113 protein-coding genes and 3 tRNA genes (1 of these 116 only partly in view) are annotated in these 115343 nt (G+C 39.7%); 36 read left to right on the top strand and 80 right to left on the bottom strand.

Annotation, left to right across the window (positions count from 1 at the left end; genetic code table 11):
- The first annotated feature begins 57 nt into the window (after positions 1 to 57).
- Together ACT6XC_RS01090 and ACT6XC_RS01085 are read left to right on the top strand one after the other, a co-directional pair.
- Positions 58 to 1458 (top strand): MATE family efflux transporter, encoded by a 1401-nt coding sequence (locus tag ACT6XC_RS01090; RefSeq protein WP_443740511.1) that lies wholly within the window; start codon positions 58 to 60, stop codon positions 1456 to 1458.
- Positions 1459 to 1472: 14 nt separating this feature from the next.
- Positions 1473 to 2723 (top strand): deoxyguanosinetriphosphate triphosphohydrolase family protein, encoded by a 1251-nt coding sequence (locus ACT6XC_RS01085; protein WP_443740510.1) that lies wholly within the window; start codon positions 1473 to 1475, stop codon positions 2721 to 2723.
- Positions 2724 to 2768: 45 nt separating this feature from the next.
- Here ACT6XC_RS01085 and ACT6XC_RS01080 read toward each other — a convergent pair whose 3' ends face one another.
- The 3 genes from ACT6XC_RS01080 to ACT6XC_RS01070 all read right to left on the bottom strand — a co-directional run bounded on the left by ACT6XC_RS01080 (position 2769) and on the right by ACT6XC_RS01070 (position 7191).
- The gene (locus tag ACT6XC_RS01080) at positions 2769 to 3611 is read right to left on the bottom strand and encodes a M15 family metallopeptidase (protein WP_443740509.1); all 843 of its coding nucleotides are present in this window, start codon (positions 3609 to 3611) and stop codon (positions 2769 to 2771) included.
- A gap of 248 nt (positions 3612 to 3859) precedes the next feature.
- Positions 3860 to 5491 (bottom strand): chaperonin GroEL, encoded by a 1632-nt coding sequence (gene groL, locus ACT6XC_RS01075; RefSeq protein WP_443737622.1) that lies wholly within the window; start codon positions 5489 to 5491, stop codon positions 3860 to 3862.
- Positions 5492 to 5751: 260 nt separating this feature from the next.
- Positions 5752 to 7191 carry an anthranilate synthase component I family protein gene (locus tag ACT6XC_RS01070; protein WP_443737623.1) on the bottom strand — a complete coding sequence of 480 codons (1440 nt, stop codon included), beginning with the start codon at positions 7189 to 7191 and terminating at the stop codon, positions 5752 to 5754.
- 138 nt (positions 7192 to 7329) lie between these two features.
- Between ACT6XC_RS01070 and pepT the strand changes: the two genes are divergently transcribed.
- Complete coding sequence (gene pepT, locus ACT6XC_RS01065; protein ID WP_443740508.1) at positions 7330 to 8496, top strand: peptidase T; 1167 nt, start codon at positions 7330 to 7332, stop codon at positions 8494 to 8496.
- A gap of 41 nt (positions 8497 to 8537) precedes the next feature.
- Positions 8538 to 9821 (top strand): UDP-N-acetylglucosamine 1-carboxyvinyltransferase, encoded by a 1284-nt coding sequence (gene murA / locus ACT6XC_RS01060; RefSeq protein WP_443740507.1) that lies wholly within the window; start codon positions 8538 to 8540, stop codon positions 9819 to 9821.
- A gap of 132 nt (positions 9822 to 9953) precedes the next feature.
- Here murA and ACT6XC_RS01055 read toward each other — a convergent pair whose 3' ends face one another.
- From ACT6XC_RS01055 to ACT6XC_RS01040, 4 genes are all read right to left on the bottom strand, one after another.
- The gene (locus ACT6XC_RS01055) at positions 9954 to 11777 is read right to left on the bottom strand and encodes a hypothetical protein (RefSeq protein WP_443740506.1); all 1824 of its coding nucleotides are present in this window, start codon (positions 11775 to 11777) and stop codon (positions 9954 to 9956) included.
- Positions 11774 to 12775 (bottom strand): hypothetical protein, encoded by a 1002-nt coding sequence (locus ACT6XC_RS01050; protein WP_443740505.1) that lies wholly within the window; start codon positions 12773 to 12775, stop codon positions 11774 to 11776. The genes ACT6XC_RS01055 and ACT6XC_RS01050 overlap by 4 nt, the downstream gene beginning before the upstream one ends.
- Before the next feature lie 570 nt (positions 12776 to 13345).
- Complete coding sequence (locus ACT6XC_RS01045; protein WP_443737627.1) at positions 13346 to 13894, bottom strand: STAS domain-containing protein; 549 nt, start codon at positions 13892 to 13894, stop codon at positions 13346 to 13348.
- Positions 13895 to 14113: 219 nt separating this feature from the next.
- Positions 14114 to 14872 carry an SDR family NAD(P)-dependent oxidoreductase gene (locus ACT6XC_RS01040; RefSeq protein ID WP_443737628.1) on the bottom strand — a complete coding sequence of 253 codons (759 nt, stop codon included), beginning with the start codon at positions 14870 to 14872 and terminating at the stop codon, positions 14114 to 14116.
- A gap of 113 nt (positions 14873 to 14985) precedes the next feature.
- Here ACT6XC_RS01040 and ACT6XC_RS01035 point away from each other — a divergent pair, with 113 nt between their 5' ends.
- Positions 14986 to 15735 (top strand): RNA methyltransferase, encoded by a 750-nt coding sequence (locus ACT6XC_RS01035; RefSeq protein WP_443737629.1) that lies wholly within the window; start codon positions 14986 to 14988, stop codon positions 15733 to 15735.
- On the opposite strand, the gene ACT6XC_RS01030 is transcribed toward ACT6XC_RS01035, so the two are convergent.
- The 4 genes from ACT6XC_RS01030 to ACT6XC_RS01015 form a co-directional block, all read right to left on the bottom strand.
- Entirely contained in the window at positions 15683 to 16654 is a 972-nt protein-coding gene (locus ACT6XC_RS01030; protein ID WP_443740504.1) for a sigma 54-interacting transcriptional regulator, read from the bottom strand. The two genes, ACT6XC_RS01035 and ACT6XC_RS01030, sit on opposite strands and share 53 nt — an antisense overlap.
- A 156-nt stretch (positions 16655 to 16810) precedes the next feature.
- Positions 16811 to 17584 carry a WecB/TagA/CpsF family glycosyltransferase gene (locus ACT6XC_RS01025; RefSeq protein ID WP_443740503.1) on the bottom strand — a complete coding sequence of 258 codons (774 nt, stop codon included), beginning with the start codon at positions 17582 to 17584 and terminating at the stop codon, positions 16811 to 16813.
- Entirely contained in the window at positions 17569 to 18378 is an 810-nt protein-coding gene (locus ACT6XC_RS01020) for an RsmE family RNA methyltransferase (RefSeq protein WP_443740502.1), read from the bottom strand. The genes ACT6XC_RS01025 and ACT6XC_RS01020 overlap by 16 nt, the downstream gene beginning before the upstream one ends.
- A complete protein-coding gene (locus ACT6XC_RS01015; RefSeq protein WP_443740501.1) occupies positions 18375 to 19883 on the bottom strand; it encodes a S41 family peptidase in 1509 nt (502 codons plus the stop codon). Before ACT6XC_RS01015 ends, ACT6XC_RS01020 begins: the two co-directional genes overlap by 4 nt.
- Positions 19884 to 20013: 130 nt before the next feature.
- Between ACT6XC_RS01015 and ACT6XC_RS01010 the strand changes: the two genes are divergently transcribed.
- Entirely contained in the window at positions 20014 to 21153 is a 1140-nt protein-coding gene (locus ACT6XC_RS01010) for a P-loop NTPase (RefSeq protein WP_443737634.1), read from the top strand.
- A 41-nt stretch (positions 21154 to 21194) separates the two neighbouring features.
- Complete coding sequence (gene lgt / locus ACT6XC_RS01005; protein WP_443740500.1) at positions 21195 to 22199, top strand: prolipoprotein diacylglyceryl transferase; 1005 nt, start codon at positions 21195 to 21197, stop codon at positions 22197 to 22199.
- 182 nt (positions 22200 to 22381) lie between these two features.
- On the opposite strand, the gene tkt is transcribed toward lgt, so the two are convergent.
- From tkt to ACT6XC_RS00960, 9 genes are all read right to left on the bottom strand, one after another.
- Positions 22382 to 24349: a transketolase gene (tkt, locus tag ACT6XC_RS01000; protein ID WP_443740499.1), complete on the bottom strand. Its 1968-nt coding sequence runs from the start codon at positions 24347 to 24349 to the stop codon at positions 22382 to 22384.
- Positions 24350 to 24383: 34 nt separating this feature from the next.
- Positions 24384 to 24845 (bottom strand): PTS sugar transporter subunit IIA, encoded by a 462-nt coding sequence (locus ACT6XC_RS00995; RefSeq protein WP_443737637.1) that lies wholly within the window; start codon positions 24843 to 24845, stop codon positions 24384 to 24386.
- 18 nt (positions 24846 to 24863) lie between these two features.
- The gene (locus ACT6XC_RS00990; RefSeq protein ID WP_443740498.1) at positions 24864 to 26318 is read right to left on the bottom strand and encodes a hypothetical protein; all 1455 of its coding nucleotides are present in this window, start codon (positions 26316 to 26318) and stop codon (positions 24864 to 24866) included.
- A gap of 301 nt (positions 26319 to 26619) precedes the next feature.
- Positions 26620 to 27267 (bottom strand): CBS and ACT domain-containing protein, encoded by a 648-nt coding sequence (locus ACT6XC_RS00985; RefSeq protein ID WP_443737639.1) that lies wholly within the window; start codon positions 27265 to 27267, stop codon positions 26620 to 26622.
- A 78-nt stretch (positions 27268 to 27345) separates the two neighbouring features.
- Positions 27346 to 28050 (bottom strand): ABC transporter ATP-binding protein, encoded by a 705-nt coding sequence (locus tag ACT6XC_RS00980; RefSeq protein WP_443737670.1) that lies wholly within the window; start codon positions 28048 to 28050, stop codon positions 27346 to 27348.
- A gap of 38 nt (positions 28051 to 28088) precedes the next feature.
- The gene (locus tag ACT6XC_RS00975; RefSeq protein WP_443740497.1) at positions 28089 to 28892 is read right to left on the bottom strand and encodes an ABC transporter ATP-binding protein; all 804 of its coding nucleotides are present in this window, start codon (positions 28890 to 28892) and stop codon (positions 28089 to 28091) included.
- A complete protein-coding gene (locus ACT6XC_RS00970; RefSeq protein WP_443737642.1) occupies positions 28892 to 29926 on the bottom strand; it encodes a branched-chain amino acid ABC transporter permease in 1035 nt (344 codons plus the stop codon). The genes ACT6XC_RS00975 and ACT6XC_RS00970 overlap by 1 nt, the downstream gene beginning before the upstream one ends.
- 10 nt (positions 29927 to 29936) lie before the next feature.
- Positions 29937 to 30836, bottom strand: coding sequence for a branched-chain amino acid ABC transporter permease (locus ACT6XC_RS00965; RefSeq protein WP_443737643.1), 900 nt, complete (start codon positions 30834 to 30836; stop codon positions 29937 to 29939).
- Between the two features lie 266 nt (positions 30837 to 31102).
- The gene (locus tag ACT6XC_RS00960; protein ID WP_443740496.1) at positions 31103 to 32239 is read right to left on the bottom strand and encodes an ABC transporter substrate-binding protein; all 1137 of its coding nucleotides are present in this window, start codon (positions 32237 to 32239) and stop codon (positions 31103 to 31105) included.
- A gap of 240 nt (positions 32240 to 32479) precedes the next feature.
- Between ACT6XC_RS00960 and ACT6XC_RS00955 the strand changes: the two genes are divergently transcribed.
- Positions 32480 to 34933, top strand: coding sequence for a methyl-accepting chemotaxis protein (locus ACT6XC_RS00955; RefSeq protein WP_443740495.1), 2454 nt, complete (start codon positions 32480 to 32482; stop codon positions 34931 to 34933).
- A gap of 246 nt (positions 34934 to 35179) precedes the next feature.
- Here ACT6XC_RS00955 and ACT6XC_RS00950 read toward each other — a convergent pair whose 3' ends face one another.
- The 42 genes from ACT6XC_RS00950 to ACT6XC_RS00745 form a co-directional block, all read right to left on the bottom strand.
- Positions 35180 to 35416: a hypothetical protein gene (locus tag ACT6XC_RS00950; protein WP_443737646.1), complete on the bottom strand. Its 237-nt coding sequence runs from the start codon at positions 35414 to 35416 to the stop codon at positions 35180 to 35182.
- Between the two features lie 11 nt (positions 35417 to 35427).
- The gene (gene rplQ, locus ACT6XC_RS00945; RefSeq protein WP_443737647.1) at positions 35428 to 35925 is read right to left on the bottom strand and encodes a 50S ribosomal protein L17; all 498 of its coding nucleotides are present in this window, start codon (positions 35923 to 35925) and stop codon (positions 35428 to 35430) included.
- Complete coding sequence (locus ACT6XC_RS00940; protein WP_273065906.1) at positions 35915 to 36973, bottom strand: DNA-directed RNA polymerase subunit alpha; 1059 nt, start codon at positions 36971 to 36973, stop codon at positions 35915 to 35917. The genes rplQ and ACT6XC_RS00940 overlap by 11 nt, the downstream gene beginning before the upstream one ends.
- A gap of 175 nt (positions 36974 to 37148) precedes the next feature.
- Positions 37149 to 37529, bottom strand: coding sequence for a 30S ribosomal protein S11 (rpsK, locus tag ACT6XC_RS00935; protein ID WP_078931326.1), 381 nt, complete (start codon positions 37527 to 37529; stop codon positions 37149 to 37151).
- 20 nt (positions 37530 to 37549) lie between these two features.
- Positions 37550 to 37921 (bottom strand): 30S ribosomal protein S13, encoded by a 372-nt coding sequence (gene rpsM / locus ACT6XC_RS00930; RefSeq protein WP_288516164.1) that lies wholly within the window; start codon positions 37919 to 37921, stop codon positions 37550 to 37552.
- A gap of 10 nt (positions 37922 to 37931) precedes the next feature.
- Positions 37932 to 38045, bottom strand: coding sequence for a 50S ribosomal protein L36 (gene rpmJ, locus ACT6XC_RS00925; RefSeq protein ID WP_074641226.1), 114 nt, complete (start codon positions 38043 to 38045; stop codon positions 37932 to 37934).
- Between the two features lie 132 nt (positions 38046 to 38177).
- Positions 38178 to 39512 carry a preprotein translocase subunit SecY gene (secY, locus tag ACT6XC_RS00920; RefSeq protein ID WP_443737648.1) on the bottom strand — a complete coding sequence of 445 codons (1335 nt, stop codon included), beginning with the start codon at positions 39510 to 39512 and terminating at the stop codon, positions 38178 to 38180.
- A gap of 20 nt (positions 39513 to 39532) precedes the next feature.
- Entirely contained in the window at positions 39533 to 39997 is a 465-nt protein-coding gene (rplO, locus tag ACT6XC_RS00915; RefSeq protein ID WP_443740494.1) for a 50S ribosomal protein L15, read from the bottom strand.
- A complete protein-coding gene (gene rpmD, locus ACT6XC_RS00910) occupies positions 39997 to 40182 on the bottom strand; it encodes a 50S ribosomal protein L30 (RefSeq protein WP_078931322.1) in 186 nt (61 codons plus the stop codon). Before rpmD ends, rplO begins: the two co-directional genes overlap by 1 nt.
- Positions 40183 to 40184: 2 nt before the next feature.
- On the bottom strand, positions 40185 to 40700 hold the full coding sequence (gene rpsE / locus ACT6XC_RS00905; protein WP_296017998.1) for a 30S ribosomal protein S5: 516 nt from the start codon (positions 40698 to 40700) through the stop codon (positions 40185 to 40187).
- Positions 40701 to 40709: 9 nt separating this feature from the next.
- Positions 40710 to 41072 (bottom strand): 50S ribosomal protein L18, encoded by a 363-nt coding sequence (gene rplR / locus ACT6XC_RS00900; protein WP_273065900.1) that lies wholly within the window; start codon positions 41070 to 41072, stop codon positions 40710 to 40712.
- 10 nt (positions 41073 to 41082) lie between these two features.
- Positions 41083 to 41622 carry a 50S ribosomal protein L6 gene (rplF, locus tag ACT6XC_RS00895; protein ID WP_443740493.1) on the bottom strand — a complete coding sequence of 180 codons (540 nt, stop codon included), beginning with the start codon at positions 41620 to 41622 and terminating at the stop codon, positions 41083 to 41085.
- A 12-nt stretch (positions 41623 to 41634) separates the two neighbouring features.
- Positions 41635 to 42033, bottom strand: a complete 399-nt coding sequence (gene rpsH, locus ACT6XC_RS00890; protein ID WP_078931318.1) for a 30S ribosomal protein S8 — start codon at positions 42031 to 42033, stop codon at positions 41635 to 41637.
- A 15-nt stretch (positions 42034 to 42048) separates the two neighbouring features.
- Positions 42049 to 42234: a type Z 30S ribosomal protein S14 gene (locus ACT6XC_RS00885; RefSeq protein WP_296017969.1), complete on the bottom strand. Its 186-nt coding sequence runs from the start codon at positions 42232 to 42234 to the stop codon at positions 42049 to 42051.
- 10 nt (positions 42235 to 42244) lie between these two features.
- Positions 42245 to 42796 carry a 50S ribosomal protein L5 gene (gene rplE / locus ACT6XC_RS00880; protein WP_078931316.1) on the bottom strand — a complete coding sequence of 184 codons (552 nt, stop codon included), beginning with the start codon at positions 42794 to 42796 and terminating at the stop codon, positions 42245 to 42247.
- On the bottom strand, positions 42796 to 43110 hold the full coding sequence (rplX, locus tag ACT6XC_RS00875; RefSeq protein ID WP_078931315.1) for a 50S ribosomal protein L24: 315 nt from the start codon (positions 43108 to 43110) through the stop codon (positions 42796 to 42798). The genes rplE and rplX overlap by 1 nt, the downstream gene beginning before the upstream one ends.
- Before the next feature lie 11 nt (positions 43111 to 43121).
- Entirely contained in the window at positions 43122 to 43490 is a 369-nt protein-coding gene (gene rplN / locus ACT6XC_RS00870; protein WP_443737652.1) for a 50S ribosomal protein L14, read from the bottom strand.
- Positions 43491 to 43507: 17 nt separating this feature from the next.
- Positions 43508 to 43783: a 30S ribosomal protein S17 gene (rpsQ, locus tag ACT6XC_RS00865; RefSeq protein WP_078931313.1), complete on the bottom strand. Its 276-nt coding sequence runs from the start codon at positions 43781 to 43783 to the stop codon at positions 43508 to 43510.
- 10 nt (positions 43784 to 43793) lie between these two features.
- On the bottom strand, positions 43794 to 44006 hold the full coding sequence (rpmC, locus tag ACT6XC_RS00860; RefSeq protein WP_078931312.1) for a 50S ribosomal protein L29: 213 nt from the start codon (positions 44004 to 44006) through the stop codon (positions 43794 to 43796).
- A gap of 10 nt (positions 44007 to 44016) precedes the next feature.
- On the bottom strand, positions 44017 to 44433 hold the full coding sequence (gene rplP, locus ACT6XC_RS00855; RefSeq protein ID WP_443740492.1) for a 50S ribosomal protein L16: 417 nt from the start codon (positions 44431 to 44433) through the stop codon (positions 44017 to 44019).
- A 6-nt stretch (positions 44434 to 44439) separates the two neighbouring features.
- Entirely contained in the window at positions 44440 to 45192 is a 753-nt protein-coding gene (gene rpsC, locus ACT6XC_RS00850; protein ID WP_078931310.1) for a 30S ribosomal protein S3, read from the bottom strand.
- Between the two features lies 1 nt (position 45193).
- Entirely contained in the window at positions 45194 to 45550 is a 357-nt protein-coding gene (rplV, locus tag ACT6XC_RS00845) for a 50S ribosomal protein L22 (protein ID WP_078931309.1), read from the bottom strand.
- Between the two features lie 11 nt (positions 45551 to 45561).
- Complete coding sequence (rpsS, locus tag ACT6XC_RS00840) at positions 45562 to 45837, bottom strand: 30S ribosomal protein S19 (protein WP_288516169.1); 276 nt, start codon at positions 45835 to 45837, stop codon at positions 45562 to 45564.
- A gap of 15 nt (positions 45838 to 45852) precedes the next feature.
- The gene (gene rplB / locus ACT6XC_RS00835) at positions 45853 to 46677 is read right to left on the bottom strand and encodes a 50S ribosomal protein L2 (protein WP_443740491.1); all 825 of its coding nucleotides are present in this window, start codon (positions 46675 to 46677) and stop codon (positions 45853 to 45855) included.
- Positions 46678 to 46703: 26 nt separating this feature from the next.
- Positions 46704 to 46982, bottom strand: coding sequence for a 50S ribosomal protein L23 (locus ACT6XC_RS00830; protein ID WP_078931306.1), 279 nt, complete (start codon positions 46980 to 46982; stop codon positions 46704 to 46706).
- Positions 46982 to 47617, bottom strand: a complete 636-nt coding sequence (gene rplD, locus ACT6XC_RS00825; protein ID WP_288516173.1) for a 50S ribosomal protein L4 — start codon at positions 47615 to 47617, stop codon at positions 46982 to 46984. Before rplD ends, ACT6XC_RS00830 begins: the two co-directional genes overlap by 1 nt.
- 17 nt (positions 47618 to 47634) lie before the next feature.
- The gene (gene rplC / locus ACT6XC_RS00820) at positions 47635 to 48255 is read right to left on the bottom strand and encodes a 50S ribosomal protein L3 (RefSeq protein ID WP_443737654.1); all 621 of its coding nucleotides are present in this window, start codon (positions 48253 to 48255) and stop codon (positions 47635 to 47637) included.
- Between the two features lie 88 nt (positions 48256 to 48343).
- Positions 48344 to 48652 (bottom strand): 30S ribosomal protein S10, encoded by a 309-nt coding sequence (gene rpsJ / locus ACT6XC_RS00815; protein ID WP_178749382.1) that lies wholly within the window; start codon positions 48650 to 48652, stop codon positions 48344 to 48346.
- Between the two features lie 69 nt (positions 48653 to 48721).
- Complete coding sequence (gene tuf / locus ACT6XC_RS00810; RefSeq protein WP_443740490.1) at positions 48722 to 49912, bottom strand: elongation factor Tu; 1191 nt, start codon at positions 49910 to 49912, stop codon at positions 48722 to 48724.
- Positions 49913 to 50618: 706 nt separating this feature from the next.
- On the bottom strand, positions 50619 to 51089 hold the full coding sequence (rpsG, locus tag ACT6XC_RS00805) for a 30S ribosomal protein S7 (protein ID WP_443737656.1): 471 nt from the start codon (positions 51087 to 51089) through the stop codon (positions 50619 to 50621).
- 19 nt (positions 51090 to 51108) lie between these two features.
- Positions 51109 to 51483: a 30S ribosomal protein S12 gene (rpsL, locus tag ACT6XC_RS00800; RefSeq protein WP_078931299.1), complete on the bottom strand. Its 375-nt coding sequence runs from the start codon at positions 51481 to 51483 to the stop codon at positions 51109 to 51111.
- Between the two features lie 171 nt (positions 51484 to 51654).
- Positions 51655 to 55920: a DNA-directed RNA polymerase subunit beta' gene (gene rpoC / locus ACT6XC_RS00795; protein WP_443737657.1), complete on the bottom strand. Its 4266-nt coding sequence runs from the start codon at positions 55918 to 55920 to the stop codon at positions 51655 to 51657.
- Complete coding sequence (gene rpoB / locus ACT6XC_RS00790) at positions 55913 to 59455, bottom strand: DNA-directed RNA polymerase subunit beta (protein ID WP_443737658.1); 3543 nt, start codon at positions 59453 to 59455, stop codon at positions 55913 to 55915. Before rpoB ends, rpoC begins: the two co-directional genes overlap by 8 nt.
- 294 nt (positions 59456 to 59749) lie before the next feature.
- Positions 59750 to 60127 carry a 50S ribosomal protein L7/L12 gene (gene rplL / locus ACT6XC_RS00785; RefSeq protein ID WP_078931296.1) on the bottom strand — a complete coding sequence of 126 codons (378 nt, stop codon included), beginning with the start codon at positions 60125 to 60127 and terminating at the stop codon, positions 59750 to 59752.
- Positions 60128 to 60285: 158 nt separating this feature from the next.
- A complete protein-coding gene (gene rplJ / locus ACT6XC_RS00780) occupies positions 60286 to 60831 on the bottom strand; it encodes a 50S ribosomal protein L10 (RefSeq protein ID WP_288516176.1) in 546 nt (181 codons plus the stop codon).
- A 3-nt stretch (positions 60832 to 60834) separates the two neighbouring features.
- Positions 60835 to 61515 (bottom strand): 50S ribosomal protein L1, encoded by a 681-nt coding sequence (rplA, locus tag ACT6XC_RS00775; protein WP_443737659.1) that lies wholly within the window; start codon positions 61513 to 61515, stop codon positions 60835 to 60837.
- Positions 61515 to 61949, bottom strand: coding sequence for a 50S ribosomal protein L11 (rplK, locus tag ACT6XC_RS00770; RefSeq protein ID WP_178844148.1), 435 nt, complete (start codon positions 61947 to 61949; stop codon positions 61515 to 61517). The genes rplA and rplK overlap by 1 nt, the downstream gene beginning before the upstream one ends.
- A 139-nt stretch (positions 61950 to 62088) precedes the next feature.
- The gene (gene nusG, locus ACT6XC_RS00765; RefSeq protein ID WP_443737660.1) at positions 62089 to 62649 is read right to left on the bottom strand and encodes a transcription termination/antitermination protein NusG; all 561 of its coding nucleotides are present in this window, start codon (positions 62647 to 62649) and stop codon (positions 62089 to 62091) included.
- A 16-nt stretch (positions 62650 to 62665) separates the two neighbouring features.
- Positions 62666 to 62854, bottom strand: a complete 189-nt coding sequence (gene secE, locus ACT6XC_RS00760; RefSeq protein ID WP_288516178.1) for a preprotein translocase subunit SecE — start codon at positions 62852 to 62854, stop codon at positions 62666 to 62668.
- 32 nt (positions 62855 to 62886) lie between these two features.
- A tRNA-Trp gene (locus ACT6XC_RS00755) sits at positions 62887 to 62959 on the bottom strand.
- Between the two features lie 53 nt (positions 62960 to 63012).
- The gene (rpmG, locus tag ACT6XC_RS00750; protein ID WP_078931290.1) at positions 63013 to 63189 is read right to left on the bottom strand and encodes a 50S ribosomal protein L33; all 177 of its coding nucleotides are present in this window, start codon (positions 63187 to 63189) and stop codon (positions 63013 to 63015) included.
- Positions 63190 to 63242: 53 nt separating this feature from the next.
- A tRNA-Thr gene (locus ACT6XC_RS00745) sits at positions 63243 to 63315 on the bottom strand.
- Between the two features lie 145 nt (positions 63316 to 63460).
- Here ACT6XC_RS00745 and epsC point away from each other — a divergent pair.
- Positions 63461 to 64327 carry a serine O-acetyltransferase EpsC gene (gene epsC, locus ACT6XC_RS00740; protein WP_443737661.1) on the top strand — a complete coding sequence of 289 codons (867 nt, stop codon included), beginning with the start codon at positions 63461 to 63463 and terminating at the stop codon, positions 64325 to 64327.
- Between the two features lie 256 nt (positions 64328 to 64583).
- The gene (radA, locus tag ACT6XC_RS00735; RefSeq protein WP_443740489.1) at positions 64584 to 65933 is read left to right on the top strand and encodes a DNA repair protein RadA; all 1350 of its coding nucleotides are present in this window, start codon (positions 64584 to 64586) and stop codon (positions 65931 to 65933) included.
- A 148-nt stretch (positions 65934 to 66081) separates the two neighbouring features.
- Here radA and ACT6XC_RS00730 read toward each other — a convergent pair whose 3' ends face one another.
- Both ACT6XC_RS00730 and ACT6XC_RS00725 read right to left on the bottom strand, forming a co-directional pair.
- On the bottom strand, positions 66082 to 67281 hold the full coding sequence (locus ACT6XC_RS00730) for a TraB/GumN family protein (protein WP_443740488.1): 1200 nt from the start codon (positions 67279 to 67281) through the stop codon (positions 66082 to 66084).
- A 35-nt stretch (positions 67282 to 67316) separates the two neighbouring features.
- Complete coding sequence (locus ACT6XC_RS00725; protein WP_443740487.1) at positions 67317 to 68699, bottom strand: tetratricopeptide repeat protein; 1383 nt, start codon at positions 68697 to 68699, stop codon at positions 67317 to 67319.
- 49 nt (positions 68700 to 68748) lie between these two features.
- Here ACT6XC_RS00725 and ACT6XC_RS00720 point away from each other — a divergent pair, with 49 nt between their 5' ends.
- Positions 68749 to 70503 carry a hypothetical protein gene (locus ACT6XC_RS00720; RefSeq protein WP_443740486.1) on the top strand — a complete coding sequence of 585 codons (1755 nt, stop codon included), beginning with the start codon at positions 68749 to 68751 and terminating at the stop codon, positions 70501 to 70503.
- Between the two features lie 243 nt (positions 70504 to 70746).
- Complete coding sequence (locus ACT6XC_RS00715) at positions 70747 to 72231, top strand: MGH1-like glycoside hydrolase domain-containing protein (protein ID WP_443740485.1); 1485 nt, start codon at positions 70747 to 70749, stop codon at positions 72229 to 72231.
- Positions 72232 to 72356: 125 nt separating this feature from the next.
- Here the strand turns inward: ACT6XC_RS00715 and ACT6XC_RS00710 are convergent, their stop codons facing one another.
- Entirely contained in the window at positions 72357 to 73733 is a 1377-nt protein-coding gene (locus tag ACT6XC_RS00710; protein WP_443737667.1) for an ATP-dependent 6-phosphofructokinase, read from the bottom strand.
- 494 nt (positions 73734 to 74227) lie between these two features.
- On the opposite strand from ACT6XC_RS00710, the gene ACT6XC_RS00705 reads away from it, so the two are divergent.
- The 3 genes from ACT6XC_RS00705 to ACT6XC_RS00695 all read left to right on the top strand — a co-directional run bounded on the left by ACT6XC_RS00705 (position 74228) and on the right by ACT6XC_RS00695 (position 79086).
- Positions 74228 to 74737 carry a PPC domain-containing protein gene (locus tag ACT6XC_RS00705; protein WP_443740484.1) on the top strand — a complete coding sequence of 170 codons (510 nt, stop codon included), beginning with the start codon at positions 74228 to 74230 and terminating at the stop codon, positions 74735 to 74737.
- Between the two features lie 232 nt (positions 74738 to 74969).
- A complete protein-coding gene (locus tag ACT6XC_RS00700) occupies positions 74970 to 78005 on the top strand; it encodes a pectate lyase (RefSeq protein ID WP_443740483.1) in 3036 nt (1011 codons plus the stop codon).
- Between the two features lie 397 nt (positions 78006 to 78402).
- Positions 78403 to 79086: a tRNA-uridine aminocarboxypropyltransferase gene (locus ACT6XC_RS00695; RefSeq protein ID WP_443740482.1), complete on the top strand. Its 684-nt coding sequence runs from the start codon at positions 78403 to 78405 to the stop codon at positions 79084 to 79086.
- Here the strand turns inward: ACT6XC_RS00695 and ACT6XC_RS00690 are convergent.
- From ACT6XC_RS00690 to ACT6XC_RS00680, 3 genes are all read right to left on the bottom strand, one after another.
- Complete coding sequence (locus tag ACT6XC_RS00690; protein WP_443738273.1) at positions 79079 to 80767, bottom strand: glycoside hydrolase family 3 protein; 1689 nt, start codon at positions 80765 to 80767, stop codon at positions 79079 to 79081. The two genes, ACT6XC_RS00695 and ACT6XC_RS00690, sit on opposite strands and share 8 nt — an antisense overlap.
- Positions 80768 to 80774: 7 nt before the next feature.
- Complete coding sequence (gene trxB / locus ACT6XC_RS00685) at positions 80775 to 81728, bottom strand: thioredoxin-disulfide reductase (RefSeq protein ID WP_443740481.1); 954 nt, start codon at positions 81726 to 81728, stop codon at positions 80775 to 80777.
- 130 nt (positions 81729 to 81858) lie between these two features.
- Positions 81859 to 81931, bottom strand: a tRNA-Cys gene (locus ACT6XC_RS00680).
- A gap of 75 nt (positions 81932 to 82006) precedes the next feature.
- Between ACT6XC_RS00680 and ACT6XC_RS00675 the strand changes: the two genes are divergently transcribed.
- The 4 genes from ACT6XC_RS00675 to ACT6XC_RS00660 are packed head-to-tail and all read left to right on the top strand — an operon-like array spanning position 82007 to position 85079.
- Positions 82007 to 82858 (top strand): GNAT family N-acetyltransferase, encoded by an 852-nt coding sequence (locus ACT6XC_RS00675; protein WP_443740480.1) that lies wholly within the window; start codon positions 82007 to 82009, stop codon positions 82856 to 82858.
- 38 nt (positions 82859 to 82896) lie between these two features.
- Positions 82897 to 83430, top strand: coding sequence for an NUDIX domain-containing protein (locus ACT6XC_RS00670; RefSeq protein WP_443738244.1), 534 nt, complete (start codon positions 82897 to 82899; stop codon positions 83428 to 83430).
- Positions 83431 to 83457: 27 nt separating this feature from the next.
- Positions 83458 to 83994 (top strand): hypothetical protein, encoded by a 537-nt coding sequence (locus ACT6XC_RS00665; RefSeq protein WP_443740479.1) that lies wholly within the window; start codon positions 83458 to 83460, stop codon positions 83992 to 83994.
- A gap of 14 nt (positions 83995 to 84008) precedes the next feature.
- The gene (locus ACT6XC_RS00660; protein WP_443740478.1) at positions 84009 to 85079 is read left to right on the top strand and encodes a threonine aldolase family protein; all 1071 of its coding nucleotides are present in this window, start codon (positions 84009 to 84011) and stop codon (positions 85077 to 85079) included.
- A 165-nt stretch (positions 85080 to 85244) separates the two neighbouring features.
- On the opposite strand, the gene ACT6XC_RS00655 is transcribed toward ACT6XC_RS00660, so the two are convergent.
- Genes ACT6XC_RS00655 through ACT6XC_RS00645 form a run of 3 tightly spaced genes read right to left on the bottom strand, consistent with a single transcriptional unit; the run spans position 85245 to position 87633 of the window.
- Positions 85245 to 85601 carry a hypothetical protein gene (locus ACT6XC_RS00655; protein WP_443738247.1) on the bottom strand — a complete coding sequence of 119 codons (357 nt, stop codon included), beginning with the start codon at positions 85599 to 85601 and terminating at the stop codon, positions 85245 to 85247.
- Between the two features lie 28 nt (positions 85602 to 85629).
- Complete coding sequence (locus tag ACT6XC_RS00650; protein ID WP_443738248.1) at positions 85630 to 85956, bottom strand: hypothetical protein; 327 nt, start codon at positions 85954 to 85956, stop codon at positions 85630 to 85632.
- Positions 85957 to 85974: 18 nt separating this feature from the next.
- Positions 85975 to 87633 (bottom strand): M30 family zinc metallopeptidase, encoded by a 1659-nt coding sequence (locus tag ACT6XC_RS00645; protein ID WP_443740477.1) that lies wholly within the window; start codon positions 87631 to 87633, stop codon positions 85975 to 85977.
- 142 nt (positions 87634 to 87775) lie between these two features.
- On the opposite strand from ACT6XC_RS00645, the gene ACT6XC_RS00640 reads away from it, so the two are divergent.
- From ACT6XC_RS00640 to rsmG, 4 genes are all read left to right on the top strand, one after another.
- On the top strand, positions 87776 to 88516 hold the full coding sequence (locus ACT6XC_RS00640; RefSeq protein WP_443740476.1) for an RsmE family RNA methyltransferase: 741 nt from the start codon (positions 87776 to 87778) through the stop codon (positions 88514 to 88516).
- 208 nt (positions 88517 to 88724) lie between these two features.
- Positions 88725 to 89525, top strand: a complete 801-nt coding sequence (locus tag ACT6XC_RS00635; RefSeq protein ID WP_078931034.1) for a hypothetical protein — start codon at positions 88725 to 88727, stop codon at positions 89523 to 89525.
- On the top strand, positions 89512 to 90510 hold the full coding sequence (locus ACT6XC_RS00630) for a hypothetical protein (protein WP_443740475.1): 999 nt from the start codon (positions 89512 to 89514) through the stop codon (positions 90508 to 90510). Before ACT6XC_RS00635 ends, ACT6XC_RS00630 begins: the two co-directional genes overlap by 14 nt.
- 75 nt (positions 90511 to 90585) lie before the next feature.
- Positions 90586 to 91314, top strand: a complete 729-nt coding sequence (gene rsmG / locus ACT6XC_RS00625) for a 16S rRNA (guanine(527)-N(7))-methyltransferase RsmG (protein ID WP_443740474.1) — start codon at positions 90586 to 90588, stop codon at positions 91312 to 91314.
- Positions 91315 to 91425: 111 nt separating this feature from the next.
- Here the strand turns inward: rsmG and ACT6XC_RS00620 are convergent, their stop codons facing one another.
- Positions 91426 to 91596 (bottom strand): hypothetical protein, encoded by a 171-nt coding sequence (locus tag ACT6XC_RS00620; RefSeq protein WP_443738254.1) that lies wholly within the window; start codon positions 91594 to 91596, stop codon positions 91426 to 91428.
- 258 nt (positions 91597 to 91854) lie between these two features.
- Between ACT6XC_RS00620 and ACT6XC_RS00615 the strand changes: the two genes are divergently transcribed.
- On the top strand, positions 91855 to 93216 hold the full coding sequence (locus ACT6XC_RS00615) for a PFL family protein (protein ID WP_443738255.1): 1362 nt from the start codon (positions 91855 to 91857) through the stop codon (positions 93214 to 93216).
- Positions 93217 to 93278: 62 nt separating this feature from the next.
- Here ACT6XC_RS00615 and rbr read toward each other — a convergent pair whose 3' ends face one another.
- Both rbr and ACT6XC_RS00605 read right to left on the bottom strand, forming a co-directional pair.
- Positions 93279 to 93821, bottom strand: coding sequence for a rubrerythrin (gene rbr, locus ACT6XC_RS00610; protein ID WP_443740473.1), 543 nt, complete (start codon positions 93819 to 93821; stop codon positions 93279 to 93281).
- Between the two features lie 64 nt (positions 93822 to 93885).
- The gene (locus ACT6XC_RS00605) at positions 93886 to 94284 is read right to left on the bottom strand and encodes a Fur family transcriptional regulator (RefSeq protein WP_443738257.1); all 399 of its coding nucleotides are present in this window, start codon (positions 94282 to 94284) and stop codon (positions 93886 to 93888) included.
- A gap of 322 nt (positions 94285 to 94606) precedes the next feature.
- Between ACT6XC_RS00605 and ACT6XC_RS00600 the strand changes: the two genes are divergently transcribed.
- From ACT6XC_RS00600 to ACT6XC_RS00580, 5 genes are all read left to right on the top strand, one after another.
- Entirely contained in the window at positions 94607 to 96280 is a 1674-nt protein-coding gene (locus ACT6XC_RS00600; RefSeq protein ID WP_443740472.1) for a LysM peptidoglycan-binding domain-containing protein, read from the top strand.
- A gap of 46 nt (positions 96281 to 96326) precedes the next feature.
- On the top strand, positions 96327 to 98471 hold the full coding sequence (locus ACT6XC_RS00595) for a flagellar assembly lytic transglycosylase (RefSeq protein ID WP_443740524.1): 2145 nt from the start codon (positions 96327 to 96329) through the stop codon (positions 98469 to 98471).
- Between the two features lie 165 nt (positions 98472 to 98636).
- The gene (locus tag ACT6XC_RS00590; RefSeq protein WP_443740471.1) at positions 98637 to 100391 is read left to right on the top strand and encodes a cation:proton antiporter domain-containing protein; all 1755 of its coding nucleotides are present in this window, start codon (positions 98637 to 98639) and stop codon (positions 100389 to 100391) included.
- A gap of 52 nt (positions 100392 to 100443) precedes the next feature.
- Positions 100444 to 102228 carry a GGDEF domain-containing protein gene (locus ACT6XC_RS00585; protein ID WP_443740470.1) on the top strand — a complete coding sequence of 595 codons (1785 nt, stop codon included), beginning with the start codon at positions 100444 to 100446 and terminating at the stop codon, positions 102226 to 102228.
- 9 nt (positions 102229 to 102237) lie between these two features.
- Positions 102238 to 102786, top strand: a complete 549-nt coding sequence (locus ACT6XC_RS00580; protein WP_443740469.1) for an FKBP-type peptidyl-prolyl cis-trans isomerase — start codon at positions 102238 to 102240, stop codon at positions 102784 to 102786.
- An 11-nt stretch (positions 102787 to 102797) separates the two neighbouring features.
- On the opposite strand, the gene ACT6XC_RS00575 is transcribed toward ACT6XC_RS00580, so the two are convergent.
- A complete protein-coding gene (locus ACT6XC_RS00575) occupies positions 102798 to 103397 on the bottom strand; it encodes a shikimate kinase (protein WP_443740468.1) in 600 nt (199 codons plus the stop codon).
- A gap of 207 nt (positions 103398 to 103604) precedes the next feature.
- Here ACT6XC_RS00575 and ACT6XC_RS00570 point away from each other — a divergent pair, with 207 nt between their 5' ends.
- The 6 genes from ACT6XC_RS00570 (at position 103605) to ACT6XC_RS00545 (ending at position 108992) form a co-directional block, all read left to right on the top strand.
- Positions 103605 to 104225 (top strand): LemA family protein, encoded by a 621-nt coding sequence (locus tag ACT6XC_RS00570; protein ID WP_443738263.1) that lies wholly within the window; start codon positions 103605 to 103607, stop codon positions 104223 to 104225.
- A gap of 23 nt (positions 104226 to 104248) precedes the next feature.
- Entirely contained in the window at positions 104249 to 105025 is a 777-nt protein-coding gene (locus tag ACT6XC_RS00565) for a TPM domain-containing protein (RefSeq protein WP_443740467.1), read from the top strand.
- Positions 105026 to 105103: 78 nt separating this feature from the next.
- Positions 105104 to 107014 (top strand): DNA polymerase III subunit gamma/tau, encoded by a 1911-nt coding sequence (gene dnaX, locus ACT6XC_RS00560; protein WP_443740466.1) that lies wholly within the window; start codon positions 105104 to 105106, stop codon positions 107012 to 107014.
- Positions 107001 to 107297, top strand: a complete 297-nt coding sequence (locus ACT6XC_RS00555) for a YbaB/EbfC family nucleoid-associated protein (protein WP_078931019.1) — start codon at positions 107001 to 107003, stop codon at positions 107295 to 107297. The genes dnaX and ACT6XC_RS00555 overlap by 14 nt, the downstream gene beginning before the upstream one ends.
- 2 nt (positions 107298 to 107299) lie before the next feature.
- Positions 107300 to 107887: a recombination mediator RecR gene (gene recR, locus ACT6XC_RS00550; RefSeq protein WP_443740465.1), complete on the top strand. Its 588-nt coding sequence runs from the start codon at positions 107300 to 107302 to the stop codon at positions 107885 to 107887.
- A gap of 244 nt (positions 107888 to 108131) precedes the next feature.
- Positions 108132 to 108992, top strand: a complete 861-nt coding sequence (locus ACT6XC_RS00545) for a flagellin N-terminal helical domain-containing protein (protein ID WP_287395886.1) — start codon at positions 108132 to 108134, stop codon at positions 108990 to 108992.
- 124 nt (positions 108993 to 109116) lie between these two features.
- Here the strand turns inward: ACT6XC_RS00545 and ACT6XC_RS00540 are convergent, their stop codons facing one another.
- Positions 109117 to 109575, bottom strand: a complete 459-nt coding sequence (locus ACT6XC_RS00540) for a hypothetical protein (RefSeq protein WP_443740464.1) — start codon at positions 109573 to 109575, stop codon at positions 109117 to 109119.
- A 248-nt stretch (positions 109576 to 109823) separates the two neighbouring features.
- On the opposite strand from ACT6XC_RS00540, the gene purD reads away from it, so the two are divergent.
- The gene (gene purD, locus ACT6XC_RS00535) at positions 109824 to 111116 is read left to right on the top strand and encodes a phosphoribosylamine--glycine ligase (protein WP_443740463.1); all 1293 of its coding nucleotides are present in this window, start codon (positions 109824 to 109826) and stop codon (positions 111114 to 111116) included.
- A 200-nt stretch (positions 111117 to 111316) separates the two neighbouring features.
- Here the strand turns inward: purD and ACT6XC_RS00530 are convergent, their stop codons facing one another.
- The 4 genes from ACT6XC_RS00530 to ACT6XC_RS00515 all read right to left on the bottom strand — a co-directional run.
- Positions 111317 to 113398: a glutamine synthetase III family protein gene (locus tag ACT6XC_RS00530; RefSeq protein WP_443740462.1), complete on the bottom strand. Its 2082-nt coding sequence runs from the start codon at positions 113396 to 113398 to the stop codon at positions 111317 to 111319.
- A gap of 171 nt (positions 113399 to 113569) precedes the next feature.
- Positions 113570 to 114412, bottom strand: a complete 843-nt coding sequence (kduI, locus tag ACT6XC_RS00525; RefSeq protein WP_288516413.1) for a 5-dehydro-4-deoxy-D-glucuronate isomerase — start codon at positions 114410 to 114412, stop codon at positions 113570 to 113572.
- Between the two features lie 83 nt (positions 114413 to 114495).
- Positions 114496 to 115098, bottom strand: a complete 603-nt coding sequence (locus tag ACT6XC_RS00520; protein WP_443738270.1) for a hypothetical protein — start codon at positions 115096 to 115098, stop codon at positions 114496 to 114498.
- A protein-coding gene (locus ACT6XC_RS00515) for a metal ABC transporter permease (RefSeq protein ID WP_443738271.1) crosses the window boundary here: on the bottom strand, positions 115095 to 115343 show its 3' end. It continues 582 nt past the right edge of the window; the window shows 249 of its 831 coding nt (coding positions 583-831); its start codon lies off the right edge, out of view; it ends in the stop codon at positions 115095 to 115097. The genes ACT6XC_RS00520 and ACT6XC_RS00515 overlap by 4 nt, the downstream gene beginning before the upstream one ends.

The following is a 115343-nucleotide window of genomic DNA, read 5'->3' as shown; positions in this document are numbered from 1 at the left end:
ATTAGCACTAATTGTTTTTGCTTGATTTTATTTTTTGATTTTGGGAAAATCTTTTTTATGAATTCCCGCACATTTAACACGGTTGAACTTATGCTTTCCCAGCCAGTTGGGTCGCTCATTATAAAAAACGCAATTCCAACCATTATTACGATGATGGTAAGCGCCATCTACAATACGGCGGACACTTTTTTTGTAAGTCAACTCGGTACTAGCGCTTCTGGTGCTGTCGGTGTAATTTTTTCGCTTATGACGATGATTCAAGCCGGTGGCTTTATGATTGGAATGGGGGCAGGTTCTATTACAAGCCGTGCTCTCGGCTCTGGAAACCGCCAAAAAGCTCAAACTTTTGTTTCGACGGCAATTGTCTGCGTTTTTACCCTCGGACTCATTTTTTCGATTTTAGGAACAATTTTTAACAAACCTCTGGTTAGACTTCTTGGCGCAACTGACACTATTTTTCCTTTTGCGCTTGATTACGCGCGTTTTATAATTTTGGGTTGTCCTTTTATGATGAGCGCTTTTGCAATGAATAATCTTTTGCGTTTTCAGGGCAAGGCCGCTTTTTCGATGATAGGAATGGTTACTGGCGGAATTTTGAATATGCTTTTAGATCCAATTTTTATTTTTGTCCTTAAAATGGGAATTTCTGGAGCAGCAATTGCAACTTTAATAAGCCAGATTACGAGTTTTTTCCTCTTACTTTCAATGTTTTTCTTTAATCCGCAAGTTGTAAAATTCAATATAAAATCAGTTGCTAAAAAATTTTCTGTTTATTTTGACATTGTTACGACTGGACTTCCAAGCCTTTTTCGGCAGGGCACAACTTCTGTTTCTACTATCTTTATGAATATCGGTGCAGCAAAATATGGTGCCATCATGTCTGGTTTTGCACTGACCGCAGCTCAAACAGCAGATGCCGCGGTTGCAGGAATGTCTATCAGCAACAGGATTTGCCAGCTTTTAATGGCGGTTGCAATCGGACTTGGACAAGGTTTTCAGCCTGTATGCGGAATAAATCTCGGCGCAAAAAAATATGACCGCGTTAAACAGGCTGTTGCTTTTTTAATAAAAGGAACTTCTCTCGCAATGGCAGTTCTTGGAACTGTCGTTTTTATATTTGCCCCGCAAGTTGCCCATTCGTTTCGTGACGATGTGGCCGTTATAAAAGTCGCTTCAATTGCTCTCAGAATGAGTTGTTGCATTCTTGCCTTTCATTCAATTATTTTTGGTTCAACAATGCTTTTACAAACTGCTGGCGAAAAACTTTCTGCAACAGTGCTTTCGTCACTCAGACAGGGAATTGTTTTTGTTCCGATGATTTTATGCCTGCCCTATGCCGTTCAGTTTTTTGGATTTGAACCAATTGTTGGAATTATGCTCACTCCAGCTTTGAGCGATTTGCTTTCTGCATTCATCACTTTGCCGTTTTTAATAAAATATCTTAAAAAATTAAAATGAGTTATAATCGGATTATGAAAAATTCATTTGAAAAAGTTGCGGCAACTTCTCTAAATCATAAATGGAAGGATGCTGTAAAGCGGGAAATTCCAATTTACGCCCGAGGAAATTCAATTCGCTCTGATTTTGACAGAGATTACACAAGACTTTTGCACTGTCAGGCTTTTAGCCGGTTAAAACACAAAACTCAGGTCTTTTATTCTCCGCACAACGACCACGTATGCACACGAATGGAACACGTTCTTCACGTAGCCTCTGTTTCTGACACAATCGCAAAATATCTTGGACTCAACACCGAATTAACCCAAGCGATTGCAACAGGGCACGATCTGGGGCACGCGCCTTTTGGTCATACTGGCGAAGAAATTTTAAACAGTCTTATGGAACAGAGACCAGGCGCAAACGCTCCTAAAAAATTCTGGCACGAAAGAAATTCACTTTTTTTTGCAGATTATATCGAAACTCTTCCAGACCCAGACGGTTTTGAGCGTACCTTGAATTTAACTTATGCTGTCCGCGACGGAATTGTCTGCCACTGTGGCGAAATTGACCAGCAGGGATTAAAGCCTCGCGAAGAAAAACTTCCTCTTTACGACATAAAAGTTCCAGGTTTTGTACAACCATTCACTTGGGAAGGCTGCATTGTAAAACTCAGCGACAAGATTGCATTTTTGGGAAGAGATTTGCAGGATGCTCGGCGCTACCATATTCTCGACATGGGCTGTTACCGGCAATTGCGTGAAATTGTAGGCAGTACTCTCGGTTTTTCAAGTTCTGGAAAAGCAATAAACACAACCGTCTTAATCAACGATATGATCGTCGACCTCTGCAAAAATTCAAGCCCAGAACAAGGTCTTTGCTTTAGCGAACCATATTTTAAATTTATAAGCGAATTAAAAAAATTCAGTTTTCAAAAAATTTACAGCCATTGGCGACTGCTTGAATTTAAAAATTATGCGCAAAATGTTTTGGGAACAATTTACAGAACTTTGATGGGCACCCAAAGTTTTGCAAAAAATGGCAGGATTCCATCTTCCATGCGCTATTTTAAGAATCTGAGCTCAACTTTCGAAGACTGGCTAATTCGGTATTCAAATTACATTCCTCAAGACGCTCCTGACAGAAAAAAAACACTCCGCTACGAAACGCCAACTGTTTTTGATGTAAACGAATACGAAAATTACCAAAAATGCGTAATCGAATATATTTCTGGAATGACGGACAATTTTGCAATCGCCTGCTACGATGAAATCATCAATTTTTAGAAACATCTGTCAAAACTCGAACGATGCGAACAAAAAAACGAAATTTTACCTTCCTTTTAAAATTTCTGGATGATATTCAAAGTGCATATTGTCAAAGATTATCCAGTTTCCACCCCAAATAAATCCTTCGTCTTCAAAAATATCGATTACTTTTTGAGGTGGCATCCATCGCTTTTCGAGAGGGGTGAGCATCCAGTTTTTCGGGTTTTTGTCACGCGTCCAACTCCAAAAAATTGCCTTTCCGTAGAGCCTTTTCGGAATCAAATCGACGGCAATTCCATACGAATGAAAAGATTTTCTTCCGCCTGTACCTTCAATTACGCGCCAGTTATAGGCATCTGCCGATTTTAAATTTTTTATAAATTCGTCAATTTCTAAGTCGTCGTTTGCAAGTTTTAAAATCCGTTTTTCAACATTTAAAAGAGGAGTTTTTATCCGTTCATGAATTTTTGTCGGTTTTCCTAAAAAAGTTGAATAAGCTATGTGATCTTCAATTATTACCTTGGATTTTGCAGCATACAAAAAATCAAAAAAGAACATCGGAGTGCCCTGAGAAGTTTGTCTGCTTTTACTTGAAGAAAAATTTCTCACTTCTTCGATTTCTTCCGCATTCATTTCTTGCGGATCTTTTAATTTTGAATACTGATAAATAAGTTTCCAATATTCATTTTTGTTTTCGAGTTCATCTTCTGGCAAAAGCCTGCCGTCCGCCCACCACAACTCTGTCTGTTTTTTTTCTTCTTTATCTGGAAAAATCGGAGCAGAAATTTTTACAAGCCAGTCATTTTTTTCTTCGTTGTAAAAACTTTCAAAAGAAACGTCAGGATAAGATTTTCTAAAAATTTCAAGTTGAACAGGTTCATCCGGAAGTTTTTTTTCTTCTGCCAAAGCGCTTATTTTTTCGGAAAAAATCGAATCTGATTCATTCAGTTTTTTTACATTCCTTTTTTTAATTGCAAAAAAAGTTCCTGTCAAAAAAAATAAAAATGCTAAAAAAATAAAAAACTTTGCTGTAAACCTTGTATGTCTGAAATTCATCTGCCTAAAAATATTTTATACCAAAATTTCTCAGTTTTAAACAAAAAAAAGACCTTGCTAATGATTTTTCTCAAAAGCAAGGTCTTGACTACTTTTTTCTAGTAATCCATTCCCATTCCAGGATTTGGAGCGGCAACTGGAGCCGGTGGTTCTGGAATATCAGTGATTGCACATTCTGTTGTCAGGAGCATGCCTGCAACCGAAGCGGCATTCTGCAATGCTGAACGAGTAACTTTTGCAGGGTCAATGATTCCGTCTTCCATAAGGTCAACCCATTTTCCTGTACGAGCGTTATAACCAACACCTTTTTTCTCATTCTTTGCTTTTTCTGCAACAACTGCACCGTCAACACCTGCATTTTCTGCAATCTGGCGGATTGGTTCTTCGAGAGCACGGCGTACAATCTTAAATCCAACTTTTTCGTCATCAGAAAGACCAGCAGAAGCCTCTTCTGTAAGAGCAGCGGCCGCTTCAAGCAAGGCAACTCCACCACCAGGAACAATTCCTTCTTCCAAAGCAGCGCGTGTAGCGGCCAATGTGTCTTCTACGCGGAATTTCTTCTCTTTCATTTCTGTTTCTGTGATTGCGCCAATATTAATTACAGCAACACCGCCAGAAAGTTTTGCAAGACGTTCCTTGAGCTTTTCTTTGTCGTAGTCAGAAGTAGATTTTTCAATCTGAGCCTTGATTTCTGCAATGCGGTCAGAAATTGCCTTTTTGTCACCTGCACCGTCAACCAAAGTTGTATTGTCTTTGTCGATTTTTACAGATTTTACCTGACCAAGCTGACTAATATCTGCCTGTTCAAGTTTAAGTCCGAGCTCTTCAGAAATTACAGTACCGCCAGTCAAAATAGCAATATCCTGAAGCATTTCCTTTCTTCTGTCGCCAAATCCAGGAGCCTTAACAGCAACACATTTGAGAGTTCCGCGGATTGAATTCAAAACCAAAGTTGCAAGAGCTTCGCCATCCATGTCTTCGCAGATAATTACGAGAGGTTTTCCAGTCTGAGCAACTTTTTCGAGCAATGGAAGAAGATCTTTCATTGTAGAAATTTTCTTGTCGTGAATCAAAACGTAAGCATCGCTATAGTTGATTTCCATTCTTTCGCGATCTGTTACAAAGTAAGAAGAAATATAACCGCGGTCAAACTGCATTCCTTCAACAGTCTTAACAGTTGTGTCCATGTTTTTAGATTCTTCAACTGTGATTACGCCGTCTTTTCCAACCTTTTCGATTGCATCGGCAAGAATTTTACCGATTTCAGGGTCGTTGTTTGCAGAAACTGTAGCAACGTGAGTAATATCTTCAGAACCTTTAACTGCGCGACTGTTCTTTTTTATTTCTTCAACAGCAACAGCAACAGCCTTGTCAATTCCGCGTTTTACTTCAATTGGAGTAATTCCAGCAGCAACAGATTTCAAGCCTTCTTTAACGATTGCATAAGCCAAAACCGTAGCAGTGGTTGTTCCGTCGCCAGCAACATCGTTTGTCTTAGAAGCAACTTCTTTAACGAGCTGAGCGCCCATGTTTTCAAAAGGATCTTTTAATTCAACTTCTTTAGCAACACTTACACCGTCTTTTGTAATAGTTGGTGCGCCAAATTTCTTGTCCAACATAACAAGACGTCCACAAGGACCAAGTGTAACTTTTACAGCACTTGCAATCTGTTCAACGCCAGAAAGCATCTTTTTGCGTGCATCTTCATTGAAAATCAACTGTTTTGCCATTTTCTATTTATCTCCTATAATTTTATTCATTAAAAACAAATTTTTGTATCTTTATAAATAAAAATACAAAAAGAAGAGCAAATCGGCAAGAAAAATCGTAAACGAATTCATAAATAAATTTTTAAAATAATCGGGCGTTTCCCGCTTACGCGGGCCGGTTGTTCCGCACTTCCGCAATTCGCTCCATTCCAAAAGACAAAACGGTTCCCCTTTAGTCTTTTGGAACGCCTTCGGCGGTGCTCCATAACCTAACGCATTTTTTATTTTGTCAAAGTATCGATCAAAGCGCCGAGTTTTTCCTGAGTTTCTGTAAATTCCCGTTCTGGAGTCGAATCGTAGACAATTCCACCACCGGCCTGCAAACTAAAAATTCCGTCTTTGCACAGACAAGAGCGGATTGTAATGCAAAAATCCAAATCTCCGTTATTCTGAATATATCCGACCGCTCCAGCATAAAACCGTCTTTTTATTTTTTCCAAACGGCTCAAAATCTGCATTGCGCTTATTTTTGGCGCTCCGCTCACAGTTCCAGCTGGAAAAGACGCCCTCAAAACCTGAATCGGCTTTACGCCTTCGCGAACAAAACCTTCCGTATTTGAAACAAGATGAATTACGTGACTGTAACGTTCACATTCCATATACTGAGGAACTGTCACGCTTCCACTTTTGCAGACCCGTCCCAAATCATTTCTTGCAAGGTCAACAAGCATAAGATGCTCGGCACGTTCTTTTGGGTTTTCGCGCAGGGTTTTGCTCAATTCTTCGTCTTCGGCTTCGTTTTTTCCGCGATGAATCGTTCCCGCAATCGGATGAATTGACGCTTTTCCTTCCCGCACGCGCACTAAACTTTCTGGAGAAGCTCCTGTCAACTGAAAATTTCCAAAATCAAGATAAAACATATAAGGCGAAGGATTTACTTTTCTGAGTTTTCCATAAACCTGCAAAGCCGTTGCCTTGCATTCAATCTGAACACGGCGACTCGGAACCGCCTGAATTATGTCTCCGTCAACAATGTGCTTTTTAAGTTCTTCAACTTTTTGAATATATTCGCGTTTAGACTGCTCAATATCTGTCAGAATTTTGTATTCAAATTTTCCAATTTCGTTTTCAACATAAGAAAAATCCATGTCGTTTATTCTTTTGACCATTTTTTCAACAGCCGTTTCTATATCGATTTTGTGCTCTTTGTAGTTAAAACCGAAAATGTGCATTGTTTCGGTAAAATGATCAAAAACAATGTAAATATGTCCGGCAATAAAAAGGCTTTCAGGAACTCCAAGCTCATCTTCCTGCTCAAAAAAACGAATATTGTCGCATCTTCTTGCAAATTCATAACTCAAATATCCCATTCCAGAAGCTGGAACCGGAATATCAGAAGAATTTTCAAAATTTTTGTGCTGCTGAGCAACATACAAAAGAGCGTCCAAAATATCAGCTGGCTTTTTACGACCAAGAGCATCAAGAGAATCTTCCATAGGAACAAAAGGCACTCGAGAGCCGTCAATTAAAAAAGCAACTCCGTCATCGTCCTGAACAATTTTAAAGGCTTCTTCAGCCATCAAAATCGAGTAACGTTCACGTCCTTTTGCAAAACTTGCTGATTCCAAAATGCCAACCGCCCCGATTTTGCGGGCCAACGAATAAGGCGTATAGCGTTCACTAGAAATACATTTATAAACCGAATCAAAAATATCTGTCATAAAAAAAACTCCAAATATTGTTTCTTTATATAGAAACAATATACCAGCGCTTCGTTTCTGTCAATAGAAACAGATAAAAAACAGCACTGCTTAAATGTTCCTCTGTTTTATTTTTCGTTTTTTACTTATAATGCTTTTATGGCTTTTATTTCTGACGAGCAAAAAAATGCTCTTCTTGAACGGTTTTTAAGATATGTTCAGATTTGGACAACCAGCGACAGTTCCCGTGCCGATTCGGGTTTTCAGCCTTCGACCGACAGACAGTTTGACTTAGCTAGACTTCTAAAAGAAGAACTTGAACAACTCGGTCTTTCCGACGTTCAAATTACAGAAAAATGCTACGTTTACGGTCGGTTGCAGGCTTCGGACAGAACAAATGTTTCAGATTCATTTTGTCTTCTTGCGCACATGGACACTGTAGAAGAATGTTCAGGTCAAAATATAAAACCTGTTCTTACACAAAAAGACGGCGACACGATAATTTCGACAGACGGCTCAACGCTTTTGGGTGCTGACGACAAAGCAGGAATTGCCGAAATTATGCAGACACTTGCTTTTTTTAAGGAAAATCCGCAAATAAAACACGGCGAAATAGAAATTTGCTTTAGCCCAGACGAAGAAACTGGACATGGAATGGACAACGTTCCTCTCAACCTAATAAAATCAAAACAAGCTTACACTGTAGACGGCGGAAATTTGGGCGAACTCGAAACTGAATGTTTTAACGCCTGCAAAAGCGAAATTGAATTTATAGGAATTTCAACTCATACAGGAAGCGCGCGTGGCAAAATGGTAAATGCGGCAGTAATGGCGGCAAATTTTATTGCTTCACTTCCACGACACGAAGCTCCAGAAACAACCTGTGGTTTTGAAGGATTTTTTGCGCCAATGGAAATCTCTGGCACAATCGAAAAAGCGGAAGTTACTGTTTTTTTGAGAGATTTTTCCACAGAAGGAATGGAAAACCGAAAAGCTTTAATCGAAAAACTTGCACAGACAACGGCTCTGATTTTTGGTGGCAAAACAGAAGTAAAACACACTTTTCAGTATGCAAACATGAAAAACGGACTTGAAAATTCTCCTCAAACCGTGCAAAAACTTGTAAACGCATACAAATCTGCCGGAATTGAGCCGATTTTTCCGCCAATCCGCGGAGGAACAGACGGTTCACGGCTTACAGAAATGGGAATTCCAACGCCAAATATTTTTACTGGCGGCCACGATTTTCATTCCCGCTCAGAATGGGCAAGTTTGAACGAAATGAGCAAGGCTTTGGAAGTCCTTATAAATTTGTGCTCAATTTAAGCCGAAACTAAATATGAAACAATAACACTTTGGAGAACAAAATGTTTGAATACAAAATCGAAGGCGGAATTCCAATCCGCGGAACAGTAAAAGCAAGCGGAAACAAAAATTCTGCATTGCCGTGCATTGCGTCTTCTCTTTTGACAGACGAAACTGTAATTTTGCGAAATATTCCCGACATTGAAGATACTTCGGTAATGATTTCAATCTTGCAATCGCTCGGAGCAAGTGTCGAAAAAATTGAACATCACACCTGGAAAATCGAAGCAAAAAAAATCGAAAAAACTGATATTCCAAGTGAATTGAGCAAAAAAATCCGCGCTTCAATCCTTTTTGCAGGTCCGCTCGTTGCAAGAGCTGGAAAGGCTGTAATGCCGCCTCCAGGAGGCGATGTAATCGGACGCAGGCGTTTGGACACTCACTTTCTCGCTCTTCAGGAACTTGGCGCACGAATAACAGTTGACGGACCTTTTACTTTTACAGCAAACAAACTCGTTGGAGCAGATTTATTTCTTGACGAAACTTCCGTTACGGCAACAGAAAACGCAGTTATGGCGGCTGTTCTTGCAGAAGGAAGGACAAAAATCACGAATGCGGCCTCAGAACCGCACGTGCAGGATTTATGCAACATGCTCGTTGCAATGGGAGCAAAAATCTCAGGAATCGGCTCGAATATTCTTGTAATCGACGGCGTAAAAAAACTCCACGGAGTTGATTTTTCAATCGGACCGGATTTTATGGAAATCGGTTCGTATATCGGACTTGCGGCAGCAACAAAAGGCTCAATTACAATTACTGGAGTCCGCGCAGAAGACCTGAGACCATTGCGCGTTGCATTTGGAAAGCTTGGAATAACCTGGACAATCGAAGGCGATACTTTGAAAGTCGCAGTCGGTCAGGAAATGAAAGTAAACACTGACTTAGGAGGAATGATTCCAAAAATTGATGATTCTCCTTGGCCAGGATTTCCGCCTGATTTAACTTCGATTATGACAGTCGTTGCAACCCAGGTTGAAGGAACTGTTTTGATTTTTGAAAAAATGTTTGAAAGCAGAATGTTCTTTGTTGATAAACTTATAAGCATGGGAGCCAGAATTACTCTCTGCGATCCACACCGCGCAGTTGTTTCCGGTCCAAGCACCTTGCACGGAGATAACCTTGTTTCGCCGGATGTGCGGGCGGGCATGGCAATGGTAATTGCAGCAATGGCCGCTCATGGCGAATCGACAATTTCAAATATTTATCAGATTGAACGAGGATATGAACACCTTGTAGAAAAATTGCAGAGTCTTGGAGCACACATAAAACGTGTGGAAATCAGCTAAAACTGCAAAAATTAAAACTAAAAAAAACAACTTACGCCAGATGCGCAGGGCGTAAGTTGCAAATTTATTTGCAATGGAGCGGACAGCGGAACCCGAAGCAGCTGGTTAGAGCGCAAATTGCCGTCCAAAATTTTAATTCGTTTTTCTAGTCACAAAATAAAATACTGCAAAAAAGAAAACCACAATCCAAAATCCGAGAGCCACTAAAAGAGAGGCCGTTCCGGCAACACTCACGAGCATAAAATTAAAAAGCTCGGCAATTGACAAAATAATTTGAATAAATGCGTCGCAGGCCAGGGCGCAAAAAGGAATTATAAAAACCCAGACAAATTTAAAAACCTGCTCTTTGTGAATCCTAAAATTCCAGGCCAATCCTGCAAAGAAAATTAAAATTGTCATCATTATGAGCGGATAAGTGATTCGTTTTATTAAAAATGCGCCGGAAATTTCGTTGGAAAAACCAAAATTCTGCGCTTTTCCGGCAGTTTTTAAAAGCGTATCCAACGGCATTGTCCTTAATCCGGCGCTCTGCTCGCAAGCCGTAAAAAAATCTTCCAGCGACATGGCAAGAACTGTCGAAATCGGCTGCGTTTTTTGGTCGGGATGCAGAGAATCTGAAAATTCGTATTTTGGAAGAATTATTTTTTCGCGTCCGTTTCTGTCCAGACTTTTTAACAAAATATACGGAACTCGTTTTACTTTTTGAGGCAGGTCAAGTTGAGCGCGCAAATTTTCGTCAAAAGAGCTGACTGCAACCGAAAGCATTTTTGCATAAGGAACGCTGAATGACTTTATAAAACTTCCATTTTTGGCAAAGGTTGTCACCGTCAGACCACGCAAATACTGCACCATTCCGCCGTTGTCATAAACCGGTGTAATTCCCTGAATGTAAACAACATCTGTCCGTCCGTCCGAATGTTTTACCGTAAAATAAACATTCAGAAAATTTTCAAAAGTTCTAAGGCTGTCGGTTTCGTCGATAAAAAAGCACTGTTTTTCCATACGGTTGCGCGCAATCGTCAAAAATTCCGTCACATCAGGATCAGAAGCCCATTCAACATCCTGCTTTGAAATTTCCACAAACTGGTAATAAGCTTCAATATTGTTGCCTTCAGAAAGCGCCTTATACGCAGAACGCTTTTTTGCAAACAGAATTTGGTCCCGCGTCTTTTCTGAAGGAGAAACAGACTGCAAAACGTTCCAGGCCTGACTTGCAAGCCTACGCGCTTCTTTTATATTTATGTCTTTTTCTGAACCGGTGATTGTAGCAAGTTGGGCAAAATAATGAGATTCAAACCATTTGCCTTTTTCTGCCGCCATTTTTGATTTATTGATGAGGGAAGTTACCGTTTCGCCAGAAATTTCATCAAAAATATGGAGTTCTCCACCTGTTTTTACTTTTTCTGTTTCTGGAGAAATTTTCTTTATCGCTTTTAATACCGCTTCCGACTTGTCGATTAAATTTTTTCCTTCCGAACTTGCCGGTCGAATTTTTAGAATCTGACTTCCGTAACGGTGAGCCAAAACGTAATTTTCGGCAGCAAGAGATTCGTTTCCAAGCTGAACATATTCTGTTAAAAGACGTTCAGAATTTTCAGCATAGTCTTTTTTTCGCTGAACAATCGGAGAGGCAATTTCTGAAACTCCGCTCATAACGGCAACGAGAATCAACGACAAAACCATAGTTCTTTTTAAATCTTTTACAATAACCGGACTAAAACGCATCTGTGCTTTTTCGGAATCAATTCCGAAATAGATCGAAAGCGCAACCAAAAATCCGGAACTTAAAACCGCAGGCAAAAGTCTAAAAAAACACAAAAATCCACGACAAAAAATGTAAGTCCGCCTGTATTCTTCGAGAACTGCTGGTACTCTTCCAATAAAAGAAGAAATTCCAAGGCAAAGTGCAAAAACTAAAAAAGCATAAGAAAAAATTATTGCAGCGGACTTTTTCATTGTTTGGCCTCTTTTTTGTTTTTATATTTGAATATGAATAAAAGAATTCCAGAAACCAAAATGAAGGCAAATAAAAAAAGATTTATCGCAACAAGAAGAGGTTCTGAATTTTCAAAAATTTTTTGAATAAAATTCATTTTTTCGCCAGGTTCGACTGCAAGCAAATGTTCATTCCACGAAATCCGCAAATTTTTAAAAATAAATCCTTTATAAAAAGAATAATTCACAAGACAGATAACTCCAGAGACAAACATTACGCTGAGCGCATTTATAAGTCGCCAGCCACTCGTATATTGAAACGAAATTACAGAACAAAGTGCAAGAACAAAACTTAAAAACGAAATCCAGCTCAACCAGCCACAATTCCAGGCAGAACGTGCATTTTCTATCAAAGTTGAATAAACGCGCAAAGGAACGAGCAAAACCAGAGGAAGTTTTACGACATCGCGAATCAAAGTGTCTGAATATTTTCCGTCATAAAGTTCTTCCACAGAAGAATCAAAAAACTTAACGATAGAGCCAGCCTCTCCAGTAATTCCGCTCAAATCGATAAAAAGACCGTTTGATTTTCCATTTTCGTCAACCCTGGACAAATAAAAAACGCCTCCTGCCTCCGGCCTGAAAAAACCAGACGACAAAAGTTTTTTTTGATTATTTTCTATTTTTTTGTTTTCGTAAGATTTTTGAAGGTTAAAGCAAACAGGCACCAGGCAAAACCAGGTAAGCGCGCACAAAAAAATATAGGCGCCAAGACGAAAAAAATGATTTTCCCGATGGCGGATTCCATAAAAAATTGAAAACCCGAGAACAACACTTACAGTAAGCGGAAAAGCAACAAAAAGACCGCAGACAAAAAAGTCCCAGTTAAAAAAATTCAATTTTTCGCCTGCAACCAAAAGTGTCAAATCGCAGCAAAGCATATAAATTCCTGCGGCAACAATCAATCCCAAAAATGTTGCAATAAGATAATAAATAATCATATTAAAGGCGGTCTTCATCAGCTTTTATAAACCTCATACTCACAAGTTATCCACAAGTTGTGCACACAAACTTTCGTTAGTTATTAAATTTTCGGCAAAACGAACAAACGTTATTAAAAAAAAATAACCGGTTTTAAGATTTTATCTATTTTGTTAATTCCTTACAATACAAATAATTAACAAAATAGACATCCAATTTGGCAAAAAACCGTTTATAAGTCCTGTCATTTTTCATTCTAAATTTTTAACTATACGCACGTTTCTAAACACTTTATCCACAAGTTATGCACAAGTATCCACAGCTTATGCACAATCTTCCGCACAAAACCACAGTTTATCCACAAGTATTTCAAAAACGTGTTTATTTACAAAACTCCTCTAAAAATTTCTGTCAATAATTTCCACAAGCAGGTTCTGCCAAGTTTTATTTTGCCCGTTTTTTATTCTAGGCATAAAAAAAATCCGCCTGCACTTTTTATGCCAGCGGATTTAATTTTCAAACAAAGTTTTATGCGCCACTTCTTTTGCTCACCGTCAAAAAGCACAAGATTTGGCAAAAAATTCTATGCAATTTTTTTATAAAAATTTTTATCCCAAAAAAACTGCGCCCTGCTGGTCAATTGCAAGAATCGACTTACATTCAGAACAACGGAACCGTCCACTTCTTGTCGCCTTAAGGCGTTTTGAACAAACAGGACAACTAAAAATCTTCGGAAAAACGCTTTCTTCAACCTGAGTTCCATTTTTAAAAAAGTTGATAGCATCTCCCATCGAATCTTTAATATTAAAAAACTGGCTAAATCCCAAAAGCTGGAAAACTTCGTAAACCTTCGGTTGAATTTCGAGAAGAACAACATCTCCTCCCTTTGGTTTTACCATTTTTAAAAACGCAGTAAAAGAACCAATTCCTGTCGAAGAAACATAATTAAGAGAAGCGCAGTTAAAAATAAGATTTACATAACCTGCTTCTACAACCCTTGCAATTCTTTTTTGAAAAAAACTCGAATTGTAAGTGTCAATGTATCCAATCAAATATATTGTCAGGCAGTTTTCAACCTCTGGTACTTTTTCAAGATTTATTTTGAGACTGTCATCTTTTTCGTCATTAAATCCAGGAACAATATTGTTGTTACTCATAAAACCCCTGCTAACATTCGATATTCAGTAAATTATAAGACAAAAATCGCTATTATGTCAAATTTATCAAATTCCAGAGAATCCAAAAAACACAGCTCATACACCGCCCGCAACCTGCTTTTCGCAGTTTTATCCGGCAATGCCGGACGCTTCGCGCTGCTACAATCAGGGCTATATTTTCGGTTCACATACATTTTTGTTTTGCGCGTAAAAGTCAATTCATTTTCTGGCGTTCAAAGGACTCCATCCCCGGTCAACTTTCAGCAAAACTCCGTTCAGATCGTCATTTTTTAGCAAAAATTCCGCCTTACTGGCAATCGATTCCTTTTCAATCAATTTTTTTCCGGGCATTTTGTCTTTGCCTTCCTCAAGAATTTTTTCGCTTTGATATTCAGTTTCGGTAAAGCCCGGCAAAATCGCATTACAGGTAATTCCATCGTCCGAAAATCCGCAGGCAACAGACTGCACAAGAACACCAAGTCCCGTTTTTGCACCAGCATAAGCGGCATTTGTCAAAAATTCCGAACGAAAATTTGTTCCTGTTCCACCAAAAAGCAAAATTCTTCCAAAGTGATTCTTTTTCATTCCAGAAAGAGCCGCACTCACGCAAATTCCAGGAAGGGCATAATCTAAAAGCGAAATTTTCTGCCACTCCGAAAAGTTCATTTTGTCTAAACTTTTTTGCAAAAAAGGTCCGTAGCAGATGCATAAAATGTCTGTTTTTTGTATTTCCTTTATCAGTCTAGAATTTTGCAGATTTTCAAAAGGTTCATAATCAAAATCAAACGGCAAAATTTTTATTTCCGGCTTATTTTCAAATTCACTTTTTAAATTTTGTCTTGCTTTTTCAAGTTTTTGCAAATTTCGTCCATGAATTATTAAATTCGCTCCGTTTTTAAAAAGCATTCTGGAAATTTCAAAACCAATTCCACCACTTCCGCCAACAACAAGAGCGTTTTTTCCTTCAAAATTTTTCATGCAAAAAATTATACAGCAAATTTTTTAACTAATCAAAAATCAAAATTAAATGACAGCCTTTTACAAAAACGCTAAAATATCTTTACAAGTTTTTCATCTGGAGCAAACCGTAAATGAACCTTAACAAAATTGCAATCGTCCTTGTAAATCCCGAAGAAAGTCGCAACGTTGGAGCAGTTTGTCGCGCAATGGCAAACAATGCGCTTTCTGACCTGCGAATTGTCGGATTAAGAGAAAATTTTGACGATGAGCATGTAAGACGGCTTGCAATTCATGCAGCAGACATTTGGGAAAACGCAAAATTTTTTAATTCGATTACAGAAGCCACAAAAGACTGCGCACTTTCCGCAGGAACAACACGCCGGCGAGGTAAAAAACGCAAAGACAAACTTTTGCTCCCAGAAGAATTTGCAAAACTCGCTTCGGACGTTTCTGGAACAGAAAAAAACGAAGGTCAGACTGTCGCAGCAGTTTTTGGAAATGAGCGCACAGGTCTTTCCGACGAAGAACTTTCAGAATGTACAATCGGAGTTACGATTCCTTCGTCGCCAGTTTTTGCTTCTCTCAACCTTTCGCATGCAGTTCAAATTATTGCATATCACTTTTTTAGGACGCAAACAAAAATAAGCCCAGGTTATGTTCCTGTAAACCTCGAACGTTTGGACAAAACTATAAACACGATTTCAGAAAGCCTCAAAAAAACAGGTTTTTTCAAGGTTGCTGGAAGAGAAGACATGGAAAATTTTTGGCGGGGAATTCTTTCAAGAGCGTCTCTGAGCGAAGGCGAAACTTCTTATATTGAAAAAACATTCACCAAAATTGCAGGTCTTGCTCAAAAAAATGAATCAGTTCAGGACCAATAACATTTTTATTGCAGTTTCTGACCGCTTTTGCCAAACAATTTTCAAGTTCGCGAATATTTCCAGGCCAGTCGTAATCTTGAAGTTTTAAAAGTGCGGTTTTGGAAATCGAAAAATCCAGTCCGCGCTTTTTAAAATATTCAACCGAAAGCTCAGGAATGTCTTCTTTTCTTTTTCTTAACGGCGGAATTTCAATTTCGACTGCGCTTATCCTAAAAAACAAGTCTTTTCTAAAACCGCCATTTTTTATTTTGTTCCGCAAGTCTTGATTCGTTGCAAAAATAAATCTGACATCAACTTTCCGGCTTTCATCACTTCCGATTTTTCGGATTAAACCGTCCTGAACGGCAAGCAAAAGTTTTGACTGAAGATGCAGTGGAAAATCGCCAATTTCGTCAAAAAAAATCGAACTTCCGTCCGCCTTGCCTATCAAACCTTCTCGATCACAGTTTGCACCAGTAAAAGCTCCAGTTTTTACGCCAAAAAGTTCACTTTCGACAAGATTTTCGGAAATCGCAGAAATATTTTCGATTACGAGTTTTTTGCCTTTTTTTCCAGCAGAGCTCATTCCATGCAGGATTTTTGCAGCAAGCGACTTTCCAGTTCCACTTTCACCAGTAAAAAGAACGCAGTCCTTATGCTTTGCCGCTTGCGCGATCTGAATACGCAATTTTTTTACACATAGCGAAGAACCTGCCAAATTAAAAGAAACCTTTTTTTTGCAAAGAGAATTTGCTTCATCATCAGTTTCAAAATCAATCATTTTTAAAAGTTGCGGAAACCCAAACGGAAGATGAATTACATATTTTGGAATATCAGAACTGTAATAAACCTTTGTCGTCAAAAAGAAAATTTTGTGCCCGTTGTATTTTGTTATTTCGTCAAAAAGCACATCGCCCTTAAAAAACTCATAATCGCACAAAAAAATACAGTTCGCAAAATGTAAAAGGCAATTTTTAAAAGATTTTTCTGAATTTAAAACTTCAAAACAACAGAAGCCAGAAAACACATTTGCGCACATCGAAACAAATGCCGGATTTTGTGAGAAAAAAAAGATTTTGCCTTCCAAAAAAAACTCTCAGGAATTCTTTTTAAAAAGTCTGTACCAGAATATTAAAATTATATAACGCAAATACGGAAAAATGAGAAAAATTTTCAAAGGATTTTTAAAAATTTCTGGCCAAATTTCAAGTCCACGGTCAAAAGTATTCTCGCTTACTCTTTTTACACGGTCAGAAAAAATTCCAATGCAATCTTTATAATACAAAAAAATGCTCGAAGCAAAATTGTTCCGCCGATTATAAGCCCACAATTTTTTTTCTTTTATTCCATCGCTCACAATTACAAGAGAAGGCGACGCTTTGAAGATTGCTTGAACCACATCTTTTTCAATATCTTTTGAATAATAACCAACGTAACGACCGACAATCTGAAGGTTCGGCAATGTTGAACGCAAATTTGATTCTGCCTTTTGAAGAGCCTTTTTTCGTCCTCCAAGCAAAAACAGCGATTTGTAGTGATATTCCATAACCGACAAAATCGCAATTACTGCGGAAAAAGGATTGTATCTTACGGGAACTGTTTTTTTTAAGAATTTTGCACCCCAGATAATACTTTTAGAAACCGGCAAAATTAAATCGGCAGAATGTAAATATTTGCTAAAATTCTTTTTCTTTTTTCTGCCCTTTAACAAATCCCAGACAGAAAGAAAGACAATCTGTTTCGAGCCAGGTTTTGCGAGAATTTCAAGAATAACTTCGTCCATGTCGCCAGGATTGCAGACATCGACTGGAACGCCAAGCAAATTTATTCTTTTAAGTTTTGAATTTTCGTTTCTTAATTCTTCTGCCATATTTTTCTTCCCGTTATTGCATTCTGCACGCAAGCAATGCCATAAAGTGCTGCAGTCTCGCATCTTAAAATATTTGTTTCAAGGTGAACTGGAACAATTCCATTTTTAGAAAGAATTTCTATTTCTTCGGGACTTATTCCGCCTTCCGCCCCGCAAAAAATCGCGCAATTTTTTATTTTTTCCGAATCCGAGATAGCTTCGTAAAGATTTTTTGTTTTTTCGCTTCGTTCGTACAAAACGCAGGCAAAACCGTCTTTTGAATTTTCTTCGGCAATTTTTTTCCAGAAAGCGCAGGCTTCATCCAACGTCAAAGTTTCTGCAATTTCGGTCGAAACTGGACTTCCGCTCTGCTGACGAGCTTCTTTTACAATCCGTTCATACCGTGAATTTCGGAAATTCTTTTCTGCTCCGCCATTTTGCGTAAATTTCCCAGTCACAGGAATTATTTTAAAAACTCCACATTCTGTCGCCTGTCTCACAATCAAATCCATTTTTGAACTTTTTGCAACAAACTGAAAAAGATATAAATTTGTTTCCGGGCAATATTCGCTCTGATTTTCGCCTTCTTCTTTTAAAACTTCCAAAACAGAATCGCACACTTGCAAAGTTACGGTGCGCCTGTTTTCATCAATTTTTGCAACCGTCGTGCCAGAAAGTTTTCCGTTTGACAAACGAACATAAAGCATATCGCCGACAGAAAGCCTAAGAACTTGTTTTAAATAACGAAAATCTTTTCCGTTAATTTCGATGAGTCCTTTTTTGTCTGGATTTACAGTCGAAACAAACTGCCTCATTTTTTCTCGGCAGACAGCGATTCGTCTTTCAAAGCCGCCTCTTCCTGTAATTCTTTAAGAGTCTTTGTATTTTTTACAAGTTCATCAAATTCAGCCTTAGTTCCGCTCAAAATATCGAGGGCCGCAACAAGCTGAACATCCCAGTCCAAATCGTAAAGCATGGTGCCTTTTGTGCGGGTTACTTCGTTTCTTACGAGTTTTCTGAGAGTCGGCAAATCGATTGCGGTGTATTTTTCGTGCAATTTTTCTGCAAAATCTGCAATCTGCTTTTCCGTCATATTTTTATTCTGTTCAACGACTTTTTCAATTTCGTCGCTTTTCATCAATTCGGTATACTGTTTTTCGCCATCTTCTGCAAAATCCGGGAACAAAACCTCTCTGTCTGGCGGGATTCCGATTTTGTCGATATTCGTATCGCTTGGAGTGTAATAACGCGCCATTGTAATTTTTATGCCGTCTGTAGAAGAAAGCGGAAGCACCTGCTGAACAGAACCTTTCCCGTAAGTTCGCTGGCCAACAAGGTAAGCCAAATGGTTGTCTTTTAACGCGCCAGAAAGAATTTCAGAAGCCGAGGCCGAACCTTTGTTGATTAAAACTACAATAGGAATATCTTTTTTAAAAGTCGTTTTTCGTGGACTTGCCGTAAAAACAGAATTTTCAAAGTCAAGACGGCTTTTTGTCGAAACAATCGGCCCTTTATCAATAAATTTATCTGCAACATCAACAACAGACGTTATAAGTCCGCCAGGATTGTTGCGCAAATCAATTATCAAAGCAGAAATCTTTTCTTTTTTAAATGAATCTAAAGCTTGCTGAACGCGCTCGGCTGTCTGAGGTGTAAATTCAATAATTCTTACATAACCTACAGTTCCGGCTTTTTCAACTTCCTTTATTGTTCCAAATTTTACCGTCGGAACTTCAATCATCTCTCTTTTTAATGTCACCGGAAATTCAATATTCTGTCCACGCCGAATCACAAGGTCGACTTTTTCTCCAACAGGACCGCGCAAAATATCCAAAACTTCGTCCATAGTTATTTTTGAAGTGTCAGTTCCGTTTGCAGAAATAATCAAATCTCCAGCCTGAATTCCAGCCTTAAATCCAGGTGTGTCTTCTACAGGCGAAGCAACTTCTACATAAGCCGGTTTTTCCGGAGTAGAAACAAATGCCTTGGAAATAGAAAGACCGACTCCTCCAAATTTTCCTTTTGTAGTGTCATTTAAACTTCTAAAAGTCGAATTATCCAGATAGACGGTGTACGGATCATTCAAGGCAGAAAGCATTCCTTTTAGAGCGCCCGTGTAGAGCGTTTCAGGGTCAACCTCATCAACATAATTTCTCTGAACAAAGTCAAAAACTCCGTTCATCATTTCCATATATTGCTGTGTACGTTTATTTATTTTCGATGTCGAATTTGTCGAAGACTCGGCAAAACATTGAGAAGCAAAGATTATTGCATAAAAATACAAAAAAACAACTTTTATGCCATGTTTAATTTTTTTCATAGCCTGTATTTTAGACTTCAATCTATTTTAAGGCAAGAGAAAGAATTATGTTCCTTTTTTCGGAAAATTCATATTTTTTCTATAGAAAGAACCTCTGTATTTTCTGTTTTTACTATGCTAGAATAAAGCCATGCAAATCATTCCAATCGCAAGCGGAAAAGGAGGCGTAGGAAAAAGTCTTCTTTCTGCAAATCTCGCAATCGCACTCGGACAGGCTGGCAAAAAAGTAATTCTGGCAGATCTCGACTTAGGCGCGTCGAACCTTCATCTTGTAATCGGCCAGTTTTCTGCAAAAAAAGGAATCGGCACCTTCATTACAGGCGAAAATAAATTTGAAGACATAATCCAGCCGACAGAATACGAAAATGTTTCTTTTATCGCAGGAGATTCTGAAATTCCAGGTCTGAGCACCTTAAAAAGTGCCCAGAAAAATTCAATTATTCGGAATTTCCGCAATTTAAACTGCGACTACCTTATAATCGACCTTGGAGCTGGAACCCACCTTACAATTCTAGATTTATTTCTTCTTTCTCCACAGGGAATTGTAGTTACTGCGCCAACAGTCACGGCAACCCTCAACGGCTATCTTTTTTTAAAAAACGCAGTTTTCCGGCTCATGGCAAGCTCATTCAAAAAAAACAGCCCGGCCGCAAAATATCTTGAAAAACTCAAAAACGACTCATCTTCCCTCCAGAGGCTTTACATTCCAAAAATGATTGAAGCGTTGCGCGAAGTTGATCCGGAAAATGCAACAATTTTTGAAAATCGCATGAGACAATTCCATCCGCGCCTTGTCATGAATATGATTGACGAACCAAAAGATGCCGACAAAGCCCTAAAAATTCGCCGTTCATGCCAGCAATATCTCGGAATCGACGTTGAATCTCTTGGAGTAATGTACCGTGACACCTTGCAGGACAAAGCGCTTTCATCAAGATTGCCAGTCATAAACTACAAACCAAATGCAGTAATCAGTCAGGCAATTTATAGAATTGCAGAAAAAATTCTTCAGAGCGAAACATTTCAATTTGATGATTTTTCAACAGACGTTCTCGACTCAACATACGAACTTGCAAACGAAGAAGCAAATGACGACTATTCTCAAAAAATGTCCTATGTCGAAGACTTGGTTGGCACAGGAGCGCTGAGCATGGGAGAACTTGCAGAAACTATAAAAACCCAGCAGTATGAATTAAATCAACTCAGAAACGAAAATCTGCTTTTAAAATCAAAACTTGTAAAGGCGGCTTCTCAGGGATTTAAGATTTAAAATAAAAATACGCCTGTTTAAAAAAATACTTGGAGAATAAAATGAATTTTCTACCTCTTTATATCAACTATCCGTCGTGGATTCATCCGGAAATCTTTCCTGGAGTTCCTGTTTTGGGACTTATCCGCTGGTACGGTCTTATGTACATTCTTGCGTTCGGAACAGCCTTCTTGGTTCTAAAAAAACTTCTAAAAGAAGGCGCCCTCGACGAAATTTCTTCCGACGGAACGCTAAGAAAAGCCACAGAAGACGACATTTTTAGTTTTATTGCCACAGGAATCATCTTCCTTCTAATCGGCGCGCGTATTTTTTCAACCTTAGTCTACGATACTTCCGGAATTTACTGGAAAAAGCCATGGCTAATTTTTTGGCCGTTCAACTCTTCAGGACAGTTTACCGGACTTGCAGGAATGAGTTATCACGGAGGCTTTATCGGCGGCTTAATCGGAATGATTTTCTGGTGCAAAAAAAACAAACGCCAGACGCTAAAATGGATTGACGCAATGGTTACGGCAATTCCTCTCGGCTACACATTTGGCCGTCTTGGAAATTTCTTAAACGGCGAACTTTACGGCCGCATTACAAGCGCCCCTTGGGGAATTATTTTTCCGCAGGCAGAACGTTTTTCGGCTTCATTCCAATGGGTAAAAGATTTTGCATCTCAGTGCGGACTCCAAATTTCCGGTTTGCTCGTAAATCTTCCGCGCCATCCGAGCCAGCTTTACGAAGCGTTTTTCGAAGGTCTTATACTTTTCTCAATTCTCTGGTTTTTGCGTAAAAAAAAGCCGTTTGACGGATTTTCTGGAGCAATTTACACGATTGGATACGGAATCTTCCGCTTTTTTATCGAATATTTCCGCGAACCAGACTCAGATATTGGTTACAGAATCGCCGCCGACACAAACGCGCCTATTTACCTCAACACTTCGCTTTTTAACATTTCGACCGGTCAAATTTTATGTCTTTTAATGGTGCTCGGCGGAATTTCGCTGGCAATTTTTTCATATTTTCTTGCAAAAAAGAAAAATCAACAAAAATCTGCCTGACAAAACTTCTCTCAAATCGTTTGAACTCGTTTAAAATAAAAAAACTGACCTAAAATTCATACATCCGAATTAAAAGTCAGTTTTTATTTTTGGGGGCTTCCCCGCTTGCGCGGGTCGGGTCTTGCAGGGTTTCATTCGCAAGCGAACGGCTTACGCCGCCCTTCCAGCCCCTAAGCCATTTTTTAAGATTCAATCAATTCAGCAAGTTTATCTGCGGTAAAACCGAGAGCCTGTGCTACATTTCTTCCTGGACCTGATTCACCAAAGCGGTCAATCGTAAACAAATCTTTGCGACCAGTTGCAATTCCCTCCCAACCGCATCTGCAGCCAGCTTCTGCAACAATCACGCGTTTTGCACCACCAAGGATTTCGTTCATAAATTTTTCATCGCTTTCAAACAAATTCTTGTCCAAAATCGAAACAACACGGACAATTTTTCCGCTTACTTTTTTAGCAGCGTCAAGAGCCATATTCACTTCGGAACCAGTCGCAACGACAGTAACATCCGGATTCTCGCCGCCCGTTTTTACAACATAAGCGCCTTTTTTGATTGTCTCTTTCCAATTTTTATCTTCTTTTTCATAAACAGGAACATTCTGTCTTGTAAGAGCCAAAACAACCGGATGGTCTTTGCTTTCCATTGCAATATGCCAGGCAGCAACGGTTTCTTCCGCATCGCCAGGACGCAAAACCTGTACACCAGGAATTGCACGCAAAGAAGAAAGTTGTTCAATCGGCTGGTGTGTCGGACCATCTTCGCCTACGTAAATCGAGTCATGAGTCAAATCATAGATTACAGGCTGTTTCATAATCGAAGCCAAACGGATTGAAGGACGCATGTAGTCGCTAAATACAAGATAAGTTGCTACAAACGGACGAATTCCGCCATGAGCACACATTCCAAGAGCTTCGCTTGCCATTCCAAACTCGCGGATTCCATATTCAATAGAGCGACCTGCGCGGTTAGACGGAGTATAAGTTCCGCCATCGCACTTCATTCCAGATTTATTAGAACCTTTAAGGTCGGCACTTCCGCCAACAAGACAAGAATATCTAATTCCCATTGCGTTTATCATATCGCCACTTGCCGAACGGGTTGCAACATTTGCACCGATTTCATAAACAGGATCTTCTGCAGTTCCGTCAGCCTCCCCTTCAAACGAAGCCTTCCACTGTTTTGCAAGTTCAGGATTTTCCTTTGCCCAAGCTTCAAACTCTTTGTTCCAGTCAGCTTCTTTTTTAGCAAAACCAGCTTTTTTGTCTTCAAAATAACGAAGAGCCTGTGGATCAACATAGAAAAATTCATCTGGATTTATACCGAGCGCTTTTTTTGTTTCGGCAACATCAGCATCTCCAAGAGGTTCTCCGTGAACAACAGGAGTTCCCTGCTTTGGAGCAAATTTTCCAATTACAGACTTGAGCATAATCAAAGAAGGCTTGTCCGAACATTTTTTTGCTTCTTCAATAAGTTTTAAAAGACCTTCAACATCATACATGTCGCCTTTTAAAACCTGCCAGCCATAAGCCTCGTAACGTTTTCCAATATCTTCTGTAAAAGTAATATCTGTCGAACCATCAATAGAAATTTTATTCTGATCATAAAAAACAATCAGTTTTCCAAGTTTATTATGTCCTGCAAAAGAAGAAGCTTCAGAAGAAACACCTTCTTCAAGACAACCTTCGCCACAAAGAGCATAAGTATAATGGTCAACAATTTTGTGTTCTGCCGTATTGAATTTTGCAGCCTCGATTGATTCTGCAAGCGCCATTCCAACGGCAATGGCAATTCCCTGACCAAGCGGACCAGATGTGTTTTCTACGCCGTCAGTCCAGCCAAATTCTGGATGTCCAGGACAAACAGAACCTACTTGACGGAAATTTTTAATGTCGTCAAGCGAAACTTTATAACCGCTCAAGTGCAAGATTGAATAAAGCAACATAGAACCGTGTCCAGCTGAAAGCACAAAGCGATCACGATCTGCCCATTTTGAATCAGCAGGATTGTGCTTTAGAACTTCTCCGTACAAAATTGCAGCGAGTTCAGCACATCCAAGCGGGAGTCCAGGATGACCTGATTTTGCTTTTTGGATAGCATCGATTGACAGACTGCGTATTGATTTTGCAACGGCAGCAATTCCTTTTGTGTCCATAATAAAACTCCTAAAATTTTTATATCAACTCAAATTAAATTCTTCGGATTAACGGATAAATTTCGTTTAATCCAAGTTTCAATTCAAGTGCTTTTTTTAAATCACTTTTTGTTAAAAGTTGCGCAAGAAGCGAAATAATCTGCAAATGCGATTGAACAGAACTGCTCAATGGAATAATCAAAGTCTGAACTTTTTTATTGTCCATTGCATGCATATCAATCGGATTTTTTAAATAACAGATAAAAATTCTCTGATCTTTTGGATTTTTTAAGAGCGGCTGCTGAGAATGAGGAATTGCAATTCCGTTGCCAACAGCAGTGCTCAAAACAGATTCGCGGGCGCAAAGACCTTCATAAAGATTTACAGGAAGGATTTCTGAAGGAAGATTTACTTTTTCTGACAGCGATTTAAAAACTTCAAACGGCGAATCTCCCTCAATATCTCTATAAACACCGCCAGCACGCAAATATTCACCGATGTTTGCATCAGGAACCATTCAATCCTCCGCAGAAAATCAGACAACTTTAAACTGTTCGGCATAACATCTGTCCAAAGCATTTCGCAGTTCAGGACAAATGTCTTCAAAATTCATTTCCATGCCTTCAAGCGACAGTTTTAACGCATCTCTGTCATCATCTTTACATTCGTTTTCATTGGAAAGCATATCCAAAATTCTGGCAGCATGTGCAAACAATTGAGAGAGAATAACAAGTTCTTGCTGCGGAAAGCGTTCGATTTTTTCACCAGCTCCATCAATATCAAAAACCAAATTCTGAACTTTTGCGAACAAGCCTAAAGCCTTATGCCGCAACGACGCAACTGGAAAATCTGCCAACCAATTATAATGCTCACGTAATATATCACTTCTTTTTAAAATTTGCAATGTAATGAATTCTTCTTCTTCCTTAGAAATTTCCATTTCTTCTGGTAGAAAATCTTTTAAAATTTCTTCCGGCTCAATTTCTTTTTTGTTAAAAAGTCTGTCCTTTATAATGCAGTCGAGCAAACAAACTGGAGGTTGCAAGGTTGGCAAACATGCCTCAAGCCCAGAACTGAGCATTTCTCGATTCCATTTTCCAACAGCAGGAACATCTTCGCCCTTTTTCCAAAGCCTTGTTTCTACACCAAAAAGCTCCATGTTGATTTTTTTTGTCGAAGTTAAAAACTCGTGGATTGAACCGCAAGCCGGCGTACAAAGCTCCTTTCTGTGCTCTAAAAACGCAAAGGAAAGTTGCTGTTCCATGCTTGAGCAAGGTCCCATTTTGTCAAAACTTCCAAGCAGCGCATTTTCAAGATTTTCGTTCCAAAGTTTTATTTTTCCGATTTCTTCATTCAATTCCAAAATCGTCTTTCTATGATTCAAAATCGGAAAAACTTCAATAATTCCCTGATCCCAATCAACCATTCTGCACAAAATGCGATCGCCCTTATGAAAATTAAAATCCGAAATAACTTTTTCAAGCGAAATTCCTGTCAAATTGATTTTCGATGGCAGTTCAAAATTATTATTTGCAATTTCGGCTTTATTATTTATCGGGTCAGCGGCAATATATTGACTTGCATATTCATCACCAAAAAAAGTAAAAAACTCTCTTGCCGTATTGCAATCAGTCGTCATTATTTTTTTTGGCAAAATTCTATCGTTATAAATAAATTTCAACTGCGACGAAAGCATTTCGCAATCCGCAAAAGGAATACAACGGTCACCAGGAATAAACAGTTTCTGCTCAAGTTCTTTAGCGGTCGGAACAAAACTAAAAAACATTCCGTTAAAAACTCCAGCGTGTGTCATATAATAATGCCCTTCAAGAGCGAACACTCTGTCATCTGTCCGCAAAAATTCGTCGATTTCTTCTATTGTCGCTTTTTCGCCGTAAGGTTTGAGTAATAAATTTATTTCTGTTGTCGTAAAAGGTCTGTCAAAAGTTCTCAAAAACTGCGACAAAACTTTTTCAATTTTTCCATACATACTTATAATTTACAAAATTTAAGCACCTTCCGTCTATCAAAAACTTTTCTTTAACAGTCCTTTATAAAACAAAAAAACGCAGAATAATTTTTGACAGCAGGGCGACTTTTTGCGTTGCAAAAACCAGGCTTTCCGGGGTTCCGCGACAAAGCGCTCCATTGCTCAAGCGCAACGGCTTCGCCGCCCCTACAATCCTTGCCGCAAACATCTGCGTGCCGTTACATAAAATACACGGTTAAAAAAATGCCGGTATTTCTACCGGCATTCCATTATTTTTTATTTAGCAATCTAAAAAGTGCAATTACTTTTTTTCACGAATGTCAAGAATTTTTACATTTTCCTGTCTGATAATTTCTTCAACAGTCTCTTTGCTCAAATTGCCGATTTTTACCGTAATAATCCGCTTAGAAACATCGCTTCCGTCAGTCGTTACTACAGAAACAATATTTCCGTTTTTTGCAGCCACGGCAGTTGCAATTCTTGCAAGCTCGCCAGGTTTTTCTGCAACTTCAATCACTGCCCGAACTCCAGGTAAGGTTGCTCCAAACATCGAAATAAATGCGTTAAAAAGGTCAGTTTCGGTAATAATTCCAGAAAGAATTCCATCTTTCATTACAGGCAGACATCCGATTTTTTCGGTCGCCATCGTTCTTGCCGCTTCTTCAATTACTTCATCAAAATCAACTGTTTTCACGTTTTTTACCATTATCTTTTCAACTTTTAATTTTGAAAGAAGATATCCCAATTCATACATATCAAGAGTCGAAGCACTGGAAGGAGCTGCTTTCTGCAAGTCATTCTTCGTTATAATTCCAACCAGTTTTTTTGATTTATCAACAACCGGAAGCTTATTGATTTTTTCTTTTATCATCAAAGCCTTTGCATCCGTCAAAGATGTATCTGGCGAAACATAAATTACATTTTTGCTCATAAAGTCACATACTTTCATAATTTCCTCCAAAAAGTTTACAGAATGCCAACCTTAAATAATTCTAAGTCGCGTTTTATAAAAAAGCAAACAAAACAATTAACCGCCAAGATATGCAGCCTTTACAGCTGGATCTTTTATCATGTCGCTTGAATTTCCCGACGAAGAAATGCTTCCAGTTTCCAAAATATAAACTCGGTTTGCAATGCTCATTGCCTTAAACGCATTCTGTTCAACAAGTAGAATTGTCGTTCCGTCCTCGTTAATTTTTTTGATAATTTCAAAAATTTCATCAACCAGAATCGGCGCAAGTCCCATGCTCGGTTCATCAAGCAAAAGAAGTTTTGGATTCGCCATAAGTCCGCGGCCCATTGCGAGCATCTGTTGTTCTCCGCCAGAAAGAGTTCCTGCAATCTGCTTTAAGCGCTCTTTCATTCTCGGAAAAAGTTCAAACACGTGTTCCATATCCTGCTTGATTTTTTCCTTGTCATTTCGGGTATAAGCTCCCATTTCAAGATTGTCTTTTACAGACAAATTTGCAAAAATTCGTCTGCCTTCAGGAACGTGAATCAACCCTCTGTGAACAATCTGAGCCGCCTGAAGATTTGTAATGTCTTCTCCGTCAAAAACAACAGAACCGCTCTGTTTTTTAATTAAATTAGAAATTGAATGTAAAGTTGTTGTTTTTCCAGCGCCATTCGAGCCGATAAGGGAAATTATTTCGCCTTCATTTACATCAAACGAAATGCCTTTTAGAGCGCGGATTGCACCGTAATTTACAACAAGATTTTTTACTTCAAGAATTGCCATAGTTTCTCCAAAAATTTCCGATTCAAAAACTCTTAAGCAAGATTTTCCGCTTCAGAACCCAAATAAGCTTTAATTACATCGGGATTTGATTTAATTTCCTCCGGCACTCCGCTCGCAAGAACCCGGCCGTAATTCAAAACATAAAGACGCTCGCAAATTCCCATTACAAGTTTCATATCGTGTTCAATAAGAAGAATCGTCAGGTTAAATTCTTTGCGAATAAATGCAATAAGTTCCATAAGTTCTTTTGTTTCCTGCGGATTCATACCAGCAGCAGGTTCGTCCAGCAAAAGCAAGGTCGGATTTGCAGCAAGGGCACGGCAAATTTCAAGTTTTCGCTGTTCACCGTAAGGCAAATTTGAAGAAAGTTCATTTTCTTTTTTTTCAAGACCGAAAAGTTTTAGCAGATTTTGAACCTTTAAATTCATAACCTCTTCATCTTCAAAAAACTTTTTAGTACGCAAAACCGCATCCCAAGGCTTAACATTTCTCTGACTGTGCATTGCAATTCGAATATTGTCGCTTACAGTCAAATTTCCAAAAAGCCTGATATTCTGAAAAGTTCTCGCAATTCCAATTAAATTGAGCTGGGCTGGTGTTTTTTTATTTACAACCTGAACTTTTCCATTTTTATCCCAAAAAGTAATCTGTCCGCCAGTCGGGGTGTAAACGCCGGAAAGCATGTTAAAAACAGTTGTTTTTCCAGCGCCGTTCGGTCCGATCAAACCGACAAGTTCGCCTTTTCGAAGTTCCATATTGAATTCGCTGACAGCTTTAAGTCCACCAAAAACGATAGAAAGGTCATTTACCTGAAGAATCAATTTTTCATCACTCATTATTCTGCCTCCCCTTCATTCTTTTTTGCGTCCGAAACCTCATTTTTTGCCTTTTTAGAAATTTTGCTTTTAAGGTTAAAAAATCCGTTCACAAAACTCAATTCCTTCATTCCCATAAGTCCCTGAGGTCTAAAGAGCATTACAATGATTAAAACAACCGGATAGAACAAAAGACGGTAATTTCCAAGGAACCTCAAGGCTTCTTGAATTGCAGTCAAAACAAAGGCTGCAATAACTGTTCCACTAATACTTCCCATTCCTCCAAGAACAACATAAATCAGCATATTTACAGAATTGTTGAACGAAGCAATATCCGGCTTAATAAAACCAACAATCGGAGCATAAAGCGCGCCACCAAGACCGCCAATAAACGAAGCAATCACAAAACCAATCATTTTGTATTTAAAAACGCTGATTCCATTAGAATTTGCGGCAATTTCATCTTCTCGAATAGCCTTGATTGCCCGGCCGTAAGTTGAATGTAAAAAATTCTGCAACAGAACAATCAGAACAACAAGCATTCCAATGCTTACCAGATAACTCATCGCAGGTCCCCAAAAAAGATCGTCGCGCATAAAACTGTATTTAAAACTTTTGCCGTTCGGACCACCAGTAACGGCTTTGAGGTTTACAAGAATTACACGCACAATTTCGCCAAAAGCAAGAGTTACAATCGCAAGATAGTCGCCTTCAAGTTTTAAAGTCGGAAATCCAATAACAAATCCAAAAATCGCCGCCAAAAAAGGAGCAACAAGCATGGCAACAGGCAACGGCAAACCAACATCCTGAGTAAAAATAATTACCGAATAAGCGCCAATCGCTTCAAAAGCACACTGTCCCAAAGTAAGCTGACCGACAATTCCCGTAACCATATTTACAGAAATCGCAATTACAGCATTGATTCCGCCCATCGTCAAAATCTGCGAAGTATAAGCGTCAATCAAGCCAACGCGGATTAAAACAAAAGGAATTACAATCGCCGCCAGAGCCACAACTCCAGGAATTAAAAAATTGCTTTTTTTCATATTCATCATAAACCAGCCCCTAAACCTTAACCCTTACTTTTTTACCAAGAAGACCGGCAGGTTTAACCAAAAGAATTACAATCAAAATACAATAGGCAATTGCATCCGCATATTGAGAAGACAGATAAGCCTTTACCATAGTTTCCGCAACGCCAAGAATAATTCCGCCGACCATAGCACCAGGAATAGAACCAATTCCACCCAAAACAGCTGCAACAAACGCCTTTAAACCAGGAATATACCCCATTAGAGGATCAACCTGCGGATAAGCAATAGCATAGAGAACGCCACCTGCTCCAGCAAGAACAGAACCGATTACAAAAGTAACGGCAATAATTCTATTCGAATTAATTCCCATCAAGCTTGCAGCACCAAGGTCGTAACTAACAGCCTGCATTGCTTTTCCGGTTTTTGTATAATTTACGACATAGTTCAAAACAACCATAAGAACAGCCGAAAGCAAGATTACAATAATCTGAACATTGCTTATTGAACCGATTCCAAAACTAAAGTTTTTAATCGCCATTGTCGGAAAAGAACGTGGTTCCGGGCCAACAAAAGGCAAAACGCGCATAACATTCTGCAAAATCAATTCCACAGCAATCGCCGTAATCAACGAATTCAACCTCGGCGCATTTCTCAAAGGTCTGTACGCAAGCCTTTCAATCGCAAGACTCAAAAGTCCGCAAAAAACCATTGCAGCCAAAAAAGCACAGACCATTCCAGCTGGAGTTGTGCCCATCGCACACAAAACAAAATATCCTGCATAAGCGCCAATCATCATAACGTCGCCATGCGCAAAGTTAATCAACTTAACAATGCCATAAACCATCGTGTACCCAAGGGCAATTAAAGCATAAATACTTCCCAGCGAAAGTCCATTGATAAGCTGCTGAACAAAAATTGTTACGTTGTTCAAACTTATCCTCCAAATATATTAGTTCTGTTATATTGTAAAAAATTTTTTGTTTTTAGTAAATCAAGGCATCGTGCATTATTTATAGGAGCACAAATATTTTTCAAACCGGCTCTTCACGGTTACGCTATCCGCTCCATCCGCCAAGGCGGACGCTACGCGCCGTTACGATCCGGGCTAAGTCTTCTGCAAAAAAAAAAAAGCGTCATTCCTTCGAGAAAAAAATTCCCAAATTCATGACGCCTTTGTCAAATTACGAAAACTAAATTTTACGGCTGTACTGTAGCTTTGTAAACTGTAGAAAGTTTTCCATCAGCACCTTTTACCAGTTCAAGCATTACAGCAGATTTTACAGGGTTGCGTTTTTCGTCAAAAGTAATGTGGCCTGTAACATAGTCGCCTTCAGAAGCAGCAAGCGCATCTCTTACAGCAACGCTGTCAGTTGAGCCAGCAGCCAAAATCGCATCTTTAATCATATAAACTGCATCATAACCGAGGGCTGCAAAAGCAGTCGGAGTGTGATTGTATTTTGCCTTGTAGTTTTCAACAAAAGTTTTAACTGCGCCAGTAGTTGCATCAGCAGCATAGTGGTTAGAATAAAAACCATTCAAAACTTCATCGCCAGCATTGTCAATAAGACCATCCCAGCCGTCAGCACCAACGATCGGAGTGTTAATTCCCTGAGCGCGCAACTGTTTAGCAATAAGAGCTACAGTTCCGTAGTAATCCGGAAGATAAACAACATCTGGTTTAGAATTCTTAATTTTTGTAAGCTGAGCGTTAAAGTCTTTGTCGCCAGTGCTGTAAGATTCTTTAGCTACAACAGTTCCAGAAGCAGAGAACGTTTTTACAAAGTTTTCTGTAAGACCTACAGAGTAGTCGTTTCCAACATCATAAAGAACAGCAGCTTTTTTAGCTCCGAGCGTTTCAAGAGCAAATTTAGCACCAACAGTTCCCTGGAACGGGTCAATAAAACAAGCACGGAAAACAAAATCACCGGCTTCAGTAATTGCAGGAGCTGTAGCGGCAGGAGCGATCATCAAAACTTTCTGAGCCTGAGCCAAAGAAGTAATTGCCATTGCACACCCAGAAGTTAAAGAACCAACAATGAGCTTTGTTTTTTTCTGTGTAACGATTTTTTTGTAAGCATTTACAGATTTTTCAGGATTTCCTTCATCATCTTCACTTACAATTTCAATTTTTTTACCGTTAATGCCACCAGCAGCGTTAATTTCTTCAGCTGCCAAATTGATTCCATTCAAACAGTCAACACCATAAACAGCTACAGCACCAGAAAGAGGTCCAATAGCACCAATTTTTACCGTTTCTCCAGATTTTTCACCACAACCAGTAAAAGCGAAAAGTCCTGCAACTGCAAGAGCAACAGCACCCAAAACTTTTTTCATTTGCGTCCTCCAAAAATTCAACTTGCATAAACTTTAATTATTTTCTTAGTTTTAGTAAATAAAAACAAATAAGAATTTTTTAACTTTTTAAGGTTTCAAAGCACAAAATTTCAAAAACAGTCAGTTAATATTCAAAAACTCTATTTTATAATTATCAATTAAATCAGAATTTTAAGGTTTCTTTTTTCACTTTTCATATTATAATTAGTGTCAGTCGATTTTACTTTTCGAGGTTTAGTCATGAATAAAAAATCAATTGCTTTTTTAACCCGCTCATTAATTGATGCAACTGGTCGCAATATGCACAAAGGCATCATAACAGGCTGCAAAAAAGATAAAATCCCTTTATTCACTTTTCGCGGACCAATATTAAACAAAGGTGAAGGTTCTATTATCTATCACCTGCTGACTGATGATTCAGTATCAGGCATCATTTCCTGGGCTTCGTCCGATGTAGACAAGAAAACCACCGATTTTTATAAAAGATTTCAAAAAACACCACTTGTCTGCATGACCTTTCAGGTCGAAGGCAAGCCTAGCATCGTCACAGACTGCAAAACAGGTCTTATTGAACTTATGGATCACCTTGTCGATGTACATCACTTTACAAAAATCGCATTTATACGAGGTCCAGAAACCCATATCTACGCAAAAGAACGTTACGAAGGTTATCTCGAAGGATTAAAAAAACACGGAATTCAGGCAAATCCCACATTGATTTCCGAATGTGGTGGCTGGGCAATTGCTGACGGCGAAAAAGCGCTCAGCAACTGGCTCAACAAAGGCCTAAAACCAGGAAAAGACTTTGATGCGATTATTGCTGTCGGAGATAACGTTGCAATCGGAGCCCAGGAAGAACTCATCCGTCAAGGCTATTCCGTTCCTCACGACGTTGCAGTCTGCGGTTTTAATGGAACAGACGACGCTGCTTGGTCAAATCCACCAATCACTTCTGTCGAAATGCCATTCTACAAACAGGGACTTCAGGGCTACAAAACACTCTCCGCCATATTGCAAAATAAAGAATACTCCAACCTCTTCAGATACAAAACTCGTCTTATTTTAGGCGAATCTTGCGGTTGTACTTCAACTTCCGTAAATCAGGCCGCCTTCGAAACTTCAATTGATTTGTCGGCTTCACAGGAGAAAAAACTTTTAAAAAAGGCTCAAAAAGAAAGTTTCCTTTTTGGCGAAAGTTTAATCTCAGAAAACTTCTCCAGTTCAGAATGGAAAAATGAACTTTCACAAAAAATTTTGCAGACAGTTCAAAACGATTTCTACACAAAAGAAGAAATAACCATTTTCTTTACAAATTTTGTGCCAAAACTTGTAGAATCCTTTTCAAACGATATTCTCAGCAAAGAACCTGGCGCATTATTAAAAACCGTCACAATCGGCTTGAATAATTTTGAAAAAATCTCTAAAAATTTCAACGTCTGGCAGGACATAATCTCGACAATACGAAGCTCCGCACTTTTAACAATGAATTGCCAATGCAAAATTTACAAAAAGTGCGAAAATCTTTTCCAGCAAGTACGCGTACTCATAAGCGAATTTGACTGCCGCACTCAAAAGCAGGAAAATCTTCTTGCAAGCCGAAAAGAATCAGTTCTCCGCCAAATCAGCACAGACATTCTTTCATGCTCGAATTTGGATAAACTGTTCGAAATCATTACAAAGGCTCTTCCAAAAATTGACATTTCAAGTTGTTACCTTGCGCTTTATAACGACTGTCATTACACCGAAGAAAATCAGGAAATTCCACAGACAAGCCAATTAGTGCTTGCAATAAAAAAAGGCGAACGAATTTCTCTTCCAGAAGGAGGACTTACGTTCAAAACAACAGAAATCATTCCAAATTCAATCAACAATTCCGACGAATATGCAATCTACGAAGTAGAATCTCTTAACATCCAGAATACATATTTTGGTTATATTGTTTTTGAATCAGAAACTGCAAGCGGAATCACATACGCAACTCTCCGGGAACAAATTTCCTGCGCAATTTCAAGTTCTAACTTGCTCGAAGAACGCACAAAAAGTCAGAATCTGCTCCAAACAACAATGCAGGTTATGTCAGACAAAGCCGATGTTGTTTCAAACCAATCAGAATCCATCACTTCAAACATAACAAATATTTCAACCTCAATGGATTCAGTCGTTGGCAACATTAAAGACATTTCTGGAAATATTACAAACGTTGCCGACACTGTAACTTCTGCCAACCAAATGATAACAGATGCCGACAAATCAATAAAAACGCTCGTTCACATTACCGAAGAAATTACGCACGCAATCGACCTTATCAACGACATTGCAGAAAAAACAAACGTCCTAGCCCTCAATGCAGCAATCGAAGCAGCCCACGCTGGAGACGCAGGACGAGGTTTCAGCGTAGTAGCAAAAGAAGTAAAGGCACTTGCAGCACAGACAGTTTCTTCAACTTCAAAAATTCAGGAACTCGTAAAAAAGAACAATCTGAGCACAAAACAGGCAGAAGAAGTCATCAATTCAACCAACAAAGCAATCAAAACAATTGCCAGCCTTTCAGAAAACATAAAAGACTCAATAAACGAGCAGGTTCAGTCGTCTACAGAAATATCAAATCGCCTGCAAGACGCTTCAACTGGAGTTGAACAGATTTCAAGCGCAATTGCAGAAATTGCAAAACTCGGTTTAAAATTAAAAAAATAATTTTTTTTAGTGGACGCCACAACTTCTTTTCTTATCGGCTCTCCGTGGTTCGGTAACCCTCAGTCCTTCGGACTGGCTTTGCCACCACTATGAGCCGGGCTCATTTGCTTTCTAACCATACATCCTAGCATCATTTTAAATTTCAATTTTATTCAACAAAAAAAATTGAAAATGTCTTTAAAAAAATAAAGCCGCCCTTACAAAAAACGAAGGACGGCGTAGACAGGAACAAACTTATAAAATAAATTATGCCTGTGCTTCTGCAGGAGCATCAGATGAAGCATCAGCAGGTTTTGCTTTTCTTGCTTCTACTCTTGCAATGTTTTTTAACGCAGCGTTACAGTATTTGCATACTTTAACTGTTGCACCATCAATTTCCTTTTCATAAAGGATTTTGATATTTTCTTTTCCACAGCGTGCACATTTGCCACGTCCGTGGTTTACTTCGTTACGGATACCAGTTCCGCGATGTGCTTTAGACATAAGTTAACTCCTTATTTTGCTTCTTCAGCAGCAGGAGCTGCTTTTGCAGTCTTAGCTTTAGCTGGTGCTTTTTTTGCAGCTGGCTTTTTAGCAGGTTTTTCAGAAGCATCTGCTTTTTTTGCAGACTTTTCTTTAGATTCTTCAGTTGGAAGTTTATAATCAACCAATTCAAGAATTACCATGTCTGCAGCGTCGCCCTGACGGAAACCAATCTTAAGGATACGAGTGTAACCACCCTTGCGATCCTTCATTCTTGGACCAAGTTCAGTGAAGAGTTTGTTCAAGATTTTTTCATCCTGAATAAACTTTGCGGCAATACGACGGTTGTGAACTGTATCAACCTTGCTGCGTGTAATCAATTTTTCAGCAGCCTTACGAACTTCTTTAGCTTTTGCACTAGTAGTTGTAATGCGTTCAAATCTGAAAAGTGAAGTTACCATGTTGCGCGACATAGCACGACGATGTGCAGTTGTGCGCGAAAGCGGATTAAAACCATTCTTATGATTCATTGGATTCTTCCTTTTGCTTTGGATTTGCCAAATTTACATTCTTAAGATGACTGTAATCTGTCATTCCAAGTGTAAGTCCCCATTCAAGGAGTTTTTCTTTAATTTCAGTAAGAGATTTCTTACCAAAGTTTCTTGTCTTGGCGATGTCATCTTCTGTCTTTCTTGTCAATTCTCCGATTGTGCGGATATTGGCATTTTTAAGACAGTTTGAAGAACGAACAGAAAGTTCAAGTTCTTCAACTGGAGTATTAAGCAATGAACGAATTCTTTCATCACCTTCATCCATATCATCTGAGCCAGAAACATCACTGTCATTAAAATTTACAAAAATTGAGAAATGATCTTTAGCAATCTTTGCAGCTTCAGCAAGTGCATCTTCTGGAGAAATTGTTCCATCAGACCAAATTTCAAGAACCAGTTTATCGTAGTCGTTTCTTTCACCAACACGGCAAGGTTCAATTGCATATTTTACCTTGCGAACTGGAGAGAAAATTGCATCCATTGGAATGGTGCCAACTACTTCAACATAGTTGCTGTTTACTTCAGCAGGAATATAACCTCTGCCCAAGTCAACCTGAATTTCAATGCTAAGGTTTGCACCTTCCATCATTGTGAATACAGGAACATCTTTAGAAAGCACTTCAAGCTGACCTTCTTTTTCAAAGTCATTGCTTGTTACTTTTCCAGGTCCTTTGAACTCAAAAAGGAGAGTATCCTGTTCTGCATCGTTTGGAAGCTTAAAACGAATCATTTTCAAGCTGTTCAAAATCTCAAGAGTATCTTCCGAAACGTTTGCAATTGAGTCAAATTCACTCTGAATTACACGAGGAACGCCCTCAGCATCAAATGAAGTAATCCGTACAGATGTTACTGCATATCCCTGAATAGAAGAAAGAAGTACACGTCTAAGAGTATTTCCAATCGTTGTACCAAAACCTGGTTCAAATGGATAAGCAATAAATTTTCCGTAATTTGGATTTGTTTCGAGATGTTCAAATGTAATACCTTTTGGTTTTTTGAAACCTTTCAAGAGGTTTTTACGTGCCATCTGAACTCCTTTTATTTACGCTCAACAATGAGCCTGCAATAATGACAAATCAAAAGACTGTCATTTTTCATACTTTTTTACCGGAAATCCGGTCAAAACCTAACTATTACTGACCTTAAACATAAAAAAACAATAAAAATGGACATTACTAGAACATCCATTCTCATCATTTATTTTACATACGGCGAGTTTTGCGTGGACGACATCCATTATGTGGGATTGGAGTAACATCAGAAATTGATTTTACTTTAAGTCCCAAAGCACCAAGAGCACGAACTGCATTTTCGCGACCCATTCCTGGTCCTTTTACAAATACGTGAACTTCACGCAATCCGTAACTTACTGCTTTCTGAACAGCTGTTTCTGTAACTGTCTGTGCAGCAAATGGAGTAGATTTTTTTGCTCCACGGAATCCAAGTCCGCCTGAAGATGCCCATGAAAGAGCATTTCCATTCAAATCTGTAATTGTTACGATAGTATTGTTGAACGTAGCCTGGATATATACGTTTCCTTCGTATACGCTCTTCTTTTCCTTTCGTTTTTTTACGGTAGCCATTAGTTAAATCCTCCGTCCTATCAGACAGCCTTTTTCTTGTTAGCAACTGTCTTCTTCTTACCTTTGCGAGTACGTGAATTAGTACGTGTGCGCTGACCACGAACTGGCAAACCTTTGCGATGACGAAGACCACGATAGCAACCAATGTCCATAAGACGTTTAATGTTAAGACCGATTTCTGAGCGAAGATGTCCTTCAACCTTGTATTCTTCATCGATTACAGTGCGAAGTCTAGCCTGCTCATCCTGATCAAGATCATTCATCATCTTGGTAGGATCAATCTTTGTTTTTTCGCAAATCGCTTTTGCAGATGAACGACCGATACCGTAAATATAAGTCAATGCAACAACGACGTGTTTATTTGGGAGGTCAACTCCCGCAATTCGAGCCATCTGTTACTCCTCAACCCTGTCTCTGCTTATGTTTTGGGTTAGAACAAATAATGCGGATAATTCCGTTTCTTTTAATAACCTTGCACTTATCGCAGATGGGCTTTACGCTGGTTCGTACTTTCATAAAAGTCCCCCTAGGGAAAGCATGATATTAACCCGAATCATGGCAATTCGCAATGAATTACAATTCGGGTTATCTAATATACCACAAATTCCCTTTGTTGTTCTATAGAAATTCTATAATTTTTTTTAAATTTTACAAATTTCTTGAACGTAATTTACCCTTCTTAACAAGCCCCTCTGAGTGGTGCATTTTAAGAAGCGCTTCAACCTGACTCATTGTATCAAGGTCAACGCCTACCAAGATTAACAAAGAAGTGCCACCCATCAACATAGCAATTGACTGTGGGAACTTAAATGCAATCTGAATAATTGTCGGCAATACTGCGATTGCAGCAAGATAAATTGAACCAGGCAACACGAGACGGTTTAAAACCTTCTGCATGTATTCTTCTGTTTTGTCAGTACGGATTCCTGGAATAGAACCACCGTTTTCTCTGATATTTTTTGCGATTTCTGTGGGGTTCAGGGTTACCTGTGTGTAGAAGTATGCAAAGAAAATAATCAAAAGTACCAACAATACATTATATGTAATTCCAGTTGGCTGCAGTATATAAGAGAGTTTTGAAACCCAAGTTGCTGAAGCCTTGCTGGCACCAATACTTGAAACAATCTGAAGCGGGAAAGTTAAGAACGATGATGCAAAAATTACAGGAATAACTCCCGACGGATTGATCTTGAATGGAATATAAGTACTCTGTCCACCGTACATTTTCCGTCCAACTACGCGTTTAGCATAGTGTACAGGGATTTTACGTTCGCCGGACTGTTCATAAACTACAAGTGCAATAATTCCGAAGAACATCAAAATTACTACGATAACTGCAACAGCATTGATTTCATTGCCGCGAACTTTCTGTATAAGTTCCATTACAGCATGTGGAAGACGAGCTACGATACCTGCGAAAATGAGAATCGAAATTCCATTTCCGATACCATGAGCCGTAATCTGATCACCAAGCCAAACAGTAATCATAGCACCTGTAGTAACAGTGAGCATTGCAAGCAGTCTGAATGCAACATTACTTTCAAGAACAATAGCTCCTGGAATACTGTTTGCATAAACCGTTACAGCAGCAGACTGAATCAAACATACAAAAATTGTGCCGATTCTTGTCCACGCTGCAAATTTGCGCTGACCACCATCTTCCTGAACAATACGTTTAAGAGATGGAAAAATAATCAGCGCCAACTGCAAAATAATCTGTGTTGAAATGTAAGGCATAACACCAAGCATGAACACAGAGAAATTAGAGAATGCACCACCGGCAAAAAAGTCCATGTAACTTGCAAATGCGTTTTCACCACTCTTTGCAAGATTGTTGAAGTATTCAACGAGTACTCCAGCATTAATTCCAGGAATTGTCAGCACGCATCCAAGACGGAATATTGCAAGAATAGCTAATGTAAAGAGCAGACGATTTCTCAACTCTTTAATTCTAAACATATTTACAATTGGATTGTTTGCCATGTGTGTCTCCGGTACTTATTTTAATTAGCTTTTGTTTCAGAAGCTTCTTTAACAGAACCACCAGCTTTTTCGATTTTAGCTTTTGCCGAAGCAGAAACCTTATCTACATCTACTGTAAGTTTTTTTGTTAAATCACCAGTACCAAGAATCTTTACCAAAGAATCTACTTTAGAAACAAGACCTTTAGCAACAAGAGTTTCCTTGTTTACTGATTCGCCATCTGAATATTTTTCTTCAAGAAGAGAAATATTTACAACTGAATATTCTTTCTTGAATGGGTAGTTAGAGAAACCACGGTGTGCAATGCGACGGTAAAGAGGCATCTGTCCGCCTTCAAAACCTACGTATGTTTTTCCACCAGAGCGAGACTGCTGTCCCTTGTTTCCCTTTCCTGCAGTTGTTCCACGACCTGAAGAAGAACCGCGGCCAACAATGCGCTTTTTCTTATTAGCACCCTGTGGTGCACTCAATACGAAATCAGACATTATTTTACTTCCTCGACTGTAATCAGGTGTGATACAGCTTCAGCCATTCCAAGAACAGCTGGAGTTGCTTCCAATGTGTTTGAAGAGTTAATCTTTTTAAGACCAAGACTGCGAACTGTTGCAACCTTAGCTGGTTTCTGTCCAATTGTACTTTTTACAAGTGTTACCTTGATTTTCTTAGCCATGATTAACCCCACATTTCCTGCAGAGATTTACCTCTGTTTGATGCAACAACTTTTGCGTCCATAAGACTTTCAAGAGCTTCAAATGTTGCACGAACTACATTGATTGGACTTGAAGAGCCCAATGACTTAGAAATTACGTCTGTTGCACCAATTGAATCCATGATTGCACGAACTGGACCACCTGCGATGATTCCAGTACCGGCACAAGCTGGCTTCAAAAGAATTGATGAACTCTTGTATTTTCCAAGAACATCGTGTGGAAGAGTACCATTTTTTACTGGAACAGTAATAAGATTTCTCTTTGCACGATCAATACTCTTTCTAATAGCTTCAGATACATCATTAGCTTTGCCAAATCCATATCCTACGCGACCTTTTCCATCGCCTACAACTGTGAGAGCTGAGAATGACATACGGCGTCCACCTTTTACGGTTTTAGCAGTACGATTCAGTCTAACAAGTTTTTCAACGAATTCTTTCTGTTCTCTTTCTTTTTCGAACTTGTTCTGGCGTTCCATTAGACTCTCCTAGAAAATGATACCTGCTTTGCGGGTTCCATCTGCGAGTGCCTTTACAACACCATGATACAGATATCCGTTGCGGTCAAAAACTACAGTTGTAATTTTTTTGTCCTGAAGACGTTTTCCAAATGCTTCACCAAGTTTTGCTGCACCTTCAACAGTTGCTTTCAAGTCAGCAAATTCTTTTTCCAAAGTAGAAATAGAAGCAAGTGTTACACCTTCGTCATCATCAATTACCTGAGCGTAAAGGTTACAGTTGCTACGTGTTACTGTTAAGCGTGGGCGAGCAGCTGTTCCGTAAACTGACTTACGGATATGAACCTTACGATGAAGGCGCTTTCTTGCTTTATCATTAAGTTTCTTAAACATACGCTACACCTTATTTTACGCCAGTCTTTCCGACTTTGCGTCTGATAACTTCGTCACTGTAACGAATTCCCTTTCCCTTGTAAGGTTCTGGGAGACGAAGTTTGCGGATCTGTGAAGCAAATTCACCAACCAGCTGCTTGTCAATACCAGCAATAGTAACTTTACCATTAGCATCTGCTGTAACAGTAAGACCATCTGGGATTATTGCGATAAAGTCAGAAGAAAAACCAAGGTTCATTACAAGATTTTTTCCCTGAACTTCAGCACGATAACCAACACCAGTGATAATCAAAGATTTTGAGAATCCCTGAGTAACACCAGTAACCATATTATGAACCAATGCACGGTAAAGACCGTGTGCTGCGCCAGCAGCTTTTGATTCATCAACTGGCGAAACAGTAAGTTCTCCGTCTTTAACTTCGAACTTTACTTTATCATTTACATGCTGTTTAAGTTCACCTTTTGGTCCCTTTACAACAATTTCTCCAGCATTAACTGTAACTGTAACTCCTGCAGGAATAGCAACAGGAAGTTTACCGATTTTTGACATCTCTTCCTCCTATTACCAAACTTTGCAAACGAGTTCGCCACCAACCATTTTTTCACTTGCTTTCTTTCCAGTTGTTACACCAGAAGAAGTTGAAACGATCAGTGTACCGTATCCATTAAGAACACGTGGCAACTCTTTATAGCCAGAATAAATACGACGTCCTGGAGTTGAAATCTTTTCAATTCCGTGAATAACCGGCGCATTTGCTTCATCATACTTCAAGAAAATACGGATGATAGAATGACCTTCTTCCTGAACTTTCTTAAAATTCTTAATATAACCTTCTGTTTTAAGGATCTTAACAATTTCAAGCTTAAGTTTAGATGTAGAAACATCTACTTTTTCGTGGCGAGCCTGAACAGCATTACGAACCTTAGTGAGCATGTCTGCTATTGGGTCTGATGTACTCATTTTCTTTCTCCTCCACTACCAACTTGATTTTGTTACGCCTGGCAAAAGGCCTTCACTTGCTAACTTGCGGAAACAAATACGGCAAACTTTGAATTTGCGCAAATAACCGCGTGGACGACCACAAATCTGACATCTGTTATAGCGACGAGTGCTATATTTAGGTGTGCGATCTGCTTTGATAACCATTGATTTCTTAGCCATTGTTCCTCACCTACTTTCTGAAAGGCATATTGAACTTGGTAAGCAATGCACGAGCTTCAGCATCTGTGCGAGCGCTTGTTACAATCGAGATGTTCATACCAGCAATCTTTACGATTTTGTCGAAGTCGATTTCTGGGAAGATAATCTGTTCTGTAATACCAAGAGAGAAGTTTCCGTGTCCATCAAAACCTGTTGCTTTGATTCCGCGGAAATCCTTTACACGAGGTAATGCAACATTGATAAGGCGGTCCAAAAATTCATACATAATGTTACCGCGCAATGTTACCATTACACCAACTTCATTGCCCTCACGAAGTTTAAAGTTAGCAATACTCTTTCTAGCCTTCGTCTTAACAGCATGCTGTCCAGTAATCTGAGTTAAATCAGCTACTGCGGCATCAAGGAGTTTCTTGTTAGTGAGAGCTTCGCCAACACCCATGCTTACTACTACTTTTTTAATAGCAGGAATCTGCATTACGGATGTATAACCGAGTTCTTTGAAGAGCTCAGGAGCGATAGTGTCCTTATAGACTTTCTTAAGCCGTGGTACGTACTTATCCATTACAGTGCTTCTCCACACTTACGGCAAACACGAGTTTTCTTGTCGCCGTCAATTTTGAATCCAATTTTAGTTGGACCGCATTTTTTACATACGATCGCAACGTTTGAAATGTTAAGTGGAGCTTCGATTTCTGCGATTCCACCCTGATCCTGCTGACTACGTTTTCTCATTGCTTTTTTAACCATGTTAATTCCAGATACAATTACTGCATCTTTTTTAGCAATTACGCGAACAACAGCACCACGTTTGCCTTTGTCTTTTCCAGCGATTACCTGTACGGTATCGTCTTTACGGATCTTAAGTTTCTTTTCCATATTGATTCTCCTTACAGTACTTCTGGAGCGAGTGATACGATCTTCATGAAGTCCATATCACGGAGCTCACGTGCAACAGGTCCAAAAATACGTTTTCCTTTTGGATTTCCATCAGCATCAACGATAACGCAAGCATTGTCATCAAAGCGAATGTAAGTTCCATCTGGACGACGGTATTCTTTTGAAACACGAACGATTACAGCTTTTTCAACTGTACCTTCTTTAATAGTAGAAGTAGGAATTGCTTCCTTGATTGCTACTACTACAATATCACCGATACTGGCATAACGGCGGTGTGTACCACCGAGAACCTTGATAACCTGAGCAACTTTTGCTCCGGAGTTATCGGCAACAGTCAATTTTGATTGCATCTGTAGCATTTTATAACTCCTTTAGCTTATTTTGCTCTTTCGATGATTTCTGCAAGTCTCCAGCACTTATCTTTGCTGATTGGACTGCATTCAATGATGCGAACTGTGTCACCAATGTGAGCTTCGTTCTTTTCATCATGTGCCTTACACTTTTTTGTCTGTGTAACGTATTTCTTATAGAGAGGGTTCATTCTCTTCGTATCGATTGAAACAACAATGGTTTTTTCCATTTTGTCGCTTGTTACGATACCTACGAACGAACGTTTTGCTCCCTTTTTAGTCTGAACTTCCTGTTCTGCCACGGGTTAGCTCCTACTTAGTCTGTCCGGCAAGTTCTTTTGCACGGATGAGCGTATTAAGAGTCGCAATCTGGCGACGCATAGTACGCTTCTGCATTGGGTTATCAACATGGCCGATTACCATTTGGAAACGGAGATCCATGTATTTCTGTTTCATGTCGTTACGTTCAGCTACCAATTCAGCGTAAGACATTTCTTTTACATTCTTTTTCTTTGAATTAGCCATATCTTACTCCTTAGTCGATAGTTGGTTTGTATGCAATTTTTGTTCTGATTGGAAGTTTGTCTGCAGCAAGCTTAAGAGCCTGTTCTGCAAGTTTAATATCAATTCCACCAACTTCAAACAAAATTACACCAGGTTTAATGTTTGCAGCCCAAAATTCTGGAGAACCTTTTCCCTTACCCATGCGGACTTCCGATGGTTTTTTGGTAATTGGTTTATCCGGGAATATACGAAGCCAAACATTTCCTTTACGTTCAAGCTTACGGTTAATAGCAACACGAGCAGCTTCAATATGACGAGCCTGAAGCCAAACTGGTTCGAGAGCTACAAGAGCAATCTGGCCAAAGTCAATATTGTTAGCACGTGTGGCATTTCCTTTTACTTTACCGCGCTGTACTTTACGGTGAATAACTCTTTTAGGACTAAGCATTTTATGTTACTCCTTTGAAGAATCTGCTGCGCGAGCAGGGCGTTTTGCTCTTGAGTCATTAGACTGAGAGCGATCACGATGAGGCTTGCGAACAATCTGTCCAGCATCTTCATTCTTTTCAATACCGTAGTTCATGCCGTTATAAACCCATACCTTTACGCCTATTTTTCCATAAGTTGTATGAGCTTCGTATGTAGCGTAATCAATGTCTGCACGGAGAGTGTGAAGAGGAACACGTCCTTCTTTATGTTCTTCCGAGCGTTTCATTTCTGCGCCACCAAGACGACCTGACAAACGGATCTTAATTCCCTGTGCTCCACCTTTCATTGCGTTAGAAGAAGCCTGCTTAAGAGCCTTGCGGAATGAACCACGTCCTGCAAGCTGGCGTCCAACGTTCTGTGCAATAAGAGAAGCGTTGATGTCAGCACGTTTTACTTCTTTGATCTTAATCTGAACTTTTTTAGAAGCAAACTGTGCCTGAATTTCAGCACTGATCTTTTCGATGTTAGCACCTTTTACACCAATAATTACACCTGGGCGTGCTGTGTGAATTACAATTGTAACACGCTGCGGGTGACGTACGATTTCGATTTCTGCAATATCTGCGTTCTGGCATTCAGGTAATTCTCTTACCAACTTGCGGATTTTAATATCCTCAAGAACCAAGTCTGCATAGTCGCGAGGACCAGCATACCAGCGAGACTGCCATGTCTTGTTAATTCCAAGACGCAAACCGATAGGATTTACTTTCTGACCCACTTTATTCCCCCGCCTTCTCGTCAACAATGACGGTGATATGGCACATACGTTTTAAGAGCTGATCAGCACGGCCGCGAGCACGGAACCAAACTCTCTTAAGTCTCGGACCTTCATCAATACGAATTTCCTTGATGTAGAGCATATCTTCATCGAGATTCTTGTTTGCATACAGAGCGTTAGCAACAGCTGATTTAAGTGTACCTTTAATCAACTCTGCACCTTTCTGTGGCATATTTTCAAGAACTGCCAAAGCTTCTGAGCATTTCTTCTGCTTAATTACATTAGCAACTGGACGAACCTTAGTTGGTGATGCAATCAGGAATTTTGTAGTGGCTACATAACCTTTTTTCTCTGCCATAGTATCCACCTTTATTTAGCACTCTTATCAGTGCCGCCATGTCCTTTAAATGTACGAGTTGGAGCAAATTCGCCGAGCTTATGGCCAACGAGATTTTCAGTAACATATACAGGAATCCATGACTTACCGTTGTAAACACTGATTGTGTTTCCAACCATTTCTGGAATGATTGTAGAGCAACGAGAATATGTTTTAATCATTTTCTTGTCTGACTCTTTATTCATTTCAATAACTTTCTTGTAAAGGCTCTTTTCAATAAAAGGTCCTTTCTTAACTGATCTTGACATTGTTAACTACTCCTACTACTTCTTACGGCGTGAAACAATGAAACGGTTAGAAGGCTTTCTCTTGTTGCGAGTCTTATAACCTCTACATGGCTGTCCCCAAGGTGTAACAGGCTGATGTCCTTTACCAGCACCTTCACCACCACCAAGCGGATGATCAACTGGGTTCATAGCCATACCGCGAACTGTTGGACGGATACCGAGCCAACGTCTGCGGCCAGCTTTACCAAGCTGAGTGTTCATACGTTCTTCATTACCAACAACGCCAATTGTTGCATAGCATTTTCCAAAAACACGGCGTGTTTCACCTGAAGGAAGGCGAATTACAACATATTCACCGTCTTTAGCAGCAACAAGAGCAGAAGCACCTGCTGAGCGGGCAAGCTGTCCACCACGACCAAGTGTCAATTCAATGTTGTGAACTGTAAAACCAACAGGAATTACTTCAAGTGGAAGTGCGTTTCCAACAGTTGGAACTGCGTTTTCACCAGACATAATTTTCTGTCCTACAGTAAGTCCTTTTGGAGCAATAATATAGCGTTTTTCGCCATCTGCATAATAAACCAAAGCAATGTTTGCGCTGCGGTTTGGATCGTATTCAATTGTTTTTACGGTTCCAGGAATTCCGTGCTTATTGCGTTTAAAATCAATTACGCGATACTTTCTTTTGTGTCCACCACCCTGATGACGTACAGAAATACGACCACCCTGACCGCGTCCACCATTTGACTTAAGACCTGATACCAGACTTTTTTCGGGTTTATCGGTTGTCAGTTCTTCTCTTACCAAATCGATGCGGGTACGAGTACCAGCAGTGTATGGTTTAAAAACTTTAAGAGCCATCTGGTTCCCCTTAATTTAGCGAAGGCTTAAACGCCCTCGAATACCTTAATTGTTTCTCCTGGAGCAAGACGAACAATTGCCTTTTTCCAGTCGGCAGTTTTTCCAGGTTTTCCACGAACCCTTTTAACTTTACCGAGAACATTTACAGTAGTAATTTTTACAACTGTAACATTGAAGAGTTTTGATACTGCTTCTTTAATCTGTGTTTTGTTAGCGTCTGGGGCTACTTTGAAAGTATACTTACCCTGTTCGCGCAAAGCTGTTGCTTTTTCAGACAGTACTGGCTCAATAAGAATATCAGTCATTATTTAGCCTCCCCTTCTTTATAGAATTCTGAAAGATTCTTAGCTGCCGATTCGAGCAAAATAACTTTTCTTCCGTAGAAGAGGTCATGTGCACGAAGACGGTTGAAAGACAAGAAGTAAACATTGTGGAGATTACGTCCAGCCTGTTTAATTTTTGCATCATCATCTTTAAGAATAACGACTGTGCGTTCATCCTTAGCAAAATTGTTAAGAACTTTCAACAAGTCTTTTGTTTTTCCGCTTTCAACAGTGAAATCTTCTACAACAGTAAGTCTGTCGCTCTGAGCCTGTAAGCTCAAGATTGATTTCATAGCAAGGCGCTTAACCTTTTTAGGGAGTTCAAAACCGAAATCACGTGGTTTTGGTCCAAAGATTGTACCACCGCCAACATTGATTGGAGATTTTTTATCACCACGACGAGCGTGACCTGTTCCCTTCTGTTTGTATGGTTTAGCATTTGATCCGTGTACTTCAGAACGAGTTTTTGTACAAGCTGTTCCAACACGTTTGTTTGCTAATTCGTTATTGATGGCATAGTAAATAACATCTTCATTAACTGGAAGTCCGAAAATGCTATCATCAAGCGTAATTGTGCGCAGTTCTTTACCATCGGTTGAAAAAACTTTCTTATCCATTTCTCATTTCCTCCGGATTACTTCTTTACTGCAGACTTGATGATAAGAGTGCAATCCTTAACTCCAGGAACAGCACCACGTACCATAATAACTTTAAGCTCAGGATCGATTTTTACAATCTTAAGATTCTGAACTGTTACACGCTCAAAACCCATGCGTCCTGGCATTTTTACATTTTTAAGGCTGTGTCCAGGTGTTGTACAATTTCCTGTACCACCTGCTTCGCGATGGAATTTAGAGCCGTGAGTTGCACGTCCACCATGGAAGCCCCAGCGTTTCATAACGCCCTGGAATCCCTTACCTTTTGAAGTTGCTGTAACATCGAGATAAGATGTTGATTCAAACAACTCAAGACCAATCTGATCGCCTACTTTAACTTCCTGTTCGAATTCTCTGAATTCTTTCAAATGACGTTTTGGCGATACATTTTCTGGAAACTGACCTTTATATGCTTTGTTGATTTTAGAGTCTTTTATATCTTCAAGACCAAGAACAACAGCATCGTAGCCATTTGCTTCCTTTGTTTTTGTAGCAACAACTGTATTCGGTTCTACATGGATCACGGTTACTGGTGTCAGTTCGCCGTTGCTGTCGAATACCTGTGTCATTCCTACTTTTTTTGCAATCAGACCTTTCATTCTGATAACTCCTAATAGGACTTTCGTCCATTGTTTTATTGGCCGCCAACCCAGATCCGGAGGGTCCGTACCTTAATCAACAGTAAAATTACTGTTTAATTTCTACAGCAACGCCTGCAGGAAGCTCAAGCTTCATCAATGATTCCATTACATCAGTTGATGGATTCAATATGTCAATAAGACGCTTGTGAGTTCTCATTTCGAACTGTTCACGTGACTTTTTATTTACGTGTGGTGAACGAAGAACTGTTACCTTACTGATTCTTGTCGGAAGCGGAATCGGGCCTGAAACCTTTGCGCCCGCTTTCTGAACAGCCTGCACGATAGCCTTAGCACTCTGATCGATCAGTTCAACATCAAATGCGCGAAGTCGAACACGAATCTTTCCATTAGCCATGAATTTAATCCTCCAAGATTTCAACTGGCCAGAACTGATTTCTCATCTGACCAGCCGACCATCTTAATACTACTCGATAATCTTTGTAACCTGTCCAGAAGCGATTGTATGACCGCCTTCACGGATAGCAAGCTTAAGACCTTCGTCCATAGCAACTGGGTGGATAAGTTCACCGATAACCTTAACGTTATCGCCTGGGTTTACCATTTCTACACCATCACCAAGAGTTACAGTACCTGTAATATCTGTTGTACGGAAGTAGAACTGTGGGCGGTAACCATTGCGGAATGAAGAGTGACGTCCACCTTCTTCTTTTGTCAAAACGTAAAGCTGAGCTTCGAATTTTGTGTGCGGGTGGATTGAACCCGGCTTTGCAAGAACCTGACCACGAACAACATCTTTCTTTTCGATACCGCGGAGAAGAACACCAACGTTATCACCAGGGATAGCCTGATCAAGAGTTTTCTGGAACATTTCGATACCAGTAATAGTTGTTGTAGCTGTCGGGTGAATACCTACAATTTCAGCAGGATCGTTCATGTTGATAACACCGCGCTCTACACGACCTGTTACTACTGTACCACGTCCAGAAATTGTGAATATGTCTTCAATAGGCATAAGGAACGGCTTATCTTCATCGCGAACAGGATCATCGAACCATGTATCCATAGCTGTAAGCAACTCTTCAATACATTTTGTGTTCTCAGGATTTTCCGGTTCATTCAAAGCCTTGAATGCAGAACCCTTGATGATTGGTGTATCTGCAGAGAAACCGTACTGCTGAATTGTATCTTTTACTTCTTCTTCAACAAGCATCAACATTTCTTCATCACCGTCGAGCTGGTCAACTTTGTTCAAGAATACGATAATCTTTGGTACACCTACCTGACGAGCAAGCAAAAGGTGTTCACGAGTCTGAGCCATAACACCATCAGAAGCAGCGATTACAAGAATAGCACCGTCCATCTGAGCAGCACCAGTAATCATGTTCTTAATGTAGTCGGCATGTCCAGGACAGTCGATGTGAGCATAGTGACGTTTGTCTGACTGATACTCAAGGTGACGTGTGTTGATTGTAATACCACGTTCTTTTTCCTCTGGAGCATTGTCGATTTCATCGTATCTCAAAAGCTTATCACCGTATTTTTTTGCACAATAAGTAGTGATAGCTGCAGAAAGTGTTGTCTTACCATGGTCTACGTGACCAATAGTACCAACGTTCATGTGAGGTTTAGTTCTAATGAACTTCTCCTTTGCCATGTTTTTTCTCCTTTGCCGAATTATTTTTCTTTTATCCGGCTTAAAAAAGATGATTTATGTGATGCACTTTAAGCCAGAATGGAACTATTTTCGTACAGAAAACAGCACATTCGCATACACACTATTTTATTTTTATCTGATTTATGAAAAGTTGTTACAAAAACCAATTCTCCATAATTTCGAAGAATCTTTCCGACACCACCTGTCATCATCAGATTAAAATCTAAATAATTAAGTCTGGCGTTCAGAATTACCGACAAACAAAGGATTGCCTGTCTCAGAAACCGCTAGACTTTGTTTCTAGGGCTACCCAGTCTGAAAATTGCAGAGCAATTAACTTTACGACTTAAGTCAGACTTAATAAAAAAAAAATTGAAGTCTGTCTGAAAAAATTCAAAGAACCCTTAATCTGAATACAGTCATTCAGATTGTTTTATATTTATATATTTTTTTGTAAATAATTTCAATACTTAAAAGCAAAATAATTTGATATTTTACATAAAATTAAGTAAAAAACAGAGTTTTATTTTAGATAATTTTAGACTAATAAAACAAATTGTCATTTTTCGTGGCAGAGATTGCAGGGGCGGCAAAGCCGTTCCGAAGGAATGACAACCCCGAAAAGCTCGGTTTTTGCGCAGCAAAAAGCCACCTAAATAAAAAAACCTGCCAGATTTAACCGACAGGTTTTTAATAAAAGAAAAAACTACCAGCGATAGTGAGCAAACGCTTTATTTGCTTCTGCCATCTTGTGTACGTCTTCCTTCTTTTTATATGCAGAACCAGTATTATTGAATGCATCAAAAAGTTCTGAAGCTAAAGTTTCTGCCATTCCGTGACCGCTTCTGCTGCGAGCTGCACCAATAATCCAGCGCATAGCCAAAGCTTCACGACGAGAATCTCTGATTTCCATCGGAACCTGATAAGTTGCACCACCAACACGGCGAGACTTTACTTCTACCAATGGCTTAACATTTTCAAGAGCCTTTGTGAATACCTCGAGAGGATCCTGATTTGTTTTTGCCTTAAGTTTGTCCATTGCTTCATAGACAATTTTTGTACAAGTCTGTTTTTTTCCGTCCAGCATCATGCGTGAAACAAATTTTGTTACAACAGGGCTGTTGTATTTTGAATCTGGCATAATAGGACGATTTACTGATTTCTTATGTCTTCCCATAGTAATTCTCCTTTAAATATTATGCCTTAGGTCTCTTAGCACCGTACTTAGAACGACCGCGTTTGCGTCCTTCTACGCCAAGAGTATCTTTTGTACCACGAATAATGTGATAGCGTACACCTGGAAGGTCCTTTACACGACCACCACGGATAAGAACAACTGAGTGTTCCTGCAAGTTATGTCCAATACCTGGAATATATGCAGTAACTTCAATTCCATTTGACAAACGAACACGAGCTACCTTGCGGAGAGCTGAGTTTGGTTTTTTCGGTGTAACAGTCATTACACGAGTGCAAACGCCACGTTTCTGCGGACAAGACTCAAGTGCGGGAGCTTTAGTCTGGTTTGCAAGTGTCTGTCTACCTTTACGAATCAACTGATTAATTGTAGGCATCGCCTAATCTCCTATTTGTATGCCGGTCAGCACCCCGGTCAAAATAAACAAACAAAACTACACTTTAAAAGTATAGGTATTCAATCTTACCGAATTTTTTAATTGTCGGTCAACTGAATTTTATCAAAAACCAGCAAATTTATTAAAAAATTCACTGGTTTTTGATTATGATTAGTCTTCTTCAGAAGCACTGTCGTTAATTGGAGGATATGCTACTTCTTTTTCGCGTTCCTGCTCAAGACGACGGCGTTCCAAAACCTCTTCCATCTGAACATCAAGGTCGTTGTCAGAACCGTCAAACAATTTTACGTTTCTGTAATCTTTAATACCGGTTCCAGCAGGAATTCTGTGACCGATGATTACATTTTCCTTCAAGCCGCGGAGGTGATCTTCTTCACCCTTGATTGCAGCGTTTGTAAGAACACGTGTTGTTTCCTGGAACGAACATGCAGATACAAAGGAATCTGTTGCAAGAGCAGCTTTTGTAATACCCTGGAACATTGGACGTGCAACTGCCGGCTGACCGCCTTCTGCAATGATACGTCTATTTTCTTCACGGAAGTGATATTTATCAACCTGCTGTCCGTAAATGAATTTTGTATCTCCAACAGACACGATTTCTACCTTGCGGAGCATCTGGCGAACAATTACACCGATATGCTTGTCGGCAATTGTTACACCCTGTGCAGAGTATACGCCCTGAATTTCATTCATAAGGTAATCCATCAGCGCATTTTCACCGAGGATTGCAAGAATATCATGGGCACTTGCTGCACCGTCACAAAGCTGTTCACCTGCAACTACCTGGTCACCATCACGAACAAACAGACGGCGTGTCATCGGAACAACATGTTCAAACTGTTTTCCGTATTCATCTTCTACGACGATAACACGTTTACCTTTTGTAATCCCCTTGAACTTAACAGTTCCGGAAATCTGTGCGAGAACACAAGGAATTTTTGGCTTTCTTGCTTCGAACAATTCTGATACACGTGGAAGACCACCAGTAATATCGTTTGTTTTTGCAGCCGCAACTGGCATACTTGCAAGAGTTTTTCCTGCTTCAACCTGCTGTTTGTCTTCTACACGGAGAACAGCACCTGCTGGCAAGTAATATGAACCAAGTTCGTTTCCAACTTCATCTGTAATAAGAATACGAGGCTGTTTTACGTCCAAGTGCAAATCACTGATACGGCGTTCTGTTTTTCCGGAATTTACATCAACGATTTCCTCGAGCGTCTGACCAAGAATTACATCGTCAAAATGAACATATCCGCTTACTTCAGCAATAATTGGCTCAGAGAATGGGTCGAATATACCAATAACATCGCCACTCTTAACGATGTCACCGTCTTTTACCATAATTGTTGAACCGTTGCTGATTTCTATCTTCTGTTCGTTACTTGCAAGATAAACTACACCGTCTTTAATGATGATGTGACCGTTTTCTTTTGCAGCAATATTTCCAGATTTCTTTTCGACAAGAACAGTTCCCTTAAGAACGCGTGCTCCATCTTCAACAACAACCTTATCTCCTGATTCAACATTGAGTGTGTCGATAAGGCGAGTTGCCATCACGCTTCCTTTACGAGTAAACAGCCAGTGTCCGTCGTCTGTAACAACGTGAGTTCCAGCAACTGTTCCAATAAGAACGTCGTAAGGAAGAACGATTTTGTTATCTTCTGTTTCCTTAGATGCTGTACCACCGACGTGGAATGTACGCATTGTAAGCTGAGTACCTGGCTGACCGATTGACTGGGCAGCGATAACACCAACAGCTTCACCTATTTCAACAAGCTTGTTACGAGCAAGGTTTTTGCCATAACATTTTACACATACACCATGTTCAGCTTCGCAAGTAAGAACGGTTCTGAGTTTTACTTTTTCGACACCAGCATCTTCGATTTTCTTTGCAAGTTCATCTGTAATATATTCATTTGATTCGCAAAGAACTTCTCCAGTTACAGGGTGAATTACGCGTTCAATAGAGAAATGTCCTGCAATTCTCTTTGAAAGCGGAGTAAGAATTTCGTCCCCATTTTTGATTGCAGAATATTCAATACCGTTGATTGTTCCACAGTCTTCGAGATTAACAACAACATCCTGAGCAACATCAACAAGACGACGAGTCATGTAACCGGCATCGGCTGTCTTCAAAGCAGTATCTGTAAGACCTTTGCGGGCACCGTTTGAAGAAATAAAGTACTCAATAACCGAAAGACCTTCGCGGAAGTTTGATTTTACAGGCAATTCGATAATGTCACCGTTAGGTTTAGCCATCAAACCACGCATTGCAGCCAACTGAGAAATCTGTTTTTTAGAACCACGGGCACCAGAATCAGCCATCATATAGATTGTGTTGAATCCGTTTTTGTCTTTCTGAAGCTTGTCGTACATGATTTCTGTCAATTTTTCGTTTGTACGAGCCCAAATATCAGTTACTTTGTTGTAGCGTTCATCTGCTGTAATTACACCGCGAGAATACTGACCAACAATTTCTTCAACCTGTTTGTTTGCTTCGTCAACCATCGGTTTCTTTTCTTCTGGAATAAGAATATCTTCCATAGAAAGAGTTGCACCGAAGAATGTTGCGTTATGATAACCACAAGCCTTTACAGCATCGAGCATCTGAATTGTAAGCCATGCGCCCTTTGTGTGATAAACTTTTTCAATCATCTTGCGAAGATCTTTGTCGCCCATACGCTGGTTTACAAATCCTACACCGTCAGGCATTTCTGCGTTAAAGCGAATGCGTCCTGCTGTAGTTGTGATTAAATCACCCTGTTTAAAGTCGCCGTTAAATGAATCTATCGGTGCTGGAACCTTAATTTCAGCATTCCATTCGATATATCCGTCTTCAGCAGCCATTATAACTTCATCATCATTTGAGAAGCGTTTTCCTGTTCCTTTTGCATTTGGTTTTACCGAAGTCATATAGTAAATACCAAGAACCATGTCCTGCGATGGGTAAACAATTGTGTTTCCGTTTGCAGGGTCAAGAAGGTTGCGTGCAGAAAGCATCAAAGTCCAACATTCCATCTGTGCAGCCTGTGTAAGAGGAACGTGAATAGCCATCTGGTCACCATCGAAGTCGGCGTTGAAAGCCTTACATGCGAGAGGATGAAGTTTGAGAGCTTTTCCTTCAACAAGAACAGGTTCAAATGCCTGAATACCAAGACGGTGCAAGGTAGGAGCACGGTTAAGCATTACAGGATGTTCGCGTACTACTTCATCAAGAATTGCATATACTTCAGGAGCTTCCTGCTCAACAAGAGTTTTTGCTTTTTTGATGTTGAGAACAATGTCTTTATCAACAAGTTTCTTCATTATAAATGGCTTGAATAATTCAAGAGCCATTTTTGTAGGAAGACCGCACTGCCAGAGTTTAAGTTCTGGACCAACAACGATTACCGAACGACCAGAGTAGTCAACACGCTTACCAAGAAGATTCTGGCGGAAACGTCCCTGCTTACCTTTAAGCATATCGCTGATTGATTTGAGAGGTCTGTTTGAAGCGCCTTTTACAACGCGCTTGCGTTTTGAATTGTCAAACAATGCATCAACTGCTTCCTGAAGCATGCGTTTTTCGTTACGGATAATAATATCCGGAGCCGAAAGCTGCATAAGTCTTTTTAGACGGTTATTGCGGTTAATTACACGGCGATAAAGGTCATTCAAGTCTGATGTCGCAAAACGTCCACCATCGAGCTGAACCATAGGACGAAGATCAGGCGGAATTACAGGAATAACGTCCAAAATCATCCATGAAGCTTTGTTGCCTGAAGAGCGGAAATCTTCAACAATTTGAATGCGTTTGAGAAGACGTTTGTCTGTTTTTGTTCCCTTTTCGCGCATTTTTTCGCGGAGCTCAGCAGCAAGTTCATCAAGGTTAAGGTTTTCGAGCATTGTTTTAATTGCTTCTGCACCCATACCTGCTGTGAATTCCTGTCCATAGCGTTCAACATCTTCATTGTATTCGTCTTCCGAAAGAAGTTGACCTTTTTTGAGTTCTGTGTCGCCTGGATCAATTACGATATATTTTTCGTAATAAAGAACCGAACGAAGCTGAGCAACCTGCATATTGAGCAAAAGCCCCATGCGGCTTGGAACAGAGCGGTAATACCAAATGTGGCTTACCGGCGCAGCAAGTTCAATATGACCAGTACGTTCACGACGAACCTTAAAGTGAGTAACTTCAACTCCACAACGGTCGCAGATTACGCCCTTATAGCGAATTGACTTGAATTTTCCACAGTAACATTCCCACTCTTTTGTAGTTCCGAAAATGCGTTCACAGAAAAGACCGTCTTTCTCTGGTCTGAGAGTACGATAATTGATTGTTTCCGGCTTTTTTACTTCACCGTAAGACCAACTGCGGATGTCGTCCGGGCTGGCGAGTTTTATTTTAATTGAATCAAAATCCTGAATATCACGCATCTTCATTCTCCTTTTCGAAACCAGAACTTGCTTTGTCAATCAGCTCCTGGTCGCGTTCGGTAAGGGCAATTCTCTTTCCCTTTGCGTCATAAATTTTAAAGTCCAAAGCAAGACCACGAAGTTCCTGTACCATTACGTTAAATGATTCTGGAACACCAGCTGCTGCCGTCGGGTCACCTTTTACGATTGATTCGTAAACTTTTGAACGTCCATTCATATCGTCAGACTTAATCGTCATCATTTCCTGCAATGTGTTTGCAGCACCATAAGCTTCGAGTGCCCAAACTTCCATTTCTCCAAGACGCTGACCACCAAACTGAGCTTTACCACCAAGTGGCTGCTGAGTAACAAGAGAATAAGGTCCTGTTGAACGAGCGTGCATTTTGTCATCAACAAGGTGATGCAATTTAAGGAAGTAGATTACACCAACGAAAATCGGATTTACAAATGGTTCACCTGTGCGTCCATCGCGAACAATCTGTTTACAATCCGGACTAAGTCCTGCTTCGATAAGTTTTTCAGCAATCTGTTCCTGAGAAGGAGTCTGAAAAGCTGGAGATTCAAAATACTGATTGAGGTAACGACCTACAATTCCGAGTTCAGATTCCATAATCTGACCAATGTTCATGCGGGAAGGTACACCAAGCGGGTTAAGACAAACATCGAGCGGAGTTCCGTCTGCCAGGTACGGCATGTCTTCTTCTGGAAGAATACGTGCAACGACACCTTTGTTTCCGTGACGTCCGGCCATTTTGTCGCCTTCGCGAAGTTTACGTTTATTTGCAATAAGAACTTTTACAACTTCATCAACGCCAGGGTTCAAATCATCGCCTTCAGTTCTCTTCATACGCTGAACATCGATAATTACGCCTTCAATTCCATGTGGAACGCGCAATGAAGAATCACGAACTTCTTTTGCCTTTTCACCGAAGATTGAGTTCAAAAGCTTGAATTCTGGAGTTGTTTCTGTTTCTGATTTTGGAGTAACTTTTCCAACAAGAATATCGCCAGAACGAACTTTTGCACCAATACGAATAATACCTTCTGCATCCAAATTGTTAAGCATTTTTTCAGATGTATTTGGAACATCGCGGGTAATTTTTTCCGGACCAAGTTTAGTTTCGCGGATTTCTGTCTGGAATTCCTTGATATGAATAGAAGTATACATATCTTCTTTTACTACGCGGCGACTGATAAGTACGGCGTCTTCATAGTTGTAACCATTCCAAGGAACGAATCCAACAAGGAGGTTGCGGCCGAGAGAAAGTTCTCCGTTGAAAGTTGCCGGACCGTCAGCAAGAACATCGCCTTTCTTAACTTTTTCGCCAACTTCAACAGTAGGACGCTGATGGTTACAAGTATCGTTGTTAGTTCTCTGATATTTGAGAAGAGGATATTCATCAATTTTATCAGAACCGTCAACTTTAACTTTAATAAGGTCGCTTTCTACCCAAACAACTTCGCCATCGTGTTTTGCCTTAATAAGAACACCAGAATCGTAAGCTGCTTTTGCTTCCATACCAGTTCCAACAAATGGTGGTTCCGGGAATAAAAGTGGAACGCCCTGACGCTGCATGTTACAACCCATCAAAGCACGGTTAGCGTCATCGTGTTCAAGGAATGGAACGAGAGATGCAGATACCGAAATAACCTGACGTGGAGAAACGTCCATATACTGAATGTCTTTTACGTTGCGTGTTGTATAATCGCCAACGTGACGACAAGAAACCATTTCTGTCGGGAAAGAACCGTCAGCTTTCATGCCTTCAGCAACCTGACCGATGTAGTATCTGTCTTCGTCCATTGCAGAAAGATATTCAACTGTGTCAGTTGCTTTTCCGTCAACAACTTTGCGGTATGGGGTCTCAAGGAATCCGTATTCGTTTACACGAGTAAAGATAGCAAGGGAAACAATCAAACCGATGTTTGGACCTTCAGGAGTTTCAATCGGGCACATGCGTCCGTAGTGAGTATAATGTACATCGCGAACTTCGAATCCAGCACGGTCACGAGAAAGACCGCCAGGACCAAGAGCGTTAAGACGACGTTTGTGTGTAAGTTCAGAAAGAGGGTTAATCTGATCCATGAACTGAGACAACTGAGAAGAACCGAAGAATTCTTTTATTGCAGCCACAATCGGTTTAATCGAAATCAAATCCTGAGGCTTCATTGTTTCAGTTTCTTTTAGGCTCATACGTTCTTTTGCAATTCTCTCCATGCGGGCAAATGCGGTTTTGAGAGAATTTGTCATAAGTTCACCTACAGAACGAATACGACGGTTGCCAAGATGGTCAATATCATCGAGAACTTCGTTTCCTATGTAAACTTTTACAAGATGCTTCATCGTATTGATGATATCACTCTTTACAAGAGTATGAGTTTCAACAGGTTCTGAATAAATGTCGAATTTTTTATTCAATTTATAACGACCAACACGTCCAAGGTCATAATGACGAATATTGAAGAACATTCCTTCAAGTTCGTTTTTTGCAGCCTCGGCAGCCATTGGTTCGCCTGGTTTTAAAATAGAGAACACAGCGGTAAGAGCATCTTCAAGAGTTGGCTCTTCGTCAGAAGCGCCCTCTTTTGTATACTTCATATCTTCACGTTCAAAACAGTTGATAATCATTCTGCTGTCAAGAGAAGGATTGTGTTCGTCTTTGTTGCCTTTCTTTTTGCGTGCATCAAAAAGGATGATTGTGATTTCTTTTACATCCTGAGAAATGAGGTCGTCAACTTCATGCATGTGGAGAGTTGAACCTGCGCGAAGAAGAATTTTTTCTTCGCCATCTTCATTTTTAATTTTTACGGCACGTGCAAGAACTTTGTCTACGAGTTTTTCTTTTTTTGCAACATCAACAGCTACAGTTTCTGTTTCGTAGAACTGGTCAATGATTTCTTCGCGAGTTGAAAAACCAAGCGCGCGGAGGAAAATTGTTCCCAAGATTTTCTTTTTGCGATCAATTTTTGCATAAATCAAATCTTTTTTCTGGTCAATTTCAAATTCAAGCCAAGAACCACGGTACGGAATAATGCGAGATGAATAAACACCTTTTTCGTGATTAAAAATTACACCTGGCGAACGATGGATCTGAGAAACAACAACGCGTTCAGCACCGTTTACAATAAAAGTACCACGGTCTGTCATGAGCGGAATATCGCCCATATATATATCTTTCTGAAGAATTGCGCCTGTATCCTTAAAATTAAGGTTGATTCTTGCTTTTAAAGGAACAGAATAAGTCAATCCTTTCTGCTTACACTGAAGTTCGGTAAACTTAATATTTTCTTCTTCGAGTTTGTAAAATTCATATTCCAGCGACATATTGCCGTCTGGACTTTCGATTGGGAAAGTTGAATCAAATACTTCCTGAAGACCTTTGTTTTCAAGAGGTTCATTGTTATCCAGCTTTTCTTTCTGCAGGAAACTTTCGTAAGATGAAAGCTGAATGTCGATGAGGTTCGGAATTTCCATAAAATTCTGGATATCTTTTCCGAAGTACTGACGATTGATGGTTCTGCTTTTGGCGAACATCTAGTTCTCCTATGAGGGACTTTACTTATTAAAATTGCTACATATCAAAAAATCCGTATGACATACAGAAATTAAAGATACAGCACAAAATTAAAAAGCTATATGCCGAGGTTACGGCAAAAACATCATCTAGTGACGATGCTAATATCATTTTTTGGGACTTTCTAAAATCCACTTTAGACACTAAAAGCCTACATTTAGAAGTCAATATTTTATTAACCCTAAACGTAAGCATTTAATGTGAATGTCGTTTATGCGACTTTTTTTAAGTAATCTGGTTTAACCGAAATTAACTTATTTTTTAGAAGCTTTACCACCAGCTTCTTCCATTTTCTTGATGAGTTCATCAGCTTCAGCCTTAGAAACACCTTCTTTAAGTGTTTTTGGTGCGCCTTCAACCAAAGTTTTAGCTTCACCAAGACCGAGTCCGAGAGCTTCTTTAACTGCTTTGATAACTGCAATCTTTTTAGCTGCATCGAAGCCTTCGAGAGTTACAGTGAATTCTGTCTGTTCTTCTTCTGCTGCTGCTCCACCAGCTGCTGGACCTGCTGCTACTGCAACTGCTGCTGTAACACCAAATTTTTCTTCCATTGCTTTAACGAGTTCTGAAGCTTCGAGAACTGTCATGTTTGCGATTGCGTCGAGGATCTGATCCTGTGTAATTGCTGCCATATTATCTTCTCCTAAATAGGCATGTTAAATCATTTTGATTTAACTCAAGTTTAATTGCGGGCGGAACAAACTGAACCGTTATTCCGCAATTTTATATTTTTGCAGGGACAGTCGACAGCTATGAAGCCTGACCCTGCTTCACAAGAATTGCAAAGTGATTACTCAGCTTTTGCTTCTTCTGCTGGAGCTGCTGCTCCACCTTCCTGTGATTTTTTATCAACATAAGCCTGCAAAGTAGCAGCGAGCTTCTGAACTGGCCCATTGATTGCAGACATGAGCATTGCGATAAGCTGTTTCTTTCCAGGAACCTTAGAATAAGCTTCCATTTTAGCCTGATCGTAAATTTCATTGCCGATATATCCACCCTTGATTACAAGAGCAGGAGCGTCTTTTGCAAAGTCATAAAGAACTTTTGCAGCTTCGTTGCTGTCTTCTTTTGCCATTACAACGGCTGTTGGACCTGTAAGGTAGTCAGAAACGTTGTCGATTTTCATTTCTTCAAAAGCAACGCGAGCGAAGTTATTCTTTACAACTTTCATTGGAGCTTCGTGTTCACGAAGTTTGTCACGAAGTGCCGAAATCTGTTCTACTGTAAGACCACGATATTCTGTAAAGATGAAGTCATTGTAATCAGCAAAAACTTTTTTTGTTTCTTCGATAGCTGCTGTTTTAGCAGGCTGGAGTTTTTTAGCAAGAATAGCCATAGATTATGCCTCCTCCTTAACATCTACCCAAACACCAGGACCCATTGAAGAGCTTACTGATACTGAGCGTACAAAGTCAGCCTTTGCATCAGCCGGCTTTTTGCGATCAAGTTCTGAAAGAAGAGTTGTTACGTTTTCTGCAACTTTATCTGCATCCATAGAAACTTTACCTACAGCGATGTGGATTACGCCTTCTTTGTCTGCGCGGAATTCTGTACGACCTTTTTTAAGTTCGTTGATTGCATGAACGAGGTCATTTGTAACAGTTCCTGTTTTTGGGTTAGGCATAAGACCTTTGCGTCCAAGAACCATACCAAGACGACCAACATCTTTCATCATATCTGGTGTAGCAACTGCAACATCAAAATCAAGCCAGCCACCCTTTACTTTGTCGATGTATTCAGCAGCACCTGCGTAAGTTGCACCTGCATCAAGCGCTTCTTTTGCACGTTCTTCTGGACAGAATACAAGAACTTTCTTTTCTGCGGTGAACTGGTTTGGGAAAACCAATGTATCACGTACAGTCTGGCTTTTTCCAAGACGAAGAGCCACATGAAGTTCAACAGTTTCGTCGAATTTTACAAAGTGAATGTCTTTTACAACTTTGCAAGCTTCAGCAACTGCGTAGTGTTTCTGTGGATCATACTTTTTAAGAGCTTCAGAATATTTCTTTCCGTGTTTCATTATTCAGCCTCCACTTCAACACCCATACTGCGTGCAGTACCGGCAATAATTTTTTTTGCAGCTTCAATGTCGTTTGCATTGATGTCTGGCATTTTCTGTGTTGCAATTTCAGTAAGCTGAGCCTGTGTAAGTTTGCCTACTTTATCGCGAAGCGGGTTTCCTGAACCTTTTGAAAGACCAAGCGCTTTCTTGATAAGAACAGCAGCTGGTGGAGTTTTCAAGATAAATGTGAATGATCTATCCTGATAAACTGTAATGATTACAGGGATGATAAGTCCCTTTTCCATTGACTTTGTTCTGTCATTGAACTGCTGAACGAATACAGGTGCAGAAACACCGTGAGGTCCGAGTGCAGGTCCAATTGGTGGGGCCGGAGTAGCCGATCCTGCTGGACACTGTAATTTAATGACAGCTGTAACCTTTTTTGTAGCCATTTTATAGCTCCCTTAATTGGTGTCGGACTTGGACTCAAAAAAGCCCAGTCACTAGCGAAATACCTCTGTCCAACGGACTTGTATTTCTTCCAAATATAGGAAAAGCCCTATTAAAAAACAGGGCTGATTCTATGCGATTTTAGATAAGTTTTTCAACTTGAAGAAGGTCAACTTCAACTGGTGTTGCACGTCCGAAAATCTGAACCATAACACGAAGTTTACCTTTTGTAGGGTCGATTTCTTCAACCGAACCGCTAAATGTTGCAAACGGACCTTCAGTAATTTTTACCTGATCACCGATTGCATAATTCTGCTTAATCTTAACGTTTTTCTCGCCTTTAATTTCGCCAGCTTTAAGAAGAAGAGCTTTTGCTTCTTCGGCAGAAATAGGACGTGGTCTTTCAGAAGGATTAGTTCCTACAAAACCTGTAACTCCCTGGATATGACGAATTTTTCCACAAAGATCTTTCCAGCCAAACTCCGGCAAATCCATCTCCAGCATAATATATCCTGGAAGAATCATATTTTTTCTGCTGCGTCTTTTTCCGTCTTTAATTTCTACAACTTCTTCTTCTGGAACTTTTACATCTGTAATAATATTTGAATCAAGTTCTTTAGCTTCGAGCATCTGATTAACAGTGCGAAGAATTTTCTTTTCGTAACCAGTATAAGTATGAACTATGTACCAATTTTTAGACATAAATCAAAATCCTCTTTTATGCAGCAGGAAAAAGGAGACCCATTCCAGCAGAGAACAGAAGATCAAATGCGCCAAGGATTACGGCAATGATGATCGAAGAAATAACAACAACTTTTACAGATGAAATTACATCATCTTTTGTTGGCCAAACAACCTTTTTAAGTTCAGCACCACATTCTTTGATAAAATCAACTGCTTTTGCCATAATTTTCCTCTATAAAAAACTAATTTTAATAGCAGGCCGGGCAAGACTCGAACTCGCGACACTCGGTTTTGGAGACCGATGCTCTACCAACTGAACTACCGACCTAAATATATCAAGCCGTCTTAAAGAAAAGACAGCCTTATATAAAATTTAAAAGCTTATTTTGCTTTTGTTTCTTTGTGCAATACTTCTTTGCGACAGAAAGGACAATACTTATTTTTTTCAAGTTTGCCAGTAATATTTTTGCGATTCTTAGTTGTTGTGTAGTTCTTGCGTTTGCAGTCTGTACACTGAAGGGCAATAATATCAATTGATGTCTTTTTCTTGCTACCCATTTTTATATTCTCCTAAAAAGATTTTCAAAAATGCTTATTAAGCGTTAGCTTTTAGCTCTCGAGCGGAATCGGACCGCTGACCTCATCGTTACCAACGATGTGCTCTGCCTACTGAGCTACAAGAGCAGGTCAACAATGACGTGTTATAGAAGTGTATAGAACATACAATTTTTCGTCAAGAGCAAAATAATTCATTTCTAAAAAATATAGTATTTTCTTGAATTTTATGCTAGTTTTCTAACGTAATATTTTTCTTTTTAGAGGAAGCCAAATGGACATGCACAAACTGGTTGACAAAATTCTCGAATCGTATGAAGAAGTCGGCGGAATAAATGGCGAAGGAATAAACAGTTTTCCAAACAGAGAAAATGTTGTTTCTGTAATAAACGAGTTGCAATGTCTCGTCTTTCCGGGATACAGGACAGCAGAAGACATTGACCGGCACAATTTGCGCTACGTAACCGGTGAACGCGTCAATAAAATCGTAAACATGCTTACAAAAGAAATCCAAAAAGCACTGGTTTACGAAAGAACAGTCCGCAACGAAAGCATCTCCGAAGAAGATCTCGAAAAATCCGGATATTACGAAAAAGCAGAAAAAACCGCACTTGGCTTAATCGAAGCTCTGCCAGAAATTCGCCGCCTTATCCATCTCGATGTAATTGCACTTTTTGAAGGCGATCCAGCGGCAAAAAGTGATGAAGAGGTAATAGTTTCGTATCCAGGATTAGAAGCAATTGTTGTCTACAGACTCGCCCACTACATTCACAAATGTGGAGTTCCTGTAATTCCAAGAATTATGAGCGAATACATCCACGGAAAAACAGGAATTGACATTCACCCAGGAGCAGAAATCGGTGAAAGTTTTTTTATTGACCATGGAACAGGAATTGTAATCGGCGAAACAACCGTCATTGGAAAAAATGTAAAAATCTACCAAGGCGTAACACTCGGAGCCCTCAGCGTAAAGAAAAATTATCAAGACAAAAAACGACACCCAACAATCGAAGACAATGTAACAATTTACGCAAATGCAACAATTCTCGGCGGAGAAACAGTAATCGGAAAAGACGCCGTAATAGGCGGAAACACCTGGATTATAAAATCAGTGCCGGCTGGAACCATAGTAAATCAGTAAAATTTATTTGTTGCGGTAATTCTAAAAGAAATTCTAATTACCGTAGCAATAAAAAAAACAGGGTTCGCTAAAGACAACGTTTTTAGCGAACCCTGCCGTCCAGCAAGCTGGACATCGGAGAGAGTTTATCAGCTTTTTTACAAGCTGACATAAATATAATCCGTAATAAAAAATATGTCTAGTACTTTTACAAAAAAAAATGCCGATTTTTATAAATCTTTGATATTTTTAAGCAAAAATTCGGTAGAATAAAAACATGGCAAAGAAAAAATCAATCACAGTCTATAAATGCTCGGAATGTGGCTACACACAGCCGACCTGGCTTGGTCGCTGCCCTGAATGCGGTTCATGGAATACTCTAGAAGAATGTTTTTCCGACCCAAACTCAACAGCAGCCGCTTTTGGGCAGAACGCAACAGAAAAAATTAAGCCAATTCCTCTGGCAAAGGTAACGGCCCAAGAAAACGCACGTGTTTTGACAGAAATTAAAGAATTTGACCGCGTCTTAGGCGACGGAGCAATGAAACGCAGTGCAATTTTAATTGGTGGAGAACCAGGAATTGGAAAATCTACGCTGATGCTTCAAACAGCGGCAGCAATTGCAAAAAAATATGGCAAAGTTCTTTATGTTTCTGGAGAAGAAAGCGCGGGCCAACTAAAAGGTCGTGCAGACAGATTAAACCTGGATACAAAAGGAATTGAAATTTTATGCACAATGAGGCTTGAAGACATAAAAGATGCTCTTTCTGCCCTGAATCCGCTTTTTGTGGTAATAGATTCGATTCAGACGGTTTATTCGGTTGAAGCAGGAATTGTTCCAGGAACAATAAATCAACTTAAATTCTGCGCGAATGAGCTTACAGGCTGGGTAAAAAGCCGCGATAGCGTTTTGATAATGTCGGCCCATGTTACAAAAGAAGGAAATATCGCCGGTCCAAAAAGTCTTGAGCACATGGTCGATACAGTGATTTCGTTTGAAAGGAATGACGACGAAGTAAGGTTTTTGAGAGCGCAAAAAAACCGCTTTGGCTCTGTCGATGAACTTGGAATTTTTGCAATGACAGACAAAGGACTTGAAGGCGTTGGAGATCCAAGCACAATGTTCATTACAAAGCGCTCTGGAAAAATGCCGGCAGGAATTGCAAATACTGCGGTTTTTGAAGGAAGCAGGGCTTTTATCGTAGAAATTCAGGCATTGACAGTCCCAGCGAAATCTTCGATAAGCAGGGTTTATTCTGACAAGATTGATTCTGCACGAGTGGCACGGGTTGCGGCAGTATTGGAAAAACGCACAGGAATACGATTCAGCGACCAGGATTTATATATAAATGTTGCAGGCGGAGTGCGCCTCACAGAAAGTTCTATTGATGCGGCTTTGGCAGCAAGCCTTTATTCTGCAAGAACAGACCTTTCAATTCCAGAAAACACAGTGATTACCGGAGAACTCTCACTTGCGGGAGAAATAAGACCTGTTGCAAGGCTGAAGCAACGGATTAAAACAGCTGGAGATCTGGGCTTTACGAGCGTACTTGCCCCGGAAAAAGACAACGGAAGCACAAAAATAGAAAGCATTAAAGAAATGATAAAGCTTTTGTTTGCAAAGTAAGGCGAAAAACTAAAACTTAGCCCGGGGTGGAGTGGCGCGCAAAGCGCGTTGCGAAGCAAAGCGGCGCAATGCAACCACGCAACACCGGTTTTGTTAAAAAAAGGAACGCTGACGAAAAATATTTTTACGTCGGAAAATGCGCTCCTTTTTATTTTTTGAAAATACCTTTTACAAATTCTGCAATTACAACGGCAAAATTTGCTCCTGCGGCAAAAGTTCCGATTGAAGAACCGAGAGACGACAAAAAGAAAACGAGGAGGACACGGAGAATTCGGTTTTTGTAAAAGCCTTTTAAGGTCAAATCGTCCTGAAGAGTTTCCATGTCGCTTACTTTTGGCTTGCAAAATGTTGCCTGAACCAGCCCAGTAAAAAGGCCGACGCCAACGAGAGGACAAAGACTTGTAAACGGCGCTCCGATAATGGCCGTCAAAACAGCAAGCGGATGTCCAAATGCAAGAATTGTTCCAAGTCCAGCAAGTGCTGAATTCCATACAACCCACGCTCCAAGAAGCTGCGCACCTTTCGTAATTCCGCCGTAAACAAAACCTGCTGCAATCAGAGCAACGATGAGTGCGGCAATTGTCCAGCCTGCAATTTTTGAACCAACTTTTTTTGAAGGAACTTCTGATATATCAGAAACGTCGGAGGAGGTTTTTCCAGCGGCAAGTTCTTTTAGATAAGCTTCAACACCCAAAAGATGTCCTGCGCCCAAAACAGCAAGCGTTTTATGGCCCTTGCAATCCCAAATTTTGCTTGCAAGATAGCGATCGCGTTCGTCGATTAAAACTTTTTTTACAACTGGCATATAATCTGCCAACTCTTTCATCATGCTGTCCATTTCGGAAGAGTTTTTTAAGTTTTCAATCTGTTCTCCGCTTACTTCCTCTTTGTCGAAGGCGCTTGCAAGAAGGGCGGAAATCAATTTGCATTTTCCCCAGAATGAGTTTACAGCCCAGGCGCGACGCAAGGTTACTTGAATCGGGCGGTCTACCATTGCGACAGGAATGTTGCGTTCTTTTGCACAATTGTCCGCCGCACGCATCTCGTCTCCAGGTTTTACACCGACATTGCTCCCCATCCTTCTTTGAAAACCGGAAAGGACAAGGTTTGCAAGCAGCAAAAATCCTTGATTCGCTTTCAAGACCTTTACAATGTCAAGATTTTTCCAGTCTTCCGGGTTGTTTAGAGATTTGTAGCGACCTTCGTCAAGTTCGATTGCAACACAGTCTGGCGATTTTTCTTCGACCGCTTTTTTTACTTCATTGCAACTTTCCTGACTGATATGCGCTGTTCCTATAAGAATGATTTCTCTATCGTCAAATTTCAAAACTTTTTCTGTCTGACTCATTTTTAAATTCTCCACTCGGGGATTTTTAGGATTTTTTATTTTATTCCGCTCGCCCACTGAGCCAGTCTGTATTCAAAAAACATCGGGCTCTGCATGGCAGTAACTTCATTATAATATTTTTGGGCCAGGCTGTCTTTGCCCATAAGTTCATAATAAAGCGCAAGATAGAATAAATATCTGCCTTTTTTTGTGCGGTTTGTTTCTTTAGAGATATTAAGAGCAACGTCTGAGTCTCCGCCACGGTCGTGATACATTCGCACGATTTTGTAATCAAGGCTCTGTCTGTTCGTGAGTTTTTTCATCAGCGCTTCGGTAAAAGTTCGAAGTTCTAGATTTTTCTTTTGCTTAAAAAGACAGGCTGTTATCATCAATTTGTAAGAAATACTGTCTGGATTTTTTTTAAGGGCCTGTTCAAATGCTTTTTGAGCTTCCTCCCAACTTCCAGCTCCCCATGCAAGAATTCCAAGACTTTCGTAAGCGTAATAGTACTGCGGATTTTTTTCGACAGTCAAACGATAGTAAGAAAGAGCATCTTCGTTGCGCCCCTGCTCATCGTAAAGACCAGCAAGGTACGCATAACCAAGAAAATATTCCGGTTCGAGCGTGATTGCCTGCTTCCAGGCAGACTCTGCGCCAGAATAATCTCCTGTCATGCGGCTCCATGTTCCTAAATCAAACCAGTAATCAGTGTTTGAAGGGTCAATTTTTATTGCGGTTTTTATGTATTCAATCGCTTTTTTATACTGAGTATTTTCCGCTTCGTATTTTCCGAGATATGAATTTACCTGCGGATTATTAGGATTTAGTTTATAAAGTCTGTTAAAAGCGTCTTTTGCGTCATCGTCTTTTTCCATATAGTAACACATTTTTCCGTAACCAAGCAGCGCTTCTTCGTTGGTTCTGTCGCCAAAAAGCGCTTTTTTATAATAATCCCGGGCGTTGCGCCAATTTTTTTTGAGCGACTGTTCGTCTGCAAGCTCAATATTTGCCTCGGCATTGTACGGTTCGATTGCGAGAATCTGCTTTATGAACTTTGCCTTATTCACCTTGTCGCCTTTTTGCTTTGCTACCATAAAATTCAAATTCAGAACTTCGATATTTTTTTGTTCTTTTTCAAAAAGCGATGAAGCAATTTTTTCCGCCTGCTCCGTTTTTCCAGAAGAAAGCAAAAGACTGCCTTTCAAGCACAAAAGTTCAGTGTCGTTCTTTAAATTTTCAGGAATCGACTCAAAAAGACTCAAAGCCTGCTCAATTGTTCCATTCTGCAAGACTGAACTCAAATTTTGCACAAATTGAATTTCCTGCGACGAATTTGCCAGTTGCGAATCCTGGGCAAAGGCTACAGGAATACTCACCACTGCCAGAAAAAACGCCACGCTAAAAATAATTACCGTTCTTTTTTGAAATAGTTTTTTCATTTTTCCTCTCATTGAAAATTTTGCTCTCATCAGATAGACTAAAAAGCAAATGTTTAGACATCCATTTAGAAAAGCTTTCGGTTTAACCTTCCTTTACGGTTTTATTATTATCGGAATTTTTATTCTCCAATTTAGAAGCGAATCAGTTATTTTAAAAAATGCAGGCCTTTTAAGAATATCGGTTTCTCAAACGCAGGATGCCGACGGCAACATGTCGCTCAAAAACACAGTCGGCATTTCTTTTAAGGGAATTTCGTTTACGGCGGACGACGTTCATCCAGCTGTTCTCCTCAATTCAAAAACTCAAAATCAAACTCCGCTCACCTTGCTTTCCTGGGAACAGCCTTCTCCGCAAAGTTTTAAATTCAACTTTACAGAAAACACAGCTCTCACTTTTACGGTAAGCGACATAACTCCACGCGCAAGCCTTTCAATCGCCGCCCAATTACCAGACAACGACTCTTCGCTTTCTCTCTATTATAGTCCGGTTTCGGGCTATTCAGTTACAGAACAGAGCCGCTCAAAACAACTTTTTAGTTCAAAAAACATTTCTTACACAATGTCTGCAAATCAGATAAAAGACACTCAAATTATCCTTACAAAAAACGCAAATCTTGCAATGTACACCCGTCTTGACCCGACAAAGGCATTCAGTTTTGCTTCTATTCCTACGGATTCTCAGACAGCAACAGCCGCAGCCTACGAAACAACAGTCAGCGATTTTAGAAACGCGCTTGTTTCTCAGGCAAATTCGTTATTTTCAGATTCTTCTACGATTTCGGAAACTGTAGTTGCCGCTTTTGTAGCAGAAATGGCTTCTCAATCGCGCTATCAGGAAGCAATCAAAGCGGTTCCAGATTCGTTCAAAAACGGAGCAAGAAGAACATATTTTACTTCGCCATACTTTAATACTCTCGTAGCAATGAATCCGAGCCTTGTAATGGCAAATGAAAATTTTGCGTCAATGATTCAAAATGCCATCGAACACAATTCCATCGACGTTTTCTCTGCTGACAACATTGCAGACTACCTGCTCAGAAACGAAAAGCTCGAAAATGTAAAGCTCCTTGCCGCCCTTCCAGCAACGATTCAGGATTTTCAGCCAACCCTCCTTCAGGCAACCTCTATTCTTCAAGTTTATCTCTCGCTCAAAAAAGCAGACAGTCCGCTTGCAGAAGCATTCCAGCCAGTTACAGAACAGTGCTTAAATTCAATCACACAGGCATGCAATCTTTCAGTTTCTGACGACACTCTCACCCTGCACGACAGGGATTTTGCAGCAGGATTTGTCCAGACAGTCGAAACCGGAACCGTCCTGATTGACTACGGAAAACTCTTTGCAGTTCCAGAATATTGCGCAGGCGGCTACATGCTCATAAACACGGCTTTTGCCCAGAACAAAGCAACAGACCTCCGCACCCTTGCAGAACTTTACCCGGTTCTGATAAAAAACAACGCAAATTATCCGCATTCGCTTGTAATGGACAAAACTTCAAACGAAACAGTCTGGGCCTGGACTTGCGCCTCAAACATAACTTACGAAGAAAACGAAAATTCTTCCGAAGCGTTAATCACAGTTTCGTTCAAGCAAGGCGATTCTCATTACATAATCATAAATGGAATAAAACCTTTTGTCGGAATCGAAATTTACGGACTTTCATTTCACACAGACCCTCGATTCGAAACTTACAATTCGTCGGGTTACATTTACAACGAAAAAACGCATACTCTGTTCTTAAAGTCGCGGCACAAAGTTTCAAACGAAAAAATCCGCCTGTACTTTAACACAGTCCGTAACGAATAATAAAAATTTGGAGCACATTTGGTCTTAAAACCAAAATTTTCCGGTTAAAAATGCACATTTTTCGGAATTTCCGGCTCTTACTTCAAGTCCTCGCTTCGCTGCGGTCTTTCCGTGGCGATCCGGGCTACGTTTTGCTGTAAAAAAATTGTTTTTTTTACGTAAAATTCTGTTTTTTATGATATAATCACAGAATAATCACTCATTTGTAGTTTATTTTTTACGCATTATATTTAAGGGGCAATTGTGAACAAACGCGACTTTCCTAAAATTCACTTCTACGATCAGGATTTTGTAGATATCTACGACAAAACATGGACTTGGCTTTCGGGGTTCTGGTTAAATTCAAAACTCACAGAAGATCCAACCGACGGTTATTTTGTCTATCCTCAGGACAACGATGGAAATCCTGTTTTAACTTCAACAACAGAACCAAAAACCCCAAACACAATAGCTTCTGCCACGATTGACCAGTTTGAATCTATTTTTTCTTCATTCTTTCTCGTTTATTCAAACCGCAATTATCCGGCAAACCAAAACCTTGATTATTTTTACTCAAAACAGGAACCAAACGGCGCAATCCGCTGGAAATACGATTTAAAAACAGGTAGCCCGATTTTTACAGAAGACAACCCTGAAGGAATCGGTCTTCCGCTCTTTGCCTGGGCAGAATTCAATCTTTACCACAAATCTGCAAACAAACGTCGCGTAAAAGAGATTATGCCTGTTCTTCAAAAATACATGGAATGGGTGGACCAAACTTACAAACAGCCAAACGGTCTTTACAGCGCGCCATTCTCTGCAAGCACAATGTTCAATTCGCCTCGACAAAACACTTATTATGCAGTCGATTTTAACTCTGCAATGGCAATCAACTGTGCGCATATGAGCGCTTTGGGCGACATTCTCAACGACAAGGAAATAAGTTTCCAGTACAAACGCGCATACTTTTCCCTCAAAACGAGAATCAACTCAATGATGTGGGACAACGATTCAGGTTTTTACTACGATTTGGACAAAAACGAGGAAAAGCTTTCTCAAAAAACCATCGCCGGTTTCTGGCCACTTTTGGCAGAAATTCCAAATGCTGACCGCGCAGACGCTTTAATCGACCATCTTTCAAACCCTTGCACTTTTGGAACAGACCATCCGTTCCCAACATTGAGCGCAGACAGTCCAAACTTCAACGAAAACGGGGAAGGTTTCTGTGGCGCAGTTTATCCAGCATTCAACTTTATGGTTATAAAAGGTCTGGAAAAATACCAGCACTATGCTCTTGCCCGCGAATGTGCAATCAGACACCTTTATTTTGTTCTCGAAGGGTTACAGCCTGCAAACGGAAAAAAAGGCGATATGTACGAAGCATACAAACCTTGCAAAGAGGGTCATGCCGTTATGGAATCAGATCCAAAATATCCAAAACAGCGCTATCTTCAGTCTGTCGGACTTTCAACAATCGCACTTATGATAGAAAACGTAATCGGTCTTTCAATCAGCTTACCACGAAAAACAGTAGACTGGATTATTCCAAACCTCGAAATTATGGGAATCGAAAAACTTTCCCTCAAACGCAACTTAATCACAATTTTGAGCAACAAATCTGTCCGCGGTTGGGAAATCCAAATGGAAAGCGAAAAGCTCTATTACTTTACAATCAATATTCTCGATCAAAAGAAAAAAACTCTGCCAATTCCAAGCGGAAAATGTTCAATGCTTATTGATAAACTTTAACAACTTAAGAAAATTCGTTTTTTCAAAATTTGGTTATAAAAAAGCCTGCTGTTTTTTTGAAGATAAACTTCAACTTTTACAGCAGGCTTTTTTATTCATTTAATCTTTTAATTTTGCTCAAAAACTTAATCGTGAGTTTCGCGCATTTTCATATATTTTTCTGGAAGAGTATTAAGGTTATTTACCATAAGAATCGGCTGTCTTGTCGCATCCAAAGCATCGCGCCACAAAGCGCCTTCTGGATCAACAAAATTGCGTCTTCTAGTTACCATCTGAATCGGCAAATGAACATATTTGTTATTTACAAGCCCTACGACCATCTTTGTTTTTCCTGCCATAGCCGCATGCGCCGCATAACTTCCAAGACGTTCACAATAAATCGAGTCGTTTGCAGTGGTTACAGAAGAACGGATCTGGTAACTTGGATCAACATATTTTAAGTTGATGTGAATATCCTTCGACTTAAAATATTCATTTATCTTGTCGCGCAGAAAAAGGCCGATATCTGCAAGTTTTTTGTTGCCACTAGCATCGGTTTCGTCAGTAGTAGCAAGCAAATCCTGTCCCGCGCCTTCAGCAACGACAATTACCGCATGATGGCGTTCCATAATTCTTTTTTCCAAATGTTCCAAAAATCCGTTCGGACCGTTCAATTCAAAAGGAACTTCAGGAATAAGACAGAAATTTGTTTCGTGACTCGCAATCGCCGTTTCAGTTGCAATAAAACCAGATTCTCGTCCCATAAGTTTTACAAGACCAATTCCGTTAATCTGGCTAAAAGCTTCCATATGAATTGAAGAAACCGCTTCCGTCGCACGCTGAACCGCAGTTTCAAAACCAAAAGAACGGTCAATAAACAAAAGGTCATTGTCAACAGTTTTAGGAATTCCAACAACTGAAACTTTTAAACCGCGTCTTTCAATTTCATTTGCAATATCAAGCGAACCGCGCTGAGTTCCATCGCCACCAATAATAAAAAGCATATTTATATTCAACGATTCAATGGCATCAACAATTTCGGCCGTACGGTTTCCGCCACCACGACTAGTTCCTAAAAAAGAACCTCCGATTTTGTGAATGTCATCAACCGAATCAGGATTCAAATCAATCGTATCAAAGCCGCTTTCTGGAAAAAAACCTTTAAAACCAAATCGAAAACCGCGGATTTTTTTTACACCATACCGATAATAAAGACAGCGGACAACGGCACGAATTACATCGTTCAAACCAGGACACAAACCGCCACAAGTACAAATACCTGCATTTACATGAGCCGGATTAAAATAAATGTATTCACGAGGACCAGCTTTTTGCATAAGATTGGAAACATCAAGGTTGTCTTCTTTTGGTGAATCTTCAAAAACATTTACCGCATATCTTACAAACGAAGAATCTTTTACATAGTTTGCACGAAAATCACCATGCTTTGTAGAAAGTTCAATCGGTGAATGAACTTTGCAAGGCCCGAGCTGTTCAATACTAAAATCATATTTCTCTGCCATAAAAACCTCTTTTTGTGAGCAATAAATATCCAGAAAACCTCTAAAAAACGAAATTTCCAAAGACAGTCAAATTTTACAACGTATAAAATCTTTTTTCAAATAAATCTATGGTTATTCTTCGTTATTTTTATTTTTTGTGAGCGCAATTTACTCACAAACCGGCTCTGCACGGTTCCGCTTTCGCTCCATTCAAAAGGCGAAAACTTCTTTTCACCTTTTGAACGCTGTGCGCCGTTCCGATCCGGGCTAAGTTTTCGGTTAAACGCATATTTTTGCAAAATACTTATAAAATATTGCTTTTTTTATTATTTTTTTTGCAAAAAAATCATTTAAATATCGTCATTCTGCAAATAATGCCCTTATTTTTTCCCGATTTTATTGTATACTAGAACATAGCAGTTTTTATTCGCTGTTTATTCAACATAAAAACTGCGTATCCAAAAAATAATTTATTTGTTCTATGATTTAGGAACGCCAAAACGAGGAGGCTTTTAATGAAAAAGTTAGTTGGTATTATTTCTGCATGTCTTATGCTTTGTACAGCAGCATTCGCAGAAGGTTATTTTAGCGCTGAAGACCAGGAAAAAGGAACTATTACAGAAGACAAAGCTGTAGAAGATGGTTTCGTTCTTCATGCAACAACCGAAAAATACATGAACATTGCTAAAAAACCATTGCACAAAGCAGCAAACGGCGAAGAATTCAACATGGCTCTTCAGCTTCAGGGCAGTGGAAACGCTTCTGCACGTTCAGTTTCTTTCCCTGTAAAAGCAGGTGAAACAATCACTGTTTGGGGAAACTCTACTTCAAAAACAGATATGCGCTCTATCGTTGTAATTGGACCAGACGGAAAAACTGTAGCAGAACTTTCAATGGACAAAGATGTTAACGGTGAAGGCGGACTTGCTTCTGAAGGTTCTGTAAAAGTTTCTGTTGACGGAACTTACACAGTTTTCTCTAAAAAATCAGGTATCAACATCTACAAAATCAACGTTGGAAAGTAACTAAATTCTAACTAAATTAAGCGCGCAGACTTTTCCTAAAACGAGAGTCTGCGTTTTTTGTTAATACAGAAGATAGAATAAAAACAGCCGAAAATGGTGTCTGTTTTTATCTCTACAAGTTTGCGTTGCAAACTTACTAATCAATTGCAATTTCTCAGTTTGCTACGAAATTGCAATAAAAAGTCAATTCTAAAACTTAAGTTTTAAGCTTGACTTTTTATGGGAGAACAAGATGAAAAAAATTGTTTCTTTGGGAATTTTTGCAGCCCTTGCTTTTTTTGGATTTGCTCAGTCAGCGCGTCCAGACTGGTCAAGCGTTGCAGCCCCAAAAATCACATCTGTAGGTCTTAGCGAAGGAAATCCAAACGAAATTACCGTAAATTTTAACGCTCCTACAGACGCCAAAACAGCCGACAAAGGCTATGTAGAAATGAAAGGTCCATTTGGAAGCCCTGTAAAAAACACATTCGGAAAAGCGCGCAGAGCCGCAAAACATTCTGAATTCACACCTGAATTTTCTGGAAAATACACATTCACTGTTTATACACAGCGCAATAACGAATCAACAGCAAAGGCTTCAGATCCTGTTGTATTCGACTTTAGCCTTCCACTCACAAAACCTGTTTTAAACGTTTTGAATATCGGCAAAAGCACACTTTTAGTAGAATGGAATCCTGTAGTAGAAGCCGAAAATTATATTGTTTCTTACACAGAAAAAGGCAAAACAAAAGAACTTCCTTCAACAAAAGGTCTTTCTGCAGAAATCAAAGGTCTTAAAGACGGAGATTTCAGCGACATTATAGTTTATGCTGTTCGTGGCAAAGAAAGAGTCGCTTCTTTAGCAATGCACAAACTCGTGCGTGAAGAAAAAGAGCGCGTATGGACATTCACAGAATTTGGAACTTCCACGAATCCTGCTCGCAACCGTTTTGAACTTCTCGATCCAAACAACCTTAAAGTTAAACTTTATTCATGTACTTACGACGAAAATACTGGCAATATCCTTGAAAAAGGCGGTAAATTCGAAAGTTACTTTGACGGAATTTCTTTCTATTACACAGTAATTGATCCTAAAAAAGAGAACTTTGAACTTACAGCTACAGTTTACGTAGATTATCACAATCCAATGGCTGACGGACAGGAAGGTTTTGGTGTTCTTGCACTCGACCGTCTTGGCGTTGAAGGACAGCCTTTGATGATTGCGTATAATAACTCGGCAGGAGTTATTACACGCAAATTTACAACACACATCAACGGTGCAAAAAAAGAAATTAAAGACGGAATTGGCGCTCGTTTTGTAAGCGGACTTACTGACGAAATTATTGCGCTTGGCGACGAAGGAATAAAATCTCACGCAACAAGCAAATCAGACGCTTTCTCTTATGATCAGGGCTCAGATGCAATCAAGACAGGCGACACATATCGCGTTACTCTCAAAAAAGACAACACTGGTTACCATGCAATCTACAAGCGTGCAATCCCTTCTGAAGACACAAAAGAAGAATTCATAATGTACGATCCAGAGAACAACAAACTTCTCCAGCTCGACAAAGACCATATTTACATTGGTTTTGCAGTAGCACGCGGATGTAACGCAACATTCTCTGATGTTGTTCTAAATATCACTGATCCTGAAAAAGACCCTCCAGCTCAAGAAGAACCACCAGAACTGGTTCCTCTTTCAACAACAATCGACTGTCCAACAACCTGGTACAATCAGAAATATCCATTCGCATTTACAACAAATGCAAACGGAACTATCAGTGTAAAAACAACTGACGGAAAAGTTCTCATCAAGGGAGACAAAATTACGGTTCCAGCAGGAAAAGTTTTTGCTGATTACAAAAAAACAATCAAAATCAGCAAGAATATGAACGACCTTCTCGTTACCTTCGATCCAGAAGACAACTGGCGTCCTGCTCCTAAAAAAGTTATTGCTCAGTTCAACGCAGAAGATAACGACTACGAAATAAACTATAAGCCAGTAACTTTCGCTCACACAATTATTTCAAAAACATACAATGGCAAAGTTCTTTATGTTTCTCCAAACGCAAATGCATTCGGAAAAGGCACAAGCGATGATCCTCTCGACTTGGGTTCAGCAGTTGCATACTGCCAGCCTGGACAGAAAATCATTCTCAAAGCAGGAACTTACTATCCTGGAAAGAGCATCGAAATTGAGCGCGGAAACGACGGTACTGCAAAAGCAAGAAAATATCTTATCGCAGACGTTGGAACACGCCCAATCATCGACTTCTCAAAATCTAAGGCAAAAGTTACTGCAGTAAACCTTTACGGAAGCTACTGGACACTCCAGGGATTCGATATTACAGGTACTCCAGGAGACGTAAAAGCGCTCCAAGTTGCAGGAAATTACAATGAAATCAGAATGGTAGATACTTACCTTAACGGCGATACAGGAATTCAGATTTCTGGACGTTCTTCTGAAACTTTTGACAAATGGCCACACGACAACTTGATTTACGGCTGCGAATCTTTCGGAAACTCTGACCCGGCTCAGAACAATGCAGACGGATTTGCTTCTAAACTTACATCAGGCGAAAACAACGTATTCCGTAACTGTATTGCACACCACAACGTAGACGACGGATGGGACTTCTACTCTAAGGTAGAAACAGGTGCAATCGGCGCAGTTCTTATCGACAACTGTATTACTTACGCAAACGGAACAAAACTCGACGGAACAGGAAACGGTGACGGAAACGGATTTAAACTTGGTGGCGACGGAATCGCAATCAAACATATTCTCCGCAACTCAATTTCTTGGGGAAATGGAGTAAACGGTGTAACCTGTAACTCTAACCCAGCACTTATTCTTGACCACGTAACAGTTTACGGAAGCGGAAACTACAACGTTTCTCTTTACGGAAAAGGCAAAGCTGCTGCTAACCCGCGAGTATTTAAGGCAGATGGAGTTCTTTCTGCAAACGGTGGCGCAGGCGACAACTTTGACGCTTCTAACGATCCAGACCTTGCAAAACGCCTTGCTTCAAAAAACAACTACTTCTTTAACGGTGCAAAATCTGTAAACGCTGACGGAACTTCAGTTGATGTTGCAAAAACATTTGTAAACACAGACATTACAAAATGGGCTAATGGATTTAACGCTGATGGTTCATTTAACCGTATTCCACGTAATGAAAACGGAGTATTTGATATTGGCGACTTATTCCGTCTTACAGACAATGCTCCAGAAAACACTGGTGCTGACTACAATTACGTGTCAAAAAATGCAAATGCTAAATAATTTTTAGAAACTACAAAATCTAAACTTGGCCGAAGTGCCGCCCAAAATTTTGGGCGGCACTTTTTTTTGCGCACTGCGGCTTTTGCTTGCGCAAAACCCGTTTTTTTTACGTGTGCGCTAAAGCGCACGACCGGGCTTGCAGCCCGGATGCTTGCATGCAGGCGCATGCTGCGGCTTTTGCTTGCGCAAAACCCGTTTTTTTACGTGTGCGCTAAAAGCGCACGACCGGGCTTGCAGCCCGGATTGGAGCCCCGAAGTTGCAGCACGGAAATTTTTTAATTTTCGTGCTGCAATGGAGCGGATAGCGGAAGGGCGGAAAGCCGGTTTGAGCGTAAAATGTGCTCCGAAAAAATAAAAAACGGTTTCTTTTCGTTTGATTTTTTTTTATAATTTCAAAATGCGCGATTTTTGTTACAAATGTTTTAGACCAAAAGATAGTTGTGTCTGCAAAGTTTTAAAGCCTTTTGACCCAGGAATTAAATTTGTTTTTTTAATGCATCCGAAAGAAGCTAAAAGGCAGCGCACTGGAACCGGACGAATTGCTCACGCTGGCTTAATTGATTCTGAAATTATTATGGGAATCGATTTTACAAAAAATGAACGGTTGTGCGGACTTTTACAGGATCCGCAGTATTTTCCAGTTTTGCTGTATCCTGACCAGAATGCCTGGAATTCTAAAAAGGAAGGTTTTAAGGAAGAACTGAACGGTCGAAAACTTTTGGCAATTATTATTGATTCAACGTGGTTTTGCTCAAAAAAAATGATTAAACTTTCGACAAATATCATGGCGCTTCCAAAACTGAGTTTTTCTAGTGAATACCGTTCGATTTTTACTTTTAAGCGAGAACCGCATCCGGAATGTGTTTCGACAATCGAAACCTGCTATTATTTGATAAAGGAATTTCAGGAAAGCGGTTTTATTGAAAAGGCCTCAAATCCTGAAAGTTTAATGGACGCTTTTAAAATGATGATAAAATTCCAGCTCCAAAAAGAAAACGACAGAATTGCAGGGCTTTTGCCGAATACTCACGCAAATGACTACAAATTCACAAAAAAAAAGGAAATTCCCGATTTTAATTGAGCGGAAGTTCGCCGTCTGCTTCAAATTCGCCATTCAGAGCGCCAAATAACGCTTTGAAGGTGTATGGAGAATAACTGTAGCCGAGCAAAATTGTGTCTGCCCACTTGCAGTTTAACACCGGAACAGGAGAAAGAACCGACATTATTACGACTTTTTTGCCGAGATTTTTCAAATGATCTGCAATCATTGCGCTACGTTCATTTGCAACACAGATTATTATTGTGTCATAATTTTTTGCAGTTGTTTGAATATTGCGGCTCATCCAGTCTGCCTGATTAGGCCCCATTTCGTAGTCGAATTTGAATTCCGCACAGTTTGAATAGCGTTTTTTTGCCTCTTCAAAAAAATCAGGAAACTGGGTCTGCCCAGCAAGCAAAATGCGTTCGTCTTCGTCAGGAGCAAAAGGCAGGCATTTTCCTGTTTTGTAGGCTGTTATTGAACGGCAAGCCTGGCTTAAAAAGAATTTTTGCCCTTCTCTGTCTGGAATTTTCTGGTCAAGGGTTACTGAATCTGGATAAAGAGGAGCGGCATTATTGCTCTTAAAATAATTCAATTTGTATAAAATTACGCGTCTTGCGGCTTTTTGGACAGTTTGCTTAAAAACCGTGCTTGATTCCATGAGGGCAAGGTTTGAAGTCCACAAACTTTCGTTCCAGCGCGCAGTTGTCGAAGAAATTACGATGTCGTTTCCAGCTTCAATTGCAAGACGAAAAGCCCGGCTCAAACTTCCAGCGTACATTGTCGCTCCGTTCATCATCATATCGTCGGTAATAATCAAACCTTCATAGCCTAGGCGTTTGCGCAAAATATCGGTTAAAAAAACTTTTGAAAGGCTCGCTGGTTCTCCGTTTGAAATAATTTTTGGAAAACTCAGATGACCACTCATAATTGCAGGAATTTTTTCGGCAATTAAAAACTTAAACGGAACAAGCTCTCGGTTTTCGAGGGTTTTGTAGTCAATGTCAATTTGAGGAAGATTTCCGTGACTGTCGAGACTTGTGTCGCCGTGTCCCGGGAAGTGTTTGGCTGTCGGAATAACTCCAGCCGCAATTGAACCAGCAGAAAAGCTTGCGCCAAGCTGGCCTACAAAGTCAGGATTTGACCCAAAAGAGCGTGGACCGATTACCGAAGACTGTAAATTTGTGTAATTGTCTACGGTCGGAGCAAAATTCATATTTATTCCAAGAGCCTTGATTTCGCGACTTATGTAATAACCAGAATAATAAGCGTCGATTGGATAACCGCTTGCGCCAATTGCCATGTTACCAGGAGTTTCGGAAGTTTCGCCTTTTACATGTCGAATCCATCCGCCTTCCTGGTCGGTTGCCACAAAAAGAGGAATCCGGAGTTTTCGAGACTGTGATTTTTTTTGCAGTGTTGCAACAGAACTTGCGACAAGCTGAGTATTGTCTGTGTTCCATCCAAAAACTTTTACGCTGCCAAGTCCGCGTTCATAAACCCATTTTATTAAAAGTTCGCTCGGTTCTGCACCTGCCCAACCAAACATTAAAATCTGGCTTAAAAGTTCGTCATTGCTCATTTTTCCAACCAAAAAATCAGCAAGCTCTTCCGCAGGATAATCGCTCCAAAAATCCGCGTCTTCAGGAATTTTTGTCTGCGAAAAACAAAAACTGGCAATTAAAGCAAAAATTGTGCAAACAAGGAAAAGTTTTTTTTTCATCATATTTTTATTCACTTTTAGAATTTGACTGTTTTGAATTTTTAAGCAGGGTTACGTATTCGTGCGCTTGATGAGCTGCGATTGCTCCGTCTGAAGCCGCTGTAATAAGCTGCCGGAAAGGCTTTGCCCGAACATCGCCTGCCGCATAAATTCCCGACACAGCAGTTTCCATTTTGTAATTTGTAATAAGATAACCGCCTTCGTCTTTTTTTAGCATATTTACAAGTTCTGTGCGCGGATTCATTCCAACAAAAACAAAAACAGCATCGCACGAAAACTCTGTTTTTTCGCCAGAAACATTGTTTTTAAGCAAAACAGAATCCACTTTTGATTTGCCGTTAATTTTTTCAACCTGAGTGTCGTAAAGAATAGAAATATTTTTTACTTTTTGAATTTTCTGCTGAATTGCCTTTTGAGCACGAAGTTCTCCGCGTCTGTGAACAAGAATTACGCTGTCTGCAAGCGAAGAAAGATAAAATGCCTCTTCGCACGCGCTGTCGCCACCGCCAACAACGACAATTTTTCCTCCACGAAAAAAAGGCCCATCGCAGGTTGCGCAATAGCTTACACCACGACCGCTAAATTCTGCTTCGCCCGGAATTTCAAGTTTTTTATGAGCTGCGCCCGTTGCAATCAAAACAGAATAAGCCGAAATTTTGCCATTTTCTGTCTCGATCAAAAATTTTCCCTTGATTTTATCTATTGAAAGAACCTTTGTTTTTTGAATTTCTGCGCCAAAACTCTCTGTCTGAGAGAGCATATTCTGAATGAAAGTAGAGCCTTTTACCGATGGAAAAAAACCTGGAAAATTTTCCAGATTAAAAATATTCAATGCCTGACCGCCAGTTTCGCCGCAATCAATTAAAAGAGTAGAAAGTCCGCTTCTGGCTCCGTACTGCGCCGCAGTCAAACCAGCCGCGCCTGCACCAACCACAACAAAGTCGTAAAAATCTTTTTGCATATTTTGATTATACAAAAAAAAATGCCCTTACTCTACATAAGGGCACATATATATAAACGGGAACAGGCTTTGCCATTGGCTCCCGGAAATAAAAAAGCGGAAGTAATTTTGCAATCACTACCGCTTTTTAAGGCGTCTAACAGAATCGAACTGTTCAATCACGGTTTTGCAGACCGTTCCCTTAGCCACTTGGGTAAGACGCCGTATTTGTTCAGTATATAAAAAATAAAAATTCGTGTCTAGTCTTTTTAACCTTTTAACGCTAAAATATGTAGAAAATGTTTATTGAACTAATGCAGGATGCTGACAAAAACGAAATTCTCAGTTATATGCTTCCTTACGAAAAATTTTCAGTCACGCTTTATTCTGAAATTCTCCACGGAGGAAAATCAATCTACGTTTTAAGAGGAAATTTTGGCGAAATTCACGGAGTTTTCAGCTGGTGGCAGGGAAGTTCAATTCACCACTGTCTGCCAGAAGTTTACAGAAAAAACCGAAGCGAAGTCGAAAGCGCCTTTGTAAAATTTTTTGAAGAAAATTCAATAAAATATATTTTTAGCATTTCAGGCGAAAAAAGTGGCACTTTAATGCTGAAAAAAATCCTCGAAAACCGTTTTGAAAAAACACCAAAAGTTCAAATCGAATATTTTTTAATGGAAAACGGACGTTTTGACTCGGCAAAAGATCTTGCAAGAATGAACCGACAGCTTTCCGTAGAAAAATGCACCGGACAGGAAATTTCAAGAGTATTTCCGCTTCAAGTTGAATTTGAAAAAGAAGAAATTCTTTTTGAACCAGAACTTTTTAACGAAGACCATTGCTTTGCAAAATTTGAAAATTTTGTCGAGGCAGGAGCAGTTTTTGTCGGAAAAATCAAAAATGTACCTCTTTGCAAACTGACTGTAAGCGCTCAAGGAAAAAATTATGTTCTTTTGGGCGGAGTTTTTACGGTTCCAAAATACAGGAACTGCGGACTTGCAAAAGCGCTTTTGAACAGCGTAAGCCAAAAACTTGCCGCGCAGTCAAAAAAGTGCACACTTTTTGTAAAAACAGAAAATACAGCGGCAATAAAAGTTTACGAAAAAACCGGATTCAAAAAGTTATGCAATTTTGAGATTTTATATTATTAAATCGCAACTTAAAAATTTGAGAATAAAATGGAGCGCTTATGAACGATTTTAATTTATGCCCAAACTGCGGAAGCAAAAACATAAAAAATGTCAAAAACCGAAAATGGCTGTGTCAGGACTGCGGTTTTGACCTTTACAACAACGTTGCAAGTGCCGTCGGTCTAATAATCTGCGACAAAGAAAACAAAATTCTTCTGGAAGAACGTGCAAAAGAACCCAAAAAAGGCTTTCTCGCTTTTCCAGGAGGCTTTGTAGATCCAGACGAAACAGCAGAACAAGCCTGTCTCCGCGAATGTATGGAAGAAATCGGGGCAAAACCTGTGGAATTAAAATATCTTTGCAGTTTTCCAAACACTTACGAATACAAAAACATTACCTACAAAACCTGTGACCTTTTTTTTGAAGCAATTTTGCCAGAAAATACGGAATTTTCCGCACAAAAAAGCGAAGTTGCCAGCTTAAAAAGAGTTTTAATTCAAACCGAAGAAGATGTAGACAACGCAAACCTCGCCTTCGAAAGCGCAAAAAAAACTTTAAAACTCTGGCTAAAAAAGGTAAACTCAAAAAACTAAGACAATTTTAAACAAAAAGGAAAAAAAATGGACGTAAAAAACTTAACAATTGCATTTACAATCGCCGGCTACTGCATTTTTGCAGCACTTATTATTTCAATTCCATTCAAAATTAAAAAATTAAAAAGAGAATGTGGCGAATTAAAAATGGCTCTAAGGTCAGACTTTCCTTTGCGTTCGATTTTAACATTTGCAGTCTGTGCGCTTTTGCTCGGAGTAATCCCATTCCGAAATTTCCAACTTTATCTTTCGGTAGTCTTTATTTTGACGGCACTTTTGGGTTCAAGCATTGCGTCAAAACAAGTCGTAAACAGCGGAATAAACGGCATTTACGAAAATATGATAATCAGCGACACAACCGCCATAAAATACGAAAACATTCTCTCTTTACCAACACTTAGTTACGAAAACCAAAAAGAAACGACAAATGTCGATTTTAAGCTTCTCGAAATTTTGACAAAAACCGGAGCAAAAATCACCATGGTTTTTCCAAACGAACAGATAAGAAATCAGGCGCTCAACGTAATTCTTGAACAGTGTCCGCGCCTAAAAACAGAAGAATAAATCAGGAAATAAAAATGAACGAAAACAAAACTACTCAAAACGAAGGGCAAAAACTCGCCTTTCAATCAGATTATATGGAAGGCGCACATCCTGCCATCATAAAAAAACTGCTCGAAACAAACCTGCTGCACACAAGCGGCTATGGCTCAGACGAATTTTGCGAAGAAGCAAGAACTTTAATCCGCAAAGCCTGCGAAACTCCAGACGCGCAAATACAGTTTTTGACAGGCGGCACTCAGACAAATTCAACAGTAATCGACTGCCTTCTAAAAAAATGGCAGGGCGTAATTGCAGCCGAAAGCGGACACGTTGCAGTTCACGAAGCTGGAGCTGTTGAATACACAGGCCACAAAGTAATCGCGCTGAAAGCTCAAAACGGAAAACTATCTGCAAAAACTATCGAATCTTACATAAAAGATTTTTACGCCGACGCAAACTGGGAACACATGGTTGAACCGGGAATGGTCTACATTTCTCAGCCAACAGAATTCGGAACAATTTACTCAAAACAAGAACTTTCCGACATTTCAAAAATCTGCCGTCAATACAAAATTCCACTTTTTGCCGACGGAGCACGCCTTGCCTATGCTCTCGGAAGCAAAGAAAACGACGTAAGTCTAAAAGACCTTGCCCGCCTAACCGACGTTTTTTACATTGGTGGAACAAAATGTGGCACCCTGTTTGGCGAAGCCGTCGTAGTTCCAGAGCCAAAACTGATTCCTCATTTTTTGACACAGATAAAACAGCACGGTGCATTGCTTGCAAAAGGCCGGCTACTCGGAATTCAATTTGCTGAACTTTTCAAAAACGACCTTTACCTCAAACTCGGAAAAACCGCAGATTCTTACGCGCAAAAAATTCAGGACGCGCTCACCTCCGCAGGCTACAAACTTTATTTTGTTTCTCCGACAAACCAAGTTTTTTTTGTAATCGAAAATTCAAAATTGCAGTCGCTTGAGCAAAAAGTAATGTACGGATTTATGGAAAAATACGACGAAAATCACACCGTAATCCGTTTTTGCACAAGCTGGGCAACCACAGAAAACGACGTAGAAAAACTTTTAAAAGTCATAAAAGAAATGTGATTTAAATTTGGACGGCAATTTGCCCAAAACCAGACAATTTGCGCAAATTGCGCTGTCCATAACTGGAAAAACCGGCTGCTTTGGGTTCGGTAGCCCTCATTGTCAGCTTCGCTGCCAACTGCCGCCCGTCGCATCCGGCGTAAGTCCACTGTATTTTCTTAAAAATCATTCTTCGTAATCAAAAATTTTAGTTTCGTCTTCCAGAAAAATCCAATACTTAGAATAAGGCTTAATCCAGTCGCCATTTTCCGACCAAAAACCACTTCTTACGAGCACATAAAGCCAAGTTCCGTTTTGAGCTTCCTTGATTTTTAAGGCGCGCACTTTTAGTCCGCCTTCGTGGTTCAAGGTTTTTGCGACAATTTTGCCAGACAAAACAGGCTCCTCTCTCAATTCCACCTGACCGTTTATTGTAAAAATCGAAGCCTCTTTTATTTCATGGCAAAGCGAAAATACTGGCAAAACAAAAAATAAAACTAAAAAAACACTGATTAAATTTCTGTAAAAATTAAAATCTTCCATAAACAAACTCCACTCAAAAATAAGTTTTTTATATTTTTTCAAAAGCCGAAATTATAAAAACTCCGTCTTTTAGAACTTCAAATCCATTTTTTTGATTTTCGTCAATTTTTCCTTCCAGATGAATTTTATTTCCCTGAAGACTTGTAACATCTTCCAAAACAAAATCCGCGCCTTCAGCAACTTTTAACGAAAAAATTCTTCCGTCATCGCATACAATTCCTGGAAAACCCACGGGCGAATTTCCGTACCATTTTATAAAGCCTTCGATTTCTACAACTTCGTCATTTTTTGAAAACGAAAAAATCGCACCGCAAAAAAACAAGGCAAAGGCAAAAAAACAAAACATTTTTTTCATTCAATTTTATCTCTTTTTTTATCGAATTATCAAATATATTTTTTCCGAGTCCGTTCCAGACGAAAAACTGACGGAAAGGCTCGAACTGGAAATAGTTCCTATTCTGTGAATTAAAATTCCATTTTCCGCTCTTAACTCAACACTTTTTGCATCACACTTAAAAATTGCAGGTCCATAATATTCTTCTTCATTCACAGGAAAAGAATATTCAAAAATGTTGTAAGCGGTCATTGGATATTCATAAGGATTTGAGTTGTTATCACCAAAGTTGTATTTGAGCGTACATCTTGCATCTTTATTGTGCGTATAGGTTGAATTTCCCAAAAGTGCCAGCAAGTATTTTTCAAACAAATCATCGTAAGTGTACTTTGTGCCATTTAAGGAATTTACAGCATTTGTTATTGAATCGTTATCTACATAAGAATTTTGACTGATTTTTTGAACAAGTTCCGCTCCACCAAAATTTCTGGCAATAAACGAACCAAACGAAAATGCAGTTGCGTACGAACAAATTTGTTTTTTTGAATTGTATTCGCTAATTCCAGAATAGTAGTAATATTCGTTAAAAACTTTTGTCCTTGCTTTAGGAGAATCTTCGTCTTTAATTTCTAAATATTCCTGCATCATATCTTCACAGAGCATGCTGAGCATTTCGTTGTACCATTTCCCACTGTCCAGATCCTTCAAAACAGTTTTCTGGTTATAATTTACCATGTGCTGAAATTCGTGCGCCAAAGTAGAAATCGTAGTGTCAAAATTAGAATTTGCATATCCAGAATCTATATAAAAATATTTTCCGTTATTTGAAGTTACTCCATCTTTTGAATAATTAAAAAAATAGTCTTTTGCATAAAAATATCCGACAATTCCGCACTGTTGATTTTCGGAAAGGGAATAATCGTTTCCAATGTCGTAAACAACAATGTTTATTTTTGCACCAGTGCTGCTGTAATTTTCCATATTGCGCCACTTATACTTATAATAAATTTTATCAGATTCCTTTCCAAAAACATTTGTTATCATAGGATACATCTTGTCAAAGGCGTCCGCATATTCTTGAGCAATTGCAGAATCAACTTTATTTTCGGCGGCAGTTGAAGAATAAAAATCGTCTACAACCCAAACATAGCAGTAAGTTCCAACTGCTCGGAGAGTTGCGGATTTTTGAACAAAATTTGAAATATCGGTGTTATTGTCCACGTAAATATTTTTTGTTTCACCTACTTTTGCGCTGATTGCAGGTTCGGACGAAACAGAAGCCAAGCGGGCAGAAGAAGCATAATTTTTTAAATCAATTTGCTCAGGAATAAAGCAACCGGCAAAACCTTTTTGAAGATTGGGAAGTTCTTCATCGAGTTCTAAAAAATCCCTTGAAGTGCTGGAAGAAGACTGTCTCTGGCTTGCAGCCGTAAGAGTCCTTGTATTTGTTGAACTGATAGTTTGCGAACCGGTGTTTCTTCTTACAAAATAAAGTGTTTTTCCGGAAGTTGCATTTGAAATATTTACGGTTGTTACATCTGCCGAAAGTTCAAAAATATCGCTCTGAGAAGCATCCCAGGAAACAGTTGAGGGCGTTGTCGAAGGAGTTGTTTCCGTAGTTAAATTAAAATCAAGATCGCACGAAGAAAAAAAGAGCGTTGCAAAAACTGCAAAGAACAAATTCTTTTTATAAAGCATTATTACCTCCCGCTCGATTATTCGACAGCTTTTAAGAAAAAAAACAACTTATTTTATTATAAATTTCTTTTCGTTGTAAAATCTATAAAAAAAATCTAAAATTAGGTCATTCTAAGAAATTTCTTAGACAACAGGAATTTTTATGAACATTTGCCTTTTTACGAGTGAAGAAATTTCAAAACCGTTAAATAAAAACGATGAACGGGCACAGCATATTATAAAAGTTTTGCACAAAACGACTGGCGACACTTTTGATGCAGGAATTATTGGTGGCGCAGCAGGAATTGCTCAAATTACAGAAATTTCTTGCGACGGACAAATCAGTTTTTCTTTTGTGCCAAAAAACCGTGGCAAACCGCTTTATCCTCTCACTTTGATTATTGGTTTTCCGCGTCCAATTCAGCTGCGAAGGCTTTTGCGCGATGTTGCAGGTCTTGGCTGCTGCAAAGTTATTCTGACTGGAACTAAATTAACCGAAAAATCTTATCTTGACTCAAATGTTGTTTCTGACGGCTCTGCATACAAAATGCTCTTGGACGGAACAACACAGGCGGCAAGCACCCATGTTCCAAAACTGGTTGTTGCAAAATCACTTCCAGAAGCAATAAATCTTGTAAAAAACGACAACGAATTTGAAACCTCACTAATTGCCCTGGACAACCGTCGCCCAAAAGAAAGTTTACGAAGTTTTTTGGAAAAAGAAGGTTCGGCAAAAATTGTTGCAGCGATTGGAAGCGAACGAGGATGGACGGACGACGAGCGCGATCTTTTGGAAAAAAACAATTTTACGCTCTGCTCAATGGGATGTAGAATTTTAAGAACCGAAACTGCAGCGACCGTTGCGGCAAGCATTATTTTAAACTCGATGGGATTTTTGGAATAAATACAAAATTTGGACAAGGGATTGGAGCACCGCCGAAGGCGTTGTTTTGCAGGGCAAAACAATGGAGCGCGAAGACGCGGAAGTGCGAAAAGCCCGGTTTTTGCGCAGCAAAAATGGCCCGAAATTCAAAAATTAAAAATTGATTTTTTGAAAGTCTTGAGCATTTTTTTTAATGACCAATTAAAATTTTTTGACTATAATTCGACTTATGGATAACGAAACTATTAAACAAAAACTTTTGGAAATTCAGCCGACGGAACTGGATTTTCAGGTAATTTTGACTGGAAAAGAATCGACAAGGGTAAACGGACTTTACAACCCGGAAACCAGAGAAATTTTACTGCACAATAAAAATTTTAAGGAAGACAATCAGCTTATTTATACGGCGATTCACGAATATACCCACCATCTTGTAAACGAAGAAAAACTTGCCGAAAGCGGCGGAAAAATTATGGCTGGTGGAAAAGCCCACAATGCGGCGTTTTGGGCTAAGTTCCATGCCCTGCTACAAAAAGCGGAAAGCCTTGGAATTTATAAGATTTCGATTGAAGAATCTCCTGAATTAAAGGAATTGACTGAAAAAATTCGTCGCGACTATATAGAAGTAAACGGAAAATTGATGCAGGAATTTGGAAGGCTTTTGAGCCAGGCGCATGCTCTCTGCGAAAAGTCAAATATTCGTTACGAAGATTATCTTGACCGCGTTTTGTGTCTGCCACGCACAACTGCAAAGGAAATTACAAAAGTTGGAATGGTGGAAGTAAATCCGGCAATCGGCTTTGACAATATGAAAAAAGTTGCGTCAATAAAAAAATCGGAAGACCGTCAGGCTGCAGAACAGCAGATTCTTGAAGGAAAACCTGCCGACACTGTTGCCCAGCTTATGAAACAGCACAAAAACGACGATCCAAGACAAAAACTCGAAAAAGAAAAAAATCGTCTGGAAAAAACTATCACTGCCCTTCAGCAGAGATTGCAATATGTGGAAGAAAGCCTTGAAAATCTGTAAAAAAACTGTTTTTTTATCTGCCGTATTTGTTTTGACTCTCAGCGCAAAAACTGAAAATCCAATTTTTGCTCAGGAGAATTCTGCTCAAAAAAAATTGGAAATTCCGGCTCAACCGAAGATGCCTTCGACTTCTATGCCGACAATTTCTTCGCCTTCGCTCGGAAAAGGGTTTTATATTCCGGGAAATGCGGAATTTTACAGCGGACGAAGAAACGCGCTTTCCAGTACAAAAAACACAACTTCTTCAAAAAATGAAGATTCAGGTTCAAAAAATCTGGAAACCGAAAAAAACTCTACAGCGACGGCATTTTCCGACAAAAACGCTCAGCTTTCCGAATTAAAAAATTATCTTACCGCAGGCGACCTCTCAAATTTGAGCAGTCTTGGGATTTTGGGAGGGCTTTCTGGTCTTTCCAGCGAAAATTCTGGACTTTCAATTCTCGGTTCTTCGCTAAATTCTTCAAAAAATTTAACTTTGGACGCACAAAATTCGATTTATTTGCAACAAATTCTTTCGGAACTTGAAGGCTTAAAAAATATGACTCTCAAAACTGGCAATTTTGGAGTTTCTGCGCAAAACGCGTCAATTTTTGCTCAAAACGAAGCCTTAAAAACTCCTCAAAAAAATCAGTCGATTTTGAGATTTTTGGTAAACGGACAAAACTTGAAACCTGCCTGCAAGACAGTTTTTTTCTCTGAACCACAGATTGACGGAACTTTTTTGTTGACTGGCGACTGCAAATATCAATTAAACGGAAAAAATCTTTCGGAAACTTTTTATATTTTGTTTAAGGCGGATGGAGCAACCAACGGAAGCAACAAATTTACTGCAACGACGGCGCTTTCTCAAACCGAAAAAAACACTTCGTCGTATCTGTACAAAATATCTCAGCTTGGTGAACTTTACGCCTACAAGACAGGAAATCTTGTAACTCTAAAAGCGGAAAAAGACGGAACAAATCTGGATTTGCTTTTGAGCATGTAAAAACTGAATCTGGAATTTCGTTTTCGATTTTTATTTTTTTTATAAAATAAAATTTTTATTCAAAAGAGGCATTTTATGAATTATCTTCACGAAGGACTTGTCCAACTCGGTTTTGAAAAAGGCGACTTTTGCGGAATAAAAACGCTTCCGCTGCTGGAACTTGAAGAAAAAATGGACATTTACATAAAAACGCTTCTGGAATTTAACGAAAAATTCGACCTTATAAATACAGAAGACTACGACGAAACTGTAATCCGCCACATTTTGGACAGTTTGAGCGGCGCAGAAAAAGTCGCCGCCCTGTGCGCTGGTCTTGTCGAAAAATCAGGAACTGAACTTTCTTTCGGTTGCCATAACCTTATGCTTGCGGACATTGGTTCTGGAGCAGGACTTCCAGGAATTCCGCTAGCAACCGCTTTTCCGTCTTTAAATTTTACGCTTGTAGAAAGAATGTCAAAACGATGCAATTTTCTTTTGACCTGTGCACAAAAACTGAATCTTGAAAATGTTACGGTCGAAGAAAATCAGGCGGAAAGACTTGCTCAAAAACGCTTTGACCTTTGCGTTTTTAGGGCGTTTAGACCACTAGACAAAAAAATGCTCAAAGTTTTGCGAAGAATTTTAAAGGATAACGGAAAACTTGCAGCTTACAAGGCAAAAGCCGAAAAAATAAGCGAAGAAATGGAAGCGCTGGAATCTTCTTCTCCAAAATACGTAATTGAAAAGCTGACTGTTCCTTTTTTGACGGAAAACACAAAAGAAGGCGAAGAACGCGAACGAAACCTTGTCGTTATTGAAAAATAATTTTGTAATTTTTTGAAGTGAATTGAATTTTCTGTAAATAAAAAAAACCGGTTCAAAAAATGAGCCGGTTTTTTGCCAAATTTTCAGTTTCTTACGGATTTTTAGTAAAAATTAAAAAATCAACTGTACGAGTTTTCCGATTGGGTCAAAATCCAAGAGGAGAATATCAAATGCGAAGAATACAAAAAATCCTACAACTGTAATCAATGCGAGAGAAGCAACTCCAAGAACGCCTTCTACAAAAGGATTAAGTTTTTTTCCTTCTTTATTGTTTGCTGCCATAAAAAGCTCCTATAGTTTCCAAGGGTATGAGTAATAATATACTTTTGAAGGCACTACAGTCAAGTGTGAAAAAACGACATTTATTTGAACAACAATGTATTTTAAGATAAAATTGATTTGCGTTAAGGATTGGAATGGCGCGTAGCGTTCTTCAAAAAACGGCGGTTGAGCCTGTCGAAATCGCTGTTTTTTGAAGAATGGAACCATGAAAAGCCTGGCGGCGCAAAGCGACGCAACGCCCTAAATTTTGGAGGAATTATGCTCTTTACACCGGTTGAAATTCAGGAAACTGTAAATATGTTCATGCAGCAGAAGCTCGACGTGCGCTGCATTACGATGGGAATCTCGCTTTTAGACTGTGCGGATTCGGACGCAAAAAAAGCGAATCAGAAGATTTACGACAAAATTATGAAAAAAGCCGGAAATCTTGTAAAAACCGGTCAGGACATTGAAAAAGAATTTGGAATTCCAATCATAAACAAACGTGTTTCCGTTACGCCGATTTCTCTTGTGGCTGGAGCGAGCAATGCGACTTCTTACGTTGAATATTGCCGCACTCTCGATAAATGCGCAAAAGAACTTGGAGTAAACTTTATCGGCGGTTTTAGCGCGCTTGTTCAAAAGGGAATTACTCCTGCTGACAGAATTTTAATTGAATCTATTCCGGAATCCCTTGCTACAACGAATTTTGTTTGTTCGTCGGTGAATGTAGGTTCGACAAAATCTGGCATAAATATGGATGCAGTTAAACTGATGGGAGAAATTATCAAAAAAACTGCCGAAGAAAGCAAAGATTGCGCGGTTAACGGCTGCTCTAAACTCGTTGTTTTCTGCAATGCGCCGGAAGATAATCCGTTTATGGCTGGTGCTTTCCACGGTCCTGGCGAAGGAGATGCTGTTATAAACGTTGGAGTTTCTGGTCCTGGCGTTATTTTGGCCGCGGCTAAAGACTACAAAGGACGTCCAATTAACGAACTTGCCGAGGGAATTAAAAAAATGGCGTTTAAGATTACGCGTCTTGGCCAGCTTGTGGGAACTGAGGCGGCAAAACGTCTTGGCGTTGACTTTGGCATTCTCGACCTTTCTCTTGCTCCTACTCCGGAAGTTGGAGACTCGGTTGCGCGGATTCTTGAAGAAATTGGTCTTGAAGGCGTTGGTTGTCCAGGAACGACGGCTGCACTTGCAATGCTCACCGACATGGTAAAAAAAGGCGGAGTTATGGCTTCGACAAGCGTCGGCGGACTTTCTGGAGCATTTATTCCTGTTTCGGAAGACGAAGGCATGATTAACGCTGTAAAACAAAATTCTATCTGTCTTGAAAAACTTGAAGCTATGACGACAGTTTGTTCTGTCGGACTTGATATGATTGCAATTCCAGGCGACACTCCTGCAACGACAATCAGCGGAATTATGGCGGACGAATTTGCAATTGGAATGGTAAACTCAAAGACTACGGCTGTACGTTTGATTCCGGCTCCTGGCAAAAAGGCGGGAGAATGGGTGGAATTTGGCGGTCTTTTGGGCGGCTGCCCTGTAATGCCGGTAAGCAAATTTGGCTGCGCCGACTTTATAAACCGCGGAGGAAGAATTCCAGCTCCTATCCATAGTTTTAGAAACTAGGAAAAATATGCATAAAAATCCCTGCCTGATTTGGAAAATCTGGCAGGGATTTTTGTTTGTTTTTAGTAGTTTACTGCTTCTACCTGAAAGAAACTCTGAGGATGAGCACAAACAGGACAAACTACTGGCGCTTTTTTGCCTACTACGATATGACCGCAGTTTGCGCACTGCCAGATTGCATCTCCGTCTTTGCTGAACACAAGTTCTTTTTCAACATTGTTCAAAAGTTTGAGGTAGCGCTCTTCGTGATGTTTTTCGATTTCGCCAACCATTTCGAAAAGTTTTGCAATTCTTCCAAACCCTTCTTCTTTTGCTGTTTTTGCAAAATCAGCATACATGTCTGTCCATTCATAATTTTCGCCTTCTGCAGCTGCCTTTAAGTTTTCTGCAGTTGTGCCGATCTCGCCACCATTGAGAAGTTTGAACCAGATTTTTGCATGTTCTTTTTCGTTGCGCGCAGTTTCTTCAAAAATATCTGCAATCTGTTCAAAACCTTCTTTACGTGCCTTGCTTGCAAAATAAGTGTACTTGTTTCTTGCCTGTGATTCTCCAGCAAACGCTGTCTGAAGATTTTTTTCTGTCTGTGTTCCTTTAATGTTTTCCATTTGACTGTTTCTCCTTTTTTTATGGAATTTTTTGAAAAGTTTAAGCGCCCAAAAAGCACATCCGTCAGTTCTGCTCGTTTTTTCTACATTCAGGACAAATTCCTGTAAAAATTAAATTGTGTCCTTCGATAGAAAAACCCTGATTTTGCATTTCTTCAACTGCATTATGAATTTCTAAGGTAACATTGCGCGGAACATCGAACATTTTTCCGCAAACACTGCAACTAAAATGATAATGCGTTTCAAGAGTGCTGTCGAAATGATCAGCGCCGTTTGGCACAACAATTTTTTGAATTGCTCCACTCTCTGCCAGAAAATTTAAATTTCTGTAAACCGTACCTCGACTGATATGCGGATTCTCTAACCTCGCATTTTCGTAAATTTCGTCGGCAGTCGGATGAGAAAAATTATTCTGCATAAGTTTTGCAACCAAATCCCTCTGTTTTGTGTTTCGAACTGTCATTATAGACTTATTATAACACAAAAAAATGTTTTGTAAATAGTAATAAGTCTTAATAGCGACAATTTTATTTTTTTTAAAAATTTCGCTAAAATCAATGTTCAGCTTTATAATATTTATGGAAGATTTAAGTTTTTCCTTAGCCCGGATCGCACGGAAAGACCGGACAGAGCGAAGCGAAGGAGGACTTGCAGTAAGAGCCGGTTTGTGAGCAAATTGCGCTCCAAAATCGCAAAAAAATTTTAAATCTCTATTGGTTTTTGTTTTTTTTGCCGAAACTTTAATTGAATAGCCTTTTTTGGCCGCTTTTTTTTCGAGGTAATTTATGAAGACAATCGGTATTAAACTTGCAGACGGTTCTTTTTATCCAATTCTTGAAGAAGGAACTGCAAAAACTTACCAGCTCGATTTAACAACTGTAAAAGACGGACAGACAAAAGTTCAGATTGACTTGTACCGTTCTGAAAGTGGTTCAATGGAAGATGCTCAATATGTTGATACCCTGGAAGTTTCCAATCTTGTTCCGCATCCAAATGGCGAAGCTGACCTGCACCTTTCTGTTGCCTTAAACGAAAAAAATGAACTCGATGCAAAAGTGATTGATGAAGAAACTGGTCGTAAAAGCGAAACAAGCGTTACTCTCGTAAGCCGAACGCTCGCTGAACGCGCAAATCCTGCCAATTTTGAACTTTCAGAAGAACAAAAAGACAGCGCCGAACAAGCAAAAATTGACGAAATTCCAGAAATTGCTGCTGGCCTTGACGAACCAACTTTTGCAGAAGATGATTTTGTAGCAGAAACTGTCGAAAATTCAGACTTTTCGGAACCTGAAAAATACGAACAGGAAGGAAAACCTGAAGAACTTGAATTTGAAACAGTTCCGTTTAGTTTTGACAGCGAACTAGAAAACGACGTTGCAGAAGTCAATCCGGATTCTAAAAACGATGAACCACAGGCAGAAGGTTTTAAGGCTGAAGACGAACCTGCTTTTGATACAAAAATTGACGCTCCAGCCGAAGAAAAAGCGGACGATAGCAATCTTGTTTCCGAAAAATTTGAAATTCCTGATTTTGACGAAACTTCTGAAAAAACTAAAGAAGCTGATAATTTTGACGTTGCGGACAATTCTGAACTGCCAGAAGTTCCAGAAGACAGTTTGGATTCCAAAACTGACGACAATTTTTCAGGTTTGAAGGACGATGATTTTGCAGATTTGAAAAATGACGATTTTTCTGGCTTAAAATCAGAAGACTTTGAACTTCCAGATTTTGACGAAACCGTTACCGAAAATTCGGCAAAACCTGAGGGGTTGAGCGGTTATTTTGATGATCCAGCTTTTAAGAACGATCCTGTTTTTAACGAAACAAACCTCGATTCAACTAACAACGAGCTCGATTTTGACACTTCGGCTCTTGATTCTCCAGTTGCTTCTGCCAGTCCGGCAATGGATTTTTCTGACCTTTACGACAAGGAAACTTTGGACGGAAAAAACAATTCTTATGACGAGGAAGAAGAAGCAGAAAAGAAAACCCGCGTTCCGGTAATAATCTGCGTTGTGTGCGCAATAATTTGTGTAATTGCAACCTTGCTTATTCTTTTTGTAGTTCCTTCAAAATACAACCTGCTCAAAAATCACAAAGAAAAAGAGCCGACTGAAATTTTGTCGGAAAATAATTCTCAAACTAAGGATTCCGATATTCAACAGGACATTCAAAACGAAGAAGTTGCAGCTAAACCCGAACCTGCTCCAGAAGCGGTCGAAGATACTGTCGTAGTTGCTCCTGAACCGGAAGTTGTTGTTCCTGTTCCACCGGCTCCAAAACCTGTCGAAAAAGCAAAAGACATAAAATACAGGATTCGCTGGGGCGACACTTTGTGGGATATTTCTGACGCCTATTACAAAAATCCATGGCGGTATAAAAAAATTGCAAGATATAATAAAATCAAGAATCCTGACTTGATTATTTCTGGCACAGATATTTTAATTCCGGTTGAATAAGTTGAGCACAAACTTGAATAAATCAAAATTTTCAAGCCATCGGTCTATGCTGGTGGCTTTTTTATGTTTTACACTTTTTTCCTCTTGCAAGGACTCACGCGCTTCGTCCTTAAAAAAGCAGTTTGGCGGCAACGACGCCTATTTTATGGCTTTAAAAGCGCTTGAACAAAATGACGAAAAAAACGCCATCCGCCTTTTTAAGGAAAGTACAAAAAAATCAAACCCAAAAATTGCCCGTCTTTCCGCAGAAAATTTAACCTTGCTCGGAAACGTGACAGAACGAAACCGTGCAGCAAAAATTCTCGAGACAAAATACGGCGACGAGCAGGCTCTTCTTACAAGTGCAGAAATTTTCTTTGGACAGAATGAATTTTCCCACATAATTTCATCAACTTCAAAAATAAACCTTAAGACCGCCCCGGAAAAACTCGTTGAACTCAGGCTCAAAAGTCTGCTCAAAAAAAAAGACGTCCGCCTAAAAAATGAACTTTTTGAATGGTTTACTTCGCGTCCTCTCACTCAGACGCATATAACTTTTTATAACGAATACTTAAAAACTCTCAGCAATTCTTCAAAGGCCGAAAATATTTTAAATTCCGCAAAAACTCAGGATTTGCCGGAAGATATTCAGATTATGAATTTTAGAATTTTGGTTTTTAACAGAAATTATACGACTGCATTCAACGAAATCCAAAATATTCTAAATCTCTACAAAAATCAAAATTCCCAGCCGCATTATCAGATTTTGAGCGATATTGGAAAAGCAGCCCTTTACGGCACGAGCGACTTTAAGATAACCGCGCAGAATTTTGAATTGCTTGCATCAGATTTTGTTCTGCAAGCAAGAAAACTTTTATCTCAAGCCGAAACGCAAGATTCAGCGCAAAACCTTTACGAACTTGCATACTGCGCATATTTTTACGCGGCAAGGCTTTACGACAGGGCCGGACGTTTTCAGGAAAAATCAGTCCAGCGCTTTAAATCCGCACTCGACTGCACAACCGATAGCGAACGCTTCGACAATGCTCTCTGGTACCTTTTGAATATGCAGCTCAGAATGTCGACCGACGAAATAATATCAACCTTAAAAAAATATTCTGAACGGATTTACAACAGAGCCTGGTTTGACGATTTTTTTGACAATTTTTCAGTCCTCCTTTTAAGGCACGAAAAATGGCAGGATTTTTACAATGTCTGGAAACTTATTGACAGTCGCGCTTCCGAAGAAACCGCCTGCAAATACGCATATATTTCTGGCAGAATTTTAGAAGAGGGCTACGGCGAGACCGACGGCACTCCAAAAACAAAAGAAGCCGTTGCCGCCTACACCCGCGTTTTGAGCGGAAATTCAAGTCTTTACTACAAAGTCTGTGCAATCGAAAGAATGAACATTGTCGACAAAACTTATGTGACAGACATTTTATGTTCCGGCGGAATAGAAAAAACTTTTACAGAAGACAAGGATTCTCAAATTTTGCTTGCAGGCTACGCCGCCTACGGCTTTCCTCAAAAAATTTATCCACAGTGGCTCAAAGACAGAACCGTTTTGAGCATGGACGCAAACATTCAGGCAAGCCGTTTTTTAAACGAATGTGGAAAATTTGACAGCAGTTATTCAGTTCAGAGCCTGAGAGTTGCCGCCAGAACAAAAACTTCCTGGTCAGGAAAAATTCCTTACGAACTTTTAGAATTAAATTTTCCAAGATTTTATTCTAATTTTGTCGAAGCCGCCTGTGCCGAAAACAAAATTTCAGAACCAGTTTTGTACGCTTTAATCCGAAGCGAAAGTTTTTTTGACGCAAAAGCAGGAAGTTCAGCAGGCGCACGCGGTTTAACACAGCTTATGCCTTCGACCGCCGCAGACGAAGCACGAAAACTAAAATTGCCTCCGAATTACAATATTCTTGACCCTCAGACAAATATCCGCCTCGGAAGCCATTATTTTGCAAACCTTATTGAACGCTCAGAAAATAAATCAATTCTCTCCGCACTTTTTGCATACAACGCAGGACTCACAAATGTCCGTCGCTGGAAACGCCCTCCAAAAATGAGCATGGATTTGTTTTTAGAAACGCTTCCATTCCAGGAAACACGCGAATACGGCCGAAAACTCGTTGGAGCCGCCGCAATGTACGGATTTTTGTACTACGAAATCACTCCAGCACAAACCGTAAGAGAACTTTTTAAATAAGGGGCCATTTTTGCTTCGCAAAAACCGGGTCTTGCGCACTTACGCGTCTGTGCGCTCCATCATTTTGCTGCGCAAAACGACGCCTTTGGCGGTGCTCCAGCCCCTTGTCCGTTATTTTTTGCACAACCTTCATCAATTCACTATAATAAAAACCCGAGGTAAATTATGCAAAATCCATTGGCTGGCGTTCTTCCTGCACAAATGCACTTTTTAAACTTGCAGGGCGGTCAAATCGTATTCCTTTTAGGATTGATGATTTTTTTTGGTTCCTTTGGTGGAAGACTTTTTCAAAAACTCAAAATTCCGCAGGTTGTCGGTTACATCGTAATCGGAATCATAATCGGTTCTTCTGGATTTAAAATTCTCGGAGACAAACTTATAAATTCTCTCGATCCAATCAACACAATCGCACTTTCGCTTATTGGTTTTTTGGTCGGCGCAGAGCTCAAAATCGACGTTATAAAAAAATATGGCAAACAGTTCATCGGAATTCTCCTCGGCGAAACAACCGTTCCGTTTTTTGTCGTTGCAGTTCTCGTCGGAGGCGCAACTTTTATAATCACAAAAAATACAACCTATTCTCTTAGTCTCGGACTTTTGCTCGGCGCAATCTGTACGGCAACAGCTCCAGCAGCAACAACCGACGTTCTAAAAGAATACAGAACAAAAGGTCCTGTAACAACAACAACGCTCGGCATTGTTGCAATGGACGACGGTTTTGCCCTTGTTGCATACACAATTGCAACAGCAATCGCCTCGCCTCTCCTCGAAGGCCGTTCAGTTCCAGTTCTTGCACAGTTGGGTTCAATTGCTTTTGAAATTTTCGGTTCAATCGCATTGGGACTTGTGATCGGATTTATCCTTACAAAAATCATTACAGGAATGATGAGCGACGACGCCCGGGTTTTGGGGTTTAGTCTTGGACTTTTGTTTCTTTCAACAGGAATCTGCTCTCTCGCCCACTTTACCGCTGGACCTGTTTTGTTAAAATTTGACCACATTATGGCGGCCATGACAATCGGCTTTTACGTTACGAACTTTTCGCTTCCAAAAGTCAAAAACATGTTCAAGCTCGTAGACAAATACACTCCGCCGATTTACGTTCTTTTCTTTGTAAACGTAGGCGCAAAACTCAACGTTTGGCAGTTAAAACCGCTTTTTATAGTGATTGCAATTCTCTACATTGGAGGACGAACCTTAGGAAAAACAATCGGTTCAAGACTCGGAGCACGCCTTACAAAGGCGCCAGACACAGTCCGAAAGTATCTTCCGTACTGTCTTTTGAGCCAGGCTGGAGTTGCAATCGGTTTAAGCACATCGGCAGGCCGTGATTTTGCAGACACAATCGGTGGCGAAATCATGCTTATTATTACGGCAACAACATTTATCGTTCAGATAATTGGACCTATCTGCGTCCGCTATGGAATCACAAAAGCGGGAGAAGCTGGTCTAGACGTGACGGCCGAAGATTTAATAAAGACAACTCTTGTAAAAGACGTAGAGGTTGAAGGCGAAAAAATCTGCTCGCCAGACAATTATGCGATTGTAAACGAAACTGACATGGTCGGACAAATCATCAATTCATTCAGTCAGCATTCAAATATGAATTATGCAGTCCGCGGTTCAGACGGAAAAATTGCCGGCCAGATAAGCCTTGAACACATAAAAGAAGCCATGCAAATCGGCGAAATGGGCAGTTATATGCTTTCGATGGATATTATGGATAAGCCGGCTCTAACCTGCACTCCAGACACTCCGCTTCCAGAAACATACAAACTTTTTGACGACTACGACACTGACGCAATCAGCATTGTGGACAAAGATGGAAAACCACTCGGAATTCTGGAAAAATATGCTGTAGACCATTATCTGCACCAGAGAATTGTTGCCCTTGAGCACAAACTCGCAGCAATGGCATAGAAAATTGTCTTTTTTATAACAACATGTTAAACTAGAGTTCGGACAAAAAAAAATGAGTAATAAAATAGACATAAAATGCGTATATCTTAATGAGAATTTCGAAATTCTCGATGCAAACCGTGAATTTTATGTCTATTTTGATGCCGTAGGTCACGACGTAAAATCAATTGAAGATTTTACAGGAACAGGAAGTTTAAGTCCGCTAAAAAAATTTCTTCTCTCAGAAAATAAACAGAACAAATACAAGCTTCTAAAATTCAAAAAGAATTACCGCACATTAAAAACAAATTTTGTTACGGCATACGACAGTATTTTTAAAGGACAAAAATCTGTCTGTCTCAAAATGATTGATATTGAACAGTGCATAAAATTCATAAAAAAACAAAATAACGACACAGACGAACTTATTTACGCTCTGAGCATTCCAAACGACTGCACTTTTTCTTACCACGAAAATGACAATTTTATAAAAATCACGCAATTCTACAACAACAAAAAAAATATCCTTTATGAATGTGATATTGATGAATGGAAAAAATACTGCCTTGAACAAAAATTTATTCCAGAAAATCAGGAATCTGCCTTTTTAAATTTTATTGAAGAAGTAAAAACCTGTCCAAAGGAAATAAATGCAAGTTTTTACACTTCTCTCCGCACAAATAACCCGGAAATTCTCGAAAACCTTTATTTTTTGGGAATCCGTTTTGTTTCTAACGGCGAATTGACGGTCGTAGGAAGAATTGTCCTTAAAGAAAATGCCGAACAGTTCCGCCAGCAAAAGTACATAATCGAGCAGCTGCATACGGATTCTCTCACAAAACTTTTTAACAAAGAAACGATTACAACGTACGCAAAAAGAGTCTTTGAAGAGCACAAAAAAGAAAATTCTGCGCTTGTGATTATGGATCTCGATCACTTTAAGCCTGTAAACGACACTTTTGGACATCTGGCAGGCGACAAGGTTCTTTCGAGAACTGGAGAAATTCTAAAAGAAATAATCGGTGAACGAGGCCTTGTGGGGCGTTACGGTGGCGATGAATTTTTAATTGTTTCTTACGGAATGAAAAATGAAACGATTTTGCGCGGATTTTTGCATTCAATTCTCTTAAAAATCAAAAATGAATTTGCTGGAAAATTCGACGATATTTCAATTTCCTGTTCAATTGGTTGCGCAGTTTTTCCTAAAAACGGAAATTCTTACGATGAACTTTTTAAAAAGGCGGATTTTAGTCTTTATCGGGCAAAGGACAAAGGCCGGAACAGATATGTATTTTTTCGCGACGACTTACACGCGGATCTTTTCCGAATATCTGTTCAGGCAAACGATATTGTAAAATATGCTGACCGCGAAGTTCAGGAATTAAAATACATGGCAGAATTTATGCAGGACATTGCGGTTGCTCCAAAAGAAGCTGTTGAACGGATTTTAATTCACTTAAAAGAAACATTTAATCTGGACAACATAACAATTTTTGCCGGCGAGGATTTAACGGCCGAATTTTCTCTCGGAAAAAAACTTGTTAATCATCAAAACGCAAACTACGCAAAAAGTACAGAATTTAAGAAGCTCCTCTGCGGAAAAAATTATTTTACAAACAGTTTTATTGAAAGCACTCTCGAAACCAATTCAAGATTCAGGCAGGAAATGGAACTTTCTGGCATAAAATCTACAGCGCAATGTATTTTAGGAACAGACGAAAACATAAAAGCTCTTATAACCTTTAATCACACAAAAATTTCGCAGTTGTGGGCAGAGTACGAAACAAACTGTATTGCAATGTTTGCCAGTACATTAAATCTTTTGTATAATAGGAACCCACAAAAAATAATCTTTTAAGGAAAAATCATGAAAATCGAAAAGAATAAAATGGTAAAAATCCATTACACTCTCAAAGACGACGATGGAAACGTAATCGATTCTTCTGAAGGAAAAGAAGCCCTTGAATATTTGCACGGCGTAGGAATGCTTATTCCTGGAATGGAACGTGAACTTGAAAACCGCGAAAAAGGCGACAAATTTTCTGCAGTAATTGAACCAAAAGACGGTTATGGCGAATACAGACCAGAATATGTCGTAGAAGTTCCACGCGACCGTTTTGACACAAGCGTAGAAATCGAAGTTGGCCAGAAATTTCAGGCAGACACTCCAACTGGGGCAATGCTCGTTACAGTTACAAATGTTACTCCAGAAAATATCACAATCGATTCAAACCACGAACTTGCTGGCAAAAATTTGCATTTTGATGTCGAAGTTGTTGACGTTCGTGACGCAACTGAAGAGGAAATTGCTCCATACACAGCAGAAGGTTGTGGTGGCTGCGGCGGAAGTTGCGGTGGTTGTGGCAGCGGATGCAGCAACGGTGGCTGCGGAAGTTGCGGCGACTGCGAAGAATAATTGCGAAGCCTTTATTCTATTTTTGAAAGCGACTCGATAATCGAGTCGCAGTTTTCGCTTTTTGGCACATTTTTCATATCAACAGAGATATTACAGATTGAACGGTAAATTTTCTGTCGTTCAACATAAAATTTATGAAAACTTTCCCGTACATCGTTTATTGTGCGCGGGTTTTCTTTTGCAATGTACGCTGGAAGATTAAAAAGTTTTCCGTCGACATCAATTTTTACTTCCTTTACAATGCGGTTTGCAGCCGTCCGCTCATCGGCATTCAAAAAAACAAGAATTCCAATTTCGCTTAAAATTTTTATTGCTTCGGCATTATTGCAAATTCCTCCGCCAGTTGCTACTACAGCAATATAATTTTTTGAATTTTCATTCTTCTGAATTTTTTCCAGGCGTTTTTTTAATTCAATACACGCGCTTTTTTCTGCATTTTTTAAACCTTCTTCTCCGCATTCTGTGTAAATTTGGCGGGGAGTTTTTCCAGTTAATTCAAAAATCAAATCATCTGTATCAAAAGAAGGAATTTTAAAATATTTTGACAAAAAATTTGCCTGCGTTGACTTTCCGCAATGCTTTATTCCCATTAAAACTATACATTCTTTCATAAATTTATTACCTTGGATTTAAAAATTGCAATTTTTAAGGTTTATTATTATATTTTTATTATATTACAGAAAATATTCTGTTGATATAGAAACGTTGAATAAAATTTCTGTCTAAAAGGTCAGTTTTTTATCCAAAAGTTTTTGTTACAAATTTGTATCAAATTTTGTTTCACGCATTGTCGGGAAACAGCTTAAACAGGAGCGTTTATGTCTGAAGAAAATAAGAAATCGTCTTTTAAAATTTTAACAGTTATTGCAATCGTCGTTATTGTTTTGGGCATTATTTATAAATTTACTATTGGAACTTACAATACAATTGTCGATTTGGACGAAAATGTTTCCAGCAGTTGGAGCCAGGTCGAAAACCAATATCAGCGAAGACTCGATCTTATTCCAAACCTTGTAAATTCTGTAAAAGCCTATGCAAAACACGAAGAATCTCTTTTTACACAGCTTGCAGAAGCCCGTTCAAAACTAGGAGGAATCGTAAATATCGACGCTTCGATTACAGACGACCCTAAAAAATTTGCAGAATATCAAAAAATTCAAGGTGAATTGAGCTCTGGATTGCAAAGATTGATGGCAATTTCCGAAAATTATCCTGAATTAAAAGCGAATCAGAATTTTCTTGCCTTGCAGGATGAACTTGCTGGAACAGAAAACAGAATTGCCACCGAAAGAAAACGCTTTAACGATTCTGCAAAAACTTATAATTCCTATATCCGCAAATTTCCGCAAAGTATTATTGCAAAAAGAAAAGGTTTTGAGAAAAAAACATATTTTGAAGCCGATTCAACTGCTTCAAAAGCACCTGTCGTTCAGTTTTAAGATAAAATTCGAGAATCTGGAAAATGAATAGAAAAAACTTAAAGTCCTTTTTGTTTATTTTTGCGTTTTTTTTGCCTTTTTCGCTTTTTGCAGAAGTCTATATTCCTGAACAAACTGCATGGGTTATGGACAGCGCAAATATCATCGACAAAAATACAAAATCCGAACTCAATTCTTATCTCGAAAGCATAAACCGGCAGACAGGCGTTCAAATTGCAGTTTTTACAGTAAAATCGCTGAAAAACGTTGCCGGAACAAACGCAACAATAGAAGATTATGCCTCTGCTGTTTTTGAAAAATGGGGCTTGGGTCAAAAAAAAGAAGATAACGGTGTTTTGCTTTTGGTCTGCCGTGAAGAGAGAAAAATAAGGATCGAAGTTGGATACGGACTTGAAGGAGTTTTAACGGACACAAAATGTGGACTTATAATCCGGAATTTTATTGCACCAGACTTTAAAAACGACAACTATTCTGAAGGAATAAAAACAGGCATAAACCTTATCGCAGGCTATGCAACTGGAAACGAAGAAATTAAAAATAAAGTCGATTCTTCTGAAGAAGACGATGACGATATTTTTCCGGCATTGATTCCTTTTGCAATCTGGGTTTTGTTTTTGATTTTTATAATTTCCAGAAGCGTAATTGATTCTAAAAACGGAAGAAACCGGCGCCCTCCAACTGGCGGATTTTTTATCGGAGGAGGCGGTTTTGACGGACACGGAGGCTTTGGCGGCGGTGGCGGATTCGGCGGTGGCAGTGGCGGTCGTTCTGGAGGAGGCGGAGCCAGTGGTGGCTGGTAAAAACATCTGACTTTTTCTTTTTAAGATGATTTTCCCTTCGATATTGAGAATTTACGTTTTTTAAGGTATTCTTTTTTTATGTCTTATGAAGTAACAGCTACCCGACGACGACCTCAGCGTTTTGAAGATCTTGTCGGTCAGGAATTTGTTGCGGAAACTTTCCGTAATGCTATTCAATCTAAAAAAATTGCACATGCCTACCTTTTTTCGGGTCCGAGAGGTTGCGGTAAAACTTCAACCGCCCGCATTCTGGCAAAAGCCCTAAACTGCGCTGAAGGTCCGACTGCTTCTCCTTGTGGACATTGTCAGCAGTGTCTTGAAATTACAAAAGGCACATGTACCGACGTTATCGAGATTGACGGTGCTTCCAACACTTCTGTAAACGATGTAAGACAAATCAAGGATGAGGTTCTTTTTCCGCCTCAGAGTTGCCGTTATAAAATTTATATTATTGACGAAGTTCATATGCTTTCGACTTCGGCATTTAATGCGCTTTTAAAAACAATTGAAGAACCGCCTCCGTATGTTATTTTTATTTTTGCAACGACAGAACTTCAAAAAGTTCCAGCGACAATAAAAAGCCGGTGCCAGCAGTTTAATTTCCGTTTAGTTCCTGTTGAAAAAGTAAAAGAACAGCTTGCTCTTGCTGCTTCGGAAATTGGAATTCAAGCGGAAGATGAAGCTCTTTATTGGATTGCGCGGGAATCTACAGGTTCAATGCGCGATGCCTACACTCTTTTTGATCAGGTTGCGGCTTTTAGCGGAGATAAAATCACCTACGACAAAATCCGCGACAAACTCGGACTCGTTGGCGTTGACCGCCTGAATGAGATTTTTGAGGATTGCGCCGAGAATAAAACTCAATCTGCGCTCGAAAAACTTGATTTGTTTTTACAGGCAGGAATTTCGATTGAACAGTTAATTTCAAATGCAACAGATTACTTACGTTCGCTTTTGCTTATAAAAAATGGAATTACAAAAGAGTCGCTTTTGGGGCAGAGCGCTGAGCGTTTTAGCGCAAAGGTTTTGTCCGCCTGGAATTCGATTCAAATTGAACGCGCCGTAAGCATCTTTTTGCAGCTTTACCGCGACATAAGATATTCGCTCAGTCCGCGTTATGAACTTGAACTTGCGTTCAGCCGTTTGAGCTGGCTCAGTCAGTATGTTTCGCCTGCCGAAGTAAAAGTTGCAATCGATAAAACAAAGGCTGTTCTACTGCAAAATGCACAACCAGCCAGTCTAACACAAAATTCTTCTTTGGGGATACAGCAAGCCTCTCAACAACCGTCGCAAATGCAATCTCAACCTCAAAAACCAAGAATTTTTATTTCTCCAGAACCAGAAGTGGCTCCACAGGCGAAAAACCAGTCTTTTAGCAATGGCGGAGCTGAACCGCCTGATCAAGCAGCGGCTCAGTCAGTCGAAAATTTTAGCGATTTTGAAACTTACGCGCCAGAAGGTTCTTACGCTCCTGACAACATGGGGTTTTCACAACAAGAAAATTCTGTTCCAGAGCAAAATCCGCAGTCAGTAGGATTTGTCCGCGACATGCAGGCTTTAAAAAAGACGATTCTCTCGGAACTTTCTAAAAGCGAAAAAACTGCAATTCTCGCAACAACGCTTATTCAGACCGCGGAATGGGTTTTGGACGGAAACACTGTAAAAACAACGGTTGCTTCGAATTTTACGCAGTCGCAGCTACAAAAACAGGCCTCTCAAATTTCTGCAATAATTTCGCAATATTACGGCGAAAATCTGCAATTCAGAGTAAGCATAAAGCAGGAGTCCAAAGAAAACAGTTTGGAAAATGCGCCTTACGAAGTACAGCTTTTGTGTTCAATTTTTAGAGGACAAATTGTTTCTAAAGGTGAACGCACGGAGTCGCCGAAAACTGAAAAAATCGAAAAAACTGATGACGAATCAGACGAAAATACTGAAAATTCTAACTTTAACAACGAAATAATAGAGGAAGATGATGAATCCATTTGATTTGATGAAAAATCTCAAAGATTTACAGGGAACAATGAACCAAATGCGTGAAGACTTGAAAAATTTGAGCGTAACAGGTTCTTCTGGCGGAAATATGGTTCAAGTTACGATGAACGGTCAGCTTGAAATGACAGCAATTAAGATCGACCCGATTGCGGTTGATCCGCGCGATGTAAATATGCTTCAGGATTTGATTGTTTCTGCAAACCATGACGCGCTCGAAAAAGTTCAGGAACTTATAAAACAAAAAGCCGGTCCACTTATGGGCGGAATGGGTCTGTAATCTTGAACGCAATTGATGAATTAACAGACAGTTTTTCCCGGCTACCAGGAATAGGCAAAAAAAGCGCTGCCAGACTTGTAAATTATATTTTAAAAGCAGACAGTCTGTGGGTAAAAAGATTTGCAAGTCAAATTGACCATCTGCAAGAAATTATAAAACCGTGCTCAATCTGCGGAAGCTGGACAGAAAATGATCCCTGTCCGATTTGTTCTGATCCATTGCGCGACAGAAGCGTTATCTGCGTTGTCGAACAACCCCAGGACGTAAACACTATCGACTCTTCCCGCGAATTTAACGGTCTTTTTCATGTTTTGGGCGGAGTTATTGCACCGCTTGAAGGCATCGGTCCTTCGCAACTGCGCATTGCGAGCCTAGTTGAACGAGTAAAATCAGAAACAATAAAAGAAGTCATACTCGCAACAAACCCGACTGTAGAAGGCGACACGACCGCAATGTACATCCAGAGAGTTCTTGCTCCAACTGGCGTAAAAGTAACAAGACTTGCAAGCGGGCTTCCTGTCGGTGGCGATCTCGAATACATAGACAAATTAACCTTAGCCCGTTCATTCCGCGGAAGAAGCAGTTTCTAAAGTTTCTTGTAAATTCTTAATATTTTTTCTTTTTTTTCTAAAGTCAATTTTTCAAACTCCGATATGTTATATATAGGGTGGTAAACCCGGGGACTACAAGACGTTGCCTACAAAAAACAAGTCTGTAGTATTTTAACCAGATCTTACAAGGAGGTGTGATAAAAATACATCCGTGCATTTTTATCGCACAAAGCACAAAGTGCTTTGTATCTCGCCGTCCTTGGCGATTTTAAGGAGATAAATTATGGTTATTAATCACAACATGAGTGCTCAGTTTGCAAATCGTTCTACAGGACTCACAGAACTCAGCACAACAAAAAACATGGAAAAACTTTCATCAGGCATGAAAATCAACCGCGCAGGTGATGATGCATCTGGTCTCGCAGTTTCTGAAAAAATGCGTGCACAGATTCGCGGTATGAACCAGGCTTCTACAAACGCTCAGAACGGTATTTCTTTTATTCAGACTACTGAAGGATATTTGCAGGAAACAACTGACATTGTTCAGAGAATTCGTGAACTTGCCGTACAGTCTTCAAACGGTATTTACTCAGATGAAGACCGCATGCAGATTCAGGTTGAAGTAAGTCAGCTCGTTGCAGAAGTTGACCGCATCGCTTCTCAGGCACAGTTCAACGGTATGAACATGCTCACAGGACGTTTTGCAAAACCAACAGGCGAAAATACAGTTACAGGTTCAATGTGGTTCCACATTGGCGCAAACATGGATCAGAGAACTCAGGTTTTTGTTGGAACAATGTCAGCAGCAGCTCTCGGACTCCGCAACATCGGTTCAGAAGAAATTCTTACTCTTGCAGGTCCAGATGATGCTAACCGCGCAATCGGAACTCTCGACGAAGCACTCAAAAAGATTAACAAACAGCGCGCTGACCTCGGTGCTTACCAGAACCGTCTCGAAAAGACTGTTGTTGGTTTGGACATTGGCGCTGAAAACCTTCAGGCTTCTGAATCTCGCATCCGCGATACAGACATGGCAAAAGAAATGGTTGACTTTACAAAGAACCAGGTTCTTACACAGGCTGGAACTGCTATGCTGGCTCAGGCAAACCAGAGTTCACAGAACGTACTCAGCTTGCTGCGCTAGGTTTAGGGTTAGAATATTTGAACAGTCCAAAAAAGCTTTTGCTTAATCTTGGATTGTCCACAGAAAAAACTGTCCTGAAAAGTTTGAAGTTTTACACTAGACTTTTCGTAAAGGGCAGTTTTTTTTATTTAAGGCAATATTTATCAATTTTTTTTGGACCACAACAGGACGGACAGCCGGTTATAATTACGTGTTTTTTGTGGTCGCTGGTTTTATTAAAAAGCCTTGCAATTAAGTAACTTTCTACAGGAACATTTTTCCGGCAAACCGGGCAAATTCTCTTGATGCCGTTTTTTTTGTCCGAATAGCAATGAGGGCAACCTAAAACGTACATTCGCTGGTCAGAAACCGTCATGGGTCTAAAAATCCGGCTAAATAAGTCTTCTCCAGAAGCAAGAGGAGTATTGCACAAAGGACAGCGAACAAAACCCAAGCCACCATTTGCAGTTTTTTGTTTTCTTAAATTTTTGACGGCATTTTTTTTGTTTTGAATAGACAAATTTTTTAAGTAAAGTCCGCGTAGCAAAAAAAACAGAATTGTTGCAACAGAAAAAAGTGCAAAAAAAGTAAAAAAATCTTTCATAAAATTATTCTAACATAAAAACAAATTTTTTATCTTCCGAAAAACTTACGCCGGGGTGTAGGCGCGCCAAAGGCGTTCAAAATAAAATCAGTCTGATTTTATTTTGAATGACAACGCCGAAACACCGGTTAGACGATAAAATTTCGTCCAAAGTCTGACAAAAATCGTTTTTTTCGCTATAGTATAAGGACATTCCGAAAAATCTTGTAGCGATTTTTTGAATTTTTTGAATTTATTGAGGATTTTTTATGAAAGCACTTGTTATTGGAAGTGGCGGACGTGAACACACAATCGCCTGGAAATTAGCGCAGAGTTCAAAAATTGAAGAAGTTATCTGTGTTCCTGGAAACGGCGGAACTGCCGACGAAGCAAAATGCAAAAATATGAATGGCGATGCTGTTGAAATTTCAAAAAATGAAAAAGTTGATTTTGCCGTTGTTGGTCCGGAAGATCCTCTCTCAGAAGGAATCGCTGATAAACTTTGGGCAGCAGGAATTCCGACAGTTGGTCCTAAAAAACAAGGTGCCGCACTCGAAGCTTCAAAAGATCTTTCTAAAGTTTTTATGGAAAAATATGGCGTTGCCTGCGCTGCTTCAAAAACTTTTACAGATAAAGAAAGCGCTCTCGAATATGTTAAAAAGCATGGCGCTCCAATCGTTGTAAAAGCTGACGGTCTGGCTGCTGGAAAAGGCGTTGTTGTTGCAAAAACCGTTGATGAAGCCCTCAAAGCGGTAAATGACATGATGGACGGTGAATTTGGCGATGCTGGAAAAAAACTCGTAATCGAAGATTATTTGCAGGGCGTTGAAATTTCGGTTCTTGCGGCTGTAAGCGTTACGGAAAATTCTGCAAAGACAAACAAGGCCTGCATAAAGGCTTTTTTACCAGCCCGCGACCACAAGCGTCTGCTCGACGGTGCAAAAGGTCCAAATACTGGAGGAATGGGCGCTATCTGTCCTCCACAGGATGTTACCGAACAGACAATGGATGCCTTCCAGAAAAAAATTCTTGAGCCAACATTGCGCGGTTTAATCGAAGAAAAAATGGACTACCGTGGGTTTATTTTCTTTGGACTTATGCTCACAAAAGATGGTCCAAAAGCTCTTGAATACAATGTTCGCTTAGGAGATCCGGAAACTCAGGCTGTTTTGCCGATGATGGATTTTGATTTTGCTGACCTTTGTCTTGCAATTACAGGTGAAACTCTTTCTGACTTTAGCCTTCAATGGAAAAAAGGATTTCAGGTTGCGCCTGTTGCGGTTAGTGGCGGTTATCCTCTCAAATATCAAAAAGGAAAAGAAATTTCTGTTGATTCGGCAAAAATCAACGAAAACGGTGCTAAAGTTTTTGTTGCTGGCGCTATAAAAAATGAAAATAATGCCCTCGTTACAAACGGAGGACGCGTTCTTGCCTGCTCAGCTCACGGCTCAAACTTTGACGAAGCTTGGAAAAAAGCATATTCTGCGCTCGAAGGCATAAAATTTGAAGGAATGTTCTATAGAAAAGATATTGGTCTTCCGGGAGCAGCAGAATCAAACTAAAAAGCAAATTTTTGTGACAAAATAATATAAAATAAAAAAGACTGTCCTGATCAAACGCAATATTTTATCTGACAGTCTTTTTTTTGTGTTAGCGATGGGAATGGCGCGCCGAAGGCGCGTTCCGGAGCAAGGCGCAGGAATGAGCGCAGCGAACCATGGACGTAGCGACCGAAGGCAAAGCCTTCGGGAACACCCGTTTTTTATTGAACACTAAAAAGCAAATCTTCGTAACTTGGATAAGGTTTGTATTCCTGACCCAAAAGTTCTTCGAGCAAGTCTCCGCTCGAGCGCAAATCTTCCATTGCAGGAAGGATTTTTTTTGCATAATCCTGGGATTTTTCCATAAGCTCAGTTTTTTTCTGTGCCTGAATGTGCAGTTCGTCGAGTTTTTGCTTTTTTTGCTCAAGTTCGTTCAAAAGAGCAGACACTTTTTTTATCTGATTTTTGCCATATTCAAACGGAAGGTCTGCCGGCATTTTTGAATATGTGTCCGTAAGTTTGTTCAGGAAATTAAGGGCAGAAGGTTCAATGTCTTTGTTTACCATTTCAATCATTGTTTCAACTTCAATGTTCAAAATCTGACAGTATTTTTCAAGTTTTACGTCATAGTGGCTTTTCATTTCAACTTCAGAATAAATTCCTATCTGTTCAAAAAGTTCTATGTTTTTTTTGTCCAGATAATGAGCCATGGCGTCAGGAGTTGTGCGGAAATTTTTAAGTCCGCGTTTTTCGGCTTCTTTTATCCATTCTTCGCCGTAACCGTTTCCGTTGAACAAAATTCTCCAGTGAGCGGTGATTTCGCGTTTAATGAGATTTTGCAGTTCTTTGTCAAAATTTTCGGCTTTTTCGAGTTCGTCTGCAAATTTTGAGAGGGAAGATGCAAGAATTGCGTTTAATATCGTGTTTGGACCGGAAATTGACAGGTTTGAACCTACTGAGCGGAATTCAAAGCGGTTTCCTGTAAAGGCAAATGGCGAAGTTCTGTTGCGGTCTGTCGAATCCTTTGGAATTGCAGGCAAAACGTCTACGCCAATCGACATTTTTTTGCTTCCGTTTCCAGTGTAAGTCTTGCCGTCCTTAATTGCTTTTAAAATTGCTTCAAGTTCGTCGCCGACATAAATCGACATGATTGCCGGAGGTGCTTCGTTTGCTCCAAGACGGTGATCGTTTCCGGCACTTGCAACAATCGCACGCAGCAAATCCTGATGATCATCTACAGCCTTTATAACCGCTGTCAAAAAGAGCAAAAACTGCGCATTTTCCATTGGCGTTGTTCCTGGAGAAAAAAGGTTTTCGCCGGAATCGGTGGCAATTGACCAGTTGTTATGCTTTCCGCTGCCATTTACGCCTTCAAAAGGTTTTTCGTGCAAAAGGCAGATTAAACCGTGACGGCGCGCAACTTTTTTCATAACTTCCATTGTAAGCTGGTTTTGGTCTGCGGCGAGATTGGAAGTTGTAAATATCGGAGCCATTTCGTGCTGAGCTGGAGCGGCTTCGTTGTGTTCGGTTTTTGCGTAAATTCCGAGTTTCCACAATTCTTCGTTCAAATCTTCCATATATTCGATTACGCGTGGCTTAATTGCGGCAAAATATTGGTCGTCCATTTCCTGTCCTTTTACAGGATGAGCGCCAAAAAGAGTTCTGCCTGTCATCTTCAAATCGCGTCTTTTGGCATAAAGTTTTTCGTCAACCAAAAAATATTCCTGCTCAGGTCCCATTGTCGTCGTTACGTGCTTAGCGGAATTTCCGAAAAGCCTTAAAATCCGGAGGGACTGGCGGTTTAAGCTTTCCATAGAACGCAAAAGCGGAGTTTTTTTGTCGAGGGCTTCGCCGTTGTAAGAGCAAAAAGCGGTTGGAATACAAAGAGTATGGTCTTTTACAAACGGAAAGGAAGTTGGATCCCAAACAGTGTAACCGCGGGCTTCAAAAGTTGAACGATAACCGCCACTCGGAAACGATGAGGCATCTGGTTCACCTTTTATAAGTTCTTTTCCACTAAAACTCATGATAATTTTGCCTTCAGCTGCAGGCGTCAAAAAGCTGTCGTGTTTTTCGGCAGTAATTCCTGTCAAAGGCTGAAACCAGTGCGAATAATGGGTTGCGCCTTTTTCAATAGCCCAGTCTTTCATAGCATTGGCAACTTCGTTTGCAACACCGAGTTCAAGCGGGCAGCCTTCTACCATGGTTTTTTTTAAAGAAGCATAAATATTCGCAGAAAGCCTTTTTTTCATTTCGCTTTCATTAAAAACCATGCACGCAAACATTTCAGGAACGTTAATCATACCACCCTCACTGTCCGCAACCGCGGAGCATTTGTAATTTTGCACAAAAGTATATCAATTTTTCGTTTTTATTTAAACTGCGCGCAAAAAAAGCCCAAACTAATTTGAATTTTCTTTCAAAAAGTCTGGGCTTTCTAATAATTTAATCTTTTTTTACGTTCAGTTTTTTTACTAACGCAAATCTGTTGTACGAATCCAGTCCTGGTCTGTGTATGTGCGGTTTTCGCCACCCATTGACCAAATGAATGTGTAATTGCTTGTTCCGCAACCTGAATGGATTGACCATGAAGGGTTGATTACGGCTTCGTCGTTGTGCATTACCATATGGCGAGTTTCCTGTGGTTCGCCCATAAAATGGAACAAAACCTGATCTTCTGGCAAATCAAAATAGAAATAAACTTCCATACGGCGTTCGTGTGTATGAGCCGGCATTGTGTTCCAAACCGAACCAGTTTCCAGATGAGTCATTCCCATCGAAAGCTGACATGTTTCCAAAATATCCGGGTGAATGTACTGGTTGATTGTGCGATCGTTTGATTCTGCGGCAGAACCTGCGTGCACGTGGTTTGCCTGTTCGTAAGTGATTACGCGACTTGGGTAAGAAACATGAGCAGGAACTGAGTTCATATAGAATTTTGCAGGATTTTTCTTGTCTACGCTTTCGAGAACAACGTCTTTTGTTCCGGCTCCAAGATAAAGAGCGTCGTAATGATTTACTTTGTATTCAACACCATCAGCAACAACAATTCCGTCACCGCCAATGTTAATCATTCCAAGCTCACGACGCTGGAGGAAAAAGTCAACTCCAAAATCTTTCATTGGATCAATATTTTTGTCCAATTTAACTTTCTTATCTACAGGCATTGCTCCAAGAGTTACAATGCGATCAATGTGGCTGTAAACAGCGCTTACATCATTTTTTACAAAAATATTAGAAATCAAAAACTCTTTGCGGAGTTCTTCTGTTGTCATTGTTTTAAAAGGTTCTTTTCCAGTTGAATAGCGAATATCCATCTTTTTCTCCATTTAATAAAATTTTATAAAATTAAAATCGCACTTCGTGCACTTTAATAAGTTTATTCTTCCATTGTAAAAAGTCAATCACAAGTTTGCGCAGTAAGATAATTGTGGCTAAAACCGTCGGGAGTTTCTGTAAGAGTGTATTTTCCGATTACAGTAATTTCCTGATCCATAACCGGCTCCTTTCCAGAAAAATCATACTTGAACTCAAGACCTTGCTGACAGCAGGCAAGGGCATCTTTTATGATTACCGCATAAGAAGGCTGACCGTCTGGACCGTTTACTTTTATAAAGTTTCCTTTTATTTTAAAAGTTTTTCCGCCGAATTTTTGCGGTTCAAGCATAAGATTAAAAACTTGGGCATAAACCATATTTGCGTTCATTTTTGTAAGATCAAAATCTACTGAAAAATCGGCATTTTTTTCTGGTTGCTCCTGATTTTTTTGCTGAATTGAATTTTCTTCTAAAACAAGACTTTCGCTCAAATCGGAAGTTTTCGGCAAAGTTGAATTTTTTGTACACGAAGCAAAGGTTAAGGCTAACGCGAGAAGGACAGCAGCAGCGCCGAAGGCGTTCAAAAATGGCAAAAAAGCCATTTTTGAATGAAACTGCGAATGGCCTGACGGCAGATTTTCTGCCGGCTCGCCAAAAAAATTTTTAAACAAAGAATAATTTTTCATTTTAGAAATTTCCCCGCAACCGAAAATACGACAAAAACAAAAAGATTGACCGCAACAATTGTTGAGCCGACTGGAGTTCCTGCCAGAATTGAAATTAAAAGTCCAGAAACTGAACATACAACAGAAACTGCCGCACTGCAAATTATTACGCTTTTAAAGCTTCTCAAAACGCGCATTGCCGAAAGTGCCGGAAAAATTACCAGAGCGCTGATTAAAAGTGAGCCGACAAGATTCATTGCAAGTAC

Origin of the sequence: Treponema berlinense, assembly GCF_052273165.1 — a bacterium.
GTDB lineage: Bacteria > Spirochaetota > Spirochaetia > Treponematales > Treponemataceae > Treponema_D > Treponema_D berlinense_A.
The sequence above is the reverse complement of the archived record's forward strand: the minus strand, read 5'-3'. Positions and strand labels throughout refer to the sequence as shown.

Coding starts and splice junctions, on each gene's coding strand:
- ACT6XC_RS01090 (WP_443740511.1), top strand. CDS start 58: ATGAATTCCCGCACATTTAACACGGTTGAACTTATGCTTTCCCAGCCA.
- ACT6XC_RS01085 (WP_443740510.1), top strand. CDS start 1,473: ATGAAAAATTCATTTGAAAAAGTTGCGGCAACTTCTCTAAATCATAAA.
- groL (WP_443737622.1), bottom strand. CDS start 5,491: ATGGCAAAACAGTTGATTTTCAATGAAGATGCACGCAAAAAGATGCTT.
- ACT6XC_RS01070 (WP_443737623.1), bottom strand. CDS start 7,191: ATGACAGATATTTTTGATTCGGTTTATAAATGTATTTCTAGTGAACGC.
- pepT (WP_443740508.1), top strand. CDS start 7,330: ATGGCTTTTATTTCTGACGAGCAAAAAAATGCTCTTCTTGAACGGTTT.
- murA (WP_443740507.1), top strand. CDS start 8,538: ATGTTTGAATACAAAATCGAAGGCGGAATTCCAATCCGCGGAACAGTA.
- ACT6XC_RS01055 (WP_443740506.1), bottom strand. CDS start 11,777: ATGAAAAAGTCCGCTGCAATAATTTTTTCTTATGCTTTTTTAGTTTTT.
- ACT6XC_RS01050 (WP_443740505.1), bottom strand. CDS start 12,775: ATGAAGACCGCCTTTAATATGATTATTTATTATCTTATTGCAACATTT.
- ACT6XC_RS01045 (WP_443737627.1), bottom strand. CDS start 13,894: ATGAGTAACAACAATATTGTTCCTGGATTTAATGACGAAAAAGATGAC.
- ACT6XC_RS01040 (WP_443737628.1), bottom strand. CDS start 14,872: ATGAAAAATTTTGAAGGAAAAAACGCTCTTGTTGTTGGCGGAAGTGGT.
- ACT6XC_RS01035 (WP_443737629.1), top strand. CDS start 14,986: ATGAACCTTAACAAAATTGCAATCGTCCTTGTAAATCCCGAAGAAAGT.
- ACT6XC_RS01025 (WP_443740503.1), bottom strand. CDS start 17,584: ATGGCAGAAGAATTAAGAAACGAAAATTCAAAACTTAAAAGAATAAAT.
- ACT6XC_RS01020 (WP_443740502.1), bottom strand. CDS start 18,378: ATGAGGCAGTTTGTTTCGACTGTAAATCCAGACAAAAAAGGACTCATC.
- ACT6XC_RS01015 (WP_443740501.1), bottom strand. CDS start 19,883: ATGAAAAAAATTAAACATGGCATAAAAGTTGTTTTTTTGTATTTTTAT.
- ACT6XC_RS01010 (WP_443737634.1), top strand. CDS start 20,014: ATGCAAATCATTCCAATCGCAAGCGGAAAAGGAGGCGTAGGAAAAAGT.
- lgt (WP_443740500.1), top strand. CDS start 21,195: ATGAATTTTCTACCTCTTTATATCAACTATCCGTCGTGGATTCATCCG.
- tkt (WP_443740499.1), bottom strand. CDS start 24,349: ATGGACACAAAAGGAATTGCTGCCGTTGCAAAATCAATACGCAGTCTG.
- ACT6XC_RS00995 (WP_443737637.1), bottom strand. CDS start 24,845: ATGGTTCCTGATGCAAACATCGGTGAATATTTGCGTGCTGGCGGTGTT.
- ACT6XC_RS00990 (WP_443740498.1), bottom strand. CDS start 26,318: ATGTATGGAAAAATTGAAAAAGTTTTGTCGCAGTTTTTGAGAACTTTT.
- ACT6XC_RS00985 (WP_443737639.1), bottom strand. CDS start 27,267: ATGAAAGTATGTGACTTTATGAGCAAAAATGTAATTTATGTTTCGCCA.
- ACT6XC_RS00975 (WP_443740497.1), bottom strand. CDS start 28,892: ATGAGTGATGAAAAATTGATTCTTCAGGTAAATGACCTTTCTATCGTT.
- ACT6XC_RS00970 (WP_443737642.1), bottom strand. CDS start 29,926: ATGATGAATATGAAAAAAAGCAATTTTTTAATTCCTGGAGTTGTGGCT.
- ACT6XC_RS00960 (WP_443740496.1), bottom strand. CDS start 32,239: ATGAAAAAAGTTTTGGGTGCTGTTGCTCTTGCAGTTGCAGGACTTTTC.
- ACT6XC_RS00955 (WP_443740495.1), top strand. CDS start 32,480: ATGAATAAAAAATCAATTGCTTTTTTAACCCGCTCATTAATTGATGCA.
- ACT6XC_RS00950 (WP_443737646.1), bottom strand. CDS start 35,416: ATGTCTAAAGCACATCGCGGAACTGGTATCCGTAACGAAGTAAACCAC.
- rplQ (WP_443737647.1), bottom strand. CDS start 35,925: ATGAATCATAAGAATGGTTTTAATCCGCTTTCGCGCACAACTGCACAT.
- ACT6XC_RS00940 (WP_273065906.1), bottom strand. CDS start 36,973: ATGGCACGTAAAAACCTCTTGAAAGGTTTCAAAAAACCAAAAGGTATT.
- rpsK (WP_078931326.1), bottom strand. CDS start 37,529: ATGGCTACCGTAAAAAAACGAAAGGAAAAGAAGAGCGTATACGAAGGA.
- rpsM (WP_288516164.1), bottom strand. CDS start 37,921: ATGGCTCGAATTGCGGGAGTTGACCTCCCAAATAAACACGTCGTTGTT.
- rpmJ (WP_074641226.1), bottom strand. CDS start 38,045: ATGAAAGTACGAACCAGCGTAAAGCCCATCTGCGATAAGTGCAAGGTT.
- secY (WP_443737648.1), bottom strand. CDS start 39,512: ATGGCAAACAATCCAATTGTAAATATGTTTAGAATTAAAGAGTTGAGA.
- rplO (WP_443740494.1), bottom strand. CDS start 39,997: ATGTCTGATTTCGTATTGAGTGCACCACAGGGTGCTAATAAGAAAAAG.
- rpmD (WP_078931322.1), bottom strand. CDS start 40,182: ATGGCTAAGAAAATCAAGGTAACACTTGTAAAAAGTACAATTGGACAG.
- rpsE (WP_296017998.1), bottom strand. CDS start 40,700: ATGGAACGCCAGAACAAGTTCGAAAAAGAAAGAGAACAGAAAGAATTC.
- rplR (WP_273065900.1), bottom strand. CDS start 41,072: ATGTTTAAGAAACTTAATGATAAAGCAAGAAAGCGCCTTCATCGTAAG.
- rplF (WP_443740493.1), bottom strand. CDS start 41,622: ATGTCAAAAATCGGTAAACTTCCTGTTGCTATTCCTGCAGGAGTTACA.
- rpsH (WP_078931318.1), bottom strand. CDS start 42,033: ATGAGTACATCAGACCCAATAGCAGACATGCTCACTAAGGTTCGTAAT.
- ACT6XC_RS00885 (WP_296017969.1), bottom strand. CDS start 42,234: ATGGCTAAGAAATCAATGGTTATCAAAGCAGATCGCACACCTAAATAT.
- rplE (WP_078931316.1), bottom strand. CDS start 42,796: ATGGATAAGTACGTACCACGGCTTAAGAAAGTCTATAAGGACACTATC.
- rplX (WP_078931315.1), bottom strand. CDS start 43,110: ATGGAAAAGAAACTTAAGATCCGTAAAGACGATACCGTACAGGTAATC.
- rplN (WP_443737652.1), bottom strand. CDS start 43,490: ATGCTACAGATGCAATCAAAATTGACTGTTGCCGATAACTCCGGAGCA.
- rpmC (WP_078931312.1), bottom strand. CDS start 44,006: ATGGCTAATTCAAAGAAAAAGAATGTAAAAGAAATGTCTTACGCTGAA.
- rplP (WP_443740492.1), bottom strand. CDS start 44,433: ATGCTTAGTCCTAAAAGAGTTATTCACCGTAAAGTACAGCGCGGTAAA.
- rplV (WP_078931309.1), bottom strand. CDS start 45,550: ATGGCAGAGAAAAAAGGTTATGTAGCCACTACAAAATTCCTGATTGCA.
- rpsS (WP_288516169.1), bottom strand. CDS start 45,837: ATGTCAAGATCAGTTAAGAAAGGACCTTTTATTGAAAAGAGCCTTTAC.
- rplB (WP_443740491.1), bottom strand. CDS start 46,677: ATGGCTCTTAAAGTTTTTAAACCATACACTGCTGGTACTCGTACCCGC.
- ACT6XC_RS00830 (WP_078931306.1), bottom strand. CDS start 46,982: ATGACTGATATTCTTATTGAGCCAGTACTGTCTGAAAAAGCAACAGCT.
- rplD (WP_288516173.1), bottom strand. CDS start 47,617: ATGGATAAGAAAGTTTTTTCAACCGATGGTAAAGAACTGCGCACAATT.
- rplC (WP_443737654.1), bottom strand. CDS start 48,255: ATGAAAGGTCTGATTGCAAAAAAAGTAGGAATGACACAGGTATTCGAC.
- rpsJ (WP_178749382.1), bottom strand. CDS start 48,652: ATGGCTAATGGAAAGATTCGTGTTCGACTTCGCGCATTTGATGTTGAA.
- tuf (WP_443740490.1), bottom strand. CDS start 49,912: ATGGCAAAGGAGAAGTTCATTAGAACTAAACCTCACATGAACGTTGGT.
- rpsG (WP_443737656.1), bottom strand. CDS start 51,089: ATGGGAAGACATAAGAAATCAGTAAATCGTCCTATTATGCCAGATTCA.
- rpsL (WP_078931299.1), bottom strand. CDS start 51,483: ATGCCTACAATTAATCAGTTGATTCGTAAAGGTAGACAGACACTTGCA.
- rpoC (WP_443737657.1), bottom strand. CDS start 55,920: ATGCGTGATATTCAGGATTTTGATTCAATTAAAATAAAACTCGCCAGC.
- rpoB (WP_443737658.1), bottom strand. CDS start 59,455: ATGTTCGCCAAAAGCAGAACCATCAATCGTCAGTACTTCGGAAAAGAT.
- rplL (WP_078931296.1), bottom strand. CDS start 60,127: ATGGCAGCAATTACACAGGATCAGATCCTCGACGCAATCGCAAACATG.
- rplJ (WP_288516176.1), bottom strand. CDS start 60,831: ATGGCTATTCTTGCTAAAAAACTCCAGCCTGCTAAAACAGCAGCTATC.
- rplA (WP_443737659.1), bottom strand. CDS start 61,515: ATGAAACACGGAAAGAAATATTCTGAAGCTCTTAAAAAGTATGATCCA.
- rplK (WP_178844148.1), bottom strand. CDS start 61,949: ATGGCTACAAAAAAGGTTACAGCTGTCATTAAATTACAGTGTCCAGCA.
- nusG (WP_443737660.1), bottom strand. CDS start 62,649: ATGTCTAAAAATTGGTACATAGTTCATACTTATACTGGTTACGAAAAG.
- secE (WP_288516178.1), bottom strand. CDS start 62,854: ATGGCAAAAGCAGTTGATTTTATCAAAGAATGTGGTGCTGAACTTAAA.
- rpmG (WP_078931290.1), bottom strand. CDS start 63,189: ATGGGTAGCAAGAAAAAGACATCAATTGATATTATTGCCCTTCAGTGT.
- epsC (WP_443737661.1), top strand. CDS start 63,461: ATGGACATGCACAAACTGGTTGACAAAATTCTCGAATCGTATGAAGAA.
- radA (WP_443740489.1), top strand. CDS start 64,584: ATGGCAAAGAAAAAATCAATCACAGTCTATAAATGCTCGGAATGTGGC.
- ACT6XC_RS00730 (WP_443740488.1), bottom strand. CDS start 67,281: ATGAGTCAGACAGAAAAAGTTTTGAAATTTGACGATAGAGAAATCATT.
- ACT6XC_RS00725 (WP_443740487.1), bottom strand. CDS start 68,699: ATGAAAAAACTATTTCAAAAAAGAACGGTAATTATTTTTAGCGTGGCG.
- ACT6XC_RS00720 (WP_443740486.1), top strand. CDS start 68,749: ATGTTTAGACATCCATTTAGAAAAGCTTTCGGTTTAACCTTCCTTTAC.
- ACT6XC_RS00710 (WP_443737667.1), bottom strand. CDS start 73,733: ATGGCAGAGAAATATGATTTTAGTATTGAACAGCTCGGGCCTTGCAAA.
- ACT6XC_RS00705 (WP_443740484.1), top strand. CDS start 74,228: ATGAAAAAGTTAGTTGGTATTATTTCTGCATGTCTTATGCTTTGTACA.
- ACT6XC_RS00700 (WP_443740483.1), top strand. CDS start 74,970: ATGAAAAAAATTGTTTCTTTGGGAATTTTTGCAGCCCTTGCTTTTTTT.
- ACT6XC_RS00695 (WP_443740482.1), top strand. CDS start 78,403: ATGCGCGATTTTTGTTACAAATGTTTTAGACCAAAAGATAGTTGTGTC.
- ACT6XC_RS00690 (WP_443738273.1), bottom strand. CDS start 80,767: ATGAAAAAAAAACTTTTCCTTGTTTGCACAATTTTTGCTTTAATTGCC.
- trxB (WP_443740481.1), bottom strand. CDS start 81,728: ATGCAAAAAGATTTTTACGACTTTGTTGTGGTTGGTGCAGGCGCGGCT.
- ACT6XC_RS00675 (WP_443740480.1), top strand. CDS start 82,007: ATGTTTATTGAACTAATGCAGGATGCTGACAAAAACGAAATTCTCAGT.
- ACT6XC_RS00670 (WP_443738244.1), top strand. CDS start 82,897: ATGAACGATTTTAATTTATGCCCAAACTGCGGAAGCAAAAACATAAAA.
- ACT6XC_RS00665 (WP_443740479.1), top strand. CDS start 83,458: ATGGACGTAAAAAACTTAACAATTGCATTTACAATCGCCGGCTACTGC.
- ACT6XC_RS00660 (WP_443740478.1), top strand. CDS start 84,009: ATGAACGAAAACAAAACTACTCAAAACGAAGGGCAAAAACTCGCCTTT.
- ACT6XC_RS00655 (WP_443738247.1), bottom strand. CDS start 85,601: ATGGAAGATTTTAATTTTTACAGAAATTTAATCAGTGTTTTTTTAGTT.
- ACT6XC_RS00650 (WP_443738248.1), bottom strand. CDS start 85,956: ATGAAAAAAATGTTTTGTTTTTTTGCCTTTGCCTTGTTTTTTTGCGGT.
- ACT6XC_RS00645 (WP_443740477.1), bottom strand. CDS start 87,633: ATGCTTTATAAAAAGAATTTGTTCTTTGCAGTTTTTGCAACGCTCTTT.
- ACT6XC_RS00640 (WP_443740476.1), top strand. CDS start 87,776: ATGAACATTTGCCTTTTTACGAGTGAAGAAATTTCAAAACCGTTAAAT.
- ACT6XC_RS00635 (WP_078931034.1), top strand. CDS start 88,725: ATGGATAACGAAACTATTAAACAAAAACTTTTGGAAATTCAGCCGACG.
- rsmG (WP_443740474.1), top strand. CDS start 90,586: ATGAATTATCTTCACGAAGGACTTGTCCAACTCGGTTTTGAAAAAGGC.
- ACT6XC_RS00620 (WP_443738254.1), bottom strand. CDS start 91,596: ATGGCAGCAAACAATAAAGAAGGAAAAAAACTTAATCCTTTTGTAGAA.
- ACT6XC_RS00615 (WP_443738255.1), top strand. CDS start 91,855: ATGCTCTTTACACCGGTTGAAATTCAGGAAACTGTAAATATGTTCATG.
- rbr (WP_443740473.1), bottom strand. CDS start 93,821: ATGGAAAACATTAAAGGAACACAGACAGAAAAAAATCTTCAGACAGCG.
- ACT6XC_RS00605 (WP_443738257.1), bottom strand. CDS start 94,284: ATGACAGTTCGAAACACAAAACAGAGGGATTTGGTTGCAAAACTTATG.
- ACT6XC_RS00600 (WP_443740472.1), top strand. CDS start 94,607: ATGAAGACAATCGGTATTAAACTTGCAGACGGTTCTTTTTATCCAATT.
- ACT6XC_RS00595 (WP_443740524.1), top strand. CDS start 96,327: ATGCTGGTGGCTTTTTTATGTTTTACACTTTTTTCCTCTTGCAAGGAC.
- ACT6XC_RS00590 (WP_443740471.1), top strand. CDS start 98,637: ATGCAAAATCCATTGGCTGGCGTTCTTCCTGCACAAATGCACTTTTTA.
- ACT6XC_RS00585 (WP_443740470.1), top strand. CDS start 100,444: ATGAGTAATAAAATAGACATAAAATGCGTATATCTTAATGAGAATTTC.
- ACT6XC_RS00580 (WP_443740469.1), top strand. CDS start 102,238: ATGAAAATCGAAAAGAATAAAATGGTAAAAATCCATTACACTCTCAAA.
- ACT6XC_RS00575 (WP_443740468.1), bottom strand. CDS start 103,397: ATGAAAGAATGTATAGTTTTAATGGGAATAAAGCATTGCGGAAAGTCA.
- ACT6XC_RS00570 (WP_443738263.1), top strand. CDS start 103,605: ATGTCTGAAGAAAATAAGAAATCGTCTTTTAAAATTTTAACAGTTATT.
- ACT6XC_RS00565 (WP_443740467.1), top strand. CDS start 104,249: ATGAATAGAAAAAACTTAAAGTCCTTTTTGTTTATTTTTGCGTTTTTT.
- dnaX (WP_443740466.1), top strand. CDS start 105,104: ATGTCTTATGAAGTAACAGCTACCCGACGACGACCTCAGCGTTTTGAA.
- ACT6XC_RS00555 (WP_078931019.1), top strand. CDS start 107,001: ATGAATCCATTTGATTTGATGAAAAATCTCAAAGATTTACAGGGAACA.
- ACT6XC_RS00545 (WP_287395886.1), top strand. CDS start 108,132: ATGGTTATTAATCACAACATGAGTGCTCAGTTTGCAAATCGTTCTACA.
- ACT6XC_RS00540 (WP_443740464.1), bottom strand. CDS start 109,575: ATGAAAGATTTTTTTACTTTTTTTGCACTTTTTTCTGTTGCAACAATT.
- purD (WP_443740463.1), top strand. CDS start 109,824: ATGAAAGCACTTGTTATTGGAAGTGGCGGACGTGAACACACAATCGCC.
- ACT6XC_RS00530 (WP_443740462.1), bottom strand. CDS start 113,398: ATGATTAACGTTCCTGAAATGTTTGCGTGCATGGTTTTTAATGAAAGC.
- kduI (WP_288516413.1), bottom strand. CDS start 114,412: ATGGATATTCGCTATTCAACTGGAAAAGAACCTTTTAAAACAATGACA.
- ACT6XC_RS00520 (WP_443738270.1), bottom strand. CDS start 115,098: ATGAAAAATTATTCTTTGTTTAAAAATTTTTTTGGCGAGCCGGCAGAA.